86 protein-coding genes and 2 tRNA genes are annotated in these 89,407 nt (G+C 40.8%); 62 read left to right on the top strand and 26 right to left on the bottom strand.

The window, feature by feature from the left end; all coding sequences use genetic code 11:
• Nucleotides 1-1,049 (bottom strand): aromatic amino acid transaminase (locus ACF8D3_RS07625; RefSeq protein ID WP_392470959.1); only part of this gene is annotated, 1,049 nt, incomplete at its 3' end.
• A 440-nt stretch (nucleotides 1,050-1,489) separates the two neighbouring features.
• Between ACF8D3_RS07625 and ACF8D3_RS07620 the strand changes: the two genes are divergently transcribed.
• From ACF8D3_RS07620 to ACF8D3_RS07590, 7 genes are all read left to right on the top strand, one after another.
• Complete coding sequence (locus ACF8D3_RS07620; protein ID WP_392470961.1) at nucleotides 1,490-2,200, top strand: GntR family transcriptional regulator; 711 nt, start codon at nucleotides 1,490-1,492, stop codon at nucleotides 2,198-2,200.
• Nucleotides 2,193-3,074, top strand: coding sequence for a methylisocitrate lyase (prpB, locus tag ACF8D3_RS07615; protein ID WP_004882090.1), 882 nt, complete (start codon nucleotides 2,193-2,195; stop codon nucleotides 3,072-3,074). Before ACF8D3_RS07620 ends, prpB begins: the two co-directional genes overlap by 8 nt.
• Nucleotides 3,075-3,210: 136 nt before the next feature.
• Nucleotides 3,211-4,368 carry a 2-methylcitrate synthase gene (prpC, locus tag ACF8D3_RS07610; RefSeq protein WP_007478247.1) on the top strand — a complete coding sequence of 386 codons (1,158 nt, stop codon included), beginning with the start codon at nucleotides 3,211-3,213 and terminating at the stop codon, nucleotides 4,366-4,368.
• Nucleotides 4,368-6,986 carry a Fe/S-dependent 2-methylisocitrate dehydratase AcnD gene (gene acnD / locus ACF8D3_RS07605; protein WP_392470957.1) on the top strand — a complete coding sequence of 873 codons (2,619 nt, stop codon included), beginning with the start codon at nucleotides 4,368-4,370 and terminating at the stop codon, nucleotides 6,984-6,986. Before prpC ends, acnD begins: the two co-directional genes overlap by 1 nt.
• Before the next feature lie 74 nt (nucleotides 6,987-7,060).
• Nucleotides 7,061-8,638, top strand: a complete 1,578-nt coding sequence (locus ACF8D3_RS07600; protein WP_392470955.1) for a hypothetical protein — start codon at nucleotides 7,061-7,063, stop codon at nucleotides 8,636-8,638.
• Nucleotides 8,639-8,753: 115 nt separating this feature from the next.
• Nucleotides 8,754-8,897 (top strand): zinc ribbon-containing protein, encoded by a 144-nt coding sequence (locus ACF8D3_RS07595; protein WP_004637424.1) that lies wholly within the window; start codon nucleotides 8,754-8,756, stop codon nucleotides 8,895-8,897.
• Between the two features lie 125 nt (nucleotides 8,898-9,022).
• Nucleotides 9,023-9,601: a DUF4126 domain-containing protein gene (locus tag ACF8D3_RS07590; RefSeq protein WP_392470953.1), complete on the top strand. Its 579-nt coding sequence runs from the start codon at nucleotides 9,023-9,025 to the stop codon at nucleotides 9,599-9,601.
• 65 nt (nucleotides 9,602-9,666) lie between these two features.
• Here ACF8D3_RS07590 and ACF8D3_RS07585 read toward each other — a convergent pair whose 3' ends face one another.
• A complete protein-coding gene (locus ACF8D3_RS07585) occupies nucleotides 9,667-10,026 on the bottom strand; it encodes an Mpo1-like protein (protein WP_392470952.1) in 360 nt (119 codons plus the stop codon).
• A 67-nt stretch (nucleotides 10,027-10,093) separates the two neighbouring features.
• Between ACF8D3_RS07585 and ACF8D3_RS07580 the strand changes: the two genes are divergently transcribed.
• The 7 genes from ACF8D3_RS07580 (at nucleotide 10,094) to ACF8D3_RS07550 (ending at nucleotide 15,999) form a co-directional block, all read left to right on the top strand.
• Nucleotides 10,094-10,909: a helix-turn-helix transcriptional regulator gene (locus tag ACF8D3_RS07580; protein WP_392470950.1), complete on the top strand. Its 816-nt coding sequence runs from the start codon at nucleotides 10,094-10,096 to the stop codon at nucleotides 10,907-10,909.
• An 82-nt stretch (nucleotides 10,910-10,991) separates the two neighbouring features.
• Nucleotides 10,992-11,957: a carbon-nitrogen hydrolase family protein gene (locus ACF8D3_RS07575; protein WP_392470949.1), complete on the top strand. Its 966-nt coding sequence runs from the start codon at nucleotides 10,992-10,994 to the stop codon at nucleotides 11,955-11,957.
• Nucleotides 11,958-12,112: 155 nt separating this feature from the next.
• On the top strand, nucleotides 12,113-13,000 hold the full coding sequence (locus ACF8D3_RS07570; RefSeq protein WP_192413528.1) for a DMT family transporter: 888 nt from the start codon (nucleotides 12,113-12,115) through the stop codon (nucleotides 12,998-13,000).
• A 693-nt stretch (nucleotides 13,001-13,693) separates the two neighbouring features.
• A complete protein-coding gene (locus ACF8D3_RS07565; protein WP_023012608.1) occupies nucleotides 13,694-14,146 on the top strand; it encodes a hypothetical protein in 453 nt (150 codons plus the stop codon).
• A gap of 185 nt (nucleotides 14,147-14,331) precedes the next feature.
• Nucleotides 14,332-14,997, top strand: a complete 666-nt coding sequence (locus tag ACF8D3_RS07560) for a pseudouridine synthase (protein WP_007478291.1) — start codon at nucleotides 14,332-14,334, stop codon at nucleotides 14,995-14,997.
• A gap of 24 nt (nucleotides 14,998-15,021) precedes the next feature.
• Nucleotides 15,022-15,504 (top strand): GNAT family N-acetyltransferase, encoded by a 483-nt coding sequence (locus ACF8D3_RS07555; RefSeq protein ID WP_392470960.1) that lies wholly within the window; start codon nucleotides 15,022-15,024, stop codon nucleotides 15,502-15,504.
• 126 nt (nucleotides 15,505-15,630) lie between these two features.
• Complete coding sequence (locus ACF8D3_RS07550; protein ID WP_004882076.1) at nucleotides 15,631-15,999, top strand: ribonuclease E inhibitor RraB; 369 nt, start codon at nucleotides 15,631-15,633, stop codon at nucleotides 15,997-15,999.
• A 124-nt stretch (nucleotides 16,000-16,123) separates the two neighbouring features.
• Here the strand turns inward: ACF8D3_RS07550 and ACF8D3_RS07545 are convergent, their stop codons facing one another.
• Entirely contained in the window at nucleotides 16,124-16,591 is a 468-nt protein-coding gene (locus tag ACF8D3_RS07545; protein WP_007478297.1) for an Lrp/AsnC ligand binding domain-containing protein, read from the bottom strand.
• 139 nt (nucleotides 16,592-16,730) lie between these two features.
• Here ACF8D3_RS07545 and ACF8D3_RS07540 point away from each other — a divergent pair, with 139 nt between their 5' ends.
• From ACF8D3_RS07540 to ACF8D3_RS07525, 4 genes are all read left to right on the top strand, one after another.
• On the top strand, nucleotides 16,731-17,987 hold the full coding sequence (locus ACF8D3_RS07540) for a D-amino acid dehydrogenase (protein WP_004882071.1): 1,257 nt from the start codon (nucleotides 16,731-16,733) through the stop codon (nucleotides 17,985-17,987).
• Between the two features lie 24 nt (nucleotides 17,988-18,011).
• Nucleotides 18,012-19,115 (top strand): alanine racemase, encoded by a 1,104-nt coding sequence (alr, locus tag ACF8D3_RS07535; protein ID WP_130133904.1) that lies wholly within the window; start codon nucleotides 18,012-18,014, stop codon nucleotides 19,113-19,115.
• A gap of 10 nt (nucleotides 19,116-19,125) precedes the next feature.
• Complete coding sequence (locus ACF8D3_RS07530) at nucleotides 19,126-19,485, top strand: RidA family protein (RefSeq protein WP_061517514.1); 360 nt, start codon at nucleotides 19,126-19,128, stop codon at nucleotides 19,483-19,485.
• Between the two features lie 190 nt (nucleotides 19,486-19,675).
• Nucleotides 19,676-21,109, top strand: coding sequence for an amino acid permease (locus ACF8D3_RS07525; RefSeq protein WP_004882066.1), 1,434 nt, complete (start codon nucleotides 19,676-19,678; stop codon nucleotides 21,107-21,109).
• 75 nt (nucleotides 21,110-21,184) lie between these two features.
• Here the strand turns inward: ACF8D3_RS07525 and ACF8D3_RS07520 are convergent, their stop codons facing one another.
• Nucleotides 21,185-22,066 (bottom strand): LysR family transcriptional regulator, encoded by an 882-nt coding sequence (locus ACF8D3_RS07520; RefSeq protein ID WP_392470947.1) that lies wholly within the window; start codon nucleotides 22,064-22,066, stop codon nucleotides 21,185-21,187.
• 165 nt (nucleotides 22,067-22,231) lie between these two features.
• Between ACF8D3_RS07520 and ACF8D3_RS07515 the strand changes: the two genes are divergently transcribed.
• The 7 genes from ACF8D3_RS07515 (at nucleotide 22,232) to ACF8D3_RS07485 (ending at nucleotide 30,838) form a co-directional block, all read left to right on the top strand.
• The gene (locus tag ACF8D3_RS07515) at nucleotides 22,232-23,749 is read left to right on the top strand and encodes a CoA-acylating methylmalonate-semialdehyde dehydrogenase (protein WP_392470945.1); all 1,518 of its coding nucleotides are present in this window, start codon (nucleotides 22,232-22,234) and stop codon (nucleotides 23,747-23,749) included.
• 12 nt (nucleotides 23,750-23,761) lie between these two features.
• Entirely contained in the window at nucleotides 23,762-24,652 is an 891-nt protein-coding gene (gene mmsB / locus ACF8D3_RS07510; protein ID WP_392470943.1) for a 3-hydroxyisobutyrate dehydrogenase, read from the top strand.
• Between the two features lie 85 nt (nucleotides 24,653-24,737).
• Nucleotides 24,738-26,387, top strand: coding sequence for an AMP-binding protein (locus tag ACF8D3_RS07505; RefSeq protein ID WP_392470941.1), 1,650 nt, complete (start codon nucleotides 24,738-24,740; stop codon nucleotides 26,385-26,387).
• A gap of 11 nt (nucleotides 26,388-26,398) precedes the next feature.
• Nucleotides 26,399-27,526, top strand: coding sequence for an acyl-CoA dehydrogenase family protein (locus ACF8D3_RS07500; RefSeq protein WP_392470940.1), 1,128 nt, complete (start codon nucleotides 26,399-26,401; stop codon nucleotides 27,524-27,526).
• A 21-nt stretch (nucleotides 27,527-27,547) separates the two neighbouring features.
• On the top strand, nucleotides 27,548-28,321 hold the full coding sequence (locus ACF8D3_RS07495; protein WP_392470938.1) for an enoyl-CoA hydratase: 774 nt from the start codon (nucleotides 27,548-27,550) through the stop codon (nucleotides 28,319-28,321).
• Nucleotides 28,322-28,335: 14 nt separating this feature from the next.
• Nucleotides 28,336-29,358 (top strand): enoyl-CoA hydratase/isomerase family protein, encoded by a 1,023-nt coding sequence (locus ACF8D3_RS07490; protein WP_392470937.1) that lies wholly within the window; start codon nucleotides 28,336-28,338, stop codon nucleotides 29,356-29,358.
• A gap of 118 nt (nucleotides 29,359-29,476) precedes the next feature.
• Nucleotides 29,477-30,838 (top strand): MFS transporter, encoded by a 1,362-nt coding sequence (locus tag ACF8D3_RS07485; protein ID WP_392470936.1) that lies wholly within the window; start codon nucleotides 29,477-29,479, stop codon nucleotides 30,836-30,838.
• 54 nt (nucleotides 30,839-30,892) lie between these two features.
• Here ACF8D3_RS07485 and ACF8D3_RS07480 read toward each other — a convergent pair.
• A tRNA-Gly gene (locus ACF8D3_RS07480) sits at nucleotides 30,893-30,968 on the bottom strand.
• Between the two features lie 44 nt (nucleotides 30,969-31,012).
• A tRNA-Gly gene (locus ACF8D3_RS07475) sits at nucleotides 31,013-31,088 on the bottom strand.
• A gap of 241 nt (nucleotides 31,089-31,329) precedes the next feature.
• Here ACF8D3_RS07475 and ACF8D3_RS07470 point away from each other — a divergent pair.
• The 5 genes from ACF8D3_RS07470 to ACF8D3_RS07450 all read left to right on the top strand — a co-directional run bounded on the left by ACF8D3_RS07470 (nucleotide 31,330) and on the right by ACF8D3_RS07450 (nucleotide 34,167).
• The gene (locus ACF8D3_RS07470) at nucleotides 31,330-31,638 is read left to right on the top strand and encodes a BolA family transcriptional regulator (RefSeq protein ID WP_019385290.1); all 309 of its coding nucleotides are present in this window, start codon (nucleotides 31,330-31,332) and stop codon (nucleotides 31,636-31,638) included.
• A gap of 9 nt (nucleotides 31,639-31,647) precedes the next feature.
• Nucleotides 31,648-32,040 carry a SirB2 family protein gene (locus tag ACF8D3_RS07465; protein WP_004882049.1) on the top strand — a complete coding sequence of 131 codons (393 nt, stop codon included), beginning with the start codon at nucleotides 31,648-31,650 and terminating at the stop codon, nucleotides 32,038-32,040.
• An 82-nt stretch (nucleotides 32,041-32,122) separates the two neighbouring features.
• The gene (locus tag ACF8D3_RS07460) at nucleotides 32,123-32,965 is read left to right on the top strand and encodes a ParA family protein (RefSeq protein ID WP_392470935.1); all 843 of its coding nucleotides are present in this window, start codon (nucleotides 32,123-32,125) and stop codon (nucleotides 32,963-32,965) included.
• 9 nt (nucleotides 32,966-32,974) lie between these two features.
• Complete coding sequence (locus tag ACF8D3_RS07455) at nucleotides 32,975-33,367, top strand: hypothetical protein (protein WP_019385289.1); 393 nt, start codon at nucleotides 32,975-32,977, stop codon at nucleotides 33,365-33,367.
• A gap of 209 nt (nucleotides 33,368-33,576) precedes the next feature.
• Nucleotides 33,577-34,167, top strand: coding sequence for a LysE family translocator (locus ACF8D3_RS07450; RefSeq protein ID WP_017196902.1), 591 nt, complete (start codon nucleotides 33,577-33,579; stop codon nucleotides 34,165-34,167).
• 1 nt (nucleotide 34,168) lies between these two features.
• Here the strand turns inward: ACF8D3_RS07450 and ACF8D3_RS07445 are convergent, their stop codons facing one another.
• Nucleotides 34,169-34,813 carry a DedA family protein gene (locus tag ACF8D3_RS07445; protein ID WP_007478325.1) on the bottom strand — a complete coding sequence of 215 codons (645 nt, stop codon included), beginning with the start codon at nucleotides 34,811-34,813 and terminating at the stop codon, nucleotides 34,169-34,171.
• A 237-nt stretch (nucleotides 34,814-35,050) separates the two neighbouring features.
• Here ACF8D3_RS07445 and ACF8D3_RS07440 point away from each other — a divergent pair, with 237 nt between their 5' ends.
• On the top strand, nucleotides 35,051-35,473 hold the full coding sequence (locus ACF8D3_RS07440; RefSeq protein WP_061393523.1) for a DoxX family protein: 423 nt from the start codon (nucleotides 35,051-35,053) through the stop codon (nucleotides 35,471-35,473).
• 144 nt (nucleotides 35,474-35,617) lie between these two features.
• The gene (locus ACF8D3_RS07435; RefSeq protein WP_061393524.1) at nucleotides 35,618-35,986 is read left to right on the top strand and encodes a NirD/YgiW/YdeI family stress tolerance protein; all 369 of its coding nucleotides are present in this window, start codon (nucleotides 35,618-35,620) and stop codon (nucleotides 35,984-35,986) included.
• Between the two features lie 46 nt (nucleotides 35,987-36,032).
• On the opposite strand, the gene ACF8D3_RS07430 is transcribed toward ACF8D3_RS07435, so the two are convergent.
• Nucleotides 36,033-37,259, bottom strand: a complete 1,227-nt coding sequence (locus ACF8D3_RS07430) for a DUF445 family protein (RefSeq protein WP_171054747.1) — start codon at nucleotides 37,257-37,259, stop codon at nucleotides 36,033-36,035.
• Nucleotides 37,260-37,694: 435 nt separating this feature from the next.
• On the opposite strand from ACF8D3_RS07430, the gene guaA reads away from it, so the two are divergent.
• Entirely contained in the window at nucleotides 37,695-39,263 is a 1,569-nt protein-coding gene (guaA, locus tag ACF8D3_RS07425; RefSeq protein WP_061393525.1) for a glutamine-hydrolyzing GMP synthase, read from the top strand.
• Nucleotides 39,264-39,311: 48 nt separating this feature from the next.
• On the opposite strand, the gene ACF8D3_RS07420 is transcribed toward guaA, so the two are convergent.
• Nucleotides 39,312-41,729, bottom strand: a complete 2,418-nt coding sequence (locus ACF8D3_RS07420) for an AAA family ATPase (RefSeq protein WP_061393526.1) — start codon at nucleotides 41,727-41,729, stop codon at nucleotides 39,312-39,314.
• 169 nt (nucleotides 41,730-41,898) lie between these two features.
• On the opposite strand from ACF8D3_RS07420, the gene ACF8D3_RS07415 reads away from it, so the two are divergent.
• The 6 genes from ACF8D3_RS07415 (at nucleotide 41,899) to ACF8D3_RS07390 (ending at nucleotide 45,329) form a co-directional block, all read left to right on the top strand.
• Nucleotides 41,899-42,426 carry a PadR family transcriptional regulator gene (locus ACF8D3_RS07415; RefSeq protein WP_392470934.1) on the top strand — a complete coding sequence of 176 codons (528 nt, stop codon included), beginning with the start codon at nucleotides 41,899-41,901 and terminating at the stop codon, nucleotides 42,424-42,426.
• A gap of 33 nt (nucleotides 42,427-42,459) precedes the next feature.
• Nucleotides 42,460-42,756: a DUF3861 domain-containing protein gene (locus tag ACF8D3_RS07410; protein WP_004882027.1), complete on the top strand. Its 297-nt coding sequence runs from the start codon at nucleotides 42,460-42,462 to the stop codon at nucleotides 42,754-42,756.
• 11 nt (nucleotides 42,757-42,767) lie between these two features.
• Nucleotides 42,768-43,046 carry a DUF2798 domain-containing protein gene (locus tag ACF8D3_RS07405; protein WP_392470933.1) on the top strand — a complete coding sequence of 93 codons (279 nt, stop codon included), beginning with the start codon at nucleotides 42,768-42,770 and terminating at the stop codon, nucleotides 43,044-43,046.
• A gap of 186 nt (nucleotides 43,047-43,232) precedes the next feature.
• Nucleotides 43,233-44,180 carry a pirin family protein gene (locus tag ACF8D3_RS07400; protein ID WP_392470931.1) on the top strand — a complete coding sequence of 316 codons (948 nt, stop codon included), beginning with the start codon at nucleotides 43,233-43,235 and terminating at the stop codon, nucleotides 44,178-44,180.
• Nucleotides 44,177-44,575, top strand: a complete 399-nt coding sequence (locus ACF8D3_RS07395; RefSeq protein WP_019385280.1) for an OsmC family protein — start codon at nucleotides 44,177-44,179, stop codon at nucleotides 44,573-44,575. The genes ACF8D3_RS07400 and ACF8D3_RS07395 overlap by 4 nt, the downstream gene beginning before the upstream one ends.
• Nucleotides 44,576-44,672: 97 nt before the next feature.
• A complete protein-coding gene (locus ACF8D3_RS07390) occupies nucleotides 44,673-45,329 on the top strand; it encodes a glutathione S-transferase (protein ID WP_004882021.1) in 657 nt (218 codons plus the stop codon).
• Between the two features lie 61 nt (nucleotides 45,330-45,390).
• On the opposite strand, the gene ACF8D3_RS07385 is transcribed toward ACF8D3_RS07390, so the two are convergent.
• Both ACF8D3_RS07385 and argS read right to left on the bottom strand, forming a co-directional pair.
• Nucleotides 45,391-45,999, bottom strand: a complete 609-nt coding sequence (locus tag ACF8D3_RS07385; RefSeq protein WP_004882018.1) for an SPOR domain-containing protein — start codon at nucleotides 45,997-45,999, stop codon at nucleotides 45,391-45,393.
• A 327-nt stretch (nucleotides 46,000-46,326) separates the two neighbouring features.
• Entirely contained in the window at nucleotides 46,327-48,126 is a 1,800-nt protein-coding gene (gene argS, locus ACF8D3_RS07380; RefSeq protein ID WP_392470930.1) for an arginine--tRNA ligase, read from the bottom strand.
• A 534-nt stretch (nucleotides 48,127-48,660) separates the two neighbouring features.
• Here argS and ACF8D3_RS07375 point away from each other — a divergent pair.
• Nucleotides 48,661-50,358: an NAD-dependent malic enzyme gene (locus tag ACF8D3_RS07375; protein ID WP_392470928.1), complete on the top strand. Its 1,698-nt coding sequence runs from the start codon at nucleotides 48,661-48,663 to the stop codon at nucleotides 50,356-50,358.
• A 42-nt stretch (nucleotides 50,359-50,400) separates the two neighbouring features.
• Here ACF8D3_RS07375 and ACF8D3_RS07370 read toward each other — a convergent pair whose 3' ends face one another.
• Nucleotides 50,401-51,321 carry a Dyp-type peroxidase gene (locus tag ACF8D3_RS07370; RefSeq protein ID WP_061525060.1) on the bottom strand — a complete coding sequence of 307 codons (921 nt, stop codon included), beginning with the start codon at nucleotides 51,319-51,321 and terminating at the stop codon, nucleotides 50,401-50,403.
• 159 nt (nucleotides 51,322-51,480) lie between these two features.
• Here ACF8D3_RS07370 and ACF8D3_RS07365 point away from each other — a divergent pair, with 159 nt between their 5' ends.
• Nucleotides 51,481-52,107: a LysE family transporter gene (locus ACF8D3_RS07365; protein ID WP_061525059.1), complete on the top strand. Its 627-nt coding sequence runs from the start codon at nucleotides 51,481-51,483 to the stop codon at nucleotides 52,105-52,107.
• Here ACF8D3_RS07365 and znuB read toward each other — a convergent pair.
• The 3 genes from znuB to ACF8D3_RS07350 are packed head-to-tail and all read right to left on the bottom strand — an operon-like array spanning nucleotide 52,104 to nucleotide 54,184.
• Nucleotides 52,104-52,922: a zinc ABC transporter permease subunit ZnuB gene (znuB, locus tag ACF8D3_RS07360; RefSeq protein ID WP_392470927.1), complete on the bottom strand. Its 819-nt coding sequence runs from the start codon at nucleotides 52,920-52,922 to the stop codon at nucleotides 52,104-52,106. The genes ACF8D3_RS07365 and znuB overlap by 4 nt on opposite strands.
• A gap of 3 nt (nucleotides 52,923-52,925) precedes the next feature.
• Nucleotides 52,926-53,714, bottom strand: coding sequence for a zinc ABC transporter ATP-binding protein ZnuC (gene znuC / locus ACF8D3_RS07355; protein WP_061525057.1), 789 nt, complete (start codon nucleotides 53,712-53,714; stop codon nucleotides 52,926-52,928).
• A complete protein-coding gene (locus ACF8D3_RS07350; RefSeq protein WP_004882003.1) occupies nucleotides 53,687-54,184 on the bottom strand; it encodes a transcriptional repressor in 498 nt (165 codons plus the stop codon). The genes znuC and ACF8D3_RS07350 overlap by 28 nt, the downstream gene beginning before the upstream one ends.
• Before the next feature lie 164 nt (nucleotides 54,185-54,348).
• Between ACF8D3_RS07350 and ACF8D3_RS07345 the strand changes: the two genes are divergently transcribed.
• From ACF8D3_RS07345 to ACF8D3_RS07295, 11 genes are all read left to right on the top strand, one after another.
• Nucleotides 54,349-55,188, top strand: coding sequence for a metal ABC transporter substrate-binding protein (locus ACF8D3_RS07345; protein WP_061393535.1), 840 nt, complete (start codon nucleotides 54,349-54,351; stop codon nucleotides 55,186-55,188).
• Between the two features lie 170 nt (nucleotides 55,189-55,358).
• The gene (locus ACF8D3_RS07340; protein WP_007478356.1) at nucleotides 55,359-55,757 is read left to right on the top strand and encodes an ATP synthase subunit I; all 399 of its coding nucleotides are present in this window, start codon (nucleotides 55,359-55,361) and stop codon (nucleotides 55,755-55,757) included.
• A gap of 98 nt (nucleotides 55,758-55,855) precedes the next feature.
• Nucleotides 55,856-56,731 (top strand): F0F1 ATP synthase subunit A, encoded by an 876-nt coding sequence (gene atpB / locus ACF8D3_RS07335; RefSeq protein WP_004674085.1) that lies wholly within the window; start codon nucleotides 55,856-55,858, stop codon nucleotides 56,729-56,731.
• Between the two features lie 82 nt (nucleotides 56,732-56,813).
• The gene (gene atpE, locus ACF8D3_RS07330; RefSeq protein WP_000424060.1) at nucleotides 56,814-57,059 is read left to right on the top strand and encodes a F0F1 ATP synthase subunit C; all 246 of its coding nucleotides are present in this window, start codon (nucleotides 56,814-56,816) and stop codon (nucleotides 57,057-57,059) included.
• A 39-nt stretch (nucleotides 57,060-57,098) separates the two neighbouring features.
• Nucleotides 57,099-57,569 (top strand): F0F1 ATP synthase subunit B, encoded by a 471-nt coding sequence (locus tag ACF8D3_RS07325; protein WP_004881997.1) that lies wholly within the window; start codon nucleotides 57,099-57,101, stop codon nucleotides 57,567-57,569.
• 11 nt (nucleotides 57,570-57,580) lie between these two features.
• Nucleotides 57,581-58,117, top strand: coding sequence for a F0F1 ATP synthase subunit delta (locus ACF8D3_RS07320; RefSeq protein ID WP_004881995.1), 537 nt, complete (start codon nucleotides 57,581-57,583; stop codon nucleotides 58,115-58,117).
• Nucleotides 58,118-58,159: 42 nt separating this feature from the next.
• Nucleotides 58,160-59,704, top strand: a complete 1,545-nt coding sequence (gene atpA, locus ACF8D3_RS07315) for a F0F1 ATP synthase subunit alpha (RefSeq protein WP_004881993.1) — start codon at nucleotides 58,160-58,162, stop codon at nucleotides 59,702-59,704.
• 77 nt (nucleotides 59,705-59,781) lie between these two features.
• Nucleotides 59,782-60,651, top strand: coding sequence for a F0F1 ATP synthase subunit gamma (gene atpG / locus ACF8D3_RS07310; RefSeq protein WP_007478603.1), 870 nt, complete (start codon nucleotides 59,782-59,784; stop codon nucleotides 60,649-60,651).
• 30 nt (nucleotides 60,652-60,681) lie between these two features.
• Nucleotides 60,682-62,076, top strand: a complete 1,395-nt coding sequence (gene atpD, locus ACF8D3_RS07305; RefSeq protein ID WP_004680053.1) for a F0F1 ATP synthase subunit beta — start codon at nucleotides 60,682-60,684, stop codon at nucleotides 62,074-62,076.
• A 17-nt stretch (nucleotides 62,077-62,093) separates the two neighbouring features.
• Nucleotides 62,094-62,513 carry a F0F1 ATP synthase subunit epsilon gene (locus ACF8D3_RS07300; protein WP_004881989.1) on the top strand — a complete coding sequence of 140 codons (420 nt, stop codon included), beginning with the start codon at nucleotides 62,094-62,096 and terminating at the stop codon, nucleotides 62,511-62,513.
• Nucleotides 62,514-62,665: 152 nt separating this feature from the next.
• On the top strand, nucleotides 62,666-64,846 hold the full coding sequence (locus tag ACF8D3_RS07295) for a hypothetical protein (protein ID WP_392470926.1): 2,181 nt from the start codon (nucleotides 62,666-62,668) through the stop codon (nucleotides 64,844-64,846).
• Nucleotides 64,847-64,873: 27 nt separating this feature from the next.
• Here ACF8D3_RS07295 and ACF8D3_RS07290 read toward each other — a convergent pair whose 3' ends face one another.
• The 5 genes from ACF8D3_RS07290 to ACF8D3_RS07270 form a co-directional block, all read right to left on the bottom strand.
• Nucleotides 64,874-65,473, bottom strand: a complete 600-nt coding sequence (locus tag ACF8D3_RS07290) for a hypothetical protein (protein ID WP_392470924.1) — start codon at nucleotides 65,471-65,473, stop codon at nucleotides 64,874-64,876.
• Between the two features lie 145 nt (nucleotides 65,474-65,618).
• Nucleotides 65,619-65,957 carry an RcnB family protein gene (locus tag ACF8D3_RS07285; RefSeq protein WP_392470922.1) on the bottom strand — a complete coding sequence of 113 codons (339 nt, stop codon included), beginning with the start codon at nucleotides 65,955-65,957 and terminating at the stop codon, nucleotides 65,619-65,621.
• Nucleotides 65,958-66,122: 165 nt separating this feature from the next.
• Entirely contained in the window at nucleotides 66,123-66,668 is a 546-nt protein-coding gene (locus ACF8D3_RS07280) for a glutathione peroxidase (protein ID WP_007478613.1), read from the bottom strand.
• A gap of 130 nt (nucleotides 66,669-66,798) precedes the next feature.
• Nucleotides 66,799-67,572 carry an AraC family transcriptional regulator gene (locus ACF8D3_RS07275; RefSeq protein ID WP_392470919.1) on the bottom strand — a complete coding sequence of 258 codons (774 nt, stop codon included), beginning with the start codon at nucleotides 67,570-67,572 and terminating at the stop codon, nucleotides 66,799-66,801.
• A 15-nt stretch (nucleotides 67,573-67,587) separates the two neighbouring features.
• A complete protein-coding gene (locus tag ACF8D3_RS07270) occupies nucleotides 67,588-68,808 on the bottom strand; it encodes an MFS transporter (RefSeq protein ID WP_392470917.1) in 1,221 nt (406 codons plus the stop codon).
• A gap of 147 nt (nucleotides 68,809-68,955) precedes the next feature.
• Between ACF8D3_RS07270 and ACF8D3_RS07265 the strand changes: the two genes are divergently transcribed.
• A complete protein-coding gene (locus ACF8D3_RS07265; protein ID WP_061518685.1) occupies nucleotides 68,956-69,600 on the top strand; it encodes a TetR/AcrR family transcriptional regulator in 645 nt (214 codons plus the stop codon).
• A gap of 105 nt (nucleotides 69,601-69,705) precedes the next feature.
• Nucleotides 69,706-70,626, top strand: a complete 921-nt coding sequence (locus ACF8D3_RS07260; protein ID WP_004881972.1) for a DMT family transporter — start codon at nucleotides 69,706-69,708, stop codon at nucleotides 70,624-70,626.
• A 392-nt stretch (nucleotides 70,627-71,018) separates the two neighbouring features.
• On the opposite strand, the gene ACF8D3_RS07255 is transcribed toward ACF8D3_RS07260, so the two are convergent.
• The 3 genes from ACF8D3_RS07255 to ACF8D3_RS07245 are packed head-to-tail and all read right to left on the bottom strand — an operon-like array spanning nucleotide 71,019 to nucleotide 73,923.
• Nucleotides 71,019-71,588 (bottom strand): Sua5/YciO/YrdC/YwlC family protein, encoded by a 570-nt coding sequence (locus ACF8D3_RS07255; RefSeq protein WP_392470915.1) that lies wholly within the window; start codon nucleotides 71,586-71,588, stop codon nucleotides 71,019-71,021.
• Nucleotides 71,589-71,624: 36 nt separating this feature from the next.
• Complete coding sequence (dprA, locus tag ACF8D3_RS07250; protein ID WP_392470913.1) at nucleotides 71,625-72,761, bottom strand: DNA-processing protein DprA; 1,137 nt, start codon at nucleotides 72,759-72,761, stop codon at nucleotides 71,625-71,627.
• A 10-nt stretch (nucleotides 72,762-72,771) separates the two neighbouring features.
• Complete coding sequence (locus ACF8D3_RS07245) at nucleotides 72,772-73,923, bottom strand: LysM peptidoglycan-binding domain-containing protein (protein ID WP_004881966.1); 1,152 nt, start codon at nucleotides 73,921-73,923, stop codon at nucleotides 72,772-72,774.
• 120 nt (nucleotides 73,924-74,043) lie between these two features.
• On the opposite strand from ACF8D3_RS07245, the gene def reads away from it, so the two are divergent.
• The 3 genes from def (at nucleotide 74,044) to ACF8D3_RS07230 (ending at nucleotide 77,197) form a co-directional block, all read left to right on the top strand.
• Nucleotides 74,044-74,574, top strand: coding sequence for a peptide deformylase (def, locus tag ACF8D3_RS07240; protein WP_019385262.1), 531 nt, complete (start codon nucleotides 74,044-74,046; stop codon nucleotides 74,572-74,574).
• Nucleotides 74,575-74,595: 21 nt separating this feature from the next.
• Nucleotides 74,596-75,033 carry a DUF2946 family protein gene (locus tag ACF8D3_RS07235; protein ID WP_392470911.1) on the top strand — a complete coding sequence of 146 codons (438 nt, stop codon included), beginning with the start codon at nucleotides 74,596-74,598 and terminating at the stop codon, nucleotides 75,031-75,033.
• 73 nt (nucleotides 75,034-75,106) lie between these two features.
• Nucleotides 75,107-77,197: a TonB-dependent copper receptor gene (locus tag ACF8D3_RS07230; RefSeq protein ID WP_392470909.1), complete on the top strand. Its 2,091-nt coding sequence runs from the start codon at nucleotides 75,107-75,109 to the stop codon at nucleotides 77,195-77,197.
• A 48-nt stretch (nucleotides 77,198-77,245) separates the two neighbouring features.
• Here ACF8D3_RS07230 and ACF8D3_RS07225 read toward each other — a convergent pair whose 3' ends face one another.
• A complete protein-coding gene (locus tag ACF8D3_RS07225; protein WP_007478628.1) occupies nucleotides 77,246-78,007 on the bottom strand; it encodes a hypothetical protein in 762 nt (253 codons plus the stop codon).
• Between the two features lie 314 nt (nucleotides 78,008-78,321).
• Nucleotides 78,322-81,816, bottom strand: a complete 3,495-nt coding sequence (locus ACF8D3_RS07220; protein WP_392470908.1) for a PAS-domain containing protein — start codon at nucleotides 81,814-81,816, stop codon at nucleotides 78,322-78,324.
• A gap of 185 nt (nucleotides 81,817-82,001) precedes the next feature.
• On the opposite strand from ACF8D3_RS07220, the gene ACF8D3_RS07215 reads away from it, so the two are divergent.
• Both ACF8D3_RS07215 and ACF8D3_RS07210 read left to right on the top strand, forming a co-directional pair.
• A complete protein-coding gene (locus ACF8D3_RS07215; RefSeq protein ID WP_004881955.1) occupies nucleotides 82,002-82,334 on the top strand; it encodes a DUF485 domain-containing protein in 333 nt (110 codons plus the stop codon).
• A 1-nt stretch (nucleotide 82,335) separates the two neighbouring features.
• Complete coding sequence (locus tag ACF8D3_RS07210) at nucleotides 82,336-84,051, top strand: cation acetate symporter (RefSeq protein ID WP_007478632.1); 1,716 nt, start codon at nucleotides 82,336-82,338, stop codon at nucleotides 84,049-84,051.
• Nucleotides 84,052-84,099: 48 nt separating this feature from the next.
• Here ACF8D3_RS07210 and ACF8D3_RS07205 read toward each other — a convergent pair whose 3' ends face one another.
• Nucleotides 84,100-85,308, bottom strand: a complete 1,209-nt coding sequence (locus ACF8D3_RS07205; protein WP_392470907.1) for an oxygenase MpaB family protein — start codon at nucleotides 85,306-85,308, stop codon at nucleotides 84,100-84,102.
• A gap of 85 nt (nucleotides 85,309-85,393) precedes the next feature.
• Here ACF8D3_RS07205 and ACF8D3_RS07200 point away from each other — a divergent pair, with 85 nt between their 5' ends.
• From ACF8D3_RS07200 to ACF8D3_RS07190, 3 genes are all read left to right on the top strand, one after another.
• Nucleotides 85,394-85,990: a TetR/AcrR family transcriptional regulator gene (locus ACF8D3_RS07200; protein WP_392470906.1), complete on the top strand. Its 597-nt coding sequence runs from the start codon at nucleotides 85,394-85,396 to the stop codon at nucleotides 85,988-85,990.
• Between the two features lie 53 nt (nucleotides 85,991-86,043).
• Nucleotides 86,044-86,742, top strand: a complete 699-nt coding sequence (locus tag ACF8D3_RS07195) for an ion channel (RefSeq protein ID WP_392470904.1) — start codon at nucleotides 86,044-86,046, stop codon at nucleotides 86,740-86,742.
• Between the two features lie 152 nt (nucleotides 86,743-86,894).
• Complete coding sequence (locus ACF8D3_RS07190) at nucleotides 86,895-88,871, top strand: BCCT family transporter (protein ID WP_392470903.1); 1,977 nt, start codon at nucleotides 86,895-86,897, stop codon at nucleotides 88,869-88,871.
• Nucleotides 88,872-89,407 lie beyond the last annotated feature (536 nt).

Raw genomic sequence — 89,407 nt, 5'->3', positions numbered from 1 at the left:
CTGAACATCCCTTTTTGATTCACAAGGTAACTAAAGTCACGATCAGGTAGGGCTTTGGTTAGTTCATCTTTGAGGATGCTACGCATTTTAATAATACGCTCACGCATCTCTTTCACTTCACCCTGCCATTGTTGGTTTAAATCAGCATCATTGAGTACTTGATCAACCAACCATGCACCTGTTGTTGGTGGGCTAGAGTAGATACGACGTACTGTTGCTTTTAACTGGCCGAATGTGCATTTTGCGGCTTCAGCATCGTCACAAACGAAGGTTAAACCACCAACACGCTCACCATACAGTGAGAAGATTTTAGAGAAAGAGTTGCTGACAATAAAGTTCAAGCCCGCTTGGTCTAGAGCACGGATTGCATAAGCATCTTGTTCCATACCATCGCCAAAGCCTTGATAAGCGATGTCGAGGAATGGAATCAGATTACGCTCTTTTAACACTGCAATCACTTGATCCCATTGTGCTGGATTTAAATCCGCACCTGTTGGGTTGTGGCAGCATGGGTGTAATAACACGATGCTTTGTTCAGGTAGCGTATTTAATGTCGATAACATGCCATCAAAATCAACACCACGTGTTTTAGCATCAAAATATGGATAGAAGTTGCTCTTGATGCCAGCGCCGTTGAAGATCGCAACATGGTTATCCCACGTTGGTTGGCTCACCCAAACTTCTGAATTTGGAAAATAAGTTTTTAAGAAATCTGCACCGACTTTTAATGCACCTGAACCACCCAAAGTTTGAATGGTAGCAACACGACCTTGTTGAATTGCTGGGCTGTTTGTACCAAACAATAATGCTTGAATCGCATCACGGTAAGGTTTGAAGCCTTCCATTGGGAGATAAAGTTTGGTTTTATCATTTTTAGGTGCAATACGTTTTTGAGCTTCGATAATGGTATCAAGCTGAGGAACGATACTGTCTTCATTGTAGTACAAACCAATACTCAGGTTAACCTTTTCAGCGCGAGAATCAGCATTAAACTGTTCCATTAAAGAGAGGATTGGATCGCCTGCATAAGGTGGGATATGTTGAAACATTAACAATGTCCTTTTATTCAACAAGGTGCATGGATGTGTCTTGAGGAGCGCTGCTCCAGATGCCCAATAATGTACCAATAAAGCGATGATGAAGCACGCTGTTATTTACATCTAGTGCAGTATTTACTTACAAATTTCATGGTAAATGGATCAATTATAGAGATTGTCTACAATCAAGCTGTCATACCATGGTCTTAGGATGAAACCTGATCAGCAATAAAAAAGGGTACAACTTAAATAAAAGAATCAAATTTTACTTATTTTAATTAATTGTTTTATAACAAAATTATTAAAATTTTACTTGGGTTCTCTTATGTTATAACTGTTAGGTCAAGATTGTAGGATTGACTGAGCAAGTCTATTTTATTGTCGACAATCCTATTGCATTTTTTATTATATCTCGTTATAAAATCATCAAAACTGTAGAGATTGTCGACAATATGCAAGATACCCTTGTTCCTCAAGCCATCAGCACAAGTCAGGGAATGACCCTGACGGAACATGTATTTAAGCAAATTCAATCGGCGATTGTATTAGGACAAATTCCTGCGGGCAGTAAGATTTCTGAGCCTGAGTTAGCACGTATTTATGGGATTAGTCGTGGTCCTTTACGTGAGGCGATCCATCGTCTAGAAGGCCAGCGATTGGTTGAGCGTACTGCACATGTTGGTGCGCGAGTTGTTTCTCTTTCTCTACAACAGTTTAAAGAACTGTACCAAATTCGTGCTTCACTTGAAGGCTTAGCTTGTAAGTTAGCTGCACAGCATATTGATAAAAAACAAATCTTAGCATTGCGTGATGTGTTGCGAATGCATGCTGAAGATGAAAATTTTAAAGCAGGTAAGGGTTATTACCTACAAGAAGGTCAAGACGATTTCCATTACTGCATTATCAAAAGCAGTGGCAATAAAACCTTAGAAAAAATGTTATGTGATGAGCTGTATCACCTCATCCGTATGTACCGAATTCAGTTTTCAAACACCCCAGATCGACCAAGTAAAGCTTGGGACGAACATATCCGCATTTTAGATGCGATCGCAGAAGGTGACGGTGAACTTGCCGAAATGCTGATGCACCGTCACATAAATGCATCTTACAAAATTGTTGAGCAAACATTGCTGCAAACCCAAGGAGAACATCAACATGGCTAAATCTGCTGGTCAGCTATTCCGCGACGCGGTCGCAAATGAAAAACCATTACAAGTGGTCGGTGCGATTAACGCCAATCATGCATTGTTAGCAAAACGTGCAGGCTATAAAGCAATTTATTTGTCTGGTGGTGGTGTGGCTGCTGGTTCGTTGGGCTTACCTGATTTGGGTATTAGCAACCTTGATGATGTATTGACGGATGTACGCCGTATTACTGATGTATGTGATTTACCATTATTGGTTGATGTGGATACAGGCTTTGGTGCTTCAGCATTTAATATCGCACGTACCACTAAATCAATGATTAAGTTCGGTGCAGCAGCAATGCACATTGAAGACCAAGTGGGTGCTAAGCGTTGTGGTCACCGTCCAAATAAAGCCATCGTCACGCAACAAGAAATGGTGGATCGTATTAAAGCGGCAGTGGATGCACGTACTGATGAAAACTTTGTGATCATGGCACGTACTGATGCACTTGCAGTTGAAGGCTTGCAGGCAGCGATTGACCGTGCAGGGGCATACATTGAAGCAGGTGCGGATATGTTATTCCCTGAAGCGATCACTGAATTGGCAATGTACAAGCAGTTTGCTGATCTGACCAAAGTTCCAGTATTAGCGAACATTACTGAATTTGGTTCTACACCATTGTTTACGACTGAAGAATTGGCTTCTGCGGATGTGAGCATTGCGTTATATCCACTTTCAGCATTCCGCGCGATGAACAAAGCTGCAGAAAATGTCTATGAGACGTTGCGTAAAGAAGGCACACAGAAGAACGTAGTCGACACTATGCAAACGCGTCAAGAATTGTATGAACGCATTAACTATCACGCGTTTGAACAGTATCTTGATGCATCATTTGAAAAAGCAAAATAAGGAATCCCCCTAAGTCCCCTTTTTTCAAAGGGAGACTTTCCTCCCTTTCAAAAGGAAGGTGAGGAGCGGTTGTAGCTCCGCAAGTGGGATTTTAGAACTCATAATTCACATAGAAAGAACAGAAAAGGACAATCTTATGAGCAGTAATGAAACTCCAACAGGCTTCAAGCCAAAAAAATCAGTTGCGTTAAGTGGTCAAGTTGCAGGTAACACTGCACTTTGTACCGTAGGTCGTAGTGGTAATGACTTGCACTATCGTGGCTACGACATTCTTGACCTTGCAGTGGGTAGCGAATTTGAAGAAGTTGCACATTTGCTTGTACATGGCAAACTTCCAAACAAAGCTGAGTTGAAAGCCTATAAAGCAAAACTTAAAGCACTTCGTGGCTTACCAGCAGCATTGAAAACTGCACTTGAGCAGTTACCTCCATCTGCACACCCAATGGACGTCATGCGTACAGGTGTTTCAGTTCTCGGTTGTTTAACACCTGAACATGAAGACCACAATGAAGCAGGTGCAAAAGACATCGCTGACAAATTGATGGCAAGCTTGGGTTCAATGTTGTTGTATTGGTATCACTTCAGCAACAACGGTCGTCGCATCGAAGTTGAAACCAATGATGACTCAATCGCAGCGCATTTCCTCCATTTACTTCATGGCGAAGCGCCATCTGAAGAATGGATTCAAGCAATGCATACCTCTTTGATTTTGTATGCAGAGCATGAGTTCAACGCATCTACATTTACTTCGCGTGTTGTTGCAGGTACAGGTTCAGACATGTATTCAGCAATCACGGGCGGTATTGGTGCGCTACGTGGACCAAAACACGGTGGTGCGAATGAAGTTGCATTCGTGATTCAACAACGTTATGACAACGCTGACGAAGCAGAAGCCGACATCCGTAGCCGTGTAGAGAAAAAAGAAGTTGTGATCGGTTTTGGTCATCCTGTCTATACCGTTTCTGATCCACGTAACGAAGTGATCAAGAAAGTGGCGCGTGAACTTGCTGAAGCACAAGAAAATACCAAGATGTATCTGATCGCTGAGCGTTTAGAAGCAGTGATGAAAGAAGTGAAGAACATGTTCCCGAACCTCGACTGGTTCAGCGCGGTGAGCTATCACTTGATGGGTGTTCCAACAGCAATGTTCACACCATTATTCGTAATTGCTCGTACAGCAGGTTGGTCTGCACACGTGATTGAACAACGTCAAGACGGCAAGATCATTCGCCCAAGCGCGAACTATACTGGCCCTGAAAACTTAGAATTCAAACCATTGGCGGAGCGTGGTTAATGTCAAATCAATACCGTAAACCGCTGGCAGGTACCCAGCTCGAATACTATGACGTGCGTCAAGCCGTTGAAGATATTCAGCCAGGCGCATACGAGACCTTGCCATACACCTCTAAAGTGTTGGCAGAGCAGCTTGTACGTAAGGCTGATGCAGAAAACTTAACTGATTATTTAAAGCAATTGATTGAACGTCGTCAGGATATGGATTTTCCTTGGTATCCTGCGCGTGTGGTATGCCATGACATCTTAGGTCAAACCGCACTGGTTGACCTTGCAGGTCTGCGTGATGCGATTGCTGACAAAGGTGGCGATCCTTCCAAAGTGAACCCAGTAGTTCCAACGCAGTTGATCGTCGATCACTCTTTGGCAGTGGAATATGGCGGCTTTGATCCTGACGCGTTTGAGAAAAACCGTGCAGTCGAAGATCGTCGTAATGAAGACCGTTTCCACTTTATTGAGTGGACTAAAACTGCATTTAAAAATGTCGATGTGATCCCAGCGGGCAACGGCATCATGCACCAAATCAACTTGGAGAAAATGTCTCCAGTGATCCAAAATCGTGATGGCTTGGCGTTCCCAGACACATGCGTAGGGACAGATTCACATACCCCACATACCGATGCGCTTGGCGTGATTTCAGTCGGTGTCGGTGGTTTGGAAGCTGAAAATGTGATGTTGGGTCGTGCATCATGGATGCGTCTTCCTGACATTATTGGGGTTGAGTTTGTAGGTCAGCGTCAAGCAGGCATTACTGCAACCGATATCGTGTTGGCATTGACTGAGTTCTTGCGCAAAGAGCGTGTGGTGGGTGGCTATCTCGAGTTCTTTGGTGAAGGCGCTGACAGCATGTCTGTGGGCGACCGTGCCACGATTTCGAACATGACACCTGAATATGGCGCAACTGCGGCAATGTTCTACATCGACCAAAACACCATTGATTATTTACGCCTGACAGGTCGTGAAGATGCACAAGTGGCATTGGTTGAACAATACGCAAAAGAAATAGGTCTTTGGGCATCGGATATGACCAAAGCGCAGTACCCACGTGTACTTCGTTTCGATCTTTCAACAGTGACTCGTAACATTGCAGGGCCATCAAACCCACATGCACGTGTATCGACGGCTGACTTGAAAGCGAAAGGTATTGCAGGGAATTTGGATGTTGCGAAAGCACAAGAAGCAGAAGGTTTAATTCCTGATGGTGCCGTGATTATTGCGGCAATTACCTCATGTACCAATACCTCTAACCCACGTAATACCGTGGCGGCGGGTCTATTGGCGCGTAAAGCCAATGAACTTGGTTTAGTGCGTAAACCTTGGGTGAAATCATCATTTGCACCAGGCTCTAAAGCAGCGGCTTTATACCTAGAAGAAGCAGGCGTATTGGGTGATTTAGAAAAACTTGGCTTTGGTATCGTAGCGTATGCATGTACTACGTGTAATGGTATGTCAGGCGCACTTGATCCAGTGATTCAACAAGAAATCATTGACCGTGACTTGTATGCGACAGCGGTACTTTCGGGTAACCGTAACTTCGATGGTCGTATCCATCCATACGCAAAACAAGCGTTCCTTGCATCTCCGCCGTTGGTGGTAGCGTATGCAATTGCCGGTACTATTCGTTTTGACATTGAAAAAGATGCACTAGGTACAGACAAAGACGGTAATCCAATTTACCTGAAAGACATTTGGCCATCTGATGCTGAAATTGATGCCTTAGTAAAAGAAGCGGTGAAGCCTGAACAATTCCGTAAAGTCTACATTCCAATGTTTGACCTCGGTGAAGTTGAGCAAGCGGAAAGTCCACTTTACGACTGGCGTCCGCAAAGTACCTATATCCGTCGTCCGCCGTATTGGGAAGGGGCGTTAGCTGCACCACGTACTTTGTCAAATATGCGTCCGCTAGCGATTTTGGGTGACAACATCACTACTGATCATTTGTCTCCATCGAATGCAATCTTGATGGATTCGGCTGCGGGTGAATACTTGCACAAAATGGGCGTACCTGAAGAAGACTTCAACTCATATGCGACACACCGTGGTGACCATTTGACAGCACAACGTGCAACATTTGCCAACCCTAAATTGTTTAATGAAATGGTGGTTCGTTCAGACGGCACGATTAAGCAAGGTTCAAAAGCGCGTGTCGAGCCAGAAGGCGAAGTGATGCGTATGTGGGAAGCGATTGAAACTTACATGAATCGTAAGCAACCGTTGATCATTGTCGCGGGTGCGGATTATGGTCAAGGTTCAAGCCGTGACTGGGCAGCGAAAGGTGTTCGTCTTGCAGGTGTTGAAGCGATTGTTGCGGAAGGTTTTGAGCGTATTCACCGTACTAACTTAGTGGGTATGGGTGTTTTACCGCTTGAGTTTAAAGCTGGTGTGAATCGTAAAACATTAGGTTTAGATGGTACTGAGCTATATAGCGTGATTGGTAATATTGCACCGCGTTCGACTTTAACTTTAGTGATTGAGCGTGCCACCGCGGATGGCAAAGAAGAAATTGTTGAAGTACCTGTGACTTGCCGTTTAGATACAGAAGAAGAAGTTTCTGTATATGAAGCGGGCGGTGTACTTCAACGTTTTGCGCAAGACTTTTTAGAAGGTCAAGTGGCTTAATACTTTAGCTAAAAGTAATTGATATTGTTTAAAAAAGACCCTACTTTAGAGTAGGGTTTTTTTGATTGTAAATTATGCAAGTGATAGAGAAATTAAAAGAGTATGAAAATTTTATTAGGCATAGGCATGGAGATGAATCTTGGGTAACGGTATATAAGTTAATACCTATAGGTGATAGCGATGAAGATTCAGGCATGTATTGTGCTTTAGTTGCCATAGACTCTACAGAACAAGCTATGAGTAACACAGGTTGGGATGTCGGATTTGGAACAGGTGGGGCGGGGTTTAGTTGTACTTCTGAAGATGGTGAAAATAAGGTTGATTATAATTTAAACATAGATGATCCATTTTTGAGATTAGTTTTGCGAAGAGAATTCAATGGTATATATGAAAATTATTGTGAGATATTAGAGGAATTTAGACTTTTATATAATCTTTTCTATGATTGTAGTCAAAATATTTACCTAGATTTTGATGATTCTGGTGAACCTATTCAAGTTATCAAAGTAGAAGAAAATGAGATAAAAATAAAGCGAAAATATTTAAAATCCTTCATGGCAGTTAAGCAAATGAATTTGGTGCTATATTTTGAATCAACTTGGCACACAAATGATCAGATAAGTTTAGGAAAAGAAATTAAAGAGAGCAATTGGACTTACAGTATTTACTGCGGCGACTCTTATGTAAAAAGATACTCAAGATTTTTGAGAATTTGTGGTAAAAAGCTATTTAATTGTGAGGCTGTAGATACTTGTAATATTTGGCCTTTTGAAAAGATAAAAAAATATCAATCGTTTATAATTGGAGGGGATGAGGATGCACCAATCGAATACACTTCAAACCCTGAGAAATTATCAAACTATTTCGGTAAAAATCCTGAGGCTCCTCATTATTTAACTTCTGTATTTTTTAAAAATGAAGTAATGCAAAAGTACTATGGAAGTTCAAAATATAAAATCCAAGATGGATATTTAATTAAAAATGGCATATGGCGATTGAGATTTGATAATAATTCTGATGATCATATTTCGGTTTTTCTTGGCGACTTAGGAGAGGATTTACCTGAAGTTGAGCAAATTTATTGGAGAAGTTTTAATATTCTTCCTGATGGTAGACAAATTAGCAGAGCAAATTTTGAAAGAAGTTTTTTAGGTAATTTTTATGATTCTGAAAAGGCTGAACATATTTTTAAAGCTAAATTTAATGAGTTTCAAGAGTACTGGTTACAAAAATATGGTTGGAACTTCTTTTTACCTTTGACAGAGAAAGATACACATTTTTTTGATTCTATTAGAACTTTATTATCAAATGAACAATCAGAATTTGATAATCAAATTTTAGGGTTAGCAAAGTCAACAATTGATTCTGTAAACATCAAAGATCTAAGTAAATTTTTAGATGTTGAAAACGAAAAATCGATTTCATTGATTTTGAAATTAATAGAGGGCTCTGAAAATTTTGATGATTTTCAAGAGTTGCTCAGAGGTGTTCAAGCACTGCGATCATCTGGTGTTGCTCATAGGAAGGGTACGGAATATGAAAAACAAATAAAAAAATATGAGGTTCTTGATAATAACTATCGTCATGGTTTTAATAGATTTTTATTAGGTTTTGTAGCGCTATTTAATGAATTAATGGGGAAAAGTTTTTAGTAGAGTATTTAATTATTACCTTTCAGCCACCACTATTTGTCAGAAAGGTCAATAAATAATCAAAACTATCACGCTATAGTATATATACCATTTCTAAAATCTATGGAGAACAAAGATGGTAACTGCTGGCGAAAAACCTGGAACTGGCTTCTATTTTTGTGTCCAATGCGGACACCGCACCTATTTAGAAATTGGTACTGATCGTTTACCTCCGTGTACCAAATGCCTTGGCAATCAATTCAACAGTAAGAATGCCTAAGCCGCAAACACCAAACAGTTACCCACTGTTTTGATGAAAGCCCTGTCACTCGATAGGGCTTTTTTGTTACTTTAAAATATGAAATAACAAGATAGCGATATCTGACAAAAATAAGGAAAACCCAGATGGAAACAATTTTAGGACTTTGTATCGGCGTAGGATTAAGCGCAGCCTGTGGTTTTCGTGTCTTTGTTCCTTTATTGGTGATGAGCATTGCAACCCTGATGGGCTGGTATGAACCTGCAAAAGGTTTTGAATGGTTAGCGATCCCTGCTGTATGCGCGGCACTTGGATTTGCAACCATCTGTGAAATCGCAGCTTACTATGTGCCGTGGGTCGATAATCTCTTAGATACCATCGCTACGCCTGCTGCTGTAGTGGCAGGTACACTCAGTACGATGGCGGTCAGTAGTGGAGAAATGTCACAGTTTGCAACGTGGGCAGCTGCGCTGATCGTGGGTGGTGGAACAGCAGGCGTGGTGCAAATGAGTACCGTAGCTGCACGTGGCGTTTCAACTGCAACTACTGGTGGACTGGGTAATTTTGTGGTGGCAACAGGTGAGTTGATTGGGTCAATTGTCTTATCAATCTTGACATTTGTGATGCCTGTGGTGATTACGGTTTTGGTGATTATTCTTGTGATTGTAGTGATACGTTGGGTACGTGCTAAAAAGCAGGAACAAATGGGTCATTCAACATCATAAAATTGAAAGACAAGAAAATTACGGAAACTTAAACTGTATTTTCGAGTGAAAGTTTCCACGTTTTATCACCACTTCACACGTTTTAATAAAATGTCTTTATACATAATAAAATCGCAAGCAAGGCTAAAAAACGGCTGCTTAAAGGTCGCAGGTTTATTATGCTCATAAAAGAAATGACCGACCCACGCAAAGCCATATCCGACCAAAGGTAAAGCCCAAAGTAATTTGGCATTTCCAGTCACAACAGATGCAGCAGCGATACCAATCACGCAGCTTGTCCCTACGAAGTGCAGACGACGACAAGTCGCATTTTCATGTTGCGAAAGATAAAAAGGATAAAATTCAGCTAGGGTTTTATAACGAACATCACTGGCTTCCATCTGCTCAGTATTGTTTTTCATGAGTTCTTGAGTATTGTGAGACATACGACTGCTCCATTCGTTTAAGTCGTATTTATTTTGAACACTCCACCCAAAATGGTCTTGAACGAATATGCTATCTCAACAAAAGGAATCTGATTCAGCAAAGCAGAGCAAAAATTTGGTCTATGCTTGGGATGGTGTGATTATTTATGTGACTCAAGAACATTTGAATAAAGCGCACGCACATTTTCCAGCATTGCTACAAATTAGCTGTGGTACACCATTTGCGATCACAGTGGATGAGCAGCCCCGCAGTTATCATGAGGTTGTGGTGATGGCATCTAATCTGCCGCACAGTACCGATTCAGAAAATCAGCCTTATATTGCGATTTTGATTGATCCTGATCATATACTGTATGCCTATCTGCATCCATTATTGAATGGGAATGCATTTTGTTGCTTAGCCGCATCCGCACTTGGGTTATTTCAACAACGCTTTCGGCAACTCATGTTAGGACAGCTCAGCCTAGAGCAAGCAAAACAATTGGTCTCGGATATTTTAGTCGTTTTAAATCCCAAGCCTCTTGCTTATTTACCGTGGGATCAACGCATCTTGCACGCTTGTGAATACATCAAACGCTGTGTGCCCCATCAAATTCCAACCATCGCAGATGTTGCGTTACAGGTTGGACTATCAGAGTCACGCTTGATGCATCTGTTTAGTCAGCAACTTGGACTATCTATGCGGCAATATATCTTGTGGTTGCGTATCCGCTATGCCATCAAGCTGTGGATGCAGGGCAAAACTTTGATTGAGATAGCAGTGGAATCAGGCTTTGCAGATCAAGCTCATTTCACTCGAACATTACGCCGTATGGTGGATTTTGCGCCGTCGATGCTGAAAGCCAATACCACTTTTATCAGTGATGACACTACTGAAAAATAAACTAAGCATTGAAAGAGTTCGGTCAAAGTATTTCTAAGATTTGATGCTAAGATTTTCATGAACACTCAGAAGAACTACAGATATGAAAATCGTCGCCATTCAACCTGCATTGCAGTTAGGACAGGTTGAAGCAAATTTAAAAAAACTCGAACAATTGATTTTAGCGGCATATCAAGAGCATAAGCCTGAAGTGATCGTACTTCCTGAGTCGATGACTTCTCCAAATGTCTATTCACCACAAGCTTTGCTGACACCACAACCATTGCAGGGTCAGCCCTTACAGCTTTTAATTCGTTTAGCCAAGCAATTGAATGTGGTGATCACAGGTGGCTTCGTGGCAATTCGTGACGGGCATACCTATGGTACTTATGTCATGGTGGAGCGGAATGGCGATTATCATCTGCATGACAAAGATATTCCAACTGCATGGGAGCAAAATTTCTATCGCGGTGGTTCTGATGATGGAATTGTGGATTCAAGTAGCTTGAACTCTAAGGTTGCATTGCTCTCGGGTTGGGAGTGGGCAAGATTTCGTACCGCCAGACGTGTTCGAGAACAACATGCACAGTTGATTTTAGGTGGAATGTGTTGGTATTCGATGCCAATCAATTGGTATGGGGTGTTGGGCACTTGGATGCGTCGTGAACATGAAATTTACAAACAACAAAGTGAAGCGCTACCAGCGCAAATGGCTCGCTTAACAGGTATTCCCGTAGTGCATGCTGCGCATGTCGGCGAAATCTTGAGTGATATGCCGATGTTACCTTACGTCAAATGGTTAACTGAAATGGTGGGCGAAACGCAGATTTGTGATGCTGCTGGAAATATTTTAGCGCGTATGAGTTTAGCCGATGGTGAGGGCTATATCGCCGCAGAGATTGAGTTGGCTGAACCTAAACCTGTCGAGCCTTTAGCATCTAGTTATTGGATTCCTGACATGACGCTGACTTCAAAATTAGCATGGCATGTCGGCAATCTTCATGGTGGACTGATATATCGTGTGAGACATCGCCTGAAAAAGTTTCCTTGGCAAAAACAGTTGAAGTAAACCAAAGCTAGCTTCTCATTCAACAAACAGCGAGGGCATGGTGATCTTAACCATCGCTTCTGAGTTGCAAAGACAGTATTTTTCTCAATCAAAGCTCGAAAAATCATCTTCAAGCGAGTAAATTACACTCACATTTTGATCGTGTGTTAGCGTTTATGGCTTTTACTTGGATTCTATTCACTATCATGGCTGCATTTATGCAGGCTTGGCGTAACGCATTTCAAAAACAACTCAGCACTTCAGTGGATGCTTATGGCACAACGCTGGCGCGCTTTCTATTTTCACCGCTTTTTGCCTTTAGTTATCTGGCTTTTCTGTATATGCAAAAACCTGTCACGGCAGCGGTTCATTTCTCAGATAAGTTTTGGTTTTACATTGTCATTGCTGGCGTGAGTCAGATCTTTGCGACTGCTTTGATGGTGATGTTATTTCAACAAAAAAACTATGCCATTGGTGTTGGACTAGCCAAAAGTGAAGCAATTTTAGCGGCAATCGTTGGAGTAATCTTTTTACAGGAACATCTCACGACATGGGGCTGGGTAGGGGTTCTGATCGGTGCTGTTGCAGTCTTTCTATTAAGTAAAGGTCGTCAGCATACTGAACTTTCAATGAAAACCTTAATGATCGGTTTGGGTAGTGGTTTGTGTTTTGCGATCACCTCTTTATTGGTTCGTGAAGCCAGTTTAGAGCTGAGTATGTTGCCATTTCTGCATCGTGCAGCGTGGGTATTATGCTGTTTGATCAGTTTTCAATGCATCATCATGTTGCTGTATTTGGGAATTTTCAGCCGTGAAACGCTTTATCGAATGTGGCAACGCCTCGGCTTGGTCTTTAAAGTCAGCGTATGTAGCTTTCTCGCGTCGGTGGGATGGTTCAGTGCGATGAGTATGCAGACGGTTGCGATTGTGAAAACGCTTGGTCAGGTCGAAATTTTATTTAGCCTATTAATTTCAGCCTTTTTCTTTAAAGAAAAATTGGCGAAAACAGATCATTTGGGTTTGTGGTTGGTGATTGTGGCTGCGATTATGGTGATTTGGGCATAGTTGAATGATGCGGAAACAAGAGTTGAAAATATTCATTGGACAGGAAAGATTGCTTTAGCGTATTCAGGGCAATACGAATTTGAGCATGATTTTTCAGTTTATCTCGAAAATGCGGCTTTTCCTCAGCTGATTTATGATTAAAATTTCGATTAAATATGCTTTGATTAGAATTTTTATATGATTAATTTGTGAAGTATGGGAAAAAATTCGGATTATAAATATAGATATGCAAAATTATTTTATTATTGGCTAAAAATACCATTTTTTAGGAAAACAATCCCATCAGCTTCCCCCTAAACTATATCGCAAGGGTGTGAAAGGGATCGAAAAGAGTAGCATGCACCGACGCTTACAAAGCAAGTGTGTACTTACCCAAAAGGTCTCGATTCGGCTTAGGACGCTATAGATCAAAAGTTTATAGGCAAAGGTTATGGCTTACAAAGTCATAGGTGTTGAAGTAAACAACCTCTGTTTTCCCTTGATACCCTAAAAAATTTAATCTCAACAGAATATGACCAATCAGATATAAATAATAAAAACTAGATCAAGAAAACTAAAATCGAATGTGAAATAAATCGTTAAATCTTCTAATTTTGAATATAAGTCGCTGTTTTTATATTAAAAAACAAAATGATATAATTTGCCTAAAGTTAAAATCAAAAGATGATCATACTGGAATAGGTCAGAAAAATAATGAATGAATTCGATCTAAAAATACGTTATCCGCACCAAACAGGCCGCAATGATGCTGATCATTTGGGCGCATTTGATATTGAAACGATTTTGAAAAAATTTGATGAGGTTGCTTGGCGACAGCAGTTGGTACGTCAGTTGCAATTAGACGGGGCAAGTACCAGTTTTATCGTTACAGATGAACGTTCAGGACAAACCATTCGAATCATCTTGGATGCTTTTGCCAAAACGCAGCATTTAGAATTTAAACTAGAAAGTAATATTCCTGTTTTAATTGCAAAAAAGGATGTTTTTGGGTTGCTGACACGGAAAACAAAAGACAGTATTTCGTTTAAACATTTAACGCAAAGTCGTGCCAAAGAATATCTGCTTGCATTTATGAATGGTGAAATAGCGGAACTAGAAACGCTATATCGTGAAAATTTAAGCAAGCCAATGAAGTCGGCTTCTTAATGAATCAATAACAAATCATGAAACCAGATGAATAAATGAGATCAAAGATTCTTTATTCATCACACCTGCTAAAAATAAAAAATCATTGTAGCCGAATGGTTTGGTTGTTCTATCGAGCGGGATGGTTAAATTCCCAAGATAAGCCGCTATAATCATTTGGCTTTTTTGAATCTGTTTTATATCCCATGCCATTAAATGACAATTTTATCTATATGCCACCGCAAGAACCTTTAGAGATCTTGTATGAAGATGATGATTTAGTGGTGGTCAATAAGCCCGCAGGTTTATTGTCGGTGATGGGGCGATTGCCAGAGCATCAGGACAGTGCTTATTTACGCGTTTTGGAAAAATATCCAGCTGCCAAAGTGACGCACCGCTTAGATATGGCGACCTCTGGTTTGTTGATGTTCGCCAAGCATCGAGAAGCAGAAGTCGCAGTCAGTAAAATGTTCCAAGCGCGTACAGTCAAAAAATACTATGTTGCACTGGTTCAAGGACAAATTCAGGCAGAAGGGAGTGTAGAAGTTCCATTGATCACGGATTGGGAAAATCGTCCACGTCAGATGGTGCATTTTGAGTTAGGTAAATCTGCCAAAACTTTATTTCAGTTGATGGATTATGATGCTGCAAAGGATCAAAGTCGGGTGCGTTTAGAGCCTGTGACAGGTCGCTCGCATCAGCTCCGCGTGCATATGATGCATATTGGCCATTCGATTATGGGCGATAAACTTTATCATCCCGAACCTACCAAATTTCATTTAAAACGGATGGCATTACATGCGGCTTATCTCGCATTTCAACATCCCTTGAACATGCAGGCGATAGAAATCCGCTCTGATGTGCCATTTTAGTATTGAGAAGAAATGGAAAATACTATGCAGGCAATTCAGCAAACGCATTGGACAGATTTAACTGCTGAACAACAAGCGCAATTGAAAGCACTTTTATTAGAAGCTGATCCCAGTTGGGAGCACATCTCAACATATCTTTTTGATGCGAAGATTTTTGTCGTGTGTAATGCCGAAAATGAATGTATTGCGCAGCTATGTTTGCTCGAAAATCATGATCAAGCTGAGATTAAAAACTTAACAGTAGCGGATGCTTTTCAGGGGCAAGGAATTGCTAAGGCGCTCATTCAACATGCGATTGTATATGCGAAGCAACGATCAACAGCATCTATTATCGTTAAAACAGGCAATTCCAGCTTAGATCAGTTGGCACTCTATCAAAAATGTGGTTTCCGAATGTCGCATATTGAGGTCGATGTTTTTAAAGATTACCCAGAAGCAATCTATGAACATGGTATTCGTTGTTTAGATCAAGTATTACTGATGATCCAACTCAGTCAAGCTGAGTGATTCTATAAGGCAATTTTGATTATTTTTTAACTACAATAATGATATCGACAGGTCTAAAAACTGACATAAAAATAGGTTAATCTATAGCCAAACAATCAAATCCAAAACATAACAAAGGATACTCATATGACACGCGACTATGATCAATTCCCTGATAACGATAATGGCAATGTACTCTGGCAAATGGTTGAAGATGGCAATGACCTGAGCGAACCGCATGAAGTTGAGTTTTCGGTTGTCTTTGCAAAACAAGAACAAGCGGAAAAGTGTGCATTGCACTTATTACACCAAGAGCAAAAAATCTCCTTGTATCAAGAGGAGCTTCATTCCGATGGTTCTGATTTATGGGTGCTGAATATCCATGTCAACATGATCCTAGAATATGAAGATATTGAAGATCTAGAAGAATGGATGACCCGTATCGCTCAAGAGTTTGGCGGTGAATACGATGGCTGGGGTTGTATGAGCTATATCTATGATGAAGAAGATGAATAGCAGCAGCCTGAATGATTAAAAATATCAGTTCGCTCGTCATCATTTGGAGATTCTTGATTTAAGGATCTCCTCTAAGCTTTTATTTCAATAACAGGATCATTCGTCCTCAAGCGCTTTAAATCATTTATACACCCATATCGAGATATAAGCTTTCTTTCACCTCTTCCATCACCACATAACTATGTGATGAGGCCGAAGCAGGTAGTTTTTTTAATAAATCACCTAACAATCGGCGATAGGCGCTCATTTCTTTGAGTCTTGCTTTAACAAGATAGTCAAATTCACCCGAAATCAAATGGCATTCCAATACTTCTGGAATATCGACCAAATCTCGAGCCACTTGGTCAAATACATCACCAGATTTTGCGGAAAGTTTGATCTCAAGAAACACTAGTAGATTACGATCGACCAGTTCTGGGTTCAGACGAGCGTAATAGCCCATGATGATCCCTTCTCGTTCTAAGCGTTTAACACGTTCTGAACAAGGTGTGGTCGATAAGTTGACACGAGAAGCCAGTTCACTAATCGCGATCCGTCCTTCGCGTTGCAGAATATCTAAAATCAGGCGATCAATACGGTCTAATTTACGCATAGATTATTCCCTTTTATTTTAATTTTTGCATGACAAAAAATATGAATTACCTAGATTATAAGCATAAAAACAGTCAAATAAACTATTGATCCAAAAATATACTAGTTAAATAAACTAGTGTGTGCGTGAGGGATCTGTTATGCGCGTAATCGTTTTAGGAAGTGGTGTCATTGGTGTAGCAAGTGCTTACTACCTAGCGCAACAAGGTGCTCAAGTGACTGTACTTGACCGTCAATCTGGCCCTGCCAAAGAAACTAGCTTTGGTAATGCAGGACAAATCTCCCCAGGATATTCAACGCCGTGGGCTGCTCCCGGCATTCCATTTAAAGCTGTTAAATGGATGTTCCAACATCACGCACCGTTGGCAATTAATATTGATGGCAGTATGTGGCAGCTTCAGTGGATGGCACAGATGCTGAAAAACTGTAACCCACAAAGTTATGCGGTGAATAAAGAGCGCATGATGCGTGTGGCGGAATACAGTCGTGATTGTTTACGTGATTTAAGAGAACAAACAGGTATTAACTACGAAAATCGCGCTAAAGGAACGCTACAGATTTTCCGTAATGAAGCCCAACTTGAAGCTGTACAGCGAGACATTCAGGTACTCAAAGAGTGTGGCGTTGATTTTGATTTATTAAATGCACAACAACTCGGGTCAGTCGAGCCTGCATTGGCACATAACGATCATTTGGTGGGTGGCTTACACTTACCTAATGACGAAACAGGCGACTGCTTTCTGTTTACCAATGCGTTGGCAAAACTAGCGCAAGACCTAGGTGTTGAGTTCAAGTTTGATCAAAACGTTGAAAAACTGATCGTTGAAGGTGATGAGATCAAAGGCGTTATGGTCGATGGAGCCGTTTTAACCGCTGATCGTTTTGTCTTGGCATTTGGCAGTTACTCACGTGATTTCTTAAAACCGCTAGAGTTAAATCTGCCAGTTTATCCAGTCAAAGGTTATTCACTCACGATTCCAATTGTTGAGCCGAAATTTGCACCACAATCTACGGTACTCGATGAAACTTATAAGGTTGCGATTACACGTTTTGATCAGCGGATTCGTGTGGGTGGTATGGCTGAATTAAGTGGTTTTAATTTAGGTCTCAACCAAGATCGCCGTGCAACATTGGAAATGGTGACGCAAGATTTATTCCCAGGCGGTGACTTGAAACAAGCATCTTTCTGGACAGGTCTTCGTCCAATGACCCCTGACAGCACACCAATCATCGGAGCAACACAATATAAGAATCTATTCCTCAACACAGGACATGGAACTTTGGGTTGGACGATGGCATGCGGATCTGGAAAACTGATCAGTGACCTTGTGTTAAATCATCGTACCGACATCAGTACAGATGGTTTATCGATTCAGCGTTATTCACACGCGGCATAGTAACGAATTACAAGGAAGTTCATTATGCCTCGTCCAATTACCGCAGTTATTCATCAGCAAGCGTTAACTCAGAATCTAGCTGTTGTTCGGCAGTCCGTGCCGAACAGCAAGGTTTTTGCTGTGGTCAAAGCCAATGCCTATGGGCATGGAATTGAGCGTGTCTATTCATCATTTAAAAGTGCAGATGGTTTTGCCTTACTCGATATTGAAGAAGGCAAACGATTACGCGCTTTAGGATGGACAGGCCCAATTTTGCTGCTTGAGGGTATTTTTTCTCCTCAAGACTTGTTTGATTGTGCTCAATATCAGCTTAGTTTTACCATTCACAATGAGCAACAGATCGAATGGTTACAGCAGCACATTTATCCTGCCCAGTTTGATATTTTTCTCAAAATGAACAGTGGAATGAACCGTTTAGGCTTTAAACCACAGCAGTATCGTAAAGTTTGGCAACACCTAAATAGCCTCCCAAATGTGGGAAAAATCACCCATATGATGCATTTCTCTGATGCAGATGGTGAGCGGTTTGGGCATGTCGGCATTGATTATCAAATCAAAGAATTTGAAGCTGCAATTCAATATCTTCCGGGTGAAAGATCTGTCAGTAATAGTGCTGCGATCCTACGATACCAAGATCAACTTCAGTCCAACTATGTACGTGCAGGCATCATGCTGTACGGCAGCTCTCCTGACTTTCCCAAACATAGCATCCAAGATTGGGGACTTGCGCCGACCATGAGCTTACGCAGTGAGTTAATTGCGGTGCAGCATCTCAATCCGAAAGAAAGCGTGGGTTATGGTTCGAGCTTCGTCGCGGAAAGAGCGATGAAGATTGGCATTGTGGCATGTGGTTATGCCGATGGTTATCAGCGTATTTCACCGACTGGAACCCCTGTATTGGTCAATGGGATTCGGACGCGAACTCTTGGTCGTGTCAGCATGGATATGTTGGCAGTTGATTTGACGCCAGTTGAGGATGCTGAAGTCGGCAGTGAAGTGGTGCTTTGGGGTAAATCCCGCACAGGAACAATTTTATCCATTGATGATGTAGCAGCGGCTTCAGGCACAGTCGGTTATGAACTGATGTGTGGAGTCACTGCGCGTGTTTCATTTATAAATCAGCAATAAGGAAAGAACAGTGTCTCATTCAGATATCCAAAAGATAAATACCAATGAAGTGATGAGTGCCGTAACGGTATTTAACAAGGTGGTGTATTTATCTGGGCAAGTACCCAAAAATGCAGATCTTGATATCGAAGGTCAAACGCGCGAAGTGCTTGCGACCATTGATACGTTATTGGCATCGGCCAATACCGATAAATCTCGTTTATTGTCAGCACAACTGTTTATCAAAGATTTATCGGATTTCCAAACGGTGAATACGATATGGGTTGAATGGTTAAAAGGTTGTGTCGCACCCTCGCGCGCGACCATTCAAGCGGATTTAGTCAATCCGAAATGGTTAATCGAAATTGCAGTTGTTGCAGCACAAAAATAAGGCAATCAGCCTTATTTTTACTTAAAGAATATTAAAAAAGAAGAAAAGTAACGTATTTGCTATAGCTAAAACTAAGTCAGATACGTATTTTCTTGCAAACAGAATGGATTGGTTATTTTAAAAGACAGCTGGGAATAGCGCATAAATAAGCAGCCAATCCATTTAGGAAGTAGTAAAAGGAACTTTTGTTATGACGGTTATTCATAATCAGTCAGAAGGTGAACAAGCACCTCAAGACTTACAACGGAAATTATCCAATCGCCATTTGCAATTGATTGCTATCGGTGGCGCGATTGGTACAGGTCTCTTTATGGGATCTGGCAAAACCATCTCCCTCGCAGGCCCATCCATCTTGTTTATTTACATGATTATTGGCGGCATGTTTTTCTTTTTAATGCGCGCTCTCGGTGAGCTGTTACTGGCAAATTTACAGTACAAATCTTTCGTAGATATGGCGCATGATTTAATCGGGCCTTGGGCTGGCTATTATTTGGGTTGGACGTATTGGCTCGGTTGGGTACTGGTCGGTATTGCCGACTTGGCCGCAGTGATTAACTATCTCGGTTTTTGGCTACCAGATGGCACAACCTTTACCCCGATAGGGCAGGCGGCGATTAGTGCGGGCTGCGTATTGTTTGTATTGGCCCTCAATTTACTTACAGTCAAATTGTTTGGTGAAGTCGAATTTTGGTTTGCACTGATTAAAATCCTCGCGATTATTGGTTTGATTGCGATTGGTGGCTACATGATTTTCAGTCACTTTACCGCACCTCATGGCACAGTGGCATCACTCAGCAATATTTGGTCGCATGGCGGGATGTTCCCGAAAGGTGCTGAAGGCTTCTTGGCAGGTTTCCAGATCGCCGTATTTGCCTTTGTCGGGGTTGAGCTAATTGGAACAACCGCGGCGGAAACCAAAGACCCGCACAAGAACCTTCCAAAAGCGATCAATGCTATTCCAATTCGTATCATTTTATTCTATGTGCTTGCATTGCTTGTGGTAATGGCGGTTACACCGTGGAATAGCATCAGCCCAGATAAAAGCCCATTTGTAGAGTTGTTCATGAATGCAGGTATTGTGACGTCTGCAATCATCATGAACTTGGTGGTGCTTTCATCAGTAATGTCATCAATGAACAGCGGTGTGTTTTCTACCAGTCGTATGTTATTTGGCTTATCTAAAGATGGTCAGGCGCCGAATGCGTTTGGTCGGTTGTCTAAAAGTGCAGTTCCTGCCAATGGTTTGATTTTCTCATGTGTATTCATCATGGGTGGCGCAGTACTTCAATACTTTGTCCCAAATACGATGGAAGCATTTACCTTAGCCAGTTCTTTATGCGTGATTCTATTTATCAGTGTGTGGAGTCTAATTATGGTGTGCTATATCCGCTATCGTAAGTTACGCCCAGAATTACATGCACAATCAAATTTCAAAATGCCGGGCGGCGTGTTCATGTCTTATGTGGTGATTGCGTTCTTGCTATTTGCTTTGGTGATTTTGGCACTTGAGCCTGACACCTTAAAAGCATTGTATGTCAGTCCATTGTGGGTGGTCATTTTAGCGGTGACCTATCAATTATTATATAAGCCACGTATGCGCAAACTTCGTGGTGAACTAGCTTAACCAACTATTGCATATCTCCCATGAAAAGAGCTGACTACGAAAGATCAGCTCTTTTTCTATTTGCCATTTAGTATCTTAATCGACTAGTAAATGTTGATATTTATCAGCCTGTTTACGTAAGTAATCCCAAACCAGTTTGATCCGTGGCTCATGCTGTAAATCCACGAAAGTTAGCATCCAAAAGGTATGATTAAAACGGACTTGTTCAGCGAGTATATCATTCAGTTCGGTTTTATCATGTGCTAAAAACTTGGGCAAAATTGCCAATCCAGCACCTGCGCTGACCGCAATTTGCTGAGCCAAAATACTGCTGCTTCGGAAATTTGCTGTCAGTTTGAGAGGAAGGCGCTCTAAGCAATACAGTTCAGGACTATAGACCAGATCATCAATATAGTTGACGAAGCGATGTTGAGTTAAATCTTCTAAACGTCTAATTGGTGGGTTTTGTGCTAAATAATTTTTACTGCCATATATCTTTAGAGAATAGTCTGACAACCGCGTAATGATATATGGCCCAGATGTAGGACGGTCAATTGACACCACAATATCGGCTTCACGATGCGACAGCTTAATCATCTTGGGTACAGGGATAAGATCGATGGTGAGCAAAGGATAATGAATCGAAAACTCGGCAAGTAAACGTGCAAGAAATGCTGTACCAAAACCTTCAGGTGTGCCAATTCGCACACGGCCTTGCAAAGGTTGATGTGGTTTTTCGATTTGTAGAAAGGCCTGTTCCATCTGTTCAACTCGTGGAACAAGAGCTAATCCTTCCATCGTTAGTTCATAGCCAGAAGCTTCTCGCTTAAACAACGTCGTGCCTAAAGTCAGCTCCAAAGCCTGAATTCGTCGCGCTACAGTGCTGTGTTCAACACCGATCACCCGTGCTGCATTGGTCAAAGTCTTGGTTCTCGCCAAGACCAAAAAAAATTGTAGATGATCCCAATCCACTTTCATTTTTATTGTATTCCCTGTGCATATTTGCACATCAATCGTGCATGAATTTGCGTTGGTGGTCAAAGCATTCTTTGCTAGTCTCAAACAAACGTTAAAAAAAGAAAATACGACGAATCGCTATTTTCGACAATGTGAACACAATAAAAATAGGCCTATGGAGAGGTTATGAATACAATCCAGAAAATCGAGCTGGAAACAGCAAAGCTACTCATTAATGGACAATTTATCGAGTCTGAAACACAGCAATGGCAAGATATTGTCAATCCTGCAACTCAAGAAGTGATTGGTCGTGTGCCATTTGCTACGGTTCAGGAAGTTGATGCTGCTATTCAAGCTGCTCAAGATGCATTTGCGTCTTGGCGTCAAACGCCGATTCAAGCACGTATGCGTATTATGTTGAAGTTACAAGACCTGATCCGCACCAACATGAAAGAAATTGCACGCGTGCTGACCGCTGAACAAGGTAAAACTTTGGCGGATGCAGAAGGCGATATTCAACGTGGCCTAGAAGTGGTTGAGCATGCTTGCTCAGTCGGTACATTACAGATGGGCGAATATACCGAAGGTGTCGCTCGTGGTGTCGATACCTATACATTACAGCAACCTTTGGGTGTTTGTGCTGGGATTACCCCATTTAATTTTCCTGCCATGATTCCATTGTGGATGTTCCCAATGGCAATCGTTTGTGGCAATACTTTTGTCCTCAAACCATCTGAGCAAGATCCACTTTCGACCATGATGTTGGTCGAACTGGCGATTCAAGCAGGCATTCCAGCAGGTGTGCTCAATGTAGTACATGGTGGTAAGGAGGTCGTAGATCGCTTATGTACCAATCCGCTGATTAAAGCGATTTCTTTTGTTGGTTCAACCGCAGTTGGAACCCATGTGTATAACCTCGCAGGGCAGCATGGCAAACGTGTGCAGTCGATGATGGGTGCAAAAAACCATGTGGTGGTCATGCCTGATGCCAACAAAGAACAAACGCTCAATGCCTTAGTCGGTGCCGCTTTTGGTGCAGCAGGGCAACGTTGTATGGCGCTTTCAGTTGCCGTCATGGTGGGCGAAAGTCAGCAATGGGTACAAGAGTTGGTTGAAAAGGCCAAAACCTTAAAAGTAAATGCAGGTCATGAGCCAAATACAGATATTGGTCCTGTGATTTCAAAACGTGCCAAAGCCCGTGTAATGGATCTGATCAACAGTGGCGTTGAGCAAGGTGCTGAACTTCTGTTAGATGGTCGTGATGTTCAAGTGCTTGGTTATGAGTCGGGTAATTTTGTTGGCGCAACGATTTTTAATGGCGTGACAACTGACATGCGTATTTATAAAGAAGAAATCTTTGGGCCTGTGCTAGCGATTATTTCGGTCGATAGTTTGGACGAGGCGATTGCTTTGATCAATGCCAACCCATTTGGTAATGGTGTGGGTTTATTTACCCAAAGTGGCGCGACGGCACGTACTTTCCAAAACTTAATTGATATTGGTCAAGTGGGCATCAATATTCCAATTCCTGTGCCTGTTCCATTCTTTAGTTTTACAGGTTCGAGAGGCTCAAAACTGGGTGATTTAGGTCCGTATGGCAAGCAAGCGGTACAGTTCTATACGCAAACCAAAACCATTACCAGTCGTTGGTTTGAAGACAGTAATGATGTCGGCGGCGTAAATACCACCATTAGTTTACGTTAAGGGGAATCAGGGATGAATATCGCCTTTATCGGTTTAGGAAATATGGGTGGGCGAATGGCCCATAACCTGCTCAAAGCAGGGCTTACAGTTTATGGTTATGACCTGAGTGAAGTGGCCAATCAGCACTTTGCCGAAGCAGGTGGTGTGGTGTGCGACAGTCCACAAGCAGCCGCTAAACAAGCGGATGTGGTGATTACCATGCTACCTGCGGCAAAGCATGTCAAAGAGGTTTATCTCGGAGAAAATGGTGTGCTGGAAGCATTGAAAGCAGGTGTTTTATGTATCGACAGCAGCACGATTGATCCTAAAACCATTCAAGATATTGCTGAGATTGCACACAGTAAAAATATCAAGATTTGCGATGCTCCTGTTTCTGGCGGAACCATTGGTGCTCAGGCAGGTACGTTAACGTTCATGGTAGGTGCTGATGAGTCCACCTATCAGGCGGCTAAAGCAGTGCTTGGTCATATGGGTAAAAATGTCATCCACTGTGGCGATGTTGGCGCAGGGCAAATTGCCAAAATCTGCAATAACCTCATTCTCGGTATTTCCATGACTGCTGTGGCTGAGGGCATGGCACTCGGTGTGAAACTTGGCATTGATCCAAAAGCATTGGCTGGTGTAATCAATACATCAAGTGGGCGCTGTTGGAGTTCAGATGTGTGTAATCCGTGGCCGCATATTAGCGAAAATGCTCCAGCTTCTCGTGGCTATCAAGACGGTTTCGCGACACAACTGATGCTGAAAGATTTAGGTCTTGCTGTTGAAGCTGCAGGTCAGGTCAAACAGCCTATTCTATTAGGCGGTATGGTGCAGCAGCTCTATCAACAAATGTGTATGCGTGGAAATGCACATTTAGATTTTTCGAGCATTATTCACCAATATTTGCCTGAAGAAGCTTAAACAATACAAAGCCATAGGATGGCTTTTCAATCAATAAATGAAACTCTGTCGTAAATAACAACAAATCCAGACTGAGGGAATAGAGATGCTCAATTATAAAGATGTGGCGCAAACTTTTGATTTTGAAAGTAAGGCTCAAAAAATGTTGTCAGGTTCGTTAGATGCACTCAATGCGTGTTTTGAGTGTTGCGACCGACATGTAGATGGTGAAAAAGTGGCGTTGTATTGGCAAGGCAAAGATGGGCGTAAGGCGCAGTATACCTTTCGTCAATTGCAACAATGGTCGAGCCAATTTGCTAACTTTTTAAAATCTCAAGGCGTGCAGGCAGGCGATCGCATTTCGGGATTATTGCCAAGAACCCCTGAATTATTGGTCACAATCTTCGCCGCGTGGCGAATTGGTGCCGTATATCAACCTCTATTTACGGCATTTGGCCCGAAAGCGATCGAACATCGTATTCAGCTTGCACAAAGTAAATTGGTGGTGACGGATGTGGTCAATCGCAGCAAGCTTGATGAGGTTGAACATTGCCCAGCGATTGTGACGGTTGCTGATGCTGAAGGTGCAGCACTTAATCCAAGTGATTTTAACTTTTGGCATGTATTAAATCAGCAGTCTGATCAATGTGAATTGGTCATGCGTAATATTCAAGATCCCTTTTTATTGATGTTTACCTCTGGGACAACAGGGCCAGCCAAACCACTGGAAGTGCCTTTGAAAGCCTTACTTGCTTTTGGTCGATACATGCAAGATGCGATTGGTTTAACTGAAGACGATGCGTTTTGGAATATTGCTGATCCGGGTTGGGCTTATGGTTTGTATTACGCTATTACTGGGCCGTTATTCTTAGGGCATGCGACTTTGTTCTACGAAGGTGGCTTTAGCACCGATAGTCTGTGTCAAATCGTGAAGGATTATCAGATTACTAATTTGGCAGGAGCACCAACGGCTTACCGTATGATGATGGCTGCTGATCCCGCACAAATGGCAGCATTAAAAGGACAATTTCGTGTCGTCAGTAGTGCAGGAGAACCGCTCAACCCTGAAGTGATCCGTTGGTTTAGACAGGTACTTGATGCACCGATTTATGACCATTACGGACAAACTGAGGTGGGCATGGTGGTGTGTAACCATCATGGTTTACACCATGAAATCCGTGAGGGTGCGGCAGGATTCCCTAGTCCGGGCTATCGAATTGCAGTTGTCAATGAACAGGGTGAGGAACTCCCGCCTGATACTGCTGGGATTTTAGCAGTGGATATCAGCCAATCGCCGATGATGTGGTTTGGTGGCTATAAAGAAAGTCGCAAATCACCTTTTGTTGGTCATTATTACTTAACAGGTGATACCGCTGAACTACACAGTGATGGCAGCATGAGTTTCGTTGGGCGTAGTGATGATGTGATTACTACATCAGGTTATCGAATTGGCCCATTCGATGTTGAGAGTGCGTTGTTGGAACACGATGCCGTTATCGAGGCTGCTGTAATCGGCGTGCCTGATCCAGATCGTACCGAGTTGGTGAAAGCCTTTGTGATTTTGGCTACAGGGGTGCAGTCTACCGCTACACTTGCTGAGGAACTCAGTCAGTTTGTGAAAAAACGTCTTTCTGCACATGCATATCCGCGTCTGGTTGAGTTCGTAACGGAATTACCCAAAACACCAAGTGGCAAGATTCAACGTTTTTTATTGCGGAATCAGGAAATTGCTAAGCAACAAGCAAAAGCAGGATAAAGGAAGTAACGATGCAATTTACTGAAGAACAATTGTTAATTCGTGATATGGCGAAAAGCTTCGCTCAAGAACAAATTAAACCAAATGCCAGCGATTGGGATCGTGATGGCACTTTTCCCAAAGCAGCACTAGCGCAAATGGGGCAGCTTGGTTTTATGGGCATGCTTGTTCCAGAGCAATGGGGTGGGTCAGACACAGGCAATTTGGCCTATGTGTTGGCACTGGAAGAAGTGGCTGCGGCTGATGGTGCAACGTCGACCATTATGAGTGTGCATAACTCGGTGGGCTGTGTACCGATTTTAAAGTTTGGTAATGACGAGCAAAAAGAACGCTTTTTAAAGCCCTTAGCCCAAGGCGAAATGATCGGCGCATTTGCTTTAACCGAACCACACACAGGTTCGGATGCTGCAGCCATCAAAACTCGCGCAGTTAAAGATGGTGATGATTATATTCTGAATGGCGCAAAGCAGTTTATTACCTCGGGTCATAATGCAGGGGTGATTATCGTCTTTGCCGTGACTGACCCAAGCGCAGGTAAAAAAGGCATTAGTGCCTTTTTAGTCCCGCGTGATACAACAGGGTATGAGGTCATTCGTGTCGAAGAAAAATTAGGTTTACATGCTTCAGATACTTGTCAGATTGCATTGACCGATGTACGTGTGCATAAAAGTTTGATGTTAGGTAAAGAGGGTGAGGGGCTGAAAATTGCACTTGCCAATTTAGAAGGCGGTCGTATCGGAATTGCAGCACAAGCAGTGGGTTTGGCACGTGCAGCTTTAGAAGAAGCAACACACTATGCCAAAGAACGTCTGACATTTGGTAAACCAATTTTCGAGCATCAAGCGATTGCCTTCCGTCTTGCCAGTATGGCAACAGAGATCGAAGCTGCACGACAACTAGCTCATTATGCTGCACGTCTCAAAGAAGCGGGTCAGCCTTGTTTGAATGAAGCATCAATGGCCAAATTATTTGCTTCTGAGATGTCAGAGCGTGTCTGCTCAAGTGCCTTACAGGTTTTTGGTGGTTATGGCTATCTGAAAGATTTTCCAATCGAGCGAATTTATCGTGATGCACGAATTTGTCAGATTTATGAAGGTACTAGCGATATTCAACGTTTAGTGATCGCACGTAGTCTATAAAACTCAAACAAGGATTGAATGATGCAGTGGCAAACTATTTTATTGGAAAAGCGTAATGGTGTTGGGTTAATTACCCTCAATCGTCCTAAAGCCTTAAATGCGCTAAACAGTGAATTGATCAGTGAAGTGAATCAAGCCCTCGACCAACTGGAAAGAGAGGCTGAGATTGGCTGTATGGTGTTGGCTGGTTCTGAAAAAGCTTTTGCAGCGGGGGCGGATATTAAGGAAATGGCCGAGCTGAATTTTCCTGATATTTATTTTGATGATTTTTTTCATCTTGCAGATCGAATTGCTCAACGTCGTAAACCTCTGATTGCCGCAGTAAGTGGTTATGCTTTGGGCGGTGGCTGCGAATTGGCATTGATGTGTGACTTTATCTATTGTGCTGAGAATGCCAAATTTGGGTTGCCTGAAGTCACTTTGGGCGTGATTCCTGGGATCGGTGGTACGCAACGTTTAACTCATGCGATTGGTAAAGCCAAAGCCATGGAAATGTGTTTGACTGCACGTCAAATGGGTGCTGTGGAAGCAGAGTTAAGTGGTCTGGTTGCGCGTGTATTCAATAAAGAAGATTTACTCGAACAAACGCTAAAAGCTGCTGAACAAATTGCGACACGCTCACTCACTGCCAACATGATGCTAAAAGAAACTATTAATCGAGCGTTTGAAGTGAATTTGACCGAGGGCTTACGTTTTGAACGACGCATGTTCCATTCTATTTTTGCGACTGCGGATCAAAAAGAAGGTATGCAAGCGTTTGTAGAAAAGCGACAGGCAAACTTTAAAAACCAATAAAGAGAACGATAAAAATGAATGCAGAACATTTAATCATTGAGCAGCAAGGTGCTCTTGGCATCATCAGCTTAGATCGGGTAACACATTTGAATGCGTTATCTTTAGAAATGATCGAAGGGATTCGTACACAACTCGAACTTTGGCGAAATGCTGCTGCTATTCAAGCTGTTTTGATCAAGTCGAATAGTCCAAAAGCTTTCTGTGCAGGTGGAGATATTCGTTATCTCTATGATAGCTATAAAAAAGGCACGGCAGATCACCAAGCTTATTTTAGTGCCGAATATCAAATGCTGACCACAATCCGCGAATATGAAAAGCCAGTGGTGGTTTTGCTGGATGGTTATGTCTTGGGTGGTGGTTTTGGCTTGGCACAAGCCTGCCACATTATTGTGAGTAGCGAAAAGTCCCGTTTTGCGATGCCTGAAACAGCAATTGGTTTTTTCCCCGATGTGGGAGCGACCCATTTTCTATCTCGATTAGATGATATTGGCGTTTACATGGCGATCACGGGCGAGCAAATCAGTAGTAGCGATGCGCTCTATTTAGACCTGATCGACTACCATGTACCAAGTGAAAAACTTCAAGCTTTACAAGATGCACTGATCGCTGAAAAAAATCTTAATCAACAAAATATCGAACATATTGTCAGTTGCTTTATTACACGCCCTGCTGAGAGTGAGCTAAAACAGTTGTCGGATGCCATTCGTCAACATTTTGGTTTCCAGCATTTGGATGAAATTGAGCAAAGTCTGGCGAATGAACAAGATGAAAAATTGCAGCCGTGGGCAAGCAAAATGCTTAATCTCCTACAACAACGCTCATTTATCGCTAAACAGACCAGTTTAAAGCTACAACATCTCGGACGCGGATTGTCATTGCAGCAATGCATGCAACTTGAACGTGATTTGCAGGATATTTGGTTCGAACATGGCGATTTCATTGAGGGGGTACGTGCATTGATTGTTGATAAAGACAAACAGCCACAATGGAAAAAACAGAATCTTGAACTTGAGCAAATTTTAGAAAAATTGAGCTAATCACTCACCCATTCAATTGATCTTAAAGGAGAGGTAAAGACATGCAATTCGCTTATGGTTCAATAGGACCATAAGGATAAAAATTCAGAATAAAAATTTCCAAGAAAGGAAAATGAAGATGCAAACATTACATGGAAACGGTTCAAATTCTAAAAAGTCATCCCATCGATTGGCGGGTATCTCCAGTATGGTCGGGACTACGATTGAGTGGTATGACTTTTTTATCTATGGTGCGGCAGCAGCACTGATTTTTAATAAATTATTCTTCCCAAATCTTGATCCTCTGACAGGTGTTCTTGCCGCATTTGGCACCTATGCTGTGGGTTTTATTGGACGGCCTCTTGGTGGTTTGGTATTTGGTCATTTTGGTGACAAAATCGGTCGTAAATCCATGTTGTTATTAACATTAATGTTGATGGGGATTCCGACGGTACTGATTGGACTGTTACCGACTTATGAGTCTATTGGATATTGGGCGGCGATTTGCTTAGTCGTCTTACGATTTATTCAAGGTATGGCGATGGGTGGTGAATGGGGCGGTGCAGTACTCATGGCCGTTGAACATGCACCCGAAGGTGGTAAAGGTTTCTGGGGCAGTTTACCTCAAGCCAGTACAGGTGGCGGCTTATTACTCGCATCAGTTGCACTTGGATTAGTCTCATTATTACCCGAACAAGCATTATTCAGTTGGGGTTGGCGTATTCCTTTCCTTGCAAGTATTGTCTTGCTGGCAGTGGGTTGGTATATCCGTGTTAAAGTGCCAGAGTCACCTGATTTTGAAAAAGTAAAACTGCAGGCGGAAGAGGTTAAAATTCCTGCTTTACAAGTATTTAAACAACATCCGAAGCAATTGATTTCTATTATTCTAGCGCGTGCCGCTGAAAATGCTTGGTTTTATCTTGCTTCAACCTTTACATTGGCGTACACCACGACTCAGCTTGGTGTTCCACGACAAGACATTTTATTCGCAACGATGTGTGGTGCTGTGGTGATTTTATTTATGACGCCGTTATGTGGACATTTGTCAGATAAAGTCGGTCAACGCAATATGTTCATGTTTGGGCTATGCGTGTTGGCACTCTATAGCTATCCATTCTTTAGTATGCTCAATACCAAAGACCCCGTCTTGGTTTGGACGGCAATTGTCTTGGCAATCGGTGTGGTTTTCCCGATTATGTATGCACCCCAAGCACAGTTGTTCGCGCGTCAGTTCCCTGCGGAAATTCGCTATAGCGGAATCTCGATTTCGGTACAGTTAGCGGGAGTTCTTGGCGGTGGGATTGCACCATTGATCGCTACAAAATTATTGAGCATAGGTGGAGGAAATCCTTATCTCATTATGCTGTATATCGGATCAATGGCTATTGTTGCGATCATTGCGACAAGTTTTATGCCGAGGGATAAGCACTATTCTAGCCAACATGCTCATTCGGTAGAAAAAAGATTGGATATGGATGCAAAGATGACTGAACATTCCTAAGTGAATGTATCATATAGAAAAAGGCCCTAATCTTTCGACTAGGGCCTTTGAATTTGGAGCGGGAAACGAGACTCGAACTCGCGACCCCAACCTTGGCAAGGTTATGCTCTACCAACTGAGCTATTCCCGCATATTGAGCAGTTTTTACTAAAACTTACACTTAAAAAACCAATCTGGAGCGGGAAACGAGACTCGAACTCGCGACCCCAACCTTGGCAAGGTTATGCTCTACCAACTGAGCTATTCCCGCGTGCCAGCTATAATACATTAAGCAAAACAAGGGTCAACAACTTTATGCAAAGAAAATGTTTAATTGCATAAAATAAAAGCATTTCTTCATAATAATGCTGAAAAAGTCGAGAATTTCCCCAAAAAATTCAATGCTCATGGTCATTTAGCCACTGCTGAAGCCATGTGAAATGCCAACAGACCGAGCTGTTTCTGTCATGTATAATGATTGCCTATCTCAATCTGACCTTACAGAGTGACTGATGAACTTAGAACAACAGTTAATTGAACGCTTACAAACATTAGCACCTAGCCATCTTGAAGTAATCAATGAGTCTGCTGGGCATGGTGGATATTTCCCGGGGAAAGAATCACATTTTAAAGTGATTGTAGTAAGTGAAGAATTTCAAGGTCTGCGCTTAGTACAACGTCATCAAAAAATTTATGCAGTTGCTGCCGAACTCATGAGTCCAGGTCGTATCCACGCATTAGCAATTCACGCTTATGTTCCAAGCGAGTGGCAAGGTCAAGCACCTTCAAGTCCTGAATGCGCACACGCACCCAAGGCATAAGGATTGATTATGGATGCTCATTTAATTACCAAGATTGTGCATATGTCTGCGGTGAGTTTATTGATTCTTGTGTTTGTTGCTCGAGCGGCGACGCTGTTTATTGGCGTACAGGGTCAACAACCCAATATTAACTCGCGTAAAAGCTTAGTCGGTTTACAACATTTGTCTCTGACTCTGATTATTGTTACGGGTGCGGTTTTACTGTTTATGAAGAACTTTGTAGTTGAACCATGGTTCTATGCCAAAGTCATTTTATTCTTTGTCCTATGGTCATCTATGAGCAAAACTTACAAGCAAGATAGCAATGTTTTGTTGGTACAACGCCGTGCTGGATTATTGATCAGCACAGTGGCTTTGATAGGTATCCTTGGCTTAGTGATGATTAAACCTGTTTTTGCGTAATTGTTTGACATTGTTTTAGTAATTGTTTGGGCACTAGGTTAAACTGCATGCAGTTTACAAAAAAATCTTGTAGAGGGAAGTCATGTTAACGCGTGTGGTATTTAACCAAAAAGGTGGTGTAGGGAAATCAAGTATTACGATTAATTTAGCAGCTATTAGTGCTAAACAAGGTTTTAGAACCTTAGTGATCGATCTTGATCCACAAGCAAACTCTAGCCAATACCTTTTGGGTGAAGATGCGACATACTCTGCGGATAAAGCGGCATTAGAGCCAAATATTGAAAATTTCTTTGAAGATGTGCTTGGTGCAACGCAACAAAAGGGCTTGATTGGCAATGCGATTGGTTCGATTTTAAAAGCACCGCGTGGTAAAGGCTTAGATAGCTATGTGCACCGCACCTCTTTTGAAAACTTGGATGTGATTCCAGCAAGCCCAAGCTTAGGCGCGCTCGAGCACGCTTTAGAAAGTAAGCATAAGATTTATAAATTACGTGATTCGATTCAATCGCTCAGTGCTCGTTATGATCGTATCTATATTGATACACCGCCAGCCTTTAATTTCTTCACTTTATCGGCATTAATTGCGGCTGACCGTGTCTTGATTCCATTTGATTGTGACGTGTTCTCGAAACGTGCGTTACAAACTTTGATTGAAAATGTTATCGAAACCCAAGATGATCATAATGATCGCTTGGAGATTGAGGGTATTGTCGTTAATCAGTACCAGTCTCAAGCAAAATTACCTCGTGAAGTGGTTCAACAGTTGAAAGATGATGGCTTACCTGTATTAGAGGGAAGGTTACCGCCGTCTGTGTTAATGAAAGAATCACATCAAAAGAATTTACCCTTGATTCACTTAGCATCTGAACATAAGTTGACCCTTGCTTATGTCACTTTGTTCAATGAGATTGAATCAAAGAAATAAGAGAATCTTATGAAACGCTTATATTGGATGCCTGTGTTGGCAGCTACGATGTTATTAGGTGCATGTGCATCAACGGTTAAACCGACTTATGTTTCTCCAACACAGTATCAAGCGCTGAATTGCCAACAGCTACAAGCTGAGTACAACCGTATTCAGCTTTACATCGACAATGGTGTACAAACACCAAAACGCACAGGTGTCGGTGTAGGAGTCGGACTGGGCGGTGGCTGGGGCAGTCGTAGTGGTTGGGGCTTTGGGCCATCTATTTCAGTGAATATGGGGCAATCAATGAATACCAAAAACACTGAACTCTCGAAAGTTTTAGGTCAACAAGATGCCATTGTGCAGGCTGCACAGTTCAAAGGTTGTCCAATTATCGTCAAACCGCGTCCAAAATCATAACAAAAACAGGTTTATCACTCGTGATCTTACGAGTGATAAATAACAAAATTTTAGCAAAATGTTTCAAGTTAAGTATAATAATAACAATGACTTATTGATTTTTTACCTCTAATTTTTCTGCTTTTTATCGTTCATTTTTCCGCTAAAACTTGTTTGTTTGAACCAAATTCGTATAAGGTTGCGACCAAGTGTGGTCATTTGGTATCTGTATGATTGAGAGTTGGTTTTTTGTTTTGGCGATGATAGCGGTATTACTCATTCCCGGACCTACGAATGCGTTATTGGCCAGTTCAACACATCAACACGGCTTTGTTAAAACTATGTCTTTCATTCCTGTGGAGTGGCTAGGTTATACCTATGGTATTGGTTTATGGGCACTCTTTATTCATTTATTTGATCCGATTTGGCCTGCTTTACATCTCATTTTGCATGTATGTAGCGTGATCTATGTATTGTGGCTCGCTTTTCATTTATGGAAAAGTTCACATCTACAGAAGCATTATCAAAATCATCAGCAAATCAAAACGTATCAATTATTCTTATCGACCCTCAAGAACCCAAAGACACTGTTATTGGCAGCAGGGATATTTCCCGATGAAACATGGAACTCTGTTGAAAATACAGCATGGGTACTAGGTGTATTTACCCTTGTATTAATTCCAGTTTCTTTATTTTGGATGATGTTCGGAAGGGCATTATTGACAGGAAGTTTGATTGGAATCAAAGCCGACCACTTATATAAAGGATCGGCAATGTTATTAATCGTTTGTATGCTACCAATGGTGTTCCGTTTTTTCTAAATTAAGCTTTGTGGCTTTTACGGCTATTGAGTTTTTGACGGATAAAACCAATCACACCCGGTAATACACTAATAATGATGATACCGAAAATTAAATGAGTGAAATTATCTTTTACGATTGGCATATTACCGAATAAATAACCAAGCGTAATAAAAGAAGCAATCCAGCAGAATGCACCAATCACATTATAAGTCAGGAAAAACTTATAATTCATACTGCCTGCGCCCGCAACAAATGGCGCAAAGGTTCGTGCAAACGGCACAAAACGAGCAAAAATAATGGTTTTACCACCATGACGTTGAAAGAATTCTTGTGTTTTTAACAAATGTTGCTTATTGATTAAGCGAGAGTTCGTTTCAAATACGCGCGGGCCAACATATTTACCGATATGGTAGTTGAGTGTGTCACCCAATACCGCAGCGATAAATAATAAAACACCAAGTAACCATGGATCCATTGCACCCGTAGAGGCAGCAAGCGCACCAGCGGCAAACAGTAAGCTGTCACCCGGTAAGAATGGCATAACCACTAAACCAGTTTCGACAAAGATAATTAAAAATAGAATGGCATAAATCCAAACGCCATAATTGGTAATAAATTCTAAAAGATGTTCGTCAACGTGCAGAATAAAATCAATGAGTTCCATGAAGGTGTGAGCAGTATAAATTTGAACTAAATCCTAGCAGTGCATCTATAGAATGTCAGTATAAAAAGCAAATTAATTGGTAACTTTAGTTGATGATACAAATAAAGAATTTTGCTGATAAATTGAGCTATATTGTTCTAAATATAGAATGATGCATTAACAAATATGGTGTTTATTGCAAATTGCAAGATACATAAACTGTTCTCATGTTAAAAAACAAACAGTGTGGAATTTATTATGTTTAATCCGAATGTGGTTGTAAAAAATATTGTTACTCAATCAGGCGTAGATAATGTGGTTACACTGGTTGCCCGTATTCTTATGGCTTATATCTTTATTATCGCTGGCTGGGGCAAATTAACGGCTTATGGCGCTACTGCGGGTTATATGGAATCAATGGGGGTGCCGGGAGCACTTTTGCCTTTAACTATTCTCGTTGAGTTTGGTGGTGGCCTTGCCTTACTTTTTGGTTTCCAAGCGCGTTTGGCAGCATTTGGCTTAGCCGTGTTTAGTATTATTACTGCCTTCATTTTCCATAGTGCAGATGATCAAATGCAACAAATTAACTTCATGAAAAACTTAGCAATGTCTGGTGGTTTATTCTATCTAATGCTGTATGGAGCAGGTCGTTTGAGCCTTGATCATGCAATTGAAAAATAACAGATTAACTTAGTTGTTGTATGAGACCCCACTCCATCAGTGGGGTTTAATCATATCTATACATTACGGTTGATTACAAACCGAAGCCGACATTTGAGTATAAATCTGTTTAGATAATAGTGTGTTAAAAGAATAGAGCGTGTTATGAAAAGAAGCTTGCTAGGATTAGGTTTTGTGGTTTTATTTGGTTTGTCTGCGCCATCATGGGCAGGTAAAGATGATCATGTTATTTTAAAAGAGGCTTTAAATAATGTTGTGACCGTGAGTCAAATTGCTAAATTAGCTGATGAAACAGGTGTGACGCTGACAGGGCAAATCACCAAACATGTGAAGAGTGATCATTACGAATTAAAAGATAAAAGTGGCACGATTGGTGTCGAAATTGATGATGATATTTGGCAGCGTGCTGGCTTAAAAGTTGGAGACCATGTCCGTGTGGTTGGCGAAGTGGATACACATCGCTATAAACCGACAGATGTTGAAGCGATCACTGTTGAAAAGCTTGTACATTAAGCAATAAAAAAGGAAGCAGATGCTTCCTTTTTTATGATCGCAATTTTTATAGCATGAAGTGAATTTGCATTTCCCCAACAAGGAAACCCAACACAGCACCCACAATAATCAAAGACCATTCATCTTCTTTAAATGCAGGGCGGAGCATACCTTCAAACTCTTCAGGACTAAGTTTCTGCATCCGTTCAACCAGTGTATTACGAACATTCATTGCATCTTCAGCATAAGATTCAACATAGCGCATAGTATCTGGAAGCTGTTTTAAAATACGCTCAGCAACTTCTGATTTAAGGTTTTGGTATTTTTCACCACCAATCGCATAAACCACCAATGGACGTACAATACCTGCTTGTAAATCAATTTCTTGTTTGACGTGACGGCTGACTAATTCAATCACTTTATCTGAGTGCGTCCCAGAGAAAAGTTCTTCCATCATGTTGCGTGATGTTAGTAATTGTTTTGAGATCAAAGCAGCATAATCTGCGGCAACCTCGTTTTGACGTTTAATGAATAAACCTTGCCATGTATAGCCCAGCACCTTCTTTGGATATAACGGGCGGAACATCATTTGTAGCGCCATCCAGTCACTGAAGAAACCGACAAAGCCACCAAACATCGGCAACATCCATGGGTATTTACCTTGTGTCACGATCCAGCACAGCATTTGCACAACACCAATCGCGAAACCAAAAACAAAGCCGACATTACTAAAAAATTTAAATTCTTGTTTGCCGACTTTTTTAAAGATTTCGTTGAGGAGGCGTTTATCTTTGAGTAGATTGTTGACGACCATGTGTTTGATATCGAAGTACTTAGCAACATCTTTTTGTACTTCACCCATGATATGTTCAACGATTTCAGGCGCTTTGGCTTGAACACGTTTGATGAGTTTTTGACGTGCAAACTCTGGCATGCCTTCCCATAAACCGGGTTGATATTGTTGCGCAACTTCACGGGTAATATCTTCGGCAGCCGCCATGAGAGGTTTTTCGATTTCTTGTGCGATACGCTTTGGATCTAATCGTGCAAAAATTTCTTCAGGTTTGATGAGCTTGGAGGTCATCAGTTCAACCGCAGTGGTTGCCATTTTTTCTGCTTTACGAGGAACGATTCCCTGCCATCCAATTGGAAGACCAAATAATCTAAACCCTTTAAATTCAAGTGGTGCGAACATCATTTGGATCGCAATCACTTTGGTTATATAACCAATAAAGCCACTAATAAATGGGATCGAAATATATAACCAGAAATTCTGATGAAAATCCGCAATCATTTCTTGAAACATTATTGTATTGGTCCTTCAAGTCCTAATTGTTGCTCGTGGTCGGGCAAGCGATAGAGGATAGTGAAATATTTTAGGACATTGGTCAGTTCACCAATATCTTTAGAATTTTTAGTTTTCCTTGTATCAAGGACATCGCAATCACATGAAAGGAAACGATGAGGTCGATTGAATACCTTTCCATGGTAATGCATATTTTTCGATTCATCATCTTAGCACCAATTTTTGTTTTGTGTTGAGCATAATTGACAAGAAATGTTGATTTAACTCGCTTAAATAGACTCTTTACTGTGAAATTTTAGTTTAAATATCAGTGCTGATTGGCAACAAAATCTAAAAAGTAAGATAGATGATGAATTGCGGTGCGCCAATGCATGAAAAATGTTAGAATATGGCGCTTAATTCATTTGTCTTTTATGATTCGCCATGACGACCAATACTCAAATTACTGAAGATCGTATCCTTATTTTGGATTTCGGCTCTCAATATAGCCAGCTCATTGCACGTCGTGTACGTGAAGCAGGTGTCTACTCTGAAATGTTTGCATTTGATATGTCTGAAGAAGACATTCGTGCATTTAATCCGAACGGGATTATTTTGTCAGGTGGTCCTGAGAGTGTACATGAAGAGGGTAGCCCACGCGCACCTCAAGTTGTATTTGAACTTGGCGTACCAGTTTTGGGTATTTGCTATGGTTTACAAACCATGTCTGAACAGCTTGGCGGTAAAGTAGAGCCGGGTAAAGTACATGAGTTTGGTTATGCAGAAGTTGACATCGTTGTTCGTGACCAGTTAATTGGTAACTTACAAGATCGTGAAAACCAATTGCATGTTTGGATGAGCCATGGCGACAAAGTCAGTGCGATTCCTGAAGGTTTCCAAGTGACTGCAAGTACACCAAGCTGCCCATTTGCTGCGGTAAGCGATGAAACTCGTCGTTTCTATGGTGTGCAATTCCACCCTGAAGTAACCCACACAGCGAAAGGTGCTGAATTACTTTCTAACTTTGTGCATAAGATTTGTGGTTGTCGCGGTCTTTGGACACCTGAACACATTATCGACCTTCGTGTAGAACAATTACGTGCACAAATCGGTAATGAAAAAGTTCTTCTAGGTTTGTCTGGTGGTGTAGATTCATCTGTTGTTGCTGCGTTGTTGCATAAGGCAATTGGCGATCAGCTTACATGTGTATTTGTAGACAATGGTTTACTTCGTTTAAACGAAGGTGATCAGGTTATGCAAATGTTCGCTGATAACATGGGTATCCGTGTGATCCGTGCTGATGCCGAAGAGCGTTTCCTAACTGCGTTGGCGGATGAAGTTGATCCTGAGAAAAAACGTAAGATCATTGGCCGTGAATTCATCGAAGTATTTGCTGAAGAAGCACGTAAACTTGATGGCGTGAAATTCTTGGCACAGGGTACGATTTACCCTGACGTGATCGAATCTGCTGCAAGCAAACAAGGTAAAGCACACGTGATTAAATCACACCACAACGTGGGTGGTTTACCAGAAGATTTAGCATTTGACCTTGTTGAACCATTACGTGACTTATTTAAAGATGAAGTTCGTAAATTAGGTACAACTTTAGGTTTACCTCATAGCATGATTTACCGTCATCCATTCCCAGGTCCAGGTTTGGGCGTGCGTATCTTGGGTGAAGTGAAAAAAGAATATGCAGATATTCTGCGTCTTGCTGATGACATCTTTATGCAAGAGCTTCGTGCAAGTGGTTGGTATGACAAAACTGCTCAAGCGTTTGCAGTATTCCAACCTGTGAAATCTGTAGGTGTTGTAGGTGATGGTCGTCGTTATGCATGGGTGATTGCACTTCGTGCGGTTGAGACTGTTGACTTTATGACAGCGCGTTTTGCTCACTTGCCATACGAGTTGGTTGATAAAATTTCTACGCGTATCATGAATGAAATCAAAGATGTTTCTCGTGTTGTTTACGATGTGTCATCTAAGCCACCAGCTACGATTGAATGGGAATAATTTTTTTGAAAATTATTCAAATAAAAAGAGCGCTTAAGCGCTCTTTTTTTATGTAGTTAGTTTTATATAAAGAGGGTCTAATGTAGTCGATTCTATTCCAATACTTTTTAAGAAACCTTCGTACTGTCTTGGATTTAACTCAATAATTTTTTTTAGAATAGCAAAAGAGGCTTTATGCATTTCAGGTTGTTCTAAAGGTGTAAAGGATCTTTCAAATATTCCTGCCAAGTGAGAGTATTCATTATTGATTCTATCAGTAAATGTAAATACTAAATGTTCACCCCAAAGAGATTGAAGTTTTTCGGTATCGGTGTTGGAAAACCCATCTGGATAATGAAAATTAGAATATAGTTCTAAAAATTTCCTTGCGTTATTGGGGAAGTTATAAAAACTATTATAGTTTTGGTCATTAATATTTTCTTCACTTGCACAGAGATATAGTTGATGAAATAAGAAGTTAAGTTCTGAAAAGTAGTTTTTCATATAAATTGGCATTTGGAATATAGCAGAGGAGTCAAAATTCCTTTTAATAATAAAAAATTGTATATTGCCCCATTTTTTCCCATTGAGCCGTTTTAGGTATTTTAAAAACTCTAAATTATGTGTTGAAATAAAAAGTTGCCCAAATTTTTGATTATTTACAATTTTCTCTTCAATAAGAGAAAATATAAAGAAAATATGATTACTATCTAAACTACTAATAGGGTCATCTATCCAAATAATCGGTTTCTTATTTTGATCTAGATCATCTTGGATTTTTGCTAAGAAATAGCAAAAGGAGATGAGGCTTTGCTCACCTTCACTGAGATTGTGAGCTTTAGCTCCATTACGTTGAATCTCAAAATGAATATTTTGAGCATTAGGAGTTTCAATTGCATTTAGGCTAAGTGCCTGATGACCAAAATCATGATTGAGAATACTGTTGATACGAGCACAAGCTTCTCCCTCAGATTTTAATTTATCTTCTTCACTCTTTATTTCTGCAGTAATCGAGGTTCTTCGAGTTTGTAGTGTTGCAAGTTCAATTTCTAATGGAGCAATGGCTTCAAAAGCTAGGCTTATATCTGTATTTTGTTGAGTGTAATTAATATCCTGTAAGAAATGATAAATATGGTTTAGGCGTAAAGCTTTTTTAGCTTGATTTTGTTGATTTACAAGAAAATCATTTTGTTGAATACATTGTGTGCGTATTGCTTCAATTTTTTTTATTACGCTTGTGATTTCTTCTGCATGATTCTGTGGATATTTGGTTTCTAAACTTGTAAATAGATGTTTATTTTTGCTTTCTAGTAATTTTATTAGTTGTTCAAGTGAGTTTTTTTGTTTTTCAAGAGCCATGGTTAGCTCAGTTTTTAGTGATGAAAGTTCAGTATAATATTGTTGATAATAATGATTTATATCAAAATTGATTTTGAAGTTTTCTCCATTAATTAAGCTTGTTAAGTGTTCAATACCTTTCGTAATACGATTTTGAAGATTTTGAGTTTCTTGATCGAAATGGTTTCTTAATTCTATTCGTCGGTTTTCAGTAATTTCATGAGTACAGAATGCACAAGACGTTCGATCTTTATGCAATTGATGACCTGTTTGTACCCATGAATTCAAAATACTATTATTCACTAATTCCTCAATTTTTTGAGAGCCACCAACAGTGGTTTTCAAAATTTCATTTGTTAATTCTATGAGTTGTGAAAAATTTAAAGCGTAAGTTGATAGTTCTGGAGGGTCGGGTAATTCTTTTTGGTTTACTAGAGCTTTTTGTACGTTTATTTGAGCCTCAGTCAAAATTTGAAAGCTAGAATTTTGAACTTCACTGATCTCATTTTTTAGTTTCGTTACATTGTAATTAATGTCACCAAATAAAGAATGCTGATTCTTAATTGAATCTGAATTACGTGTCGCTTTATCAGTGAGTAATTTTTCTAAATCACGGTATTTATTGCTATGATTTTCTTTAGCATTTCTTAGATCTACCTCTTTATTATAAATATTAAGAAATACACCAGATTTAGTATTCTCTTCATTTGAGCCTAACTTACTATTTAACTCTTGAATCCGATCTACAATTTGTTGATTGTCGCCGCCTAATGTCACTGAAAAGGACTCAATATTTGCATTTTCATCATGTATGAACTTTAAATTTTCTTTAACAAAATCTGAGTTATAGACATAAATCGGATGAGCGTGTGTGGTTAAATTATTCTGAGAAATAATTGAACCATCCGAGAATTCAATTTTAAATTCAGGTTGATCATATTTAGAGGGAACAATACGTTTTTCTAATGAGCGAATTATTTTAGAAAGACTAGTTTTACCTGAGTAGTTACGACCATAAAAGATATTGATATCTTTAAAATTATAAATTTCAGTGTTGCTTTTATGTTGGTAGCTTAGACTGGAATCCCAATCAAAATTTTTAAAAATACCAAAATTATCAATCTTTGCAATTTTCGTTATTTTAGACATTCTAATTCCTATTGAGATGATTGTAAGTTAATAATTTATATATATAAATTACTGAGTTATTAGATGAAGTCAATACTAATTTTAACTTTAAGTAATATCTTAACTTGCCATAAGATTATTTAAGATATATCTTAACATTCATAAATTGTGCAATATGAGAAAAATAAAGATGAAACATCAATCAAATCATCATGAAGGCGAACATGATTCACATTATCGAGAGCATCAACGAACAGGTCGCCGTGGACGCTTGTTTGAATCAGGTCGCATGAAACTGTTAGTGCTGCATCTCATTCAGCAAAGTCCCAAACATGGTTATGAAATTATTAAAGAAATTAGTGATCTAGTGGGGGATGGATATACGCCCAGTGCGGGAACGATTTATCCAACATTAACCAATTTGGAAGAAATGAATTTTATTTCATTGCTAGATGCAGAGCGTAAGCAATACCAAGTCACTCAGCTTGGTGAGGCTTACTTGCAAGAGCAGCAAGATAAGCTTGAAGCACTGCTAGAAAAACTAAGACTTAGACGTGACATTCATAATAACGATCAGCTCATAGAGATTCATCGAGCAATGGAAAACCTTAAAACAGCACTGCGTCTAAAACTCAATATTGCTGATCTACAGCAAGAACAGATTTACCAAATTGCTGAAAAGATCGATCAAGCAGCAATAGCAATTGGCCGTTTATAAATACCTTATCCAATATCAATTTAGAGAAAACTTATGAAACAACATCAATACCATGTCACCGTGCAACATTTAAAAGATGCGAAAGGGCAGGCTTCAACGTACACCGAGCGCTTAGAGTTTTATACAGGTAATCATGATGATATTTTCCAAATTGTTGAGCGCTTAAAAAGTGCTAAATTTTTTGATGATCAAACCACTAAATCTTTTGCTGTGGGCTTAAAGCTTTTTAGTGAAGTCATGTTGGAACATAAAGATCATCCATTATTCGAGGAGTTCTTACCGCAGTTTGGTCAATTCATGAAAAATCTAAAACAACATGTAAAGAAATAGGCTTAATCAATATGGGTGCAAATAGCGTGCAACAAACAAAGAAGCCATTGTTTTCTAAATTACCTGCAAAATATGCCGCTTGGATTATTCCATTGATATTGTCAGGGCTGATGAGTGCAACATTATCATTCATTAACTTATTGATGAATATCGGGTTGATCGATGGTTTTACGATAAAATGGCTTTCAACTTGGCTATTCTCATGGTTGATTGCTTATCCCGTGGTCTTGATTTTCTTGCCATTAGTAAGACGTTTAACCAGCCTAATTGTGGATATGACACCGCAATAAGCTAGTGTCATATAGATCAATGTATTTAAGTTTAAATGTATTAGGAATAAAATGAATTAGTGAAATTTGGATTGTCTCATGGATGGCACTCAGCGTATTACCAAAAGACTATATAGAAGCTAGATTGTGTTGTTAAGATCAATAAAACAACTCATTGCAATAGCATAGGTAAAAGAGAGCGAGATCATGAGCAATAATAATGATTACGATATTTCAGATTCAAAAGACTGCGAAACCTACATCAATCAATTTATTCAAGACTTTAAAATTCGTTCCGCAGAAATTGGCAAGGGGACAGTGATTAAGCGGGCTTTACCTAGCCGCAATAAACGTTTAGTTGGGGCATGGTGTTTCCTTGATCATGCAGGGCCTGTGAGTTTCCCAGCCGGAGATGGCTTGGATGTTGGGCCGCACCCCCATATCGGTTTGCAAACATTTACATGGATGATTGAAGGCACCATGATGCATACCGATAGCCTTGGTTCTAAACAACTGATTCGTCCAAAACAGGTCAATCTCATGACTGCGGGGCATGGGATTTCACATACTGAAGTTGCACCAGATACAGAAACCAAGATGCATGCAGCGCAGCTTTGGATTGCTTTGCCTGATGATAAACGCAATATGAATCCGAAGTTTGAACACTATCCAGAATTGCCTGTGGTAAGTAAAGATCAAGTTGAATTTACTGTTTTGGTTGGTGATTTCTTAGAGACAGTTTCACCAGTGCAAGTTCATACCCCATTGGTTGGTGTGGATCTCACGGCACAAGCTAACACCAAAACTCGTATTCCACTCAACCCAAAATTTGAATATGCCTTCATGGCATTAGAGGGGACAGCACGCGTAAATGGGCATGAATTGGATGCTGATAATATGGTGGTGTTGGAAACAGGTTTAACGGAGATAGAAGTTGAACTGACGCAAGGACATCGTGTGCTATTGATTGGTGGTGAGCCATTTGAATCACCGATCTTACTGTGGTGGAACTTCGTTGGACGCACCATGGAGGATTTGCAACAAGCTCGTGAAGATTGGATTAAACATGATGCACGTTTTGGCGAGATTCCTGATTATCAAGGTAAGCGTTTAGAAGCACCTGTATTGCCTGAGCAAATGAGGGCTTCAAAATGAGTATTATCGCAAGTTCAAAAGTCCAAACATTTGCTGAACCTTGGAAAGGTGAAGTCACAAGTGGCAAACATCATTATTTGACAGATAAACCTGAATCTTTTGGTGGTCATGATACTGGGCCAGCACCTTATGATTTTCTAACAGCAAGTTTAGCATCATGTACCATGATCACCTTGCGGATGTATGCACAACATAAGGAAATCGAGTTGGGGGAGTTTGCAGTGGAGGTCGATTTCTATACCAATCGTGAACAGCAAGAGCATATTGAGCGTCGAGTAATATTTGAACAACCTATTTCACAAGACTTAAAAGAAAAACTTCTCAATGTCTGTAGCAAAACCCCTGTTACTAAAACTTTGTTACGTAGTTTAGACATTCAGACCATGATTCTTTAAGTTGATAGTGCTATTGTGCTTTGGCAAAACATAATTCTAAACGCAACTGTTAGAGGGACTAAAAACGGCAGTTGCGTAGCACAAAGCAGGCACAAAAATGATTACCTTACATTATCTACAATGTTCTCGTTCATTCCGAATATTGTGGGCATTAGAGGAACTTGGTATCGATGATTATCAAGTTGAGCTTTATCAAAGGACCTCAAGTTACGCAGCTCCAGAAGATCTCAAGCAAATTCATCCGCTTGGGAAAGCGCCAATTTTAGTTGATGATGGTGATGTGATTGTTGAATCTGCTGTGATCTTGGATTATTTGCAGCAACGCTATGATCAGCAACAACAATTTAGACCGCAAGATGTGAAAGATCAGCGCCAATATTATTATTGGATGCATTATGCAGAAGGCTCTCTCATGCCTTTATTGGTCATGACCTTGGTGATGAATAATGTCAGCAAGCATGTGCCTTGGATAGTTCGCCCAGTTGCAGAAAAGATTACCGATGGGGTAAAGGCTGGATTTGTCCGTCCTCGTGTTAAAGAACATATTTTGTATCTTGAGCAATATTTATCAAAGCATGATTACTTTGCAGGTGAATTTTCATTTGCCGATATTCAGATGGCATTTCCTTTGATTGCATTGCAAAAGCGTTTACATGGAAAATATCCAAATATTCAAGCCTTTGTACAACGTATTCAACAGCGTTCAGCCTTCCAAAAAGCTGAACAAAAAAGCCTTGATTCCGAATGCTCGTAATGTAGTGATCAAAACAAAAAAGGAACGATTTATCGTTCCTTTTTTATGTTCTATGTTGTGATTAACGCTTAATGACGATTGAATCAATTCCGCTATGTTGTAGTGTTTGTTGTGCGGCTAAAGCAGCATCTTGGCTATCATAAGGCCCTGAAAAAACACGATACCATGTTTGACCATTTTCGACAGTTTTTACCACATCAGCAGACAAGCCGTTCAAAATAATCTCTGCGCGTCGAGCATCCGCACTATCAGGATCAGGATAGCTGCGAACCTGTAAAATATAAGTTGCTGCGACGGGTGTAGTCGGCTCAGTTGGTGTTAGTGTTGCTGAATCTTCGGTTGTCGTAGTTTCAGGCTTAGGTGATTCAATAATGACCACGTTGCCTTCTTGCTTAGTTTCAGGAACAGCTTGTTCTGGAATAGGTGTAACTTGTTGCTGTGGAAGCAAATCATAGAAGCGATAGTCTTTGTTGGTATCTTCTTCTTGATAATGTTCAGAGGTCACCTGTGTTTTTGTCGGGACGGGTTGCCAAGGTTGCCAAAGCATCAGCATAACGGCAACACATAGGATCGCTAGAATTGCCACAAGCATTCCTAGCCACTTGGGAATAAGTGGTTTCTTGGGCTTATTTGGTCGTTCAGATACACCACGTTGCGTTTTTCCAAACACCTGAAATTCCTCTTGATCCTATTATGTTATTTGTAACTTGAATCTTCTGAGAAACAAAGCACTATCTGTAAAAAATAATGCTTTGTTTGTCGTATTTTTATCAATATATCGTCTAGTGAAGCGATTGAGAAATCAACAGCAAACGAATGACGATATCAAAATGCTGCGAGCAACATTGTTTTGAGCATAGCTTTTTGCTAATTACATCGCTACGCGGGCACAGCCTTTGTCTTGCGACGATGTACAAAGCGTTACTTTGCTGATTACATCACTACGCGAGCATAGCTCTTGTCTTGCAGCCATGTGTGAAGCTCTCGCTTCACTTTATTACATGGCTTCAGGTGCAGACACGCCCAAAAGCTCTAAACCGTTGCGTAATACTTGCTGTACGTTAACTGAAAGTAGTAAACGTGCTTGAGACAACGGAGTATTTGTTTCATCAACAAATTTTACGCCATCTTGAGCATACCAGCCATGAAATAGTGCCGCTAAATCTTTCAAATAATTGCCGATTTGGTGTGGTTCACAAACATTTGCTGCACGAATAACAATCTCAGGATAAGCTGCTAATTTCGCTAAAATTTCTGTTTCTGTATCTAAAGTTAAAAGATCAGCAACTTGGCGTGCAGTTGCGACATCAAATGCAATTTCTTTTTCTTTAGCACGGTTAAGAATACTGTTGACACGCGCATGTGCATATTGGATGTAATACACCGCATTGTCTTTACTTTGCGAAACGGCAAGGTCTAAATCAAAGTCGATGTGTTGTTCAGATTTACGCATCACGTAGTAGAAACGCGCCGCATCGTTGCCGACTTCTTTACGCAAATCACGTAAAGTCACGAACTGACCTGAACGAGATGACATTTGTACCATCTCACCGCCACGCCATAAACTCACGAACTGAACTAAAAGTACAGTCAGTTTCTTTGAGTCATAACCCATTGCGTCGATTGCAGCTTTCACTCGTGAAATATAACCGTGGTGGTCAGAACCCCAAATATCAATGAGGTCTGTATAGCCACGTTGCAGTTTATTCAGGTGGTAAGCAATATCAGATGCGAAATACGTGGTTTGACCATTACGACGTTTAACAACACGGTCTTTCTCATCGCCAAATTCTGTCGATTTGAACCAGATGTTGCCATCTTTTTCGTAGAGGAAACCACGCTGATCAAGTGTTGTTAATGCTTCATCAATCTTTTCTGTCAATGATGCTTCGCTAAACCATTTATCAAAGGTCACACCAAAGTCAGCAAGGTCATCTTTGATGTCATCTAAGATCGCGTGTAATGCTGCTTGATGGAAAACACGATAGCTTACGCCTAACTGTTGTTGCGAGTTTGCGATTAAACCATCGATATGTTTTTCTTTGTCGCCTGAAAGAACAACTTTATTGCCTTCCGCATCAAGTTCTTCGGCGTATTGAACATCCTCAGGAACATCTTTATAGATATCGGCAACTGGACGAACATAAACATCACCATCTTGATCAATGATGCTTTGCGCGATTTCTTTCACGTAGTCGCCTTGGTAGGCATTCTTAGGGAAAACAAGAGTTTGACCTGTTAACTCTAAATAGCGCAAATAAGTAGAAGTCGCCAAAATATCCATTTGACGACCAGCGTCATTGACATAGTATTCGCGATCAACTTTAGCGCCAGTTGCCTCTAATAAGTTTGCAACGGTCATACCGTATGCTGCACCACGACCATGTCCCACATGTAGGCTAGAGGTCGGATTTGCAGAGACAAATTCAACTTGGATTTTTTTGGCTGCATTGGCTTGGCTGCGACCGTATTGATCTTTTTGTGCTTGAATTTGATCAAGTACAGCAAAACGTTGGTCAGCATTTAAAAAGAAGTTGATAAAACCAGGACCAGCAATTTCAGCTTTGGTGATATCAGCGACCTCAGGTAGTGCCGCTAAGATTTTTTCAGCAAGATCACGAGGTTTCATACCTGCTGCTTTTGAGCCGATCATGGCAATATTTGAAGCAAAGTCACCGTGACTTCGGTCTTTAGTACGGGTTAAATGGCTCGTGTTTGTCCAATCTGAAGGAAGTACCCCTTGTTGTTGAAGGGATTGCACCGCATGATCAAGAGCTGCTTGTATTGCCGTATTCATAGTTACCGAAATAAATGTCGCGGAAAAACGCTAAATATAGCAAATTTCGCCTCATTTAGGGGAGACATTTCCGCTGTAAATGCATAAATTTGGTAATTGATTACCCTTTAGAGTGGAGCGTGCTTTGAAAGCTTTTGCATTGCGATAATGAGAGATTTGATGATTAGATTCTGTTCATGCTCAATTGATAAAAGATGAGGAAAGGAAAGAATTGGAAATACGTGAAATATAAAATGAATATTTCGAAAATGGATTTTGGTATTTTTAAATAAAATGATTTAAATACAAATTAAAGATTAAACAAAAATGATGGAAGGATAAGGTGTTTATAGCGTATTTCTGTAAATGTTTGAAATAAAAGTATTTACTTGAATTGTTTTTATAGTATGTTTTTATTGAATACTCAGCAAAATGAGTATCACTTTTTAAAATACCATTTTTATGAGAAATGGCCTTAAGCTTATAGCTACAAAGTATTTTGCAAAGTATGAAAGACATACTTTTCAGATGCTAAGCAGGCAAATGAGATAGGCAATGACATCAGGAAACCCAAATAAACACTCTCTTTACATCCCTTATGCAGGTTATACACTTTTAGAGTTACCACTACTCAACAAAGGTTCTGCTTTTACGCAAGAAGAACGTAGCAATTTTAATTTACACGGTTTACTGCCTCATATTATTGAGACCATAGAAGAACAAAGCCAGCGCTCGTATCAACAGTTCTGTGCATTTAATGACGATATAAATAAACACATCTATTTGCGCAATATTCAAGATACCAATGAAACGTTGTTCTATCATCTGATCGAAAATCATTTAGAAGAAATGATGCCAGTAATTTACACACCGACTGTGGGTGAAGCATGTCAGCGTTTCTCGGATATCTATCGTCGCCATCGTGGTATTTTCATTTCATACCCTGATCGCGATTTTATCGAAGATATTTTGCAAAATGTGAATAAAAACAATGTAAAAGTCATTGTGATTACGGATGGTGAACGGATATTAGGTTTGGGTGACCAAGGGATTGGTGGTATGGGCATCCCAATCGGTAAGTTGTCACTTTATACCGCTTGTGGTGGGATTAGCCCAGCTTATACGCTACCGATTACCATTGATGTTGGAACCAATAATCAACAGCTGCTAAATGACCCGATTTATATGGGATGGCGACAGCCACGTATTAGCGGTGATGAATATTATGATTTTGTCGACAAAGTCATTACTGCAATTAAGCGTCGCTGGCCTAAAGCCCTAATTCAGTTTGAAGATTTTGCTCAAAAAAATGCGATGCCGCTTTTAGAAAAGTATCGTGACAAAATCTGCTGCTTTAATGATGATATTCAAGGCACGGCTGCGGTTTCAGTCGGTAGTTTATTGGCAGCGAGTAAAGCTGCTGGCAAGCAGTTAAAAGATCAGGTTGTAACGTTCTTAGGTGCTGGCTCAGCAGGCTGTGGCATCGCAGAGCAAATTATCCTACAAATGGTGGCAGAAGGTCTGACAGACGCTGAAGCGCGTGCGCGTGTGTTTATGGTGGATCGTTTTGGATTGATTACTGAGAATCAGCCAAACTTACTCGATTTCCAACGTAAGTTAGCGCAAAAGGCCGAAGTTGTAGAGCAATGGGCAAATATCGATGAAGTGATTTCATTGATGGATGTTGTACAGAATGCCAAGCCGACGGTATTAATTGGTGTTTCTGGGCAACCAGGACTCTTTACTGAACAAATTATTAAGACAATGGCACAGCATTGTGAACGTCCTATCGTGATGCCTTTGTCTAACCCAACCTCTCGTGTTGAAGCTGTTCCAGCAGATATCGTGCAATGGACGGAAGGGCGAGCCTTAATTGCAACAGGTAGTCCATTTGCTCCAGTTAATTATCAAGGTAAGTTGTATCACATTGCACAATGTAATAACTCTTATATTTTCCCAGGTATCGGTTTGGGTGTTGTAGCGAGTGGTGCGACTCGAATCACTGAGAATATGTTGATGGCATCCAGTCGTGCATTGGCAGATTGCTCACCATTGCTTCAAGATCCGCAGGCTGATTTATTACCATCATTAGGTGAGATTCAAAGTGTTTCAAAAGTCATTGCGTTTGATGTTGCAAAAGCTGCGATTCAGGATGGCGTTGCTGTAATGATCAATGATGAGTTGCTGAAACAAAAAATCGAAGAGTCTTTTTGGCATCCAGAATATCGTCGCTATAAGCGAATTCCATTCTAATAGAACGAAAAAAGGAGCTTATGCTCCTTTTTTATGCCTCTTTTACGCCTCTAAAATTTCTTCAAGTAGCTCATCACTAGGTGCAAAATAATACGCGCCATCGATTGCCGTAGTGAAATGTAATAGGCGATCATGGATACCGTCACCTGATGTGCCAAACATGCGTTTTAGCATGGCATCGATAATGGTTAAGTCATTGGTATAAGCCACGAAAAATAAACCTTGCTCACCATTACCATCACCATAAGGCAGGCTGTGGCGTAAGATTTCCATTTCTTCACCTTGTTCATCTTCAACCACAGTTCGCGCAACATGTGCATTTTCAGGTTTTACGTCATCATCTAACTCGATTGATTCAAGTTTGGTGCGACCAAAAACATGTTCTTGAGCATCGACTTTGAGTTTTTGCCATTTCGCTAAGTCATGAATATAGCGCTGTGCAAAGATAAAGCTGCCATCTGCAAAAGTATTGGCTTGTTCAGGAAGCAGCGCTGTTTCAGCACGATCATCTGGGAACTGAGGATTTTCAGTACCATCAATAAAGCCTGTCATATCACGACCATCAAAGAATCGGAAGCAGGCACGCTCATCTAGAACTTCAACTTTATCCTGAATGCCGTGAAAGAAAGCTTGGCTAATTGCAAAACAAATATCTGCTCTTGCACTGGCAATATGAATAAATACATCCGCAGGAACGACAGGCATATTAAAAGCACCTTGCTGAGGATCAAGTTGCTTAAAGCCCTCAGGCGTTTCTGAATAAAGTTTTGCCCAAAGCTCAGGACCAAAAGCGATGGCTGTTTTAATCTGATCATTTGGATGCTGGGTAATTAAACGGTCACGAGTCGATAGTAATGCTTCAATTTGTTGTTTTAATTCAGAAACAGTTAAATCTTTTAAACGTAAAACAATAAAACGTGCATGATCAGAAGGTAATGGAAGAATGACAGATTGAGCAGTCATTAATATCTCCTCAGTTATTTTTAGAAAGACGGCAAAAAGAAATATTGTGCCTGATGTTGTTGCTGCTTAATAGTTTATTTATTCTTTTTTACTGTATGAAATAGCAGCAAATTGCGGTAATAAAACGGTATAATTCCACTTTTATTTGTCTGTTTAATTATGGCCTTTCAAGTGTGGTTTGCCTTCATGTTGGCGTGTTGGGTGATTAGTCTCTCTCCGGGAGCAGGTGCTATCGCATCGATGTCGAGTGGTTTGAACTATGGCTTTAGGCGTGGTTATTGGAATGCGATTGGTCTTCAACTGGCTTTAATCATTCAAATTTTGATTGTCGCAGCAGGGGTGGGGGTACTTTTTGCCACAACGCCTTGGGCATTCCAAGTCGTGAAATGGTTTGGTGTGATTTATTTGTTGTATTTGGCTTATGCGCAGTGGACTGCACCTGTTCAAACGATTGATATACAAACTGAACAGAAAAATACATCAGCTTCGGTATTGGTCTTCAAAGGCTTTATCGTCAACATGAGTAATCCTAAAGCGATCGTTTTTTTATTGGCGGTACTGCCGCAGTTTTTAGATTTAAGTCGACCACAATGGCTGCAATATCTGATCATGGCAATCACGATGGTGATGATTGATTTAATCGTGATGGCAGCCTATACAGGACTCGCATCAAAAATATTGAGGTTGCTTCGCTCACCGAAACAACAAAAATATTTAAATCGTAGTTTTGCTGTTATGTTTAGCTGTGCGGCGGCATTGCTGAGTGCCATTCAGCAAGCGAGTTAATCACTTACTGACGAAGGTGTGATTGATTTAAATTTTTGCGCTGCAAAAATTGCTGCGAAAGTAAGTGCCATACATAACACAATGCTTAAACCTGTTGCGATATTTAAGGCAGCACTCGACCATAAACCGACAGTTACGCCAAATTGTGCCAAAACGAAAGCCCAAATCACCATTTGTTTGGGTGAGTGCGCGAGTAAACGGGCACTTAATGCAGGAATAACCAGTAGTGCACCCATAAGCAATGAGCCAACGGCACGTAAAGCGAGGACGGTAAATAAAGCGAGTAGCAACATAAAGATCAGGCGTTGCCAGTTAGCATTGACCCCTTCACTCATAGCAATATCTGGATCAATCGCAATTTGAATTTGTGCAGACCAAGCGCGATAGAGTACGACAAGTGCAGCACTGATCACGATTGCAAACATGGGTAAATCAGCCCATTCGATACTTAATAGATCACCAAATAAATAGCTGAGCAATTCAGGACGTAAGCTCGGCACTTGCTGAATTAGTAGTAAACCTGAACACAGGAGTGTGGCTGAACAGAGAGCAAGCAGTGCATCATTGGGTAAGCGTGAATCATGCAAAATCCATAAAATTGCCACTAACAGCGCGGCTAAACAGCCAACCCCTAGCCAAAAGGGTAAATGTAGAATTCCTGCGATTGCCACACCGAGCAAAGTACCGTGTGCCATCGTGTCGGCAAAGAAAGACATTCTTCGCCATAGCATCAGACAGCCGAGAGGGGCGGTGAGAAAAACTAACAGACTCCCCATGATCCAAGCAGGTAAGAGCAGTTGTAACCATTCCATCATGGCTTAGACCTTTGGTTCAGGGTGAATATGTGGGCGAGGGTCATGTGAACAGGGTTCAGCATGGTCACTATGTCCACAATGATTATGGTGATGCTGATAGAACATTCGTTGTGTACCAAAAATCGCTTGATACTCTGGATGCTGCTGGATGCTCTCAGGTAGACCGCTACAACAAATATGTTTGTTTAGACATACAACACGATGAGTACCTTGCATGACCCATTGTAGATCATGGGAAACCATCAGCACAGCGCAACCATAACGTTCAGGTAGGCTACGAACATATTCATAAAGTTCAGCTTCGGACTGAATGTCTAAACCTTGCATCGGCTCATCAAGCACTAAAATGTCAGGTTGGCGGAGTAAAGCACGAGCTAAAAGGACGCGTTGACGTTCACCACCTGAAAGTTGCTGTACCTTGGATTGCTGTAGTTTTTGAATACCTGTATCGCGAACAATTTCTTGACGAAGATTACTTTCGCAAATTTCTAAATCCAGTAGATCTTGCACACGTAAAGGGAGGCTAGCAGAAGGGTTGAACTTCTGAGGTACATAAGCCATTTTTAATTTTTTAGAAAAATGAACCTTTCCTTTATTTGGCGACATAATGCCAAGCAAGATTTTAATTAATGTTGATTTGCCAGCACCATTCGGGCCGATAAGCGTCACAATCTCTTTTGCCTGTAAAGCGAAATCGACATTACGCAAAATATCCCGTTCATCTCGACGAACAGAAATATTCTCTAGTCGAATGATGGGCGGTGTTACTGGTGTGTGCTGCACTGATGACATTTTCCTGAAATCTCAATAATGCTGTGTTGAGCAGAAAATTGGTCTGAGGCAGCAAGTTGATCTAGTTGTTGAATTAAGCCTTGAGCCGAAGCTTCTTTTACAGAATGACATTCAGTACATATTAAGAATGCAGCCTGATGTCCTTCGCGCGGATGACAACATGGAATATAGGCATTAATAGAAGTCAGGCGATGAATTAAGCCTTTTTCTAATAAGAAATCCAATGTTCGATAAACTGTAGGTGGGGCAGCAGGGCGATCTGCTTGACCTTTTATTTTTGCCAATAAGTCATAAGCACCCATTGGTGCAGAGGCATTTAAAATGAGTTCAAGCACTTCTTTACGTAAAGGTGTGAGGCGTGCGCCAACCGCAGTACAAAGAATCTCTGCTTCAGCAAGTCGAGCTTTGATATCATGATGGCCGTGAACACCGTGTAAAGCATTATCATGTTCATGTGAACAAGAACTCATAAGTTGTCCTCATTGTTTTGCAGCTATCATACCATGCAAATCATTTATAACTATCTATATATAGTAGACATCACGATAGGTAGCTGGGTATAGCAAAAATAGACGTAGGCAATCATCTGCTTTTGTTATATTATAACATGCTTCGCTTTTTGAGTAATACTGTGATGTCCCGCCTTCTCATTTTTGTTTTCGTTTCGATGTTCAGTACATGGGGGTGGACGCAAAGTTTAGTTGTGTCAACACATCCAATTTACTTGATTGCGAAAGAAGTGACCAAAGATGTAGAAGAGCCTGTGTTGCTATTGGGCGATCAAAGTGGTCATGATGTACAACTTACACCAGCACATCGTAAGGCAATTCAAGATGCTTCTTTGGTGATTTGGTTGGGCAAGGTTCATGAAGCACCCTTAGAAAAACTACTCGGGCAGAACAAAAAGGCGATTGCACTTTTAGACTCAGGCATTTTAACAATTTTACCGCTACGTAGTTTGCGTGGTAATGCTTTGCCGAATACGATTGATAGTCATGTGTGGCTAGAACCAAATAATGCCGTTCGTATTGCGTTCTTCATCGCGACTTTACGTGGGCAACAGTATCCAGAAAATAAGGCAAAATATCTTGCCAATGCCAAAGACTTTGCTCAACAGATGTTACAAGCATCACAACAATTCGATAGTTCAAATAAAGCCAAGCCATATTGGTCTTATCACGATGCCTATCAATATCTTGAAAGAGCCTTAAATCTAAAATTTTCAGGTGCGCTTACGGATGACCCTCATATTGCGCCAACAGCTGCTCAAATAAAATACTTAAAAGATAACCGTCCGAAGACACAAATGTGTTTATTGGCTGAAATTTCAGCAACACCAAGTCAATATCAGAAACTGAACCCATTAGTTTTCGAGTCAGTTGATGAAAGTATGCGTGGAGAAGACAATTTCGTGACTGCTTGGAAAAAATTGGCTTCAAAAACCGATAAGTGCGTATTAAGTGCGCAAAAATGATGAAAAAAATAAAAATGAGTTGACTCTATCGTCAGAAAATATGGTAACGAAAAAAGCAGACTTAAGTCGAGAAAAGATTGCATGTTCAGGGGTGTAACTCTATAATGCCTGCGATTCGAAACGATCATCAACAAAACTTGTCAAGCAGTTACGCTGTAAGTGGGTAAAAAATGAGCCGAACTAGTCGCATGATTGACCGACGATTAGCAAAAGCTTTGGTCTTCTTACAAGCATGTATGATTCCTGTTGCAGCATTACTTGCATGGGCGATTAAAGATACAACTGCCGCGTTAAGTGCTGCGCTTGGAGCTTTGGTATGTTGGTTGGCACATTGTTATTTTGCTTGGCAGTCGTTTAGAACGGCAGGCGCTAGAGCATCAAAACAAGTCATGCTGAACATGTATCGAGGGATGCTTGGTAAGTTTGCGATTGTGATCGTGGGTTTTATATTAATTTTGAGCAATGTTAAACCGCTGTCACCGGTTGCATTGTTTAGTGGATTTATTCTCGTACAAGCGATGTCGTGGGTCGCGCCATTTTGGGTGTCGCGACTACAAAAACGAGGGTAAAACACATTTGAGATTTTTGGGAGTAGAAGCGGGGTCATTGCAGTCCGCAAGATTCGTTTCTCTCCTTTTTAATGATTGACATTGACCAGGTGTGATTTATGGCTGCTGAAGAACATGCCCTGACTTCGACCGAGTATATCAAGCATCACTTGACCAATATGACCTATGGCAAAATGCCTGATGGTACATGGAAGTTAGCTGAGACTGCTGAAGAAGCTCAATCGATGGGGTTCACTGCAATTCACTTGGATTCAATGGGTTGGTCTATCGGACTTGGTGTGATTTTCTGTTTGTTGTTCTGGACAGTTGCGAAAGCTGCAAATGCAGGTGTTCCAACTAAATTCCAGTCTGCAATTGAAATGATTATCGAGTTTGTAGACTCAAGTGTACGTGATACTTTCCACGGCAAATCACGCTTAATTGCTCCTTTATCATTGACCATTTTCGTGTGGATTTTCCTCATGAACGCAATGGACTTGATTCCTGTTGACTGGATTCCTTATCTAGCTCAACAAATTGGTGCAAGCGTATTTGGTATGGACCCTCACCACGTTTACTTCAAGGTTGTCCCATCTACTGACCCTAACATTACTTTAGGTATGTCGTTGTCAGTATTTGCGTTAATTTTGTTCTATAGTATTCGTGAAAAAGGGATCGGCGGTTTCGTCGGTGAATTGGCACTTAACCCATTTAACCCAAGTAACCCAGTTGCAAAAGCGTTATTGATTCCAGTGAACTTAATTTTGGAATTAGTAACTTTCCTTGCTCGTCCAGTTTCGTTGGCTCTACGACTGTTCGGTAACATGTATGCGGGTGAGTTGATCTTCATCTTGATCGCATTATTGCCGTTCTGGATCCAGTGGGCGTTATCTGTGCCTTGGGCTATCTTCCACATTCTTGTAATCACGCTGCAAGCATTTATTTTTATGATGCTGACCATCGTTTACTTGAGCATGGCAAGCGAAAAGCATTAATGGTATTGCCTAACTATCACCTGATGGTTGGGCTTAAATTTTAGTTTAATTTGGTAATAACCTAACCTCTGAGGAATTTTTCATGGAACTCACTTTAGGTCTAGTTGCAATTGCATCTGCTATCTTGATCGCTTTCGGTGCTTTAGGTACTGCGATTGGTTTCGGTCTTTTAGGTGGTCGCTTCTTAGAAGCTGTTGCTCGTCAACCAGAATTGGCTCCACAACTTCAAACTCGTATGTTCTTAATCGCGGGTCTTCTTGATGCTGTGCCTATGATCGGTGTTGGTATTGGCTTGTTCTTCATCTTCGCTAATCCATTTGTAGGTTAATAGCTTAATTCCTAAATCCACATATTGAGGAATAGCGAAATGAATATCAACCTCACATTGATTGGTCAAGCAATTGCATTTGCGATGTTCGTCGCATTCTGCATGAAGTTTGTTTGGCCACCACTAATCAATGCGATTAGTGAGCGTCAGCGTAAAATTGCTGATGGCTTAAATGCTGCTGAAAAAGCAAAAGCTGACCTTGCTGATGCGCAAGCACAAGTTAAGGCAGAATTAGACGCAGCAAAAGCACAAGCGGCTCAATTGATCGAACAAGCGAACCGTCGTGCAGCACAATTGGTAGAAGAAGCTCGTACCCAAGCATCAGCTGAAGGTGAGCGTATTCGTCAACAGGCGAAAGAAACTGTTGATCAAGATATCAATGCTGCTCGCGAAGAATTACGTCAACAAGTTGCTGCTTTGGCAGTTGCTGGCGCAGAAAAAATTCTGAACCAACAAGTTGACGCAGAAGCTCATAATGCCATGCTGACTCAGCTGGCTGCTAAACTTTAAGCGAGGCGAATATGGCTGAACTCTTGACGTTAGCACGCCCTTACGCCAAAGCAGCATTTGCTTATGCATCTGAGCAGAATGCAACTGACGCTTGGTCAAATGCGTTACAACTGCTCAGTGCTGCGGTGCAAGATGAAGCATTTTCCGCTTATTTAAATCGCCCTGAGCTGACTCCTGCGGAACAAGTAGGTCTTTTTGCTAAGGTTTTAGGTGAAGATCAATCTCAATCAGTGTCGAACTTTTTGACACTTCTTGCAGACAATGATCGTTTAACTTTATTGCCTGAAATCGAAGCAGAATACGAATTACTTAAATCGCAGAACAACAACACATTGGAAGTAGAAGTTGAATCTGCTTTCCCAATTGATGCGACACAAGAGCACATTTTGGCTCATGCGCTTGAAAAACGTTTCAACAGAACAGTTCATGTTACTGTTAGCGTTAATCCAGCGTTAATCGCAGGTGTTGTGATTCGTGCAGGCGACCAAGTGATAGATGACTCTGCGCTTAACAAGCTTGAAAAAATGCGGACTCGTCTTCTTGCGTAATTGCAAAAAGACTGAACTTAAAAAAGATTGAGGAATAGCGCAATGCAACAACTGAATCCATCCGAGATCAGTGCGCTCATTAAACAGCGTATCGGCGATCTGGACACCAGCGCGACCGCTAAGAACGAAGGTACCATCGTCATGGTATCTGACGGTATCGTGCGTATTCACGGTCTTGCGGATGCAATGTACGGTGAAATGATCGAATTCGACGGCGGCTTATTTGGTATGGCACTGAACCTAGAACAGGATTCAGTGGGTGCCGTTGTTTTAGGTAACTACCTAAGCCTGCAAGAAGGTCAAAAAGCTCGTTGTACAGGTCGTGTATTAGAAGTTCCAGTTGGTCCTGAACTTCTTGGCCGTGTCGTAGATGCTTTGGGTAATCCAATTGATGGTAAAGGCCCTATTGATGCAAAACTTACTGATGCTGTTGAAAAAGTAGCACCAGGTGTAATTTGGCGTCAGTCTGTCGACGAACCTGTTCAAACTGGTTATAAATCAGTTGATACCATGATCCCTGTAGGTCGTGGTCAGCGTGAGTTGATTATTGGTGACCGTCAAACTGGTAAAACAGCAATGGCGATCGACGCGATCATCGCTCAGAAAAACTCTGGCATTAAATGTGTATACGTTGCGATTGGTCAAAAACAATCAACAATTGCAAACGTTGTACGTAAGCTAGAAGAAACTGGCGCTATGGCGTATACAACTGTTGTCGCAGCTGCGGCAGCTGATCCTGCAGCAATGCAGTATTTAGCTCCGTACTCTGGTTGTACAATGGGTGAATACTTCCGTGATCGTGGTGAAGATGCGTTAATTATTTATGATGATTTGTCTAAGCAAGCTGTTGCTTATCGTCAAATTTCATTATTGTTACGTCGTCCACCAGGTCGTGAAGCGTATCCAGGTGACGTATTCTATCTTCACTCTCGTCTTCTTGAACGTGCTTCTCGCGTTTCTGCTGACTATGTTGAGAAATTCACTAACGGCGAAGTTAAAGGTCAAACTGGTTCTTTAACTGCATTACCGATTATTGAAACTCAAGCTGGTGACGTATCTGCATTCGTACCTACAAACGTAATTTCGATTACTGACGGTCAGATCTTCTTAGAAACATCATTATTCAACGCAGGTATCCGTCCTGCTGTGAACGCGGGTATCTCTGTATCTCGTGTTGGTGGTTCTGCTCAAACTAAGATCATCAAAAAATTGTCTGGTGGTATCCGTACCGCTTTAGCGCAATACCGTGAATTGGCTGCGTTTGCTCAGTTTGCTTCTGATCTTGACGAAGCAACTCGTAAGCAACTTGAACATGGTCAACGCGTAACTGAGTTAATGAAGCAAAAACAATATGCTCCTTACTCTATCGCTGACCAAGCTGTTTCTGTATATGCATCTAACGAAGGCTACATGGCTGACGTTGAAGTGAAGAAAATCGTAGACTTTGATACTGCGTTAATCTCTTACTTCCGTTCTGAACATGCTGCGTTAATGCAACAGATCGATGAAACTGGTGATTACAACAAAGACATCGAAGCAGCGATCAAATCAGGTATTGAGAGCTTCAAAGCGACTCAAACTTACTAAGTTTATCTTTAGTTAAGTTTGGTTCACGGATCAACCTTCGAAGGCTCGAAAGAGCTTTCGAATACTAGGTTAAGCGTATGGCAAATTTAAAAGAAATTCGCGCCAAAGTAGCTAGTATCAAGAGCACGCAAAAGATTACTCGCGCGATGCAAATGGTAGCTGCTTCGAAAATGCGTCGTGCGCAAGAGCGCATGGCTCAGGGCCGTCCGTATGCCGATAATATGCGCCGTGTAATTGCTCACTTGGTACAAGCAAACCCTGAATATAAACACCGTTATATGGTTGACCGCCCTGTTAAGCGTGTTGGCTATATCGTTGTGTCTTCAGATCGTGGTTTGGCAGGTGGCTTGAACATTAACTTGTTCAAGAAAGTTGTGCAGCATGTCAAAGCACAACAAGAGCAGTCAATTGAAGTTGAATTTGCTTTGATTGGTCAAAAAGCGGTTTCGTTTTTTAAAAGCTACGGCGGTAAAGTGCTTGGTGCAACTACCCAACTTGGCGATGCGCCAAGCTTGGAACAGTTAACTGGCTCAGTACAAGTCATGCTTGATGCATTTGATAAGGGCGAATTAGATCGTATCTACCTCGTATCAAATGGCTTCGTTAATGCAATGACTCAGCAGCCTAAAGTAGAACAACTTGTTCCTTTAGCACCAGCAGAAGAAGGCGATGATCTCAACCGTACTTATGGTTGGGACTATATCTACGAACCAGAAGCAGAAGAATTGTTAAATGGTTTGTTGGTTCGCTATATCGAGTCTATGGTTTATCAAGGTGTGATTGAAAACGTTGCATGTGAGCAGTCAGCTCGTATGGTCGCGATGAAAGCAGCGACAGACAACGCGGGACAATTGATTAAAGACCTACAACTCATTTACAACAAGCTGCGTCAAGCCGCGATTACTCAGGAAATTTCCGAGATCGTTGGCGGTGCCGCTGCCGTTTAACATTATTAAGTTTGAATTGAGGAGACAGCAATGAGTAGCGGTCGTATCATTCAGATCATCGGCGCGGTTATCGACGTCGAGTTTGAGCGCAATAGCGTTCCTAAGATCTATGACGCTCTCCAAGTTGACGGTACTGAAACTACTTTAGAAGTTCAGCAACAGCTTGGCGATGGTGTTGTTCGTACCATCGCAATGGGTTCTACAGAAGGTCTTAAACGTGGCCTTAATGTAACTAGCACAAATGCACCGATTTCTGTTCCTGTAGGTCCTGCTACGCTTGGTCGTATCATGGACGTATTGGGTCGCCCAATCGATGAAGCAGGTCCTGTAGCGACTGAAGCGCGTTTACCGATTCACCGTCAAGCACCTTCTTATGCTGAACAAGCAGCTTCTACTGATCTTTTAGAAACTGGTATTAAAGTCATCGACTTACTTTGCCCGTTCGCGAAAGGTGGTAAAGTTGGTTTATTCGGTGGTGCGGGTGTTGGTAAAACCGTTAACATGATGGAGTTAATCAACAACATCGCTAAAGCGCACTCAGGTTTATCTGTATTCGCTGGTGTTGGTGAGCGTACTCGTGAAGGTAACGACTTCTATCACGAAATGAAAGATTCTAACGTTCTTGACAAAGTAGCAATGGTCTACGGTCAGATGAACGAGCCACCAGGTAACCGTTTACGCGTAGCGTTAACTGGTTTGACTATGGCTGAATACTTCCGTGATGAAAAAGACGAAAATGGTAAAGGTCGTGACGTATTATTATTCGTCGATAACATCTACCGTTATACACTTGCAGGTACTGAAGTATCAGCATTGTTAGGTCGTATGCCATCTGCGGTAGGTTACCAACCGACACTTGCAGAAGAAATGGGTGTTCTTCAAGAGCGTATTACGTCTACTAAATCTGGTTCGATCACATCGATCCAAGCAGTATACGTACCTGCCGATGACTTAACTGACCCATCACCTGCAACAACGTTTGCTCACTTAGATGCAACAGTAGTATTGAGCCGTGACATCGCATCTTCTGGTATTTACCCAGCGATCGATCCACTAGACTCTACTTCACGTCAGTTAGACCCATTAGTTGTTGGTCAAGAGCACTATGAAATTGCACGTTCTGTACAGAACGTATTGCAACGTTATAAAGAGCTCAAAGACATCATCGCAATCTTGGGTATGGATGAGTTAGCTGAAGAAGATAAATTGGTTGTTTACCGTGCGCGTAAAATCCAACGTTTCTTCTCTCAACCATTCCACGTAGCTGAAGTATTTACTGGTGCTCCTGGTAAATTAGTACCGCTTAAAGAAACGATTCGTGGCTTTAAAGGTCTATTAGCTGGTGAATACGATCACATCCCAGAACAAGCGTTCTATATGGTTGGTGGTATTGACGAAGTGATTGCTAAAGCTGAGAAACTCTAATTTAAGGAGATCATCTCATGGCGACTATGCAATGTGATGTCGTAAGTGTTAAAGAGTCGATTTACTCTGGACAAGTTACGATGTTAATCGCAAAAGGTGCGGGCGGTGAATTAGGTATTTTACCTGGACATGCGCCACTCGTAACTTTACTCCAACCGGGTCCGATTCGTGTTCAGTTGGAAAATGGTACAGAAGAAATCGTTTATGTATCAGGCGGTGTGTTAGAAGTTCAACCTCATGTTGTTACGGTGCTTGCAGATACTGCAATCCGTGCTGACAACTTAGATGAAGCAGCAATTTTAGAAGCTCGTAAACAAGCTGAACAATTGCTTGCAAATCAAAAGAGTGATTTGGATTCTGCCGCTGCACTAGCTTCGCTTGCAGAAACTGCAGCTCAGCTCGAAACGATTCGTAAAATCAAGAATCGTGCACTTTAATCAGTGTTGATTTAAGATTGAGAAAGCCACCGTAAGGTGGCTTTTTTATTCGCCAAAAACATAATAAGATGGTGCTTTAGAGAAATTATTAAGTTGTCGATCTCAGTTTTTATTTAATAAATAGCGCTTATAAAAATTCGATTAGGAAGTGTATGTTAGCAAGCAATGTCTTAAAGTTGCGTTTAGATCGCATTGAACAACAAGGGCATCATTTATCCGTAAAAGATCAATTGAAGCTCGTGACATTGGCTCAACCTGAATTAACAGCAAGCTTTTACACTCAAATTTTTCATCAAATATTACCGAAGCACTGGTCTTTTCAACATCATACAGCCGAAGATATTCAATGTTCGTTAAGACTCATCCGTCTTATTGATCAAGTCTACATTCCTCATTATTCAAAACATGCGTATCGTTATGAATGGTTTGAGCAAGGATTACTGTTTAGATTGCAATATGCCAAGCCAGCATTGAGCTCCAGTGAGAGAGCTGAGATCATTGCAGATTTAGATCAATGTAAAGATAGTGTATTAAAGTTGAGTATCTTAAAACAGCTCAAGGATGAATATGAAGATATTCAGTTGACGCTTGCTTTGGCTGAGTTGTCCTATCGTTTAGCAGATTGGTCAACGGCAATAGAAAACTATCATGCGCTGTTGCAACAGCAACCTGTGCAGCCTGAACAGGTTTATTACAACTTTATTCATTGTCTTTTAAGTCGAAATCATTATGTGAATGAGCAAGGACACAGCGATGTAGTTGAGGCCTTAGAACATCTAGGAAACTTAGATCAAATCCAACAACAAGCACGCTATCAGCAGCTCACACATTTGGCAGTGTCATTGATCTTACCTGAAACTTTGCAAGCTGAAGCAATTAATGGGGAAAATCCTTTTTCTGATATTCAACAAAAGCTAAAAGAGATTGGTTATTCACTCAATCATTGGCTATCAGCAGATGAATTTCGCATCCCTTATTATAAAAACATTGTAGAAACAGCACCTAAATTGCTTAACAATCAAGAAATTGTGATGCATTTAGATCGTCACAAAGTTGCAAATCATGCTTTGCAGACTATATTTTCAGATCGTGATTTGAAATTAGTGAGTGGTGTCAATGCTTCGAGTCATAGTCTTGGGTTTATTTGGAATTATTTACAGATTAACCCATTAGTTTTAGATGCTCTAGTGACAGCATCAAATGGTGAGCCAGAAGCATTTTATAATTTAAAACAAATTCCAGCGCCAAATTTCGATCATCAAGCTGCTCTGTTACAGCTTTCATCCTATCTCGCAAAACAGCAAGTGGCGTATAACTTAACGCAACAAGGGCATAGCATTGAGTTTGTAGAACATGCTCATTTAGCTGGTTTTGATCTGATTGTTGATGGAACGCCAATGCAGGTGAAATGTAGTTTGGAGCGGGAGATCATTGAGAACTTTGCAAAAAGTCATCCACATATTGCGATCATTGTGAATATTGAGTTGGCCGATTTACAGGAACATTATCCATCCGTCTTTGCTGATTTAGCGCTGAGTTATGAGTCTGTGCAACGCACGGCACAAAATAGTCTGCAAGGTTCAGGACATGTAGATGACTATCTGCCTGTTCCTTTGATGAACACTGGCTTTGCAGTTTATCGTAATTTTCATACAACTCGACATCAACTATCGATCCGCCCTGATTGGCAGTATAAGCCGAATCAATCTTTGGTAAAAAATAGTTTGGCGATTGGCGCTGCAATTGGTGGCATTGTTTCAGGTTCGATTGGCGCTTTTGTGGTAGGTAGTTTTGCAGTTTATAGAACATGGCGAATTCAAAAAATAGAGCAGCGTAAGCCCTTACAAGAAAAGCAGCAGTTGTTAATGCAACGTGATCATTTGATGTACTTGCTCGTCGATTTTGCAGAGTGGTTTAATCACAATTTATTGAAATACCGTGTTGATTTATATGCTTATCAACTAAGACAAGTTGAAATGAAGTTAATGGGTAAAATCCCTGAACTTGTACTTTCTACGACGTTATTTGCTTATAAATTTGAAGCACATCAGCGTGCTGAAAAATTGTATCAATGGATTGAAAAACAACTGGCACACGACAATCCAAAATATAAGATTCAAGCGGGTTGGGTGGCTTTGGCACAATCCAGTCAATTTATATCGATCGAACTAAAACAACGTGTTCAAGAACTTAATCTTGAGTTGGAAAAATATAAAAAAATGACTCAGTATGGCCTGACACTCTCGTCTTTAGAGCAATCGGATGCTCATAGAAGATCACATCAACAAATGACCGCGATGGATAGGCGATTTAAAGTTCCATCGCAATCTTAGTATTCTTATTAGTTTGAAAATGAAAGTTTATGCTGCTGAGTTTTGAGTGTTATTGGTACTCTTTAAAACTAAGCTTGCTAACTTCACCATATCCATTTGGATAGTATTCAATTGTTTCTCAATCTGCTCAAAGTTGATTTTAGCAAGATCAAATTGACCATGAAGCAACGGCATGTTGAGTAACTGTTGATTGGCAACGAGAAGATTTTGGCGAATTTGATCAATTTCATTACTTTTTAAATTAAGTGAAAGCAACGTATCGTGTAGACCATGCAATTCTTGATTTAGATCGCCTGACGTTGCTTTCAGTTGTTGCACATTTTTATTTTGAATTGCTTGTTCTAAGCTATTTTGAGATTGTTTTAGCAAAGCAATATAGTCATCAGTTTCGAGCTGTAATTTTGCAATATCACGAGCAATATTCAACATATTGCCTTTGCTTAGATTTTGCGTGTCTTGAACAGAACTCGATTGCATAATTTCATCACTCATATTTTGTTCAATAGCCTGTTCTGATTGGATATTCGTATGATCTTCTTGCTGTGCTTGATCACAGCCAGTCAAGGCGAATGCTGAAAGCAGTGTCATGCTTGAAAGAAAGGCTTTGATAGAGAATTTATCCATCATGGCAAAACACACACCAGATCATAAAAAAGGACGCTCACTATAATCAAAAAGTGTGGAGAGGGAATGGGTTGTTGCAAAGAGCAAACAATTTTTAAATAAAAAGGACAGTCACGATGAACTGTCCCTTATTTACTACCTTAGACCATTAACCATTTAAAATTTTGATAATCGAATGGTTTAAGACATTAATTAAAATATAGTCACCATTCACCTTGATCCATTGCTGGTTTTTGGCAGGTTTATGCAGGTGTTTGTATTGGGTGTAGTTAATTTTATAACCTTGTCCGCGATATGCACTCGGAACTTTCTGTCCTACTTTCCAATCTTTAGACGGATAAACTTTATTCTTTTGCGCATTTGAATGTTGAGGTGCTTGAGAGTGTTTAACGACTTTTTGCGGTGAATGGTCATGTGGTGACGCAAAAGCAGGAACCGCGATTACTGTAGATAACGATAAGATTAGAATTTTAGCAATATTTTTCATGGTTCACCTATTTGTGAATGAAGTGCCGATGAAATGATTTAAACCTAAAGTTGCTAAAATAATGTGGATGTGATGTTTGAAAATGATAAAACTATGCATAAATGATGGATATAAAAAAAGCATGTTAAACATGCTTTTTAAAATATATATCGATAAATATTTGATTTATTTTGCTAATTCAGCCTCGATTGCACTCACAATACGTTCGTCATCTGCAGTAATATCTGGTGCAAAACGCGCAACAATTTCACCATTTTTATTCACAAGGAATTTTTCAAAGTTCCACAATACTTCAGGTGGATTGTTTGGTGTTAAGCCGTAATCAACAAGATCTTTCCACCAAGGACCTTCACCAGTACGCTCAGGAATTGCTTGTGTTAAGGTTTGGTAAAGTGGGTGCTTGTCATCACCAGCAACTGAGATTTTTGCGAAAAGTGGGAAATGTACATCATAGTTCAGCGAGCAGAATTGCTGAATTTCATCATTTGTACCTGGTTCTTGTTCTAAGAAGTTATTTGCTGGAAAACCGAGAATCTCTAAACCTTGATCTTTCTTTGCTTGATATAGCTTCTCTAAACCTTCGTATTGAGGCGTTAAACCGCACTTTGATGCAACGTTCACGATCAGTAGAACTTTGCCTTGGTATTGATCTAGATCAACATCTTGACCTTTGATGTCCTTAACTGGAATGTGATAAACCGATTGGCTCATGAGATATGTCCTAATTTGTTGTTGTAGCAAAACATCATTGTTTTAACTGCTATTCAAGCTAAGTGCAATGCCCATATTCGGAATGTATACAAATAAAGAATAGTGTTTTTGATTTCAAATTGAAGTTGATTTAAATGGATGCATTTTTTAGTTGAATTGGCGTTTGCCCTGTATAGCGTTTAAAGAATTCGATAAAACTGGAACTATGGTGATAACCCAAAGCAAATGCGAGTTGTTTAATAGTCATACCTTCACGGATTTGATTGATCGCAAAGATGATTTTCGCTCGATTACGCCACTCCGAGAGAGAAAGTTGTAATTCTTGCTGACTAAGACGAAGGATATGCCGTTCACTGACTGAAAATTGCTGCAACACTTGTTGGAGACTTTGATGAAAGGAGTCTGGTGCAGATAGTTTTTCTAAAATTGGCGCGAGAATGGGATGTGTACTTTGCGGTAAATAATGTGAATAGGCTGGTGCTTGTTTCAACTGATCAAATAAAACTTGTAATAGGTGTTCGAGATATTCAGGTTGAGCCTGTTGTTTTTGTTGCTCCAAAATTTGTAGCACTAAAGAACGAAAAAAAGGCTCAATGCTAAAACAGCGGCAACTCAACCCCAACGCTTGACCATATCTAGGATGTAGCCGAATACAGATATAGTGAATTTCATGTTCTACAGGCAGTGACTGATGCTCAGTGCGAGGTGGTAACCAAAGCCCATAGCTCGGTGGGGACAGGTAGTATTGTCCTTCGATATCAAATTCTAAAGTGCCATTTAAACTAAAATTGAAGTCACCCCAAAGTGAAGAATGTGGACTGACAACATCATCCTTTTGGTAGAGAAATTCATGCACTTCTATACCATTCAGAAAGGGAAATTGTTCAGTCTCAGCACGCTTCATTTGAGGTCTCAACGTTTAATTTTCACAGGTAATTTTCGGGTTATTTAAACCTTTGGCTAAGGTGAAAATACTGAGTAATGCTAATGCGACAAAGCTAATCACACCATAAATTAAGATATTTTCATTGAAATGATCAACGACATAACCACCTAGAAGTGAACCTATTGCGATCATGACTTGGAACAATCCCACGAATAAAGGCATACCTTTTTCTACGGCATTTGGTGCGTGTATAAACATCCAAATATTCGCTGAAGTTGGGAATGCACCGAATGCAAAGCCCCATAATGCTGTTAAAACAATAGCACCAAACTCATGTATTGCAAAAATTGGGAAACCAAAGAATACGATGGTAAAACAAATGCCGACAAAGGCGAGGGTATAGCGTACATTTAAATTACCACTATAACCTGCAAAAGCATTACCAAAAATACCTGCAATCCCGTACAGCAATAACAGTGAACTGATCGTTGTACCATCAAATCCTGCAATATTTTTAAAGAAGGGTGCAAGGTAACTATAAGCGCAGAAATGCGCTAAACCAATCAGCAGCACGATCAGCATCCCGCTACGTGCTTTAGGTTCGCGGAGCAATGCAGGTAAATCACGGAGATGAATGGCTGAACCTGGTTTAAGTTTTGGTAAGAAAATCATTTGTAATACTAAGACCACTAAGCCAATCGCCGCCGTGATACCAAATGCACTTCGCCAACCATAAAATTCACTTAACCATGTTCCGATCGGCACACCAAGTACTGTAGCGAAGGTTACACCAGCCATCACGATCGCTGTTGCTTTGGCAATCGGTAAATGTGCGGGTGCTAGTTTTCCACTTAAAGCAATCGCCGTTGCCCAAAAGCCACCAATTGAAATGCCAAGAACCAGTCGACTCAAGAGTAAGACGTGGAAGCTATCTGCAAAAGCAGTAATGGTGTTGGCAATGACCATGATCGCCGTGAGTAAAATGAGTACATAACGACGATCAAGTTGTTTGACGACGATCGGGAGTAATGGTGCTGCAAGCGCTGCCATAACTCCAGGTAAGGTAATAATCAAACCTGCCGTACCGACTGAAATATTGAGATCAGTTGCAACGCTGTTTAACACACCAACGGGCAGAAACTCACTGGTTACAAGAGCAAAAGCTGCGATTGCGACAGCCAAGATCGCGAACCAACTACCTTGAGTTTGAGTTACCGTTGTGGGGTGAGCTTCGGGAGAGGGAGTGTGTTCCATAAAATTTTCCTTTATTATCAGTGTCTTGATAATAAAATTAGGCGATAGGGATATTTTTATAACAATTGTTATAAAATAAAATAGTTGATAAAAATTGATGCGTCAATTAATTTAATAATGATCGTTATAAAATAATGTGTAACCCTTATGACAAATAACAATGTATCTGAACAAGAACCTTGTGATCATCCAGCAAAAAAGAAGCGTGGACGTCCAAAGTGCTTTGATGAGCAACAGGCCTTAGAAAAAGCGATGTTGTTATTTTGGGAGCATGGCTATGAAGCAACGTCGATTAGTGATCTCACACAAGCTTTGGCACTGACTGCGCCGAGTTTATATAGTAGTTTTGGAGATAAGACGACGCTGTTTTATAAATGTATCGATTATTATCTTGCACACGAAGCCTGTCCAATTGAAGCCATTTTTTTAGAAGCTAAAACTGCCAAAGTTGCTTTTGAGTTATTTCTTTACGATAACGTGCAACGTTTGGCACAGCCAGATAAACCTTCGGGCTGTATGTTAGTTGTGGCGACTATGAACTGTTCTGATCATGCTCAAGAGGTGCAACACAATATTTTAGAAAAAAGGCTCAAGACCAAACAAAAATTACTTGAGCGTTTACAACAAGCCGTCGTAGAGGGGGATGTTGCAGAAACCGCACCATTACAAGAAATAGCGGATTTCTATGCCACTGTTTTACAGGGACTCACCATACAAGCAAGAGATGGCGCAAATGTAGAGCAACTGCATAAAGTGGTTGAGCACGCGATGCGAACATGGGATCTGTTCTAAAATTCACATGTCGTAACTGCGATATAAATGTCTGAAATACGATATTTCAATTAAATTAGACATCTTTCACAATACACACATCAGATAAATGTGCTGAGATTGATGATGGTTCAGTTGAGTAAATATCAAAAGTGGGCATTTGTTTTGCCACTGATTGCAGTGTTAATTTGGTCGCTTAATATCGCTGTAACGCGTTATGTTGCTGATTATATTTCACCTGTAAGTATCAGCTTCTATCGTTGGTTTGTCGCTTTTCTGATTTTAACACCTTTCATGCTGCCAAAAGTGTGGAAGCAACGCGCGGTGATTGGAAAAGATTTAGGTAAACTGGCCGTGTTGAGTGCGTTTGGGATGGTGTTATATCAAGGGCTGTCTTATACCGCTGCCCACTATACGACGGCGACCAACATGGGAATTGTGAATGCCTTTGTTCCAGTCTTTACCATTTTTATTTCCTATCTGATCTTAAAAGATGTGCCAAATCGCTTTGCAATCTTTGGCAGCTTACTGTCATTTGCAGGTCTGATCTATGTGATGAGTCAGGGGCATATCTCCAGCTTATTTGAGCAGGGTGGACACTGGGGCGATGCTGTTATGGTGGTTGCGGTTGGTTTCTACGCATTCTATGGTGTATTCCTCAAAAAATGGCAATTAAAGCTGCCGCTATTGACCAGCCTTTATGTACAAATTGGCTTTGCGTTGTTGTATCACGTACCATTTTTACTTTGGTTTGGCTTAGATGGGATTAATGCTGACAATGCTGCAAGCGTGCTATATGCAGGTGTTTTTCCATCATTGATTGCGCCTTTATTGTGGATGGTGGCTGTTCAAGCAATTGGCCCTAACCGTACCAGTATTTTTATGAATCTTATGCCAGTATTTACCGCAATCATTGCCAGTCTTTGGTTATCTGAGCATTGGACAATCTACCATACGATTGGTGGGATGATGATCCTAGTCGGCATCATAATGGCACAGAAGAAAACCATGAAAGTACCCTCACAGTTAGTTGAAACGGCTTCTTAAATATGAAATGATGAGGTGTGTTTGTTTAAAATAGCAACAAACGCACCAAATTATTTATTAGGCGTTCATTCTTTCTATATGATTTACAAATATATTTTCAATAATGTCGAAATTTACGATCAAAAAAAAGCTGAATAAAAATAAAAATATAATTTTATTGAAATTTGAAAACTGACAAAAATGGTGCGCTTTTCACATTTTTTGTTAGATAAATAATATATTTGTATAAGTTGAACGATTGATCCATAATACTTTCCATAGCGAGCTGATTCGTTTTTAGAATGAAGCAGTTGCTAACCAAATTGATGAACCCTCTGGATGTGATTTACACATCCTTTTTATGCTCAGTTATCCCTATATAACTGAGCTTTTTTTTGTGTGAAATTCACTGATTATGCTCGAATGACTTCACCAGTTAGTGCATTGAGGATGCGGCTTGGTTGTTGGCTAAGCCCTAATTCACCCTCTAAATAATTGAGCGAATTACCAAAATAATTTTCTGTTTCGTGCAGACTTTGGGCTGGATTAAGACCCGCAGGATTGGCGCTCGTCGAGACAATAAAACCACCAAAATGATTGCATAACTCGACGCATAAAGGATGAGTCGTAACACGTACAGCCACTAAAGGATGTTGTCCTTTAATCCATGTTGGAATCTGTTCATCCGCTGGTAATAACCATGTGGTTGCACGCTCGGTTGGTTGACGATTTGACCAACTTGCAATGACTTGCTGGCGGATTTCAGCGTTGAGACGATGTAGCAAGTGCTCTACTTGATTTAAATGACCCGCTAATAAAATAACGCCTTTTTCTATTGGGCGATGCTTCAGTTCGAGAATATTTTGAAACGCTTGTTCATTCAATGGATCACAACCCAAGCCCCAAACTGCTTCAGTTGGATAGGCGAGCACTTGACCCTGTTTTAAAAGTTGTGCTGCTTCAGATGTTGAGGATGTGATCATAGGATGAGGATAAGTAAAAGATATGAACTCACTATTTTAAAGCATTGGTCGACAACGTAAATAGCGACCACCTTGTTGCATACATAATCCTAATAACTCAAGTTCCATTAACTGGGCAGTAAGTTCTGCGGCAGAAGTCGGGGAGCTTTGTGCGAGTTGATCTAAATCTTGTCCTACCCAATCAAGCTGCTGATACAGAGGGAGTAAATTCGTTGGAATGTGTACAGGCGCTTCGACTATTTCTTTTTCTTTGCTTGGTTGTTGCTGTGTTTGCCACTGGGTTGGAAGTGCCAAATCTTCAATAATTTGTTCAGGATGATCGATGAGAATAGCACCCTCACGAATCAGTTGATGGCAGCCTTGGTGGAATTCACTGTAGATATGCCCAGGTATCGCAAACACTAGCTTGCCTTGTTCAGCCGCTTTATTCGCAGTAATAAGTGACCCACTTTGTAGTGCGGCCTCAATCACAACAACACCGAGACTCAGACCGCTCACAATCCGATTTCTTCGCGGAAAATGTTGCTGTAAAGGCATTGTGGTTGGAAGAAACTCAGTCACGATAGCACCTGATTGAACAATCTGTTGTGCAAGCGCCTTATTTTGAGAAGGATAAACCGTATCTAAGCCTGTTCCCACAACGGCAATGGTCCGATGATGGCTTAAGCCACCACGATGTGCTGCTTCATCAATTCCATGAGCTAAACCACTGCTAATATAAAAACCTTTTTCACTTAAATAATAAGCAAAATCATACGCAACTTGGCGACCATGTGGACTCGGTTTCCGACTCCCAACCATCGCAATTTGCGGTTGTAATAAAGCTTGTGCTTGTCCCTGACCGAATAGAATCGGTGGATGATCTGAATAGGGTAGGAGTTGGGTCGGGTAGTCAATATCTTTTGGCGTGAGAATGAAGTCTGTGTGTTTCTGAATCAGCTGTACAATCTGTTCGAATTTATGTTGGCCCTCAGGGCTGAGAAACTCGTCCAAACGTTTTAAATGATTGGCATGTAAACCAAGCTGTTTCCATTCTGGGAAACGATGTGATTGTGTTGCCTGTTCACAGCTTCCAAAATGTTGAATAATTTTTTGGAAACTTGAGAGAGAATGTTGAACCAAATACCACACCAACACGGTTTGGTAGTGATGGGGTGATAGTTGACTCAACATTGTTTAGAACTTAGTCATCAAGACGAGGTGGTTTGATGTCTGAACCCACTTTGATTGGGAGTTCACTTTCCAATACGTAGGCATAGCTAATACGATCAAAACTCTTAAAGATCATAACACTACCCACATATTGACCTGGTAATTTTACTTTCTCTTTGGTTTTTGGATCACGTACCGTTTCACCCTCTTGGTATGTGCTGAACACTTGACCGATTTCAACACCATCAGCTGTACCACGATCTACCGTAACAACACCATTTTTCGCAGCAGTACCGATTGATCCCATCACACGGATGACTTTACCGCCGTCACGGACTTGGTTTGCATCAGTCGGGTAGAATAATGTGGGTAACATCGCGTCTTGTTCAAGCATCACACGGTCACCACGACGAACTTCGCCGTTATAACTATCCGTGAGTTCAACCGTAGTAATGTCATTTTCACTGGTAATTGCAACGCCAGATGCCACTTGTGTGAGTTCAACACCTAAGTTTTGCTTTTTACCATTTTGGTCTAACACGATATAAGGTTGACCTTCACGGAATACGCCATAACGCTGACCATTTTCGAGACCTTGACCTCGAACATAGACGCTTTGACCTTTACCAGCCAAGACACGGTTATCCGCTGTACCCAGAATATAAGGCGTATTGGCAATTGCCTCAGCAGGAAGTACAGATGTCCGTTCTAACCATTGTTGAATATGCGCCAGTGGAATAACAGGAACACTATTATTTAACGCTTCAATACGTACCTGTGGGCGTAAGTTAGATGTATTCCCAGAATAACGACGGATGATACCATCACAGCCATCGCCTTCATCTTTACCAATTAAAGGTTTACCGTTCAGGCTACAAAGAAGCAATTTGTCACCTGGATAAATCCAGTGAGGATTTTTCACATGTTTGTTGCTTGCCCAGATTTCAGGCCAACGCCATGGCTTGCTTAAGAATTTTCCAGAAATATCCCAAAGCGTATCGCCTTTTTTCACCACATAAACGTTTGGTGCACCCGCTTTAACAGAAGGAGGGCTGACATTTGGACTTGCTGCATGAGCCAGATTTACGCTCATACCTAATCCCGCACAAATCGCAACCGCAATCAGTTGTTTTTTTAACCCCAAGGCATGAAATGATTGTATGCCGTTTAAAACCTTTTTCATTATCATAATTCCTAAAAATTATGTGTGTAGTTGCGCTATAATAACGACTTTACACACAATTTTTTGATCAAGCATTCCCTTCAGTTGGTTTTCTGATCAATGGCATAAATGAGGAACAGTATGGCCTTATTACCTATTTTAAGTTTTCCTGATCCCCGTCTTCGTACCATTGCTAAGCCAGTCGAAGAAGTCACTGATGATATTCGTCAGCTTGCAGCAGATATGTTAGAAACCATGTACGAGGCACCGGGTATAGGTTTAGCGGCAACTCAGGTTGATCATCATATTCAGCTTATTGTCATGGACCTTTCTGAAGAGAAAAATCAACCGATGGTGTTCATCAACCCCAAAGTCACTCCACTGACTCAAGAAACGCAGCCTTATGAAGAAGGCTGTCTCTCTGTGCCTCAAATATACGATAAAGTTGAGCGTCCGTCACGCGTAAAAATCGAGGCAATTAACCTTGAAGGTCAAGCATTTGAGTTAGAAGCTGACGAACTTCTCGCTGTTTGTATCCAACATGAAATGGATCACTTAAATGGTAAACTTTTTGTTGATTATTTATCGCCGTTAAAACGTCAACGTGCACGTGAAAAAGTCGAAAAAGTGGTTCGCCAACGTGAAAAAGAGAAAGTTACAGTTAAACGTTAAGTTGTACTGTCTTTAATTGATATGTTTTCTTTGTTTCGTTGTGGTTTGTTGCTTGCATTTGCCGCGGTCTGTTTACAGATTGCGGTATTTTTGCAGCCGCTACTTCCGAAGCAGTATCAAATTGCACCAGTCTGTGAAACGATTACCAAAGCTTTATTGTTACCCAAAGTACAAGCTGAGCAGAGTCAATCACAGCACCATGCTCATCATCATTCACATCAATTTGAACAAGTCTCCGCATCTACATCGGCGCATGATCATCATGATCCAAGCCATCAGTGCCAGTATTGTACGGTCTATGCCAATCTGATATTGCCGCCTGAGTTGGGTGTAAAAGAAGTTCTGGTTCGGATCCAAGTTCGTTTAGTTGCGTATCAGCAAGCGTTTCGCCACGTTTTCTTCTTACTGCAACGACTATTCTTATTACCTCAAGGGCGAGCTCCGCCACTCTTTGCATAAATTAAAACGTCAATTTCATTAGGGTTTTCAAAACTCTAGCCTAGTTTTACTTATGTTTTAAGAGAGACCGATCATGGCTCAACCTAAATTTTTATTACAACCACTGACGGTTGCGATTCTTGCTGCCTCAAATACAACAGTTTTATGGGCAAATACCGATGTACAGTCAGAACAACCAGCCCCTGTTGTTTTAGCGCCAATTGTTGTTACAGCGGTACAGCCGAATGATGCAAATGGATTGATTATCCATGCTGATCCTAAACAACCGATTCAACCTGTTCCGGCAACGGATGGGGCGGATTATTTACAAAGTATCATGGGTTTTAATGCCATTAAGAATGGTGGAACCAATGGTGATGTGACTTTCCGCGGCATGTTTGGTTCACGGATTAAGATGCTTGTTGATGGTAGTGAAAATCTGGGTGCATGTCCGAATCGTATGGATGCGCCGACTTCTTATATTCAGCCAGAAAGTTTCGATAAAATTACTGTGATTAAAGGGCCACAAACGGTGCAATATGCAACGCCTGGCTCTGCTGCAACGGTAATATTTGAGCGTCAGCCTGAAAACCTGAGTAAAGATCAGCCTTATCGTGGGCAAGCCAGTGTTTTAATCGGTTCGTATGGTCGATTAGATCATAATGTAGAAGCTGCAATTGGCGATGAAACTAAATATGCACGTTTAAATGTGAATCGTTCTGTCGCAGATGACTATAAAGATGGGGATGATCAAAGCATTCACTCAAATTGGGAGCGTTGGAATGCTGATCTTGCCTTGGGTTGGAAACCAACTGAGGATTCGTGGTTGGAACTACGTGCAGGCAAGGGTGATGGTGAAGCTGCTTATGCAGGGCGCACTATGGATGGCTCGCAGTTTAAGCGTGAAAGTTTAGGATTACACGCTGAACAGAAAAATATCACAGAGGTGATTAAGAAAATTGAAGCCCAAGTGGACTACAGTTATAACGATCATGTGATGGATAATTATAGTTTACGCACGCCGCCGATGACGACGATGAAGATGCACGGTATGGAGATGACTGTACCGAATAAGATGTCGATGCGCGTTGATCGCCGTACTTTAAATACACGTCTTGCAGTAACAACTGATTGGGATAAATTTAGCGTCGTTTCTGGTGTGGATACACAGCAGAATAAACATGGCGGTGACATGGTGATGTATGCCATGCCATCCATGAACTCGCCGTATGCTGAAGACTTAAAATTCCAATCTTATGGGGCTTTTAGTGAATGGACATATGCCTTTGATCCAGATCAAAAATTAGTTGCTGGCGCACGTGTTGATCAGGTCAAGATTGATAATCTGGAAAATGGTAAAGACCGTAAAGATACTTTGCCAAGCGGTTTTATCCGTATTGAGAAGAATCTACCTGAGTATGGATTAAAAACTTACGCAGGTTTGGGTTATGTGGAACGTACACCTGATTTTTGGGAATTGTATAGCACGTCAACAGATCGAGGTGTTGGCACAACAGATATGATGGGTGTGACAACTTATCGTATGCTGGATAATTTAGACAATCTCAAGACTGAACGTACGGCACAACTTGACCTTGGCTTCCAAGCTGAACATGGTGCTTGGAATGCATGGGCATCAGCTTATGCTGGTTTGATTAAAGACTTCATCTTAATGGAATATACGCCAAGTAAGAGACAGCCATTGGCTCGTAATGTTGATGCCACAATTGCAGGCGCAGAAGCCGGTGTTGGCTATCAATTTACGGATCGTCTCCAAGCTGATGTTTCAACCATGTATGCTTGGGGTGAAAATACATCCGATGATCGAGCTTTACCACAAATTGCACCTTTGGAAGGGCGACTCAATCTTCGTTATGTCGATGAAAAATATAGTTTAGGTCTATTATGGCGTGCGGTTGCTAAGCAAAGTCGTGTGAGTTTGAATGAAGGTAATGTCGTTGGCTATGATATGAATGAAAGCAAAGCATTCAATACATTGGCAGTGAATGGAACTTATAAACTGACTGATGCTGTAGATGTTTCGGTAGGGATTGATAACGTTTTGGACAAAGCTTACACCGAGCATTTAAATAAAGCAGGTGCGTCGATGTTTGGTTACGCAGCTACTGAGCAGTTCAATAATATTGGACGTAATTACTGGATGCGTATGAGCATGAAGTTCTAAGTGATGAAAAAACAAGGTGGATGATTCCACCTTGTTTTATTTGCGTTTTTAAGCCAAGCAATCTTGTTTTGGCATCAAACTATCGCAATACAAGGGATTAAGAGCACATTGCAAATCATCGATTTGTTCTTGAGTCACATAACCTTTTGCTTTGAGATATTCAGCAACACGGTCATCTCTTAAGCTCAAGAACGCGGCATCATAAACACCTAAATCCACGAACATTGCAGCGGTTTCTAAACTATTAAAATGATCGAGAAAGACATCATTTTCATGCATCAAGAATATATGTGTCAGTGCAGCTTGTGAATTTACTTTCAAACGTTGAGCCAATTGTTCTGGACGCGTTTTAATAAATAACAGATCAGAAAGTTCATCAAATTGAGTTTTATCTAATTCGCTGTTACCTGATTTGACATGCCCTAGCCATGCTTTAAAGACCAATACAGCACCACCACGTAACAACATACTCCACATTTGATGGCGTGTTTCATGGTCGAGATGTGCTGATTCATTTTCTAAGACTTGAAGAAATTGTTCTTCTTGCTGCGCTAACTTATCAAATAAGCCCAGTCCTTGAGGATGGTAAGCCGCAGGTGCAAAAACATCAAAATTTAATTCGTGAAAAACTTTTAACGCCAATGGAACAGCTGCTTGATACAGTGTGTTGAGTGCGCGAAGGTGAACATCATTAAGTTCACTTTGTCCAAAAACTTTTTGCCAGTCTAACTCAGGTAATAATGCGTTAGCACTGTATTGACGATAAAATTGTAGAGCGTTCTGTTCTGAAATGGCTGAATTGCTATTCATGATCATTGTCCTTTATGACGGTCTTGTTAGAAACCCAAAAAAGGAAAAGCCTAGGTTTCTATCAGTTTGATCAATTTATGAGGGATTCAGAATGCAAGTAGAATACGACTAAAGTTGTAGATGTCGGTTTTTATAATAATAAATAATTTAAAAACAATATCTTGTATAATTGTAAGTAAGTGTACAAACGTTCACTAATGTAAGTGATAATTTTTGCCATAGGCAAAGGTCATTTGAGCACTTTGGTCAATTTTATATCAAACAAAGTGCTTTTTTCTGAACAGTTTTGCCTATGTAACAAAATAATTTGCTACTTAAGACATTGGCATGATTTTTAAGCCTGACAACCATGCACGCAAGCCAGCTGGTTTTAGTGGTTTTCTCAGTAAAACGATATTCTGTTGCTTCAAACGTTGCGGCAACTCAGGATCAGAGTCAGCTGTAATTAAGGCCACAGGAATATTGGCAGTTCGATATTGTTCAATAAAATCGAGACCACGTTGTTCATTATTCAAGTGCTGGTCAATGAGCCAGACTTGAATATCATTTTCTTGAATCAATTTGAGGGCTTCATCTGGCTCTGTTGCCGTGAAAATTTGGTAGCCCCATTTACTCAGTAGTGTCCGCATACCTTCCAAAATCGTTTCGTCATTATCCAAACACAAGACTTTATATGCAGTATGTTGCAGTGCGGTCATGGTTGGCGTAATAGTTTCAATTTGAGGTGCTGCTGTGAGAGGTACTTCAATCATGAAGCATGAACCTTTGCCAAGTTCAGAATAAACATGTACAGGAAAATCTAGCAGACTGGTCATACGCTGCACGATGGCGAGACCCAAACCAAGCCCTTGCTCACCCCAAGGTGATGTATGACCACAGCGTTCAAATTCTTGGAAGAGTTTGACGCGTTGCTGTTCATTGATTCCCGGTCCTGTATCCCAGACACCGATTCGAATATGATTTGGACGCTGTGCTGAGCGAAGCACCCCAACGACGACGCGTCCTTGCGCGGTATAACGTAATGCATTGCTAACAAAGTTCTGGATAATCCGTCGCATCCATTGGGGATCGGTATCTACCCAAAATTGAGTGTCATGGACTTTAAGTTGTATATCGCGTTGAGCTGCAATAGATTTGAATTGAAGTTCCAGATCACTGAGTAGATCATGTAGTGAATAAGGCTGACGCTTCGGTTGAATCGTACCGCCTTCTAAGCGTGCAATATCGAGCAGGGCAGAGAGCATACTTTCTGCACCATATAAGGCACGATCTAATTGCTGTAAAGTTTGTTGATCTTCGGGACTTTCAACACTTTGTTCCAATGCCGTACTAAACAAGCGAGCAGCATGCATAGGTTGAAGTAGATCGTGGCTGGCTGCGGCCAAAAAGCGACTTTTTGATTGATTGGCTTTGTCTGCTTGTTCCAAGGCAAGCTGCTGTTCAGTCAATGCATCGGCTAACTGGCGTGTACGATCACTCACTCTTTCTTCGAGAATGGCTTCATTTTCTCGGAAAGCCGTAATATCAGCAAATGTAGTGACAAAGCCACCGCCTTCAATGGGATTTCCGCGCATTTGAATCACTAGGCCATCTTTACGAATACGTTCGAATTCATGGGCACTTCCTACTTTCATCCAATGGATACGTTTACGCACATGTTCTTCAACAGGGCCAGGGCCACATTCTCCACGTTCCGCGTTATAGCGAATCAAATCAGCAATTGGACAGCCGACATAAACCAAATCCTTTGGATAATCAAAAAGTTTAAGGTATTGATTATTCCATGCGACCAAACACATATTTTTATCAACCACACTCACCCCTTGGGTCATATGGTCAATCATGGTCATCAATAAATTTTGATTAAAGCGCTGCCATTGAGATGCTTGATCTAGGATGTTGGCGACTTGTCCTAAAGCAAGTCCATTATTGATCAAGGCCGTGGTCAGTAAGGTACGTGCTGAAGCTGCACCGATAATCCCCGCGAGATATTGTTCGGTAAAACGCCACCACATCCCATTCGCCACATGGTTCTCGTTGAGCACGACATGATTTTGTTCACAAAATTGTTGGAACGCTTGAGTCGTTGGTCGATCACCGGTAATTCGCTTCGCCAGCGCCAATAAATCACCTACTTTGAGACGCGCTGCGTTATGGTGTAAATCGGTCAAATCCGTAGAGGTTTTGGCAGAAGGAAGGGGTTTGCTTTCATAATAGAAAAAGCTTTCAGCCTGTATCTGCTCTGCCACACTTGGGCGATAAAGCCGAGAAACCCAAATATAGGATGCGATATTTAATCCAAGTGACCATAAAACTCCATGAGTTAGTGGTGCAAAAGACTCAAAGCCAAGTATGGCTTCAGGACGTAGACCATTAATATCAAATGGGCCAAATAACAAAATATGCTGAGCAAAGTCTTGGTAATGATCAGGTAGGCTACGCAATACAGTTGGGAATAAAAGTGTATAGCTCCACATCAAAAAGCCAATGATTAAACCCGCATAAACGCCCTGACGACTCGCCCCACGCCAATATAAACCACCGATTAACGCAGGAGAAAATTGTGCAACAGCACTAAAGGCCAATAAACCAAATACAGAAAGTTGGTTGATATCATTGAAGAAATGGAAAAATAAGAATCCTAACAGCATCACGCTGACAATACTGATGCGTCGAGTTAGTTTTAGTACTCTTGGTAAATGTTGATCTTGGCGTGAAATGATTTTAAACCGCCAAAGTGCAGGCATGATCAAGTCATTACTGAGCATGATTGATAAGGCAACCGAAGCCACCAATAGCATCCCTGTAGATGCTGAAAAACCGCCTAAAAATGCCAATAAAGCTAACCATTCTTGTTCATAGCTCAGCGGTAGGGCAAGTACTGCAATGTCAGGTGTACCAAGGGATTCAGGTAAAGAATGCAGTGCCCAACTTGCGATTGGGATAATGGCAATAATGGTTAAAATCAAATAAACCGCAAACCAGCGACGTGCACCACGAATATGTTTTTCATCTCTTAATTCCACCACGGCCACATGAAACTGGCGTGGTAAGCAAATCATGGCTAATGCAGCTAAGAGCGTTTGAATCCAGAAAGTTTCGGGCACGCCGAGCTCTTGTAAATCATGGAAATGCTGGCTGACATCGGTGCTGACTTGTTTAATATTTTCAGGTGATTGTAATAAGAAAAAACCAGCAACACAGAGCAAAGCAAATAACTTAACAAAGGATTCAAATGCCACAGCAAGCATTAAGCCGCCATGTTGTTCGGTGTGGGCAATATGACGTGTTCCGAAAATCATTGCCAAAATCGCGAGCAGAGCAGTGAGTAGTAATACGCTATTTGTGGTTGTCGTCACATGCGCATTTTGTTCGAGAATGACGGATGCACTGAGCGCAATCGCACGCAACTGCAAAGCAAGATAAGGAATAATGGCGATGACGGCTAAAATTGTGACCAGTGCAGCGAGGCTACCACTTTTGCCATAGCGGGCAGCGACAAAATCTGCAATTGAGGAAATTGCATGATATTGCCGAATACGCCCGAGACGTTTCCAAATATCATAACCAAACCAAATAAAAAGTAACGGGCCGAGATAAATTGGCAGAAAAATCACACCTTCACGGACTGCTGCGCCTGTTGCGCCGTAAAAAGTCCATGATGAGCAATATACGCCTAAAGTTAAACTAAACAGCAGCATTCGACCGCGCATACTCAAACGACTTGCATGTTTTTCTCCAAAAAATGCACAGCCGAATAGCACCACGATATATATGGCAAGAACCCCAATAATAAGCCAGCTATTCATATTGCCCACGTGATCAAATTCCATTTTTTATCATACCCGATGCACAGGTACTGAGATGAGTAGAGATTTGCATTTAGAGACCAAAGTCTAAGTTACGAGTCAAGCTAATTCTTGTTAATTTGGATAATGAAAAATCCCATTTGAAAAAGGGGTCCATGGTTGGACACAAAAATAAGGAGTTGGTTATGGATGATTCACAGGTAGATCGAATTCTACATAATCCAAAGTTTCAAGAGATGGTTAGCAAGAAGCGTACATTAAGTTGGACATTAACAGCAATTATGTTGGTTATCTACGTCGGCTTCATGCTTTTGGTTGGCTATAACAAAGAGTTTTTAGCAAGTTCATTTAGCGGTGGTGTGACAACATGGGGTATGCCTCTTGGTTTAGGTATTATCGTGTTGTCTTTCGTGTTGTGTGGTGTGTATTCATATATCGCTAACAATAAACTCGATCAGCTAAATGAAGATGCCCTCAAGGAAGTTGAGGCGATCACACATGAAAAAGGGATGCACTGAAATGAAAGGGACATCATTTAAAGCGACATTACTCGCGCTCGTAGGCCTACTCAGTTCTAGTCTTGCTTTTGCTGGCCCAGATTTAGGTGCAGCAGAACAGCAAGCAACCAACTGGCATGCGATTATCATGTTTACGATCTTTGTCGGTTTCACATTGTTCATTACTAAATGGGCAGCGAAACAAACGCAATCGACTCAAGATTTCTATACTGCTGGTGGTGGTATCAGTGGTTTCCAAAATGGTTTGGCGATTGCGGGTGACTATATGTCAGCGGCATCCTTCCTTGGTATTTCTGCATTGGTGTTTAGCTCAGGCTTTGATGGCTTGCTCTATTCACTTGGTTTCATGGTGGGTTGGCCGATCGTTCTATTCTTAGTTGCAGAACGTTTACGTAACCTAGGGAAATACAACCTTTCAGATGTTGTGTCTTTCCGCTTAGAGGAAAAACCTGTTCGTACACTTGCTGCATTAAGTTCATTAGTGGTTGTTGCATTCTATTTGATCGCTCAAATGGTAGGTGCAGGTCAGCTAATCAAACTATTGTTTGGTTTGAACTATAACATCGCTGTCGTAATCGTGGGCTTACTCATGATGGCTTACGTGATGTTCGGCGGTATGTTAGCGACAACTTGGGTGCAAATTATTAAAGCTGTGCTATTACTCAGTGGCGCGACTTTCATGGCATTCATGGTAATGAAAGCAGTTGGCTTTAGCTTTACTAATATGTTCAACCAAGCCATTGGTGCTTATGGTCAAGCGCATAGCTTAAGCTGGGAAGAGGCGGCTCATATCATGGGGCCGGGTAAATTGGCAGCCAATCCAATTGATGCATTATCGCTTGGTCTTGCATTGATGTTCGGTACAGCAGGTTTACCGCATATCTTAATGCGTTTCTTTACTGTTAAAGATGCAAAAGAAGCACGTAAATCCGTTGTTGTAGCAACAGGTTTCATTGGTTACTTCTATCTTTTAACGTTCATTATCGGTTTTGGTGCGATCTTATTCGTTGCAAACAACCCTCAATTCCTTGATGTAGCAAAAGCTGCTATGACAGGTAAGTTAGAGTTGGTGGGTGGTAACAACATGGCTGCGGTTCACTTAAGTGATGCTGTTGGTGGCGACCTGTTCATGGGCTTCATTTCAGCAGTTGCTTTCGCGACGATCCTTGCCGTTGTTGCAGGTTTAACACTTTCAGGCGCTTCTGCGATTTCACATGACCTTTATGCAAACGTATTCAAGAAAGGGAAAACGACACCTGAATCTGAATTACGCATGTCTAAAATTGCAACTTTAGGCTTGGCGATTTTTGCAATGATCCTTGGGATCTTGTTTGAAAAGCAAAACGTTGCATTCATGGTTGGTTTAGCATTCTCAGTGGCTTGTTGTGCAAACTTCCCAGTTCTTGTGTTATCAATGTTCTGGAAAGGTTTAACAACTCGCGGTGCGGTGATTGGTGGTGTGGTTGGTTTGCTTGGTGCAGTGATCTTAATTATCCTCTCTAAAGCAGTTTGGGTAGATACTCTAGCAATTTCTGAATCTGCGCCTAACCCATTCAATGGTCCAGCATTATTTGCAATGCCATTATCATTCTTCTGCTGTTGGTTCTTCTCTGTGACTGATAAATCAGCACGTGCAGAAAAAGAACGTAAAGCATTTGACGCTCAGTTCGTGCGTTCAATGACAGGTATCGGCGCTTCTGGTGCATCTGACCACTAAGCTCAACGATTCAAAAAAGCCCTCAGTACATGAGGGCTTTTTTATGCTTTATTGATGCATACTGGCAAGTTGTTGACCTTGATTACGATACAAAGACAATCCCATTTTCTGTAAATTTCTACCCTTTTTCTCAAGGAAATGATTTAATTTCGGTAGATATTTGGCACCGCTATATAAAGTTAAATTTCGACAAATCAGATAATAGGCAAACCATGACGCTGATTGTGGTGCTAAGCCTAAGTTTTTCATTTTCTTACGACCTATAAAAAACTGGGTAATTTCTAAATGCTGTCGATAAGCCAATTGCTGCTGAAAGCCTCTTAAATAACGATATTTACGTTCAAAAGGCTCTTTCGATAAGCTAGAACCCAATGAAATACTGCTTTCATCCGACTTAGGATGGGCAAATTGCATCCAATAAATCAGCTTCCAGCCTTCAGACTCTTTATCGACGAGCCATTTTTCTTCAACGCCCATCAGCCAACCTGCATATTTCCAAAAGTGTAGGAAACTTTCGACTTCTTGTTGTGTCGGAAAAATACCTAGCGCACGAATACCAAGTAACACGACTCCACTAAATGCAATATTGGTCATGGCTTGATCATATTGATTGATAGGCAAACCCCAAGTCTCAGCATCCCATTTCTCAGATTTCTTAAGTTGATGGCGGACTAGAGAATGAATAAAGCGAACAAAAATAGTTGAAGTAAAACCTTTACTAAAACGTTCGAAGCCATCTGGTTCAGTAATATCAACCCACCATTTGGTTGTTTCGGCGAGACGTGTTCCTGCTTGCTTTTTTAAGGCACCTGTTAATACCAAAGGTTGATTAAAACCTGGATACATGTAGCCCGTCATAAGTGATAAGTCTCGAAGGATAAAACCATTATTTGCACCTAAGCGATAAGTAAATTTAATGGCCTCATCGATTTTACTTTGCTCATACCAGTGTGGTTTTGCTTCAATCATCCTGAAAAACCGAGCAAGCTCTGGAATCTCATGTGGAAGTTTATCAATACCTTCATAAAGAGCTATTTCAAAATATTTACGATGCTCTCGAGGATTCTGCATGACCCATTGCATGACTTGATCCATGGGTTTATCACCACTTTGTAAAGCATTATTCAATGCTAAATATTCGTCATAGCTGGGCTGCACATCTTGATCAATCATATAGCGCAAGATCTTGGTTTTGAGATTGGGTTGAATCATTTTCTCAAATGAAGCTAAACGTGTCGGTTTGTTGATGCCTTGCATTGCATAACACCTTTGCTTGTTATTTAATCAAAGCTTAATATGAATAATTATTCGCATTCAATTCGCATTTATTTTGAGGTTGGAAATGAGAAAAAGACCGCAACAACAGCGTGCAAAAATGATTGTAGAAAGTATTTTAGAGGGAACACAAAAATGTATTTCTGAATATGGGGTATTGCAACTGACCACACCTAAAATTTCAGAAAAATCAGGTGTTAGTGTTGGTTCTATTTACCAATATTTCGAAAATAAAGAGCAAATTGTTGCTGAACTATTACTAAGAAAAAGTGAAGATTTGGGGCAGGCACTTAAACAGTTGGTCATGCTACAACAACATGCAACTATTCAAGACATTATCACATTGAGTATTGCGTTTGGCTTTGAATCGTTAAAGTCAGATCATGGTTTCTTTATCGAAATCTTGAAGAATTGGCATGCTTATAGTGATTCTGAGGCGGCCCAAGTTTTAGAAAGACATTTTTTAGAAATAGGCATGTATTTATTTGGTCGTTATTATCCGCAATGGGACTTTGAAACACTAAAACATAAATCTTTTGTGATCATTAATAGTACTTTATTTACCATGATGCGTTATGCCAGTAAAAATACTTTTTTGATCGAAGAGCAACGATTACAACAAGAACTTTCCACGATGATTGTGACATTTTTAGATGCAACATAATTGAGTAGATCAGAAACAGATGTGATGCGCCGTGATAAATAAAGGACAATAACATGCAAACTTTACGACAATTTTGGAAAGCTTTTCGTTTGCTACCATCCGCTTGGCTGCTTATGGTTCAATTGGCCTTACTCATTTTTAGCACCATGACGTATGACGATAATCAATATAAAGCGTTGACATGGTCACTGGGTGTTTTAGCCTTATTAATTATTGCAAAAGTCATTCGCCAGTCGCCAGTTTTTACTTTTTTGGGACTGTTTTTTGTCAGTGGCGCATTTATATTTTCTATTTTGATCTTTGTCGGTTTTGACAATCATACAATACAGATTACTGCATACAGTTTTGAAGCCTTAGCCTATTTTTATGCAGCGTATGGTCTACTAAGGTATATGTTTTCAGATCGTTATCTCACAAAAGACGAATTATTTGCGGCTGGTGCCGTATTTACTTTGATCGCTTGGGCATTTGCCTTTCTATATAGTATTTGTCAGATTGTCATTCCTAATAGTTTCCAAAATCCAAATCAGCCACAAGAACTACAGCGATGGTTAGATTTATTATTTCTCAGCTTTAGTTTGCAGTCAGCGACAGGACTTTCTGATGTCATGCCAATTAGTCCTGCGGCTCGCGGAATTACCATGCTGCAAATGTTTGGTGGGGTAATGTACTTCGCTGTTATTGTTTCAAGATTAATTGCCTTGCAATACATTCCGCATGTTTTGAATAGGTCGACAAAAGAGAATGATTAGCTTTTGTTACAGCATTACAACTGCTTTATTTTTCACATTTTTTATACTATTGATCGAGTTTTGCGTGTTCTGAACTCGCTTTTATTCACATTGTGAATGCCTTATTTGACGTTAAAGTCTGTCGATTATCATTACAAAAACATGGGGGAATCATGCCTTCCAAAACAATATCCTCGTTGTCGAATGTCAACAGGAACGTATTCTTTAGTACGGTACTGATTATTGCAATGTTCTTGGTCTTTGCAATTGTCGCACCTCATCTATTTGAAACATTAACCTCTCAAGCTAAACAGTGGATTACGGATTCTTTTAGTTGGTTCTATATTCTCTGTGTTGCTATTTTCCTTGTGCTTCTCGTCTACATCGCCTGTTCTTCCAGCGGAAATATTAAGTTAGGTCCTGATCATAGTCAGCCTGAGTACGGGAATGGTTCGTGGTTCGCGATGTTATTTACAGCGGGTATGGGCGTCGGTCTGATGTTCTTTGGTGTGGCAGAGCCTGTCATGCATTATGTAACCCCACCGAATAGCGACCCTGAAACCGTAGCCGCAGCCAAAGAAGCTTTACGTATTACGCTCTTCCACTGGGGCGTACATGCTTGGGCTGTATATGCGTTGGTTGGTTTATCACTTGCTTATTTTGCCTATCGTCATAACTTACCTTTGAAAACGCGTTCTGCGTTATATCCAATTATTGGTAAACGTATTTATGGTCGATGGGGTGATGCAATTGATACCTTTGCGACCGTCGGTACCATCTTTGGTGTTGCGACCTCACTCGGCTTCGGTGTTCTGCAAGTCAATGCTGGATTAAATTACTTATTCGGTATTGAACAAAGTGTTCCCACTCAAATTGGATTGATTATTTTTGTCAGTATTTTGGCTGGACTCTCTGTTTTCGCAGGTCTTGATAAGGGCGTAAAACGCCTATCAGAACTGAATCTAATTCTTGCTGTACTTTTAGTCATTTTTGTTTTCTTGGCAGGTCCAACGATTCATCTATTACGCACAACAGTAGAGAATACAGGACAATATCTATCTAATCTTTTTGTGATGACGTTCAATTTGCAAGCCTACGATTCAACAGGTTGGATTGGTGGTTGGACAGTATTCTACTGGTCGTGGTGGATTGCATGGTCTCCATTTGTTGGGATGTTCATTGCTAGAGTTTCTCGTGGCCGAACAGTTCGAGAATTCATTCTCGGTGTCATTTTGATACCAACAGGCTTCACGATTGTATGGATGGGGTTCTGGGGGAATGCTGCACTATTTAGCATTATGCAAGAAAATAATATTGCTTTAATGGAAATGGTGCAGAAGGATTCGTCAGTAGCACTTTTTGAGTTTTTAAATCATTTACCATTCTCAGGTCTCATGAGTATGGTAGCTGCAATTCTAGTGCTTTTATTCTTTGTGACTTCTGCTGACTCTGGTGCTTTAGTTGTTAATTATTTAACTGCTAACACTGAAGATACGCCTGCATGGCAACGTGTATTTTGGGTAGTTTTAATTGCTGCATTGACAGTGTGCTTATTATTAGTCGGTGGTTTGGCAACTTTACAAGCGTCTATGTTGGTTAGTGCTCTGCCTTTTGCCTTAATTATGATGTTGATGGGGTGGGGGCTATTAAAAGCTTTAAATCTGGATGCAACTAAAGCCAGAATGTTGAATGAGGCCCGCACTACGCCTAGAGCGATCAATAATCCAAGAAGTTGGCAACAACGTTTAGGATTAATCATGCACTATCCTCACACTGAAGAGGAAGTGAATGTTTATATTGATACTCAAGTCAGAAAGGCTTTTGAAAGTATCCAACGGGAGTTCAAGCGCCGTCATCTTGAAGTGGATATTCAAAATACTGAACAAGGTTTGCAGCTACGTGTTGACCATCACCATGAGATTAACTTTATCTATACGGTATATGCACATGAAACAGTGCCACCAAGTTTTATGTTAGGACAAGGCGATGCGGATGAGGCTCAATATTATCAAGCAGAAGTTTTCTTAAGAGAAGGCGGACAAAACTATGATGTGATGGATTGGACACAAGAAGATTTGATCCAAGACATTATTGATCAGTATGAGCGTCATCTTTACTTCTTAAATATTGTAAGAGGCACGGCTTCTTAACAGAAAATTCTAATTGAAATATTGAAAACAACGGTTTTGGGCTTCTCAAAACCGTTGTTTTTATTTAGGTGGTTAGCTTTTGAAGATGCGGATAATGCCTGAAATATTTTTTAGCCCAATGGTTTGTTTAAAATAAGAACTAAAAATTAAGATAAAGCAGTTTTATTGCTGATAATAAAAACATATTTTAAATAAAATTCAGTAATTACAATGATTTATATGGATTTATGCTGCTTTTAAGATTGTTGATAAATTTTAAACTATATAAATCAGTAGATTAGAGTTACTTGAGTTTAAAAATAAAACAACCGAATATTTTAATTTTTAAAAGTGCTTGCAAGCGTTGAGGAATACTGTAGAATGCACATCCATCGGCGGTGATGCAGATAAAAACTTGTTGAGAAACAAGGATTTGGCTAGATTGGTTAGATTCTTGAGTTGGTTGATAAGTTTATAAAATATCTAAATTACCTGTTGACTTTGAAGAAATTTAGAGTAATATAGCCGACCTAGCTTGATGGTGACGAACCATTGAG

Source organism: Acinetobacter sp. YQ_14, from assembly GCF_043102985.1.
Classification (GTDB): Bacteria; Pseudomonadota; Gammaproteobacteria; order Pseudomonadales; family Moraxellaceae; genus Acinetobacter; species Acinetobacter venetianus.
This window is presented reverse-complemented; position numbering and strand designations above follow the sequence as displayed.

Coding starts and splice junctions, on each gene's coding strand:
- ACF8D3_RS07620 (WP_392470961.1), top strand. CDS start 1,490: ATGCAAGATACCCTTGTTCCTCAAGCCATCAGCACAAGTCAGGGAATG.
- prpB (WP_004882090.1), top strand. CDS start 2,193: ATGGCTAAATCTGCTGGTCAGCTATTCCGCGACGCGGTCGCAAATGAA.
- prpC (WP_007478247.1), top strand. CDS start 3,211: ATGAGCAGTAATGAAACTCCAACAGGCTTCAAGCCAAAAAAATCAGTT.
- acnD (WP_392470957.1), top strand. CDS start 4,368: ATGTCAAATCAATACCGTAAACCGCTGGCAGGTACCCAGCTCGAATAC.
- ACF8D3_RS07600 (WP_392470955.1), top strand. CDS start 7,061: ATGCAAGTGATAGAGAAATTAAAAGAGTATGAAAATTTTATTAGGCAT.
- ACF8D3_RS07595 (WP_004637424.1), top strand. CDS start 8,754: ATGGTAACTGCTGGCGAAAAACCTGGAACTGGCTTCTATTTTTGTGTC.
- ACF8D3_RS07590 (WP_392470953.1), top strand. CDS start 9,023: ATGGAAACAATTTTAGGACTTTGTATCGGCGTAGGATTAAGCGCAGCC.
- ACF8D3_RS07585 (WP_392470952.1), bottom strand. CDS start 10,026: ATGTCTCACAATACTCAAGAACTCATGAAAAACAATACTGAGCAGATG.
- ACF8D3_RS07580 (WP_392470950.1), top strand. CDS start 10,094: ATGCTATCTCAACAAAAGGAATCTGATTCAGCAAAGCAGAGCAAAAAT.
- ACF8D3_RS07575 (WP_392470949.1), top strand. CDS start 10,992: ATGAAAATCGTCGCCATTCAACCTGCATTGCAGTTAGGACAGGTTGAA.
- ACF8D3_RS07570 (WP_192413528.1), top strand. CDS start 12,113: ATGGCTTTTACTTGGATTCTATTCACTATCATGGCTGCATTTATGCAG.
- ACF8D3_RS07565 (WP_023012608.1), top strand. CDS start 13,694: ATGAATGAATTCGATCTAAAAATACGTTATCCGCACCAAACAGGCCGC.
- ACF8D3_RS07560 (WP_007478291.1), top strand. CDS start 14,332: ATGCCATTAAATGACAATTTTATCTATATGCCACCGCAAGAACCTTTA.
- ACF8D3_RS07555 (WP_392470960.1), top strand. CDS start 15,022: ATGCAGGCAATTCAGCAAACGCATTGGACAGATTTAACTGCTGAACAA.
- ACF8D3_RS07550 (WP_004882076.1), top strand. CDS start 15,631: ATGACACGCGACTATGATCAATTCCCTGATAACGATAATGGCAATGTA.
- ACF8D3_RS07545 (WP_007478297.1), bottom strand. CDS start 16,591: ATGCGTAAATTAGACCGTATTGATCGCCTGATTTTAGATATTCTGCAA.
- ACF8D3_RS07540 (WP_004882071.1), top strand. CDS start 16,731: ATGCGCGTAATCGTTTTAGGAAGTGGTGTCATTGGTGTAGCAAGTGCT.
- alr (WP_130133904.1), top strand. CDS start 18,012: ATGCCTCGTCCAATTACCGCAGTTATTCATCAGCAAGCGTTAACTCAG.
- ACF8D3_RS07525 (WP_004882066.1), top strand. CDS start 19,676: ATGACGGTTATTCATAATCAGTCAGAAGGTGAACAAGCACCTCAAGAC.
- ACF8D3_RS07520 (WP_392470947.1), bottom strand. CDS start 22,066: ATGAAAGTGGATTGGGATCATCTACAATTTTTTTTGGTCTTGGCGAGA.
- ACF8D3_RS07515 (WP_392470945.1), top strand. CDS start 22,232: ATGAATACAATCCAGAAAATCGAGCTGGAAACAGCAAAGCTACTCATT.
- mmsB (WP_392470943.1), top strand. CDS start 23,762: ATGAATATCGCCTTTATCGGTTTAGGAAATATGGGTGGGCGAATGGCC.
- ACF8D3_RS07505 (WP_392470941.1), top strand. CDS start 24,738: ATGCTCAATTATAAAGATGTGGCGCAAACTTTTGATTTTGAAAGTAAG.
- ACF8D3_RS07500 (WP_392470940.1), top strand. CDS start 26,399: ATGCAATTTACTGAAGAACAATTGTTAATTCGTGATATGGCGAAAAGC.
- ACF8D3_RS07495 (WP_392470938.1), top strand. CDS start 27,548: ATGCAGTGGCAAACTATTTTATTGGAAAAGCGTAATGGTGTTGGGTTA.
- ACF8D3_RS07490 (WP_392470937.1), top strand. CDS start 28,336: ATGAATGCAGAACATTTAATCATTGAGCAGCAAGGTGCTCTTGGCATC.
- ACF8D3_RS07485 (WP_392470936.1), top strand. CDS start 29,477: ATGCAAACATTACATGGAAACGGTTCAAATTCTAAAAAGTCATCCCAT.
- ACF8D3_RS07470 (WP_019385290.1), top strand. CDS start 31,330: ATGAACTTAGAACAACAGTTAATTGAACGCTTACAAACATTAGCACCT.
- ACF8D3_RS07465 (WP_004882049.1), top strand. CDS start 31,648: ATGGATGCTCATTTAATTACCAAGATTGTGCATATGTCTGCGGTGAGT.
- ACF8D3_RS07460 (WP_392470935.1), top strand. CDS start 32,123: ATGTTAACGCGTGTGGTATTTAACCAAAAAGGTGGTGTAGGGAAATCA.
- ACF8D3_RS07455 (WP_019385289.1), top strand. CDS start 32,975: ATGAAACGCTTATATTGGATGCCTGTGTTGGCAGCTACGATGTTATTA.
- ACF8D3_RS07450 (WP_017196902.1), top strand. CDS start 33,577: ATGATTGAGAGTTGGTTTTTTGTTTTGGCGATGATAGCGGTATTACTC.
- ACF8D3_RS07445 (WP_007478325.1), bottom strand. CDS start 34,813: ATGGAACTCATTGATTTTATTCTGCACGTTGACGAACATCTTTTAGAA.
- ACF8D3_RS07440 (WP_061393523.1), top strand. CDS start 35,051: ATGTTTAATCCGAATGTGGTTGTAAAAAATATTGTTACTCAATCAGGC.
- ACF8D3_RS07435 (WP_061393524.1), top strand. CDS start 35,618: ATGAAAAGAAGCTTGCTAGGATTAGGTTTTGTGGTTTTATTTGGTTTG.
- ACF8D3_RS07430 (WP_171054747.1), bottom strand. CDS start 37,259: ATGATTGCGGATTTTCATCAGAATTTCTGGTTATATATTTCGATCCCA.
- guaA (WP_061393525.1), top strand. CDS start 37,695: ATGACGACCAATACTCAAATTACTGAAGATCGTATCCTTATTTTGGAT.
- ACF8D3_RS07420 (WP_061393526.1), bottom strand. CDS start 41,729: ATGTCTAAAATAACGAAAATTGCAAAGATTGATAATTTTGGTATTTTT.
- ACF8D3_RS07415 (WP_392470934.1), top strand. CDS start 41,899: ATGAAACATCAATCAAATCATCATGAAGGCGAACATGATTCACATTAT.
- ACF8D3_RS07410 (WP_004882027.1), top strand. CDS start 42,460: ATGAAACAACATCAATACCATGTCACCGTGCAACATTTAAAAGATGCG.
- ACF8D3_RS07405 (WP_392470933.1), top strand. CDS start 42,768: ATGGGTGCAAATAGCGTGCAACAAACAAAGAAGCCATTGTTTTCTAAA.
- ACF8D3_RS07400 (WP_392470931.1), top strand. CDS start 43,233: ATGAGCAATAATAATGATTACGATATTTCAGATTCAAAAGACTGCGAA.
- ACF8D3_RS07395 (WP_019385280.1), top strand. CDS start 44,177: ATGAGTATTATCGCAAGTTCAAAAGTCCAAACATTTGCTGAACCTTGG.
- ACF8D3_RS07390 (WP_004882021.1), top strand. CDS start 44,673: ATGATTACCTTACATTATCTACAATGTTCTCGTTCATTCCGAATATTG.
- argS (WP_392470930.1), bottom strand. CDS start 48,126: ATGAATACGGCAATACAAGCAGCTCTTGATCATGCGGTGCAATCCCTT.
- ACF8D3_RS07375 (WP_392470928.1), top strand. CDS start 48,661: ATGACATCAGGAAACCCAAATAAACACTCTCTTTACATCCCTTATGCA.
- ACF8D3_RS07370 (WP_061525060.1), bottom strand. CDS start 51,321: ATGACTGCTCAATCTGTCATTCTTCCATTACCTTCTGATCATGCACGT.
- ACF8D3_RS07365 (WP_061525059.1), top strand. CDS start 51,481: ATGGCCTTTCAAGTGTGGTTTGCCTTCATGTTGGCGTGTTGGGTGATT.
- znuB (WP_392470927.1), bottom strand. CDS start 52,922: ATGATGGAATGGTTACAACTGCTCTTACCTGCTTGGATCATGGGGAGT.
- znuC (WP_061525057.1), bottom strand. CDS start 53,714: ATGTCATCAGTGCAGCACACACCAGTAACACCGCCCATCATTCGACTA.
- ACF8D3_RS07350 (WP_004882003.1), bottom strand. CDS start 54,184: ATGAGTTCTTGTTCACATGAACATGATAATGCTTTACACGGTGTTCAC.
- ACF8D3_RS07345 (WP_061393535.1), top strand. CDS start 54,349: ATGTCCCGCCTTCTCATTTTTGTTTTCGTTTCGATGTTCAGTACATGG.
- ACF8D3_RS07340 (WP_007478356.1), top strand. CDS start 55,359: ATGAGCCGAACTAGTCGCATGATTGACCGACGATTAGCAAAAGCTTTG.
- atpB (WP_004674085.1), top strand. CDS start 55,856: ATGGCTGCTGAAGAACATGCCCTGACTTCGACCGAGTATATCAAGCAT.
- atpE (WP_000424060.1), top strand. CDS start 56,814: ATGGAACTCACTTTAGGTCTAGTTGCAATTGCATCTGCTATCTTGATC.
- ACF8D3_RS07325 (WP_004881997.1), top strand. CDS start 57,099: ATGAATATCAACCTCACATTGATTGGTCAAGCAATTGCATTTGCGATG.
- ACF8D3_RS07320 (WP_004881995.1), top strand. CDS start 57,581: ATGGCTGAACTCTTGACGTTAGCACGCCCTTACGCCAAAGCAGCATTT.
- atpA (WP_004881993.1), top strand. CDS start 58,160: ATGCAACAACTGAATCCATCCGAGATCAGTGCGCTCATTAAACAGCGT.
- atpG (WP_007478603.1), top strand. CDS start 59,782: ATGGCAAATTTAAAAGAAATTCGCGCCAAAGTAGCTAGTATCAAGAGC.
- atpD (WP_004680053.1), top strand. CDS start 60,682: ATGAGTAGCGGTCGTATCATTCAGATCATCGGCGCGGTTATCGACGTC.
- ACF8D3_RS07300 (WP_004881989.1), top strand. CDS start 62,094: ATGGCGACTATGCAATGTGATGTCGTAAGTGTTAAAGAGTCGATTTAC.
- ACF8D3_RS07295 (WP_392470926.1), top strand. CDS start 62,666: ATGTTAGCAAGCAATGTCTTAAAGTTGCGTTTAGATCGCATTGAACAA.
- ACF8D3_RS07290 (WP_392470924.1), bottom strand. CDS start 65,473: ATGATGGATAAATTCTCTATCAAAGCCTTTCTTTCAAGCATGACACTG.
- ACF8D3_RS07285 (WP_392470922.1), bottom strand. CDS start 65,957: ATGAAAAATATTGCTAAAATTCTAATCTTATCGTTATCTACAGTAATC.
- ACF8D3_RS07280 (WP_007478613.1), bottom strand. CDS start 66,668: ATGAGCCAATCGGTTTATCACATTCCAGTTAAGGACATCAAAGGTCAA.
- ACF8D3_RS07275 (WP_392470919.1), bottom strand. CDS start 67,572: ATGAAGCGTGCTGAGACTGAACAATTTCCCTTTCTGAATGGTATAGAA.
- ACF8D3_RS07270 (WP_392470917.1), bottom strand. CDS start 68,808: ATGGAACACACTCCCTCTCCCGAAGCTCACCCCACAACGGTAACTCAA.
- ACF8D3_RS07265 (WP_061518685.1), top strand. CDS start 68,956: ATGACAAATAACAATGTATCTGAACAAGAACCTTGTGATCATCCAGCA.
- ACF8D3_RS07260 (WP_004881972.1), top strand. CDS start 69,706: ATGGTTCAGTTGAGTAAATATCAAAAGTGGGCATTTGTTTTGCCACTG.
- ACF8D3_RS07255 (WP_392470915.1), bottom strand. CDS start 71,588: ATGATCACATCCTCAACATCTGAAGCAGCACAACTTTTAAAACAGGGT.
- dprA (WP_392470913.1), bottom strand. CDS start 72,761: ATGTTGAGTCAACTATCACCCCATCACTACCAAACCGTGTTGGTGTGG.
- ACF8D3_RS07245 (WP_004881966.1), bottom strand. CDS start 73,923: ATGAAAAAGGTTTTAAACGGCATACAATCATTTCATGCCTTGGGGTTA.
- def (WP_019385262.1), top strand. CDS start 74,044: ATGGCCTTATTACCTATTTTAAGTTTTCCTGATCCCCGTCTTCGTACC.
- ACF8D3_RS07235 (WP_392470911.1), top strand. CDS start 74,596: ATGTTTTCTTTGTTTCGTTGTGGTTTGTTGCTTGCATTTGCCGCGGTC.
- ACF8D3_RS07230 (WP_392470909.1), top strand. CDS start 75,107: ATGGCTCAACCTAAATTTTTATTACAACCACTGACGGTTGCGATTCTT.
- ACF8D3_RS07225 (WP_007478628.1), bottom strand. CDS start 78,007: ATGAATAGCAATTCAGCCATTTCAGAACAGAACGCTCTACAATTTTAT.
- ACF8D3_RS07220 (WP_392470908.1), bottom strand. CDS start 81,816: ATGAATAGCTGGCTTATTATTGGGGTTCTTGCCATATATATCGTGGTG.
- ACF8D3_RS07215 (WP_004881955.1), top strand. CDS start 82,002: ATGGATGATTCACAGGTAGATCGAATTCTACATAATCCAAAGTTTCAA.
- ACF8D3_RS07210 (WP_007478632.1), top strand. CDS start 82,336: ATGAAAGGGACATCATTTAAAGCGACATTACTCGCGCTCGTAGGCCTA.
- ACF8D3_RS07205 (WP_392470907.1), bottom strand. CDS start 85,308: ATGCAAGGCATCAACAAACCGACACGTTTAGCTTCATTTGAGAAAATG.
- ACF8D3_RS07200 (WP_392470906.1), top strand. CDS start 85,394: ATGAGAAAAAGACCGCAACAACAGCGTGCAAAAATGATTGTAGAAAGT.
- ACF8D3_RS07195 (WP_392470904.1), top strand. CDS start 86,044: ATGCAAACTTTACGACAATTTTGGAAAGCTTTTCGTTTGCTACCATCC.
- ACF8D3_RS07190 (WP_392470903.1), top strand. CDS start 86,895: ATGCCTTCCAAAACAATATCCTCGTTGTCGAATGTCAACAGGAACGTA.